This is a genomic window from Variovorax paradoxus (genome assembly GCF_030811855.1).
GTDB lineage: Bacteria > Pseudomonadota > Gammaproteobacteria > Burkholderiales > Burkholderiaceae_C > Variovorax > Variovorax paradoxus_L.
Genome location: NZ_JAUSRN010000004.1, coordinates 57,672 through 170,299, shown reverse-complemented (window position 1 = coordinate 170,299; position 112,628 = coordinate 57,672). Strand labels below are relative to the sequence as shown.

The window sequence follows — 112,628 nt, the reverse complement described above, 5'->3', positions numbered from 1 at the left end:
GGGAGTGGGGAGAACAGCTGTTGTGGAGACCGGGGCATCGACCATCCGGCAAGTCTAAAGTTTTCCAGGTTTGGCGCGCCACAGTGCGCGCAGAAGAGGTTTTCACCATGATGAATCGCAGACATTTTTCAGTGGCCGCAGGCGCAGCGACACTGGGTGGCTTCCAGTTGGCCCGGGCGCAGGGCGACACCCCGCTCGTTCTTGGCCAGTCGGCGCCTTTCACCGGGCCGGCCGCGCAGCTCGGCATCCAGTTTCACCAGGGCGCCAAGCTGTTCCTGGATCAGTACAACGCCCAGCCCGGCCGCCGCCAGGTGGTGATCAAGAATCTGGACGACGGCTACGAGCCCGACCGATGCGCCGCCAACACGCAAAAGCTGATCGAAGAGGATGTGTTCGCGCTCTTTGGCTACATCGGCACGCCCACCAGCCTGGCGGCAATGCCGCTCGCGGTGAAGGACAAGGTGCCCTTCATTGCACCGTTCACCGGTGCGATGTCGCTGCGCGAACCCTTTCAGAAGAACGTGTTCCACCTGCGCGCCTCGTACAACGACGAGACCGCGCTCATCGTGAAGCAGCTCACTCACCTGCACCTGAAGAAGATCGCGGTCTTCTATCAGAACGACGCCTACGGCAAGGCCGGGCTCGACGGCGTGACGCTAGCGCTCTCGCAGCAGGACCTGAAGCCGCTGGCGCTGGCCACGGTGGAGCGCAATTCGGTCGATGTAGCGGCGGCGGTGAAAACCATCGTCGCTGCCAAGCCCGACGCAGTTGTCCAAGTGGGAGCGTACAAGGCCTGCGCCGCCTTCATCCGCCAGGCACGCAAGGCGGGCTACGGCGGCACCTTCTTCAACGTGTCTTTCGTGGGCACCCAGGCGCTGGCCGACGAACTCGGCAAGGAGGGTGCGGGCGTCATGGTGACGCAGGTGGTGCCCTCGCCCTACAACCCGGCCAACGCGCTCACGCGCGAGTTCAGCGACGCGGTGAAAAAGGTAGGCGCCAGCGCCAGCGCCAATTTCTCGAGCATGGAAGGCTACCTGGCCGCCAAGGTGCTGACCGAGGGCCTGCGCCGTGCCACGGGCAAAGTCACGCGCGACAGCCTCATCGCGGGCCTCGAAAGCATCGACCGGCAGCAGTTCGGCGGCTTCGAGGTGTCGTTCTCGGCCAAGAACCACGTGGCATCGAAGTTCGTCGAACTGTCGATGATCACGGCGGACGGCCGGGTCAGGACCTAAGCCTTCCGCTGCTCGTCAGCCGCTGAGGCCGTCCACCGCCTGGAACATGGCCTGGCGGGCCTGGCTGACCACCTGGCCGCGCCAGGCATCGGTGTCCGTGTAGAAGGCCTCGCGCATGCGCGCGCGGATGCCGTCGGCCAGGTCGGCCGGCGCCTCTGGATGCTTGTGCAGCCAGTGGTCCGCGCGGAGGGCGTTCAGCACATCCAGCATCGGCAGCGTGCCGTACTCGAGCGCGATGCCGGTGTACTCGGCCGCCGGACACTCCTGGTACACCGCTTCGCACATCAGGCCGCGCAGCGGCGCCGAGGTGGACGAACCGTCGTAGATCGACGTGACCGGCGCCGCGGGCGTGCCCCACCAATCGTTGGCACGGGCACAGGCTGCCTTGTCGTCACGGCCGGCGAAGATGCGCTCCCCGATACCGTTCGGGCCAAGCCCCGTGTGCAGGTCGATCCAGCCCAGCCGGCGGGCACTGCCCGCGTGGCGGCGCAGCACGCTTCGCAGCGCCTTGTTGCTCCAGGTCTCGGCCTTGCCGCCGAAGAACAGCCCGTCGCCGAACTGGTATTGCCCGCCGCTCACCGCCGCCTGAAACGCGGCGGCACCATGCTTGCCGATCCACTTCTCCAGGGCCGCCTGGTTGTCAGGGGTGGGCGGCCAGGTGTCGGGCAAAAGCAGCGGATGCAGCTTGGCGTAGGCATCGTTCGCAGGCAGCGGTTTCGAGAAATCGACGAAATTCCGGTTCAGGTCGACGCCTTCGTGCGTGACGCGCCGCCCGTGCGAAAAGCCGTGCGGATTGAGCGCGTGCACGTACAGCACCGCGACACCCTGCGCCTTGGCCTTCTCGCGCCACTCGGCATCGTGCAGCGCAAACACCTGCACGCCGCTGCCGCAATGGCCTTCGACACCATGGCAGGCGCTGGAGACGATCAGCAGGCGCTTCGCATTGGCGGCTCCGTCGAGCGCCACGTCCATCGAGAGCTCTTCCCCACCCTGCCCCTTGCCGGGATGCGCATGCGGCTCGACCGTGAGGCCGGCGCTCACGCAGGCCTGCAGGAACTTCTGGCGCGCCTGCGCGTAGCGGGGCGAAAACGCCTCGCCGATGCCGATCAAGGCGCGTCTCCCCCTGGCTTAAGGAATTGCTCTGCGAGTTGCACCCAGCAGGTGGCCCCCAGTGGAATCAGCTCGTCGTTGAAGTCGTAGCTCGCGTTGTGCAGCGTGCACGGGCCTTCGCCGTGGTGCACGTCGCGGTGCGAGCCGTCGCCATTGCCGATGAAGGCATAGGCGCCGGGCTTGGCCTGCAGCATGAAGGCGAAGTCTTCCGAGGTCATGGCGGCTTCCTGCCGCAGCACGTTCTCCGGCCCGACGATGCCGCCCATCACGCGGCGTGCAAAGTTGGCCTCGGCCTCGGTGTTGATGGTGGGCGGGTAGTAGCGCTCGAAGCGGAAGTCGCAGGTCGCGTCGTGCGCGGCGCAAATGTGCTCGGCAATCTTCCGCATGCGCGATTCGATGAGGTCGAGCACTTCAATGGAGAAGGTGCGCACCGTGCCCGTCAACTCGCAGTTGTCGGGAATCACGTTGTTGGCTTCGCCCGCATGGATGGTCGTGACCGAGATCACGGCCGAGTCGGTCGGCTTCATCTTGCGCGTGACGATGGTCTGGAACGCCTGCACGATCTCGCAGGCGATGGGCACCGGATCGATGCCGGTCTGCGGCAGCGCGGCATGGCCGCCCTTGCCGATGATGTTGATGTAGAACTTGTTGCCCGAAGCCATCACCGGACCCGGGCTCACCGCGAACTGGCCAGCCTTCATGCCGGGCCAGTTGTGCATGCCGAACACGGCGTCCATGGGGAACTGCTCGAAGAGCCCTTCCTTGATCATCTCGCGCGCGCCGCCGCCGCCCTCTTCGGCCGGCTGGAAGATCAGGTAGACCGTGCCGTCGAAATTGCGGTGCTTCGCCAGGTGTTGCGCCGCGGCCAGCAGCATGGCGGTGTGGCCGTCGTGCCCGCAGGCGTGCATCTTGCCGTGGTGCTTGCTGGCGTGGGCGAAGGTGTTGAGTTCGGTGACGGGCAGCGCGTCCATGTCGGCGCGCAGGCCGACGGCGCGGCTGCTGGTGCCGTTCTTGACGATGCCGACCACGCCGGTGGTGCCCAGGCCGCGGTGAATGGGAATGCCCCACTCGGTGAGCTTGCCTGCCACCACGTCGGCGGTACGGACTTCTTGGAAGCAAAGTTCGGGATGGGCGTGAAGGTCACGTCGGACGGCGGCGATGCCGGCCGCCTGCGTGACGAGCGAATCGATGAGTTTCATGGGGCACAGTCTAGGCTTTGCGGAAACCTCCGCAAAGACTGTGCCGGGCAAACCCTCAGGCTGTGTTCAAGAAAACCCGATCAGCGGCCGATGCTCTTCAGGTAGTCTGCGCGCGCGGCCAGCGCCGTGTCGGTGAAGTCGGTGAACACGCCGTCCACGCCCAGCTTGTAATACACCGCGTACTCGTTCTTGCCGGCGTTGCCGTAATCGGCCGCGAGCCGGCGCGACTCGTTGCGGAAGGTAAACGGGTGCACGAAGAGCCCCGCCTTGTGCGCATCGGCAACAAGGGTGGTGGGCGCGATGGAGGTGGCGTCGGCGTCGTTGATCTTGCCGTCCTTGTTGACGTCCAACGGCTTGCCGTCGGCGCCGATGGTCCCCTTGACGCTCACGATGTAGCGCTTCCACGGGCCAATGCCGTCGGCATAGGTCTTGATCTCGGCCAGGCCCGCGGGCGTGACCATGGCGTCGAAGTTGCGCTTGTCGCCGGCCTTGGTCCAGTCATAGGGGCGGTCGCTCGGCACTGCAAAGGTCACGGCGCCGGTCTTCAGGTCGACGCTGTCGCCATCGATCAGCTGGATCAGCCGGGTATTGAGGCCCTTGCTCTTCATGTACTTGAGGCTGCCCGGCTCGAAGGACTGCACGTAGATGGGCGCGGTCTTGCTGTTCCAGCCGGCGGCGTTGATGGCCGCGATGACCTTGTCTTCCATCGGCAGCCCGAGTTCGCGGAAGTAGGTCGGGTTCTTGGTCTCGGGATAGATCGCGATGGTGCGGCCGGTTTCCTTCGACTTGGCCTTGGCGAAGTCGATGATCTCCTGGAAGGTCACGACCTTGAACTTGCCGTTGAATTCCTGCGGCCGCTCGGCGTCGGTGGAAATGCCACCCAGCGTCTTGATCTCGGCCAGCGTGAAGTCGTTGCTGAACCAGCCGGTCTGGGTTTCGCCGTCGACCTTGATGGTCTTCTTGCGCGAGGCGAAGCGGGGGTGCTTGGCCACGTCGGTGCTGATGGCCAGGTTGGGGTCGTGGCGGGCGATGAGCACGCCGTCCTTGGTGGAGACCAGGTCCATCTCGATCACGTCGGCGCCGAGCTCGATAGCGCGCGCATAGGCTTCGAGCGTCTGCTCCGGCAAGTAGCCCGAAGCGCCGCGGTGCGCGATGACCAGCGGCGACTGGCCATCGAGCGTCAGCAGCTTCTGGGACGAACCGGGACCGGTGCTGCCGCAGGCCGCAAGGCAGAGGGCGGCCGTTGCGGCAAGGGCGTAGTGTTGGGTGCGCATCGTCTTTTTCTCCATCCAAAAGAGGCGCAGGGTACCCGCTCCGCATGACGGCAAGGGCGCTCATCGGCGCGGCGCGCCGACTTCTTGGACAATCTGTTGCATGCTCCACACGCTTTCCCCTCAAAGCCTCGCACTCGCCCAGGCGCTGGTGCGCATGAACACCGTCAGTGCCAACAGCAACCTGCAGCTGATCGACCTCGCGCAAAGCCACTTGGCCGCCCTGGGCGTGAAGAGCCGCATCACCTACAACGCCGAACGCACCAAGGCCAACCTGTTTGCCACGCTCGGCGAGGGCAAGCCGGCCGGCGTCATCATTTCGGGTCACACCGACACCGTGCCCTGGGACGGGCAGGAATGGAGCGTCGATCCGCTCTCCGCCACGGTGAAGGACGAGCGCCTTTATGGCCGCGGCTCGGCCGACATGAAGAGCTTCATCGCGATCGCGCTGTCCAATGCCGGGCGCTTCCTGGAAAGCGATTCGCCCTTCGCGGTGCACTTCGCCTTCAGCTATGAAGAAGAGATCGGCTGCTTCGGCGTGAAGGAGCTCATCGCCGACATGCGCGACGCCGGCATCAAGCCCGTTGCCTGCATCGTGGGCGAGCCCACCAGCATGGTGCCGGCCATCGCGCACAAGGGCGTGTACCGCTACCGCTGCTGCGTGCGCGGCAAGGAGGCGCATTCGTCGCTCACGCCGCACTCGGTCAATGCCATCGAGATGGCGGCGCGCGTGGTCGGCAAGGTGCGGGACATGGCCGAAGGCTTCGAGCGCAGCGAGCCGCGCTACGAGGGCTTCGACGTGCCCTTCAGCACCGCGAGCGTGGGCCAGTTCCACGGCGGCATTGCCGACAACGTGGTGCCGCGCGATGCCGAGTTCCGTTATGAATTCCGCGACCTCCCGACCGCCGACGCCAAGAAGATGCAGGACGAAGTCGTCTCTTATGCCGCCAGCCTCGAAGCGTCGATGAAGAAGGTGGCGCCCGACGCGGGCTTCCGCTTCGAGACCATCTGCGAGATTCCGAGCTTCCTCGGCGCGGCGGGCGATCCGGTCACGCAGCTCGCTCAGCGCCTCTCGGGCGAAGAGCGCACCACGCTGGTGGCTTTCGGCACCGAGGCGGGCCTGTTCAAGAACGCCGGCATCCCCACCGTGGTGTGCGGCCCGGGCAGCATCAACCAGGCGCACCAGCCCGACGAGTTCGTGAGCCTCGAGCAATTGGGGCGCTGCGAGCTGTTCATGGAGCGCCTCGCATCGACCCCCAAGATCGGCTGATGGCGGCGCCGAAGGGCTCGCGTTGGACCGCATGAAGCGCGTCGCGCTCGGCCTGCTGTGCGCCGCCGCGCTGCTCTATGCGCTGGCCAGCGCGCTGCAGGGTCAGCATCCGGCCTGGGGCTACGTGGCCGCCTTTGCCGAAGCCGCGATGGTCGGCGCCATTGCCGACTGGTTCGCGGTGGTGGCGCTGTTCCGGCATCCGCTCGGCCTGCCGATTCCGCACACCGCGATCATCCCGAGCAACAAGGACCGCATCGGCGCCAAGCTGGCCGGCTTCATCTGCAACAACTTCCTGAGCACGGAACAGGTGCTTGCCAAGCTGCGGCAGTTCGATGCGGCCGGACGGCTGGCCGACTGGCTCGCGCGCCCGGCCAGCGGTGAAAAGCTCGGCGAGTGGGGCGTTGCGGCCGCGCGCTATGGCCTCTCGGCATTCGACGACGAGCGTGTGCGCGCCTTCATGGGACGCACGGCCGCCGCGGGGCTCGAGAAGATCGATCTTTCGCGCCTGATGGGCCAGGCGCTGGACGCACTCACGGCCGGCGGGCGCCACCAGGCGCTGCTCGACGACGTGCTGCAGCAGTTGGCCGGCCTGCTCGATGGGGAAGAGGTTCAGTCGCACATCACGGAGGCCATTGCGCGCGAGATCAAGACGCTGCGCTACGTGGGCCTGGACCAGGTGGCGGCCAAGCTCGCGACACGCAAGATCGTGGCGGCCGTGGCCCGCACCATCGCCGAACTGGCGGCCGAGCCCGACCACCCCATGCGCAAGCGCTTCGATCACTTCGTTGACGACTTCGTGGTGCGGCTCAAGCTCGACCCCGAGTTCCAGCAGCGCGGCGAGCAGATCCGAGCCGAGCTGATGGCGCATCCTGCCCTCGGCGACTACCTGCACAGCATCTGGGGCGAGCTTTTGGCCTGGCTGCATGACGATCTCGGTCGGAGCGATTCGACGATCGGCCGGCGCATCGCATCGATGGCCGGCGCGCTGGGCCAGCGGCTGCAGGCCGACGAGGCGATCCGCCACTGGATCAACGAGCAGATCGAAGCGGCCGCGCCGCTGGCCATCGAGCGCTACCGCGAGGACATCCGCCGCTACATCGAGGAGCGCGTCGGCGAATGGAATGCGAGCGAGATGACCGACGAGCTGGAGCGCCACATCGGGCGCGACCTGCAGTTCATCCGGATCAACGGCACGCTGGTGGGTGGACTGGTGGGGCTCACCATTCACACGGTGACGCAGCTGTTGCGCGGGTGAACGGCGCGCAACCGCGGGTAATCCGCAGCGGACGAAAGTGCACATGTCGCGGTGGCGATTGCGCCACTGCCCCTTCCTCCTTCTAGACTGCGCGCGCACTCACCAGAAGGAGAAGACATGCCCCGTCGCCCGTTTTGCGCCGCCGCGCTGATTGCCATGTTCGCGCTGCTGGGCGCCTGCGGAAGCCTTGCACCGAAACCACCGCCCACCCGGCCCGCGTCATGGTCCGAGCCCGAAGCGCTGGTGCCGCCATCCTCGTTTGCCGGGGTCCACGGGCTGGCCATCGACAAGAAGGGCCGCCTGCTTGCGGGCTCGGTGCTGGGCAATACGCTGTGGGAAGTCGACCGCACCAACGGCGCGGCCAAGGTCTTGATCGACGCGCCCGAAGGCCAGGCCGACGACATCGCCGTGGGGCCCAATGGCGAGCTGGCGTGGACCAACTACCTCATGGGCATGCTCCGCTACCGCGAAAGCGACGGTGCGCCGATGCGCGTGCTCGCCAAGGATCTGCCCGGCCTCAACTCGCTAGACTTCGATCGCCGCAACCACAAGCTTTACGCCTCGCAGGTGTTTTTGGGCGATGCGCTGTGGGAGATCGACCGCGCGGGCCAAAAGCCGCCGCGGCTTATCAAGAAGGACATGGGCGGTTTCAACGGCTTCGAGGTCGGCCCGGACGGCATGCTCTACGGGCCGCTGTGGTTCAAGGGCCAAGTGGTGAAGATCGACCCGGCCAACGGCAACATGACCGTGATTGCCGACGGATTCAAGATTCCCGCGGCCGCCAACCTGGACGGCAAGGGCAATCTCTGGGTGGTCGATGCGCGCAGCGGGGAGTTGGTCAAGGTGGACCTCGCCACCGGCCGCAAGACCGTCGCCAAGCAGCTGCGCCCCTCGCTCGACAACCTCGCCATTGCGCCCGACGGCACGATCTACGTGTCGAACATGGCCAACAACGAAATCCAGGCCTTCGACCCCGCAACCGGCGCGCTGCGCATGCTCACCAGCGGCAAGCTTGCGGCGCCGGCCGGACTCAAGATCGACGGCAACACGCTCTGGGTGGCGGACGTTTTCGGCTTCCGCCAGGTGAATGTGCGCACTGGCGAAGTGCGCGACGTGTTCCGCATGCAGCGCGACCCCGATCTCGACTATCCGTTTGCGGTCGGCGTCTCGGGCACGCTCTTCGCGCTGACCTCATGGTTCACGGGCACGGTGCAGCTGGTCGACCGGCAGACGCTCAGGACCGTCGAAACCATCCATGGACTGAAGGCGCCGTTCGACGCCATTCCCATGCCGGACGGCAGCGTGATCTATGCGGAGATTGCCACCGGCACCATCACCCGCGCGCGGGGCCTTCATTTTGCGGAGAAGCAAGTGCTCGCCAGTGGACTGGGCGGCCCGGTGCAGATGATCGTGGGACAGGACGGCGCGCTGTACGTCACCGAGGCCGCTGGCAAGCTGACGCGCATTCCGCTGGATGCGAGCGCCCCGCTGCGCGCCATCGCAGAAGGTCTTGCACTGCCGGAAGGCGTGGCCCAGACGCCGTGGGGCAGCTTCATCGTGGCCGAAAGCGCCGCGCGCCGGCTGGTGGAGATAAACCCCGCCGACGGCTCGCGCCGCACTGTGGCGGAAAACCTGCCGATCGGATTGGCCGCCGGCCCCGGGTTGCCTCCGCCTTATGTGGTGACGGGGGTCGCGGTGGGGAGCGACGGAACCATCTACATGTCGGCGGACCGCAACAACGCGATCTATCGGATTCGCCCGAAATACTGAGGCGGGAAGACTCGTGGTCGAGCGTCCCGTGACTCTTGTGGGCCGCACCAGCCAATTGGCGCAAGCCGGGCGCGCATCGGCGCCCTAGAGTCGGTGCAGAGCGAAAGCGTTCTGCACTGACTCTTCCATGCCCGCCATCGAATCCCGGCTGCACACGGCCAGCGAATCCTTTCAGGCCCACCGCGCCGGTATGTTGGCGCTGCTCGGACAGGTGCGGTCGCACGAGGCTCGTGCTGCGGCAGCCTCGAATGCGTCGGCCGAGCGATTTGCCAAGCGTGGCCAGTTGCTGCCGCGCGAGCGACTCGCACTGCTGCTCGACACCGGCGCACCCTTTCTGCCGCTGGCCTCGCTCGCGGGGCTGGGCCACGACAACGAAGACCTTGGCAAGAGCGTGCCGGGCGGCGGCGTGATCGCAGGCATCGGCCGGGTCTCGGGCGTGCGCTGCATGGTCAGCGCGTCCGACTCGGGCATCGATGCCGGCGCACTGCAGCCCATGGGCCTGGACAAGCAACTGCGCGTGCAGGAGATCGCGCTCGAAAACAAGCTCCCGTATGTCCAGCTGGTGGAAAGCGCGGGCGCCAATCTCATGCAATACCGCGTGCAGGATTTCGTGCGCGGCGGCGGCATCTTCCGCAACCTGGCGCGGCTCTCGGCCGCGGGGCTGCCGGTTGTGACGGTGACGCACGGCTCGTCGACCGCGGGCGGCGCTTACCAGACCGGGCTTTCCGACTATATCGTGATGGTGCGCGACCGCACCCGCGCCTTCCTGGCCGGACCACCGTTGCTGAAGGCTGCCACCGGAGAGATCGCCACGGAAGAAGAGCTGGGCGGCGCCGTGATGCATACCCACGTCTCCGGCCTTGGCGACTACCTGGCCGAGGACGACCGAGACGCGATCCGCATCGCGCGCTCGATTCTCGGCGGCATCGATTGGGCCCGCGACGAAGCGCCGCGCCGGTTTGCACCACCGCTGTACGAGGCCGAAGAACTGCTTGGCATCATGCCGGGCGATGGCCGGCGGCCGGTGGACATGCGCGAGGTCATCGCGCGCATTGCCGATGGTTCCGAGTTCCTCGAATTCACCGAGCACTACGGCAGCGCCACGGTGTGCGGGCACCTGCGTCTCGAAGGCCACGCCGTGGGCATCGTCACCAACAACGGGCCCATCGACTCCGATGGCGCCACCAAGGCCACGCACTTCATCCAGGCCTGCTGCCAATCGCGCACGCCCATCGTCTACCTGCAGAACATCACGGGCTACATGGTGGGCCGCGCGCACGAGGAGGCCGGCATCATCAAGCACGGCGCCAAGATGATCCAGGCCGTGACCAGTGCCACCGTGCCGCAGATCACGCTGCACTGCGGCGCCTCATACGGCGCAGGCAACTACGGCATGTGCGGCCGAGGCTTTGCCCCGCGCTTCTGCTTCTCGTGGCCCAACGCGCGCACAGCGGTGATGGGCGGCGAGCAGGCGGCGCAGACCATGGCCATCGTGATGGAAGCCGGGATGTCTCGCAAGGGAACGGTCGACCGCGCGAAGATCGACGCCATGCAGCGGCAGATCGTCGAGCGCTTCGAGCGGCAGACCAGCGTGTTCACCACCAGCGCGCTGCTGCTCGACGACGGCGTGATCGACCCGCGCGACACGCGCGCGGTGCTGGCCGAAGTGCTCTCGGTCTGCCGCGACGCCGACGCGCGCTTGCCGCAGGCGATGCAGTTTTCGGTGGCGCGGCCATGAGTGCTTTCCACAAGGTCCTGATCGCCAACCGCGGCGAAATCGCCGTGCGCGTGATGCGCACCGCGCGCGCCATGGGCTATCGCACGGTGGCCGTGTATTCGAGCGCCGACGCTGATGCGGAGCATGTGCGGCAAGCCGATCAGGCCGTGTGCATCGGCGAGCCGCTGCCGGCGCAAAGCTACCTGAACATCGCCGCCATCATCGAGGCCGCGCATGCCAGCGGCGCGGAGGCGGTGCACCCGGGATACGGGTTCCTGGCCGAGAACGCGGACTTCGCGCAAGCGTGCCTCGATGCGGGCCTCGTCTTCATCGGCCCCTCGCCAGCGGCCATTCGGGCCATGGGCGACAAGGCCGGTGCCAAGCGCCTGATGCAGGCGGCCGGCGTGCCCTGCATTCCGGGCTATCAAGGCGAAGACCAGCGCGCGACCACGCTCACGGCGGAGGCGGAACGCATCGGCTGGCCCGTGATGATCAAGGCGACGGCCGGCGGCGGCGGGCGGGGCATGCGGCTCGCGCCTTCGGGCGCGGTGTTTGCCGAGCTGCTGCAAAGCGCCCAGTCCGAGGCTCTCCATGCCTTCGGTGACGCGACCGTGATTCTGGAGCGCGCGATCGTTGCGCCTCGGCACATCGAGATCCAGGTGTTTGCCGACCGGCACGGGAACGCCATCCACCTCGGCGAACGCGATTGCTCGGTGCAGCGCCGGCACCAGAAGGTGATCGAGGAATCGCCTTCGCCGGCGGTGTCACCAGCCTTGCGCGAACGCATGGGCGCGACGGCCGTGGCGGCCGCAAAGGCCATTGGCTATGAAGGCGCGGGCACGCTCGAGTTCCTGCTCGACGCCGAAGGCCAGTACTGGTTCATGGAAATGAACACCCGGCTGCAGGTGGAGCATCCGGTGACAGAGGCCGTGACCGGGCTCGACCTGGTCGAGCTGCAGTTGCGCATTGCGGCCGGCGAGCCGCTGCCTCTTGAACAGAATGATGTGCGCATGAGCGGCCACGCAATGGAAGTGCGGCTCTGCGCCGAAGACCCGCAACAGGGTTTCATGCCGCAAAGCGGCACGCTCGCCGCATGGCGGCCTTCGCCGAGCTTGCGCACCGAGCACGCGCTGCGCGATGGCGCCGCCGTGCCGCCCTTCTACGACTCGATGATCGCCAAGCTCGTGGCGCACGGCCGCACGCGCGACGAAGCGAGGCAGCGGCTGATCGCAGGGCTGCGGGACACGGTCGCATTGGGCGTTGCGACCAACCAGCAGCTTTTGCAGCGGGCCCTTTCGCATCCCGTGTTTGCCGATGGCAATGCAACGACGGCCTTCCTTGCCGAGCACGCCGATGCATTACTTGCGCCCGATGTCACCATGGAAGAGCGCGCCGTATGGCTGGCCGCGCTGCTGCTTCAAACGGGCGAACGCGGATGGCCCTCGCCGCTTGCGCACACGCTGCCGAATGCCTTGCGTTTTGCACTCGACAGCAAGGTGCACGCGGTGCGGGTGACCCCGCAGGGCTCGGGTCGTTTCGACGTCGCCGTCGACGCATCGCCGCCCACCGCCGTCGAGTTGCTCTCGCTGTCCGGCGACGGCCACATGCGCTTCTTGTGCGGCGGCGTCTCGGAGCATGCTTTGGCAGTGCGCACGTCCGCCGATCGATCGTGGTTCCATTTTCGCGGCCAGGCCTTCGAACTGCGGGACCTCACACATGTCGCCGTGCCCCGCGCCGAAGCCGCAGGCGGCGACGGCCTGCTTCGCGCCTCGATGAACGGACGCGTCATCGCGCTGCTGGTGGCCGAGGGCGATGCCGTCGCCGCCGGCCAGCCGCTCGTGACGCTCGAAGCCATGAAAATGGAACATGTGCATTGCGCGCCGCGCGCCGGCCGCGTTGCCGCATTGCACGTGGCAGTCGGCACGCAGGTGGCCGCGCGCCATGTGGTGGCGGAGATTGCCGACGCATGACGGCGCACACTGCACCTTGCCAGTTCTTCCGAAGGCCTTTCGAATGAACACCTCTTCCCGCTACCGTTCCGTGTTCGCGCCCGGCCTGTTCGCCGGGCAGGTGATCGTCGTCACCGGCGGCGGCTCGGGCATCGGCCGCTGCACGGCGCACGAACTCGCATCGCTCGGCGCACAGGTGGTGCTGGTCGGCCGCAATGCGGAAAAACTGCGGCAGGTGCAGGCCGAGATCGTCGACGGGGGTGGAAAGGCGAGCATCCAGGCCTTCGACATCCGGCAGGAAGAGGCGGTGCGCGCGGCGGTGGCCGACATCATTGCAACGCATGGCCGCATCGACGGCCTCGTCAACAACGCGGGAGGCCAGTACATCACGCCACTCGCGGCCATTTCGGCCAAGGGCTGGGAGGCGGTGATCCACACCAACCTCACGGGCGGCTTTCTCGTCGCGCGCGAATGCTTCCTGCAAAGCATGCAGGCGCACGGCGGCGCCATCGTGAACATCGTGGCCGACATGTGGGGCTCCATGCCCAACATGGGTCACAGCGGCGCCGCGCGCGCGGGCATGGTGAGCTTCACCGAAACGGCAGCGCTCGAATGGGCCGCGAGCGGCGTGCGCGTCAATGCCGTGGCCCCAGGCTACATCGCATCGAGCGGCATGGACCATTACCCGCCCGAGGCCGGCGACATGCTGCGCGCGATGCGCAACACCGTGCCCGCAGGGCGCTTCGGCAACGAGGCCGAGACCTCGGCCGCCATCGCATTCCTGCTGAGCCCGGCCTCCAGCTTCATCAGCGGCAGCGTGCTGCGCGTGGACGGCGCGCGGCCTCAGGTGCGCATGGGCTGGCCGATGGCGCTGCCCGATGCGAAGGTGCGGCAGCGCGCGGCGGTGCGGCCTTTCGAAGGCTTTCATCTGGCCGAGACGCCGCGCGTGTTCAAGGACGGCGGCGAATCGCCGAACGACTGATTGGAGACAACCGCATGCAGTACACCCACGAACATCTCGAGATCCAGAAGACGCTGCGACGCTTCATCGACGACGAAATCAATCCGCATGTCGAGGAATGGGAAGAGGCCGAGATCTTTCCCGCGCACGAGGTCTTCAAGAAGCTCGGCAACCTGGGCATGCTGGGGCTCAACAAGCCCGAGGCCTTCGGCGGCGCCGGGCTCGACTATTCGTATGCGATGGCGATGGCCGAGGCGCTCGGCCACGTGAGCTGCGGCGGCGTGCCGATGGCCATCGGGGTGCAGACCGACATGTGCACGCCCGCGCTCGCGCGCTTCGGCAGCGACGAACTGCGCCGCGAGTTCCTGGCACCGGCCATCGCGGGCGACACGGTCGGCTGCATCGGCGTGAGCGAGCCCGGCGCCGGCAGCGACGTGGCGGGCCTCAAGAGCCATGCGCGCAAGGATGGCGGCGACTACCTCATCAGCGGCCAGAAGATGTGGATCACCAACAGCCTGCAGGCCGACTGGATGTGCATGCTGGTCAACACCGGCGACGGCCCGGTTCACCGCAACAAGTCGCTCGTGATGGTGCCGATGGACAGCCCCGGCATCGAGAAGGCGAAGAAGATCCGCAAGATCGGCATGCATTCCAGCGACACGGGGCTCATCTTCTTCAACGACGTTCGCGTGCCGCAGCGCTACCGCATCGGCGAAGAGGGCCAGGGCTTCGTCTACCAGATGCAGCAGTTCCAGGAAGAGCGCCTGTGGGCCGCCGCGAGCTCGCTCGAACCCATGGAAGACTGCATCGCGCAGACCATCGAGTGGGCACAGCAGCGCCACATGTTCGGCGCCACGCTGGCCGACCAGCAGTGGGTGCAGTTCAAGCTGGCCGAACTCAAGACCGAGGTGGAAGCGCTGCGCGCCCTCACCTACCGCGCCTGCGACCTGCATGTGCAAGGCGAAGACGTGCTCGAGCTGGCGTCGATGGCCAAGCTCAAGACCGGCCGGCTCACGCGCCAGGTGGCCGACACCTGCCTGCAGTTCTGGGGCGGCATGGGCTTCACGCTCGAGAACCGCGTCTCGCGCCTGTACCGCGACGGCCGGCTGGGCTCCATCGGCGGCGGTGCGGACGAAGTGATGCTCGGCATCCTTGCGAAGACCATGGGCATCGCCAAGCGGCCGCCGCGCGGCTGAACGCGATGGACGCCGAACTGCAAGCCGACCGCGCGGCGCTCGCCGACACGGTGCGGCGCTTTGCCGAGAACGAGATCGCGCCGCATGTGCAGGCCTGGGACGACGCGGGCGAGTTCCCCCGCGCACTCTATGCGCGCGCCGCGGAGTTGGGCCTGCTCGGCCTCGGCTACCCCGAGGCGTTGGGCGGCACGCCGGCCTCGTATGCGCTCAAGCTGCCGGCGTGGATCGCGCTGGCGCGGCATGGCAAGAGCGGCGGCGTGCTCGCCAGCCTGTTCTCTCACAACATCGGGCTGCCTCCGGTGGTGCTGCATGCCAGCGACGCGGTGCGCGCCGAGGTTGTCCCCGCCGTGCTGCGCGGCGAGAAGATTTCGGCGCTTGCCATCACCGAGCCTGGTGGCGGCTCCGACGTGGCGGCACTGCGCACCACGGCAAGGCGCGACGGAGAACACTATGTGGTGAACGGAGAGAAGACCTTCATCACCTCGGGCATGCGCGCCGACTGGATCACGGTGGCGGTGCGCACCGGCGAGGAGCGCGGTGCCGGCGGCATCTCGATGCTGCTGGTGCCCGGCGATGCGCCCGGCCTCACGCGCACGCGCCTCGCGAAGATGGGCTGGTGGTGCTCCGACACCGCGCAGCTGCACTTCGACAACGTGCGCGTGCCCGCGCGCTACCTGCTCGGCAACGAGGGCGCGGGCTTCCGCATGGTCATGGGCAACTTCAACGGCGAGCGCATCGGCCTCGCAGCCGGCGCGCTCGGCTTTGCAGAGGCCTGCCTCGACGAGGCGCTGGCCTGGTCGCAGGGGCGCAAGACATTCGGCGCCGCGCTCATCGAGCATCAGGTGGTCCGCCACAAGCTGGTCGACATGAAGATGCGCATTGCCTCCGCCGAGGCATGGCTGGAGGCGGTGTCGGCGCAAGGCGATGCGCACGAGGCGGCGGGCCGCTTCAACGCGCCTGAATGGGTAGCGCAGGTCTGCATGCTCAAGAACCACGCCACGCAGACCATGCAGTTCTGCGCCGACCAGGCGGTGCAGATACTCGGCGGGATGGGCTTCATGCGCGGCGCGGTGAGCGAGCGCATCTACCGCGAAGTGAAGGTGATGATGATCGGCGGTGGCGCCGAGGAGATCATGAAGGAACTGGCGGCGCGGCAGCTGGGTTGGTAACCCGGGGCGACGACATTCAGGAACGCCCGGGCGCGCCGGAGGTCCAACGATCCAGCACTGTCGCTGGGTCGCAGGAGACCACCATGTTCACATACGGCTTTGGCACCTTCTTGCTTGTCTTGCTGGTGGTGCTGCTTGTTTCTGCCATCTGGATTTTTCGCGAATACGAACGCGGCGTCGTGTTCACCTTGGGACGGTTCACCAGGGTCGCGGGGCCCGGGCTGGTGATCGTGGTTCCCCTCATCCAGCAGGTGGTGAGGGTCGATCTGCGCACCGTGGTGCTGGAGGTGCCGACCCAGGACGTGATCTCGCGCGACAACGTGTCGGTGAAGGTCAGCGCGGTCGTCTACTTCCGCATCGTCGATGCCGAAAAGGCCATCATCGAGGTCAAGGACTTCTTCAACGCGACCAGCCAGCTGGCGCAGACCACGCTGCGCTCGGTGCTGGGCAAGCACCAATTGGACGACATGCTGGCCGAGCGGGAAAAGCTCAACCTGGATGTGCGCGAGTCGCTCGACGTGCAGACGGCTTCGTGGGGCATCAAGGTCTCCAACGTCGAGATCAAGCAGATCGACCTCACCGAATCGATGATCCGTGCCATCGCGCGGCAGGCCGAAGCGGAACGCGAGCGGCGCGCCAAGGTGATCCACGCCGAAGGCGAATTGCAAGCTTCAGAGAAGCTGTTCCAGGCCGCGCGCGTGCTGGCACAGGAGCCGCAGGCGATCCAGCTGCGCTACCTGGAAACACTGACGGTGATCGGCGCCGACAAGAACACCACCATCGTGTTCCCGCTGCCGGTCGACTTGTTGTCGACTTTCCTGTCGAAGCCCGCGTAGCGTGCCCGTCAGTCGCTTTTTTCGGGTCCGCCCTGTGGTGCGGCGGCAAGCGCCGCCGCTGCGCGCAGCTTGTCCTTCTTGCTCGGCCGCTTGCCCTTGATGCCGCCGGTGCCCGAGGCGTCGACCATCGGCACGGCGGCTTCGGTCGGCTCGAAGCCTTCGATGCGCTCGCGCGGAAGGCTCAGGCCCTGTCGCTTCTCGATCAACCGAAAGTGCGCCTCGGTGGCCGCGCTCACGAAGCTGATGGCCAGGCCGCTCTCGCCGGCACGGCCGGTGCGGCCGATGCGGTGGATGTAGTCGGTGGGCGAGCGCGGCAGGTCGTAGTTGATCACCACCGGCAGCTGCGCAATGTCGATGCCGCGCGCGGCCAGGTCGGTGGCAATCACCACGTCCCACCGGCTCTCCTTGAACTGCGCAAGGATGCCGGTGCGCGTGCCCTGCGCAATGTCGCCGTGGAAGGGCACCGCGTACACGCCGTTCTTGTAGAGCTTCTCGGCCACGGTCTGGGCCGCATGCTGCGTGGCGACGAAGACCAGCACGCGGTCCCACTCGTTTTCTTTCAGCAGGTGGCGCAGCAGCTGCGTGCGGCGGTTCGCATCGACCTCGATCACGCGCTGCACGATGGCGGGCTCGGTGCCGGGCTCGCCCTGCACGTCGATCACCGCAGGGTCTTGCAGCGTACCGTCGGCCAGCGCCTGGATGGCGGGCGGGAAGGTGGCCGAGAACAACAGGTTCTGGCGCTTCGCCGGCAGCAGCGAGAGGATGCGGCCAAGCTCCTCGGCAAAGCCGAGGTCGAACAGGCGGTCGGCCTCGTCGAGCACGAGCATTGAAACCGCGTTGAGCTTCAGCGCGTTGTGGTCCACCAGGTCGAGCAGCCGCCCCGGCGTGGCCACCACGATGTCGGCGCCGCCGCGCAGGCTCATCATCTGCGGGTTGATCGACACGCCACCGAAGGCAATGGCGATCTTGAGCCGCTCGGGCAGGTGTTGCGCCAGGCTGCGCATCGTCTCGCCGACCTGGGCTGCGAGTTCGCGCGTGGGCACGAGCACCAGCGCGCGCACGCGGCGGGGCGCCTGGGCGGGTTCGGCGGCCAGGCGCTGCAGCAGCGGAAGGGAAAATGCGGCGGTCTTGCCGGAACCGGTCTGCGCCGAGCCCCGCACGTCGCGGCCTTGCAGAATGGCGGGAATGGCCGCAGCCTGGATGGCGGTCGGCGCGGCATAGCCGCTTTCGGCGGCAGCCTGCACGAGCGCGGGGGCCAGGCCCAGTGAGTCGAATGGCATGTGGAGAGACAGTGAGATGAAACCGGAAGCAGTGAAGACGAACTGAAGAAGAGATCGACCGAATGGCAACGATGAAAAGCAATCAGGCCAGCGCCCTGGTGTACTCCACCGAGGCAGGCGGCCGCATGTGCCCCGAATGCCGCGCGCCGATGGCGCAGTGCCGCTGCAAGGAGAACAAGGCGCGCATTCCGGCCACCGACGGCATTGTGCGTGTATCGCACGAGACCAAGGGCCGCAAGGGCAAGGGCGTGACCGTGGTCAAGGGCCTCGCGCTCGATGCGGCCGCGCTGGCGGCCGTGGGCAAACAGCTCAAGACAGCCTGCGGCTCGGGCGGCACGGTGAAGGACGGCACCATCGAGATTCAGGGCGATCGCCGCGAACTGGTGATCGCCGCCCTCGTGAAGCAGGGCCAAACGGTCAAGCGCGCGGGAGGCTGAAGCCTATGAAACCCGAAGACCTGCAGCGCCTCGTCACGCTCCAAATGCCTTTTGGCAAACACAAGGGCACGCTGATTGCCGATTTGCCCGGAAATTATCTGAATTGGTTCGCACGCGAGGGTTTTCCCTCGGGCGAGATCGGCCGGCTGCTCCATTTGATGCATGAAATAGACCACAACGGGCTTTCCGGGCTGCTCCAACCGTTGCGAAACCGCCCTTCAGGACGTGATGTTTCGTAATAACAGCGAATTTCGCCACGCTTTTCCCGGTTCGGATTGATAATCCGGCCTACGTGTCTGTGAGCATGCTCCCGTGCACGTAATTCGGTGATCGGTCAGTTTCGCGCCACAGCGCATTTGTTTGTTGTGATTCTGGGACTCCATCGCTTTGTATTGTTGGTTTGAATTAGGAGTCCCTCAATGGGCAAGAAACTCTACGTAGGCAACCTCGCCTACTCCGTGCGTGATAACGACCTGGAACAGGCTTTCGGCGAGTTCGGCTCGATCGTCAGCGCCAAGGTCATGATGGAACGCGACACCGGCCGCTCCAAGGGCTTCGGTTTCGTGGAAATGGGCACCGACGCAGAAGCGCTGGCTGCCGTTGAAGCCATGAACGGCCATTCGCTCCAGGGCCGCGCCCTGACCGTGAACGAAGCACGTCCGATGGAAGCTCGTCCCCCCCGTACCGGTGGTGGCGGCGGCTACGGCGGCGGCGGCGGTGGTGGTGGTTACGGCGGTGGTGGTGGCGGCGGCGGCTACGGTGGTGGCGGCGGTGGCCGCAGCGGTGGTGGCGGCGGCTACGGCGGCGGCGGCGGTGGCCGCGGCGGCTACTAAGCCCTCACGCGCTTACCCGCACTCATCAAGAGAGCTCCGGCTCTCTGAATGAATAAAAGCTCCTTCGGGAGCTTTTTTCGTTTCTGCGCGCGTCCTTTCATGCGGCGGAGGGAGAACCCTTGTACGCATTTGTCCTTACCGTGCCGGTCAGCCAGCGGTCAGCCGCGCCCGACGACCCTCACCGGTCCAATCAAGAGGGTCGAGACAAATGCGGATCAAGAGTCAGGCTGACTTCTTTTCAGGAGTCATGTTCACAGCCGTGGGCGGTGCTTTCGCCATTGGCGCCACCACCTACACCATCGGAGACGGTGCCCGCATGGGGCCGGGTTACTTCCCACTCATGCTGGGCATTCTGCTGGCCATCCTGGGAGCATTCATCATGTTCCAGGCGATGGTGGTCGAAACCGCGGGAGGCGACCCGATCGGCAAATGGGCCTGGCGGCCACTCGCCTTCGTGCTCGGCGCCAACCTGGCATTCGGCATTCTGCTCGGCGGCCTGCCGAGCATCGGCTTGCCCGCCATGGGCATGATCGTCGCGATCTACGCGCTCACCATCATCTCGAGCCTGGCCGGCCAGCAATTCAAGCTGCGCGACGTGCTGGTGCTGTCCACCATCCTGGCGGCCGGCAGCTATGTGGCCTTCATCTGGGCGCTCAAGCTCCAGATCCAGGTCTGGCCTACATTCATTTCGGGTTGAGGAGCACACCGCCATGGAACTGTTCCACAACCTCGCGACCGGCTTCGGCGTCGCCTTCACCTTCACCAACCTGCTGTACTGCCTGGTCGGCTGTATTTTGGGCACGCTGATCGGCGTGTTGCCGGGCATTGGCCCGGTCGCGACCATCGCAATGCTGCTGCCCGCCACGTACGCGCTGCCGCCCGTGTCGGCGCTGATCATGCTGGCCGGCATCTACTACGGCGCGCAGTACGGCGGCTCCACCACCGCGATCCTGGTGAACCTGCCCGGGGAGTCATCCTCGGTGGTCACCTGCATCGACGGCTACCAGATGGCAAGGCAGGGCCGCGCAGGCCCTGCACTGGCCGCTGCGGGCCTGGGTTCGTTCTTCGCGGGCTGCGTGGGTACGTTGATCCTGGCCGCCTTTGCGCCGCCGCTGACCGAGCTGGCCTTCAAGTTCGGGCCGGCTGAGTACTTCTCGCTGATGGTGCTGGGCCTGATCGGCGCCGTGGTGCTTGCTTCGGGCTCGCTCCTCAAGGCGGTGGCGATGATCGTGCTGGGCCTGTTGCTCGGCATCGTGGGCACCGACGTGAACTCGGGCGTAGCGCGATTCAGCTTCGACATTCCTGAACTCACCGACGGCATCGGCTTCGTGGTGATTGCCATGGGCGTGTTCGGCTACGGCGAAATCATCGGCAATCTCTCGCAGCCTGACGACGAGCGTGAGGTGTTCACGCACAAGGTCAAGGGCCTGTGGCCCACCAAGGAAGACTTCAAGCGCATGACGCCGGCCGTGCTGCGCGGCACGGCGCTGGGCTCTGCCCTGGGCATCCTGCCCGGTGGCGGTGCGCTGCTGGCAGCTTTTGCGGCTTACGCGCTCGAGAAGAAGATCAAAATGCGCCCGGGCGAAGTCGCCTTCGGCAAGGGCAACATCCGCGGCGTGGCATCGCCCGAGTCCGCCAACAACGCCGGCGCGCAGACCTCCTTCATTCCGCTGCTGACCCTGGGCATTCCGCCCAACGCCGTGATGGCGCTGATGGTGGGTGCAATGACCATCCACAACATCCAGCCGGGCCCGCAGGTGATGACCAGCAACCCCGAGCTGTTCTGGGGTCTGATCGCCTCGATGTGGATCGGCAATGCGATGCTGATCATCCTGAACCTGCCGCTCATCGGCATGTGGATCAAGCTCTTGACGGTGCCCTACAAGTTCCTGTTTCCGGCGATCGTGCTGTTCTGCGCCATTGGCGTGTACTCGACCAACAACAACACCTTCGACGTGTGGATGGTCGCAATCTTCGGCTTCATCGGCTATTTGTTCCTGAAGCTCAAGACCGAGCCCGCGCCGCTGCTGCTGGGCTTCATCCTCGGGCCGATGATGGAAGAGAACCTGCGGCGCGCGCTGCTGCTGTCGCGCGGCGCATGGAGCGTGTTCGTCACGCGGCCGCTGTCGGCCGGCCTGCTGGTGGCCGCGGCGCTGCTGCTCGGCATCGTGCTGCTGCCGTCCATCAAGGCGAAGCGCGAAGAAGCCTTCGTCGAGGAATAGACGCAGCTAGTGCAATAACAATTGCCAAGCCATGCCGGCCAGCGCGGAGCTGAGCACCACTGGAATCACGCCGGCCTTGAAGCGAAACAGTGCGATGGCCGCGACAACGCCGATGACGGCGGAGGCGGTCTCGAAGGGGCCTGACAAGCCCGTGGGCCAGAGCACGTGGTAGGCGAAGAAGACCGCCAGGTTGACGATCACACCGACCACGGCCGCTGTGATGGCGGTCAGCGGGGCGGTGAACTTCAGGTTGCCGTGGGTCGACTCGATGAAAGGTCCGCCCAGCAAAATGAACAGGAACGACGGCAGGAAGGTGAAGAAGGTCACCACCGCCGCCGCCGCGGCGCCGGCCGAGAACAGCGCGTGCGGGCCGAACAGCGCCTGCCCCCAGCCGCCGACGAAACCCACGAACGACACCACCATGATCAGTGGGCCGGGCGTGGTTTCTCCGAGCGCCAGCCCGTCGATCATCTGCGCGGCGCTGAGCCATTGATAGTGGTCGACCGCGCCCTGAAAGACATAAGGCAGCACCGCATAGGCGCCGCCGAAGGTCAGCAGTGCCGCTTTGGTGAAGAACCAGGCCATCTGCGTGAGTGCGCCATGCCATCCGTACAGCGCTGTGAGAGCGGCGAGGGCACCGAGCCAGAGCAAGAGGAACACCGCCAGCACGCGCACGAAGCGGCCCCAGCCGAAGAGGGCGTGCTGCGGCGTCGGCGTGTCGTCGTCGATCAGCGCCGGGCCGGCCGATGCCGCGGCCGCGCCGTGCGCTCCGCCGGCTGCAAAGGAAGCCGGCGCGAATCGGTTGCCCAGATAACCGATGGCTCCCGCGCCCAGCACGATCAGCGGAAACGGCAGCCGCAGCGCAAAGATCGCCACGAACGCGGCGACCGCAATCGCCCAAAGCCACGCGTTCTTGAGCACCCGGGAGCCGATGCGCCAGGCAGCGAACAGCACGATGGCCGTGACCGCGGGCTTCACGCCGTAGAGCAGGCCCGCCACGGCCGGCACGTGGCCGTAGGCCATGTAGGCCCATGACAGCGCAATCAGGATGAAGAGCGACGGCAGCACAAAGAGCACGCCCGCCGCAATACCGCCCCAGGTGCGGTGCATGAGCCAGCCGATGTAGGTGGCCAGCTGCTGCGCCTCCGGGCCTGGCAGCAGCATGCAGTAATTGAGCGCGTGGAGAAAGCGCTTTTCCGATATCCAGCGCCGCCGCTCGACCAGTTCCTGGTGCATGAGCGCGATCTGGCCGGCCGGGCCGCCGAAGCTGATGAAGCCGAGCTTGAACCAATACACGAAGGCCTGCCAGAAGCTGACGGGTGCGGGGCGTTCAACAGGCTCTGGCAGTGCCATGAAATCGGACTTTCTCGATTTGCTATTTCAGGAACGCGTCATAGGCGGTCTTCAGGATCAGCGCGCTCACGACGACGATGAACACCACCCGCACGAAGCCGGCCCCGTGCTTCAATGCAACACGCGTACCCAGCAGGCTGCCGGCCACGTTGGCCACCGCCATCACCAGCCCATAGTGCCACCAGACATGGCCCTTGAGCGCGAGCAGCAGCAGGGCCGCGGCGTTGGTGAGTGTGTTGATGACTTTGGCTGACGCGGATGCGTTGAGAAAGTCGTAGCCCATCCAGCGCACGAACAGGAAGACGAGGAAACTGCCGGCGCCGGGGCCGAAGAACCCGTCGTAGAAGCCGATGGCAAGCCCGATGGCGCAAGCCGCGAGCGTTTCCGCGCGGCCGCTGAAGCGCGGCACATGGTGGCGCCCCAGGTCCTTGCGCGCCACCGTGTAGATCAGCACGCCCACCAGCACGACCGGCAGCGCACGGCGCAGGAAATCGCCCGGGAACAGTGTCACCCCCCACGCGCCCAGCATCGAACCTGCGAAACCGACAACTGCGGCAGGCCATAGGGCGCCCCAGCGCATCTGCACCCGCTGGCTGAATTGGGCCGCCGCAGCCGCCGTGCCCCAAATCGAAGCACTTTTGTTGGTGCCCAGCAACGTGGCTGGCGGTGCCCCCGGAAATACGGCGAACAGCGCCGGTACGAGGATCAATCCGCCACCGCCCACGATCGAGTCGACAAAGCCCGCGAGCAGCGAAGCACCCGTTACCACCAGCATTTCCATGGCGAGATTGTCGCACCCGGGTCGCTATCGAAAAGGGAGCTTCATATGAAGGCGGGGCGTGCATGAAAGCCCTCTTCGGCCAGTGCGAAGACGCGCGCCAGACGACCAATAAAAAAGGCGCCGACCAGCGGCGCCTTTCAAGTTCAAACACGGCTTCTCGAACGGAAGCCTTGAAGAATTTTTGTTGTAGACCGAATTTGTCTCCTCGGACCCTCGGCAGCACGAGCTTGGCCCGTTCGCGAGTGGGCAGACTTTAGGGGGTGCACCGGCCCAGTGCATTGGGAATTACCCGCTTTGCAGTCCCTCCAAAGGCCTCTTCGCCTACAAAAGTGTTTCGGCTCGTTAATGAACGTGGTCCCACAATGTGGCACGACTTGTGCACGCAAACGGATGAGCCATTCCTGGAGGACCGCCCCATGTCCATGTCCGAAAGCGATCGCATTGCCCTCGCAGCGCGCCTTCACGTCGCGCTGCGGCGAAAGCATGGGCGCGTGACCGACACCGAATGGATGGCCACCAACGCCGAGTACGCCACGGAAATCATCCGCATGACGCGCGAACATGCCGCGGAAACCAAGGACGAGGACCTTTACCTGCTCGCCACCCGACTCGAGCAAGCCATGGAGCCGCTGGCCCGCGCCGCACGGCTCGCGGCGCGAGCGCCCGACGGCATCCCGCCAATACCGCTGCCGCGCTTTGCGGGCGGGCTGGGCTGATCCCCTTCTTCTTTCAGCCGCCAGCGAGCGCGGCCTTGCGGATCGACTGCAGCGTGCTTCCCGGCGTGATGGCTTCAGGATCGAGCAGGCAGTGCAGGATCGCGGGCTTGCCGCTTGCGCGCGCACGCGCCAGGGCCGGGCCAAATTCCTCGGTGCTGACCACGCGCTCGCCATGTCCGCCGAATACCTCGGCATAGCCGCGGAAATCGGGGTTCTTGAGCTGCGTGGCGCTGATGCGGCCGGGATAGTGCTTTTCCTGGTGCATGCGGATGGTGCCGTACATGGCGTTGTCGAGCAGCACCACGATGATCGGAAGCCCGTACTGCACCGCAGTGGCGAACTCCTGGCCATGCATCATGAAGTCGCCGTCGCCTGCGAACACCACCACCTCGCGCTGCGGCCACAGCCGCTTGGCGCCCACGCCCGCCGGCAGGCCATAGCCCATCGATCCGCTGGTGGGCGCCAGCTGGCTCGCAAACGCGCGGAACGGCCAGAAGCGGTGCACCCAGGTCGCGAAGTTGCCCGCGCCGTTGCAAAAGATGGTGTCGGCCGGCAGCACCTCGCGCAGGTGCTGCATCACTTCGCCCATCTGCAAGGGGCCCGGAATGCGGATCGGTGCCGGATCGCTCCAGCGCAGGAAGTCTTCGCGTGCGGCCTGGGTCTCGGCCTGCCACAAGGGCGCTGAAGCCGGTCGCAGCGCGGCCACGGCTTCGGCAAACGCCTGCGGCGTGGCATGGATGCCCAGCGCCGGGCGGTAGAGCTTGCCGAGCTCGTCGGCATCGGCATGCACATGCACCAGCGCCTGCCTAGGCTGCGGAATTGCGAGCAGCTCATAGCCCTGCGACGGCACCTCGGACAGTCGCCCGCCCACCAGCAGCACCAGATCGGCATTGCGAATGCGCTCGAGCATGCGCGGATTCGCGCCCAGGCCCAGGTCGCCCGCATAGCAAGGATGCTCGGCCGACAACAGCATCTGGCGGCGGAACGAGCAGTACACCGGCAGCGAGAAAGCCTCGGCGAACCCCGCGAACTGCCGGGCCGAGGCCTCGGACCAGCGGCTGCCGCCCAGGATGACGACGGGCCGCTGCGCCCGCGACAGGCGCTGCTGCAGCTCGGCGATCTGCGCCGCGCCAGGATGGGTTTCGACCACCGCGTAAGGCTGCGCATCGACCACCGTGGCGGCTTCGGTCAGCATGTCTTCCGGCAGCGCGATCACCACCGGGCCGGGCCGGCCCGAGGTGGCGACATGGAAGGCGCGCGAGACCAGCTCAGGCACCCGAGCGGAATCGTCGATCTGCACCACCCACTTGGCCATGGTGCCGAAGACCGCGCCATAGTCCAGCTCCTGGAAGGCTTCGCGGCCCAGTGCCTCGCGCGCCACCTGCCCCACGAAGAGCAGCAGCGGCGTCGAATCCTGGTGCGCGATGTGCACGCCGGCCGCCGCGTTGGTGGCGCCCGGCCCGCGCGTGACGAAGCACACGCCCGGCTTGCCGGTGAGCTTGCCCTGCGCCTCGGCCATCATCGTGGCGCCGCCTTCTTGGCGGCACACCGTCACTTCGATGGACGCGTCGTGCAGCGCGTCGAGCACGGCCAGGAAGCTTTCACCGGGCACGCAGAAGAGCTGCTCGACGCCGTGGGTGATGAGCTGGTCGACCAGGATCTGGCCGCCGGTGCGGGAAGAAGTCATGCTGTGTCCAATGCAATGAAGGTCTTTGTATTCGCTCCTTCCCCCTCTGGGGGAAGGCTGGGATGGGGGCAGACGGCATCACCCACGCCGACGGTGACAGACACGCCGCTTGCCCCCACCCCTGCCCTCCCCCGGAAGGGGAGGGAGAAATTCATATGAGAGCTTCGCATGCCGCGGCAATGCGTGCACACGCCTCTTCGAGCTGCGCCATCGACGTGGCGTACGAAATGCGGAAATACGGTGCCAGCCCGAACACGCTGCCCGGCACCACCGCCACTTCGAAATCCTGCAGTAGGTAGTTGCAGAAATCGCTGTCCGTCCGCAGCAGCACGCCGGCCTGGGTGCGCCGGCCGAGAACGCCGCCGCAGCTCGCAAAGGTATAGAACGCGCCTTCGGGCACGCGGCAATGCAGCCCCGGCGCGCGGTTCAATGCGGCCACCACGAAATCGCGCCGCGCCTGGAAATCAGCGCACCGCTCGGCCACGATGTCTTGCGGCCCGGTCAATGCCTCGATGGCTGCAGCCTGGCTCACCGACGACGGGCACGAGGTCGACTGGCTTTGCACCACCGCCATGGCCGCGATCAGCGCGCGCGGCCCCGCTCCGTAGCCCACGCGCCAGCCGGTCATCGCATAGGCTTTCGACACACCGTTGACGGTGAGCGTGCGGCCCTGCAGCCGCGGCTCCACGGCCACCGGCGTGGCGAAGGCCAGGCCGTCGTAGAGGATGTGTTCGTAGATGTCGTCGGCCAGCACCCACAGCTTAGGATGCCGCAGCAGCACCTCGCACAGCGGCGCGAGCTGCGCCGCGCTGTAGGCTGCGCCGCTCGGGTTCGACGGCGAATTCAGAAAGAGCCAGCGGGTGCGCGGCGTGATGGCCGCCTCGAGTTGCGCGGCCTCCAACCGAAAGCCATTGGCCTCGCTGCAAGGCACGCTCACCGGCACGCCCCCGCAGATCTGCACGATGTCGGCGTAAGAGGTCCAGTACGGCGCGGGCAGGATCACCTCGTCGCCCGGATTCAGGCTGGCCATCAGCGCGTTGAAGATCACCTGCTTGGCGCCCGCACCCACGCTGATTTCATTCAACGCAAAGTCCAGCGCGTTGTCGCGCTTGAACTTGAGCTGCACCGCGGCCTTCATGGCCGGGCTGCCGTCGAGCACCGTGTAGCGCGTGTCGCCGCGCTCCATCGCGCGGGCCGCGGCGGCGCGAATGTGCTCGGGCGTGTCGAAGTCCGGCTCGCCCGCGCCCAGCACGATCACCGACCGGCCGGCGCGCTTGAGTGCGTTGGCATGGTCGGTGATGCGCAGGATTTCCGACACGCCGATGGCGCGCACGCGCTCTGCGGGCTCGAACGCGGAGGACGAAGAAAGCGCGGAATCGAGAACGGCGGATGTCACTTCGCGTAGGCCTCCAGCGGCTTGTCGTTGGGTTCGGCAATGAGCTGCTTCAAGGCCGCGCTCATCGGCAGGTTGAGGCTGGTGTTCTTCGGCGGAATGGGCGCGACGAACCACTTGGTGTAGATCTTCTCGAGCTCGCCGCTCTTCATGAGGCGGCGCAGCGCGTCGTCCACCGCGGTCTTGAAGGCCGGGTCGTCCTTGCGGAACAGCAGCGCGATCGGCTCGGAGCCCAGCGCATCGCCGACGATGCGGTAGGCCGCCGGGTTCTTCGCGTTGGCGATGATGCCGGCGAGCAGGTTGTCGTCGAGCACGAAGGCATCGGCGCGGCCCGACTCCATCAGCAGGAAGCTCTCGAGGTGGTCCTTGCCGAGCATCGTGGTGATGGTGGTGTTCTGCGCGCGCTCGCGCTTGCGCAGCAGCTGCACGGCCGTGGTGCCGGTGGAGGCCGACACGGTGCGGCCCGCCAGCTGGTCGAGCGAGCTGATGCCCGAATCGACGCGGGTGGCCATGCGCACCTCGCTCACGTACGTGGTGAGCGCAAACGCAACCTGCTGCTGGCGCGCGGTGTTGTTGGTGGTGGGGCCGCAGCCGATGTCGAGCGTGCCGTTCTGCACCAGTGGGATGGTGTTCTGCGCGGTCACGGCCATGTATTCGAGCCGGGCAGAGGGTGCGATGTCCTTCAGCACGCGCTCGCACAGCTCGACGTGGTAGCCCACGTATTTGTCGTTCGCACCCAGCATGTAGGCCATGGGCGGCGAAGCCTCGCGCACGCCGAGCACGGCCTTGCCGCTGCTCTTGATCTTGTCGAGCGTGCCGCCGGCCGGGGCCTGCTGCGCGGCGGCGCCGAATGCGAGCGCGATCAGCGCCGCGGCGGCGAGGGTCTTCAATTGCATCTTCATGTTCTCTGTCTCCTGGTTGTTTTTCTGGGGTACGCACGGCCGCCGACCTGCCGCTGCGGAGAAACGCCGCGCGGCAAGACAGAAGGCCGGAGTCGATCAGTCGTTGATCTCGAAGGTCACGCCTTGCGCGAGCGGCAACGCGGTCGAGTAGTTGATGGTGTTGGTGGCGCGGCGCATGTACGCCTTCCAGCTGTCGGAGCCCGCTTCGCGGCCGCCGCCTGTTTCCTTCTCGCCGCCGAAGGCACCGCCGATCTCGGCGCCGCTCGGGCCGATGTTGACGTTGGCAATGCCGCAGTCCGAACCGGCGCTCGACAGGAAGCGCTCGGCCTCGCGCACGTTGAGCGTGAAGATCGACGAAGACAGGCCCGCACCCACCGCGTTGTGCCATTCGATGGCGTCGTCGAGCGTGTTGTAGCGCACCACGTAGAGGATGGGCGCGAAGGTCTCGCGCAGCACCGGGCCTTCGTGCGACTTCAGCTCGACCAGCGCCGGACGCACGTAGAAGGCGTCTTTCGTGCCGATGCCGTCGACGCGCTGGCCGCCATGCACCGTGGCACCGATCTCGCGGCATTCGCCCAGGGCCTTCTGCATGCCGTCGAACGCGGCGCGGTCGATCAGCGGACCGACCAGCGTGCCGGCCTCGCGCGGGTCGCCCACCTGCACGTTGCCGTAGACCTTCGCAAGCTTGGGCACGAGCGCGTCGTACACGCTGTCGTGCACGAAAAGCCGGCGCAATGTGGTGCAGCGCTGGCCGGCCGTGCCCATGGCCGAGAACGCGATGGCGCGCAGCGTGAGGTCGAGGTCGGCCGACGGCGTGACGATGGCCGCGTTGTTGCCGCCGAGCTCGAGAATCGCACGGGCAAAGCGCGCCGCCAGCTTCGGTCCCACCTGCCGGCCCATCGCGGTGGAGCCGGTGGCCGAGAGAATCGGCACGCGGTGGTCGTCGACCAACACTTCGCCGATGTCGCGCAGGCCCAGCAAGAGCCCGAGCAGGCCTTCGGGCGCATCGCCGAAACGAGCGAGGGCGCGCTGCGCAATGGCGTGCGTGGCCAGCGCGGTGAGCGGGGTTTTTTCAGACGGCTTCCACACGACCGAATCGCCGCACACCAGTGCCAGTGCCGCGTTCCACGACCACACGGCCACCGGAAAGTTGAAGGCCGAGATCACGCCGCACACGCCCAGCGGATGCCAGGTTTCCATCATGCGGTGCTCGGCGCGCTCGGTCGCCAGCGTCAGGCCGTAGAGCTGGCGCGAGAGGCCGACCGCGAAGTCGCAGATGTCGATCATTTCCTGCACCTCGCCCGCGCCCTCGGACGGGATCTTGCCGGCCTCGAGCGTGACGAGGCGGCCGAGGTCGCCCTTGGCGGCGCGCAGTTCTTCGCCGAGCAGGCGTACCAGCTCGCCGCGGCGCGGGGCGGGCACATTGCGCCACGCCTTGAAGGCCTCGTTCGCATGGCCGATGGCTTCGGTTGCTTGGGCGGCAGTGGTTTGCCGCACCTGTGCAACCACCTCGCCGGTGACCGGCGACCGCACCGTCAGTTCGCCGCCTGTGTAGGCGGACTTCGGAACGCCGAGGCGCTGCAGCAACTGCTCGATTTCGGCGGCAACGGAAAGGGAGGATTTGGCTTCTGGCATGGACGCTCCGGCGTGGAGAAAAGAGAGAACAGAACGAAGGGAAACGGGACGCGGCAACGGTCAATATCTGCGAATCCCGCGCGCTTGCATAGCGAAAAAACGGAAGGACTTGGTGCGTTTCAGGAAGGAACCTAGCCACCTTTCATGCTCAGGCCGCACAAATACAGATTCAGGTCGACGGCCCTGGCGCTTCGGGCAGGCTGATGCGCTGCCCCGCCGGCGAACCCGCGAGGCTTTGCGCCGGCCGCCGCAAGGTCGCGTCGAAGGGATTGATCTTCGGCCCGATGGCCGCCGCCTCGCGCTTGAGCAGCTCCACCACCGTGGGCATGCGGTCGGCATTGAGCCGGTCAGCGATGGTGCCCACGCTGAGAGCGGCCACGGCGCGCCCCTCGCGGTCGAGAATCGGCACCGCCACGCCGGCCATGCCTTCGAGCAGGCCCGTGTTGCGTCCCGCATAGCCGGCCTGGCGCACGCGCTCGATCTCGGTGCGCAGATAGACCTCGTCGTACACGCCGTACTCCCGCACACGCGAGAGGTTGAAGCGGATCACTTCCTCGCGCTCGGCCTCGGGCAGAAAGGCCAGGATCGCGAGCGCGCCCTGCCCCACTCCCAGCGCAATGCGCCCGCCGATGTCGCCCGTGAACGAGCGGATCGGAAACGGCCCTTCGCTTCGGTCGAGGCAGATCGCGTCGAAGCCGCTGCGCGCCAAGAGAAAGATGCTGTCGCCCAGGCTCGCGCACAGGCGCAGCAGCACAGGGCGGCAGATGGAGCGCAGATCGCCTGGGTTGCCGGCGCTGGCCGCGAGTGCGAAGAAATCGATGCTCAGCCGATAGAGCTTGCTGCGCTCGTCCTGTTCGACCATGCCCTCGGCCATGAGCGACTGCAGCAAGCGGTGCGTGGTGGCCTGCGTGAGGCCCACGGACCGTGCGATCTGGGTCACGCGGCCGCCCTCGGCCTGCACCGCACCGAGCGCGCGGATCACCGAAAAGACACGCGGCACGCCGCCGCTGGCCGCCGAGGGGGTTTCCATACCTTGCTCCTGTGGAATTCTTGAGATCTATTCCTTTCATCATATTCCATTGAACGGAATAAATATGAAAAAGATTCTGATTAATGGAATACCCGAGGCGAACTGGCGTGATCGTTGCAATAGAGTGAATTGAAAGTTCTCTCTTGTCCATGGCGTGCACCAAGGTGCTGCACGCCATTCACGACCGCGCAGAAAGGCCCTTCCATGTCATTCCTACGGCTCACCGACGTGACCAAGTTCTACGGCGCCACGCGCGCCGTGTCGGCCATGAACCTCACGGTGGAGAAGGGCGAGTTCGTCTCGCTGCTCGGCCCTTCGGGCTGCGGCAAGACCACGACGCTGCAGATGATTGCGGGCTTCGAGGCGGTCTCCAGCGGGCGCATCGAGCTGGCGGGCAAGGACATCACGCATGCCAAGGCCAACACGCGCGGCCTGGGCATCGTGTTCCAGACCTACGCCCTCTTTCCGCACATGACGGTGGCCGACAACGTGAGCTTCGGCCTGGAGATGCGCAAGATGCCGAAGTCCGAACGCACCGAGCGCGTGAAGCAGGCGCTGGCGCTGGTTCACCTCGAAGCGCACGCCACGCGCTACCCGCGCGAACTCTCGGGCGGGCAGCGCCAGCGCGTGGCGCTGGCCCGCGCGCTGGTGATCGAGCCGCCGGTGCTGCTGCTGGACGAGCCGCTGTCCAACCTCGACGCCAAGCTGCGCGAAGAGATGCAGTTCGAGTTGCGCCAGATTCAGCGCAAGGTCGGCACCACCACCGTGATGGTCACGCACGACCAGAGCGAGGCCATGTCCATCAGCGACCGCGTGGTGGTAATGGAAGGCGGCTGCGCCACGCAGATCGACCATCCGCATCGCGTTTACGAGCATCCGAGCACGCGCTTCATCTCCACCTTCGTGGGCAAGGCCAATTTGCTCGACGCGCGCGTCTCGGCTTGCGGTGCGCGCAGCTGCCATGTCGAGATCGGTTCGCTGACGGTGGAGGTCGACGACACCGGCTATGCCTCGGGCGCTGCGGTGCTGATGAGCGTGCGGCCCGAAAAGCTGCAGCTGGTGGAGGCCGGTCGCGGCCGCCTCGACGGCACGGTGCAGGAACGCTTCTTCCTCGGCAGCCAGTGGCTCTACCGGCTGAGCACGCACGCCGGCGACCTGACCGTGCTGAGCCCCAACGACGGCCGCGACGCGCTCGACGAAGGCTGCGACGCTGGCATCGACTGGCCCGCGCACTGCACGCGCCTGCTGCCGGCCGACAAGGCGGTGGCGGCATGAGTGGTTCGACCAAGGCGGCCACGCCGTGGTGGTTGTCGGGCCCCGCGCTGCTGCTGTTCGCGGCCCTGCTGCTCGTGCCGCTCGCGCTCACCGCGGTGCTGTCGTTCAACGTCTACGACCCGGCCACCGGACCCAAGGCCGGCGAGTTCACGCTCGAGCACTACGCGCACGTGTTCACCGACTCGTACTACCACGGCATCTTCTGGCGCACCTTCTGGATCTCGGGCCTCGTCACCCTGATCTGCGTGCTGATCGGCGCGCCGGAGGCCTATGTGCTGAGCCGCATGCGCAACCCGTGGCGCTCGGTGCTGCTCTTGGTGGTGCTGGCGCCGCTGCTCGTTTCGGTGGTGGTGCGCGCCTTCGGCTGGAGCATGCTGCTCGGGCCCGAAGGCGCGGTGAACGGCCTGCTGCGGCTGGTGGGCATCGGGCCGGTGAAGATGCTCTACACCGAGATTGCCGTGATCGTGGCGCTGGTGCACGTGATGCTGCCCTTCATGGTGATCCCGGTCTGGACCTCGCTGCAGAAGCTCGATGCGGGCGTGGAGAACGCGGCGCTGTCGCTCAGGGCCTCGCCCTTCACCACGCTCAGGCGCATCGTGCTGCCGCAGGTGATGCCGGGCATTCTGTCGGGCAGCCTGATCGTGTTCGGACTGGCTGCGAGTTCTTTCGCGATCCCGGGGTTGCTCGGTGGGCGCCGGTTGAAGATGGTTGCCACCGTCGTCTACGACGAATACCTGCACGAACTCAACTGGCCCCTCGGCGCAGCCGTTGCGCTGGTTCTGCTGGCAGCCAACCTCGTCGTGATGCTGAGCTACAACCGCCTCGTCGAAGGCCGCTACAAAAAGGCATTGGGGTGATCCGATGACCAAGAACGGCCCCCTCGCCCTCGCGTTCAACGCGCTCGTCATCACCTTCATGCTGGCGCCGCTCGTGGTGGTGTGCATCGTCGCGTTCACGCCCGAGAACACATTGACCATTCCGACCACGCACTTCTCGCTGCGCTGGTTCGAAGCGGCGTTCGCGCATCCGGACTTCATGCAGTCGTTCTGGAACAGCCTGTGGCTTGCGCTGGCCTCGGCCACCATCGCCACGCTGATCGCGGTGCCGGCCGGCATGGCGATCACGCGCTATGCGTTTCCGGGGCGCGATTTTCTCAACGGCCTGTTTCTCTCGCCGCTGATCATTCCGCACCTGGTGCTGGGCGTGGCCTTGCTGCGCCTGTTCGCGCTGGTGGGCGGCACGGGCAGCTTCGGCTGGCTGGTGATGGCGCACGCACTGATCGTCACGCCCTACACGCTGCGCCTGGTGGTTGCCGCGCTCGTGGGCTTCGACCGCAGCGCCGAGCAGGCCGCGCTCTCGCTGGGCGCGAGCCAGGCCACGATGTTCCGGCGCATCACGCTGCCGATGATCCTGCCGGGCGTCACGGGCGGCTGGCTGCTGGCTTTCATCAACAGCTTCGACGAAGTGACGATGTCGATCTTCGTCACCTCGCCCAGCACGGTGACGCTGCCGGTGCGTATGTACATGTATGCCACCGAGTCGATCGATCCGCTGATGGCGGCGGTGTCGGCGCTGATGGTGGCGGTGACCGCCATCGCCATGGTGGTGCTCGACCGCGTCTACGGGCTGGACCGCGTGCTGGTGGGGCGCCGATAGATGAGCCTGCCACCCCTTCATCAACCGCTGCTGCACCGCGTGGCCGAGACCGGCCGCGCCGCGGTGCCCTTCACGCTCGACGGTGAACCCGCCTCCGCGCTCGCGGGCGACACGGTGCTCACCGCCGTGCTCACGCAAGCCGCCCAGTTGCGCCGCAATGAATTCAGCGGCGCGCCGCGCGCGGGCTTCTGCATGATGGGTGCCTGCCAGGATTGCTGGATCGCCACCGAGCAAGGCGAACGCCTGCGCGCCTGCTCCACTTTCATCGCGCCGGGCATGGCGCTGGTCACGGGAAGGAGCGGCGCATGACGACCTCCTCTCCCGCATTGCAGCCGGTGATCGTCGGCGCCGGCCCGGCTGGCGTGCGAGCCGCCGAGGCGCTGGTGGCGCACGGCCTCCGGCCAGTGGTGATCGACGAAGCGTCGCGCGCCGGCGGCCAGATCTACAGGCGGCCGCCCGCGAGCATGGCCGAGCGCAGCGCGCAGGCGCTCTACGGCTTCGAAGCCCGCCGTGCCAATGCGGTGCATGCCGCCTTCGACTCAATGCAGGGCCGCATCGACTACCGCCCAAACAGCCTGGTGTGGAACGCGCAAGGCGGCCGGCTCGACGTGCTGCACGGTCCGACGCGCAGCACGGCCAGCGTGCCCTACAGCCAGCTGGTCGTCGCCACCGGCGCCACCGACCGCGTGCTGCCGGTGCCCGGCTGGACATTGCCCGGCGTCTACACGCTGGGCGGCGCGCAAGTGGCACTCAAGTTCCAGGGCTGCGCCATCGGCGAGCGTGTGGTGCTCATGGGCACCGGCCCCCTGCTCTACCTGGTGGCCTATCAGTACGCAAAGGCCGGTGCGAAGGTGGCCGCGGTGCTCGACACGGCGCGGCTCGCGGACCAGCTGGCCGCCACACCCGCGATGCTGCGGCAACCCGCGGTGTTCGCGAAAGGCGTTTATTACGTCGGCTGGCTGCGTGCACACGGCGTGGCGCTGCACAGCGGCGTGCGGCCGCTGCGCGTGCTCGGCGACGACCAAGAGAGCCGCGTGACCGGTGTGGCGTGGCACGACGGCCGCGAAGAGCGCACGCTGGCCTGCGATGCCGTCGGTTTCGGCTATGCGCTGCGCTCCGAAACCCAGCTAGCCGATCTGCTCGGCTGCCGCTTCGACTTCGCGCCGCTGCACCGCGCCCACCTGCCGGTGCGCGATGCGGCCGGCCGCTCCAGCGTACAGGGCGTGTACCTCGCGGGCGATGGCGCCGGCATCATGGGCGCCGATGCGGCCGAATGGGCCGGCGAACGCGCCGCGCTTGCGCTGCTGGCCGACCGTGGCGTGGCCGTCGACGCATCGCGCGCCGCAGCGCTCGAACGCAAGCTCCACAAGCTTTCAGCTTTTCGCCACGGCCTGGAACGCGCCTTCCCGGTGCCGAACGACTGGGCCGCGCATGCGCCCGACGAACTCGTGGTCTGCCGCTGCGAGAACATCACCGCAGGCACGCTGCGACAGAGCGTTGGCGAGAACGGCGCCGACGAAATGAACCGCCTGAAAGCGCTGTCGCGCGTGGGCATGGGCCGCTGCCAGGGTCGCATGTGCGGTGTGGCCGCGGCCGAGATCCTGGCGCACGCCACCGGGCTGCCGCTGCAGCAGGTGGGCCGGCTGCGCGGGCAGGCGCCGATCAAGCCAATTCCGATCCAGCTTGCCGTGCGCGAGCCCGCTGAAGGCGTCGGCGCATGAGTTCGATCAAGACATTGCACACCGATGTCGCCATCATCGGCGGCGGCATCGTCGGCGCATCGGCCGCGCTGGCCTTGCGGCAGATGGGCATCGGCGTCGTGCTGCTGGAGCGCGACCTGTGCGGCTCGCGTTCGAGCGGCGTGAACTACGGCGGCGTGCGGCGCCAGGGCCGGCCGGTCAGCCAGCTGCCGCTGGCGCAGCGCGCGCATGGCATCTGGGGCCGCCTGCGCGAAACGATCGGCACCGACGGCGAGTACCTGCGCTCAGGCCATTTCAAGATCGCGCGCAGCGAAGCCGATATGGCCTCGCTGGAACGCTACCGCGCACAAAGCCGCGACTTCGATCTCGGGCTCGAACTGATCTCGGATGCACGCCTGCGTGAGCGCTGCCCCTGGCTCGGTGCGCGCGCCGTCGGCGGCTCGCTGTGCGCGGAAGACGGCCAGGCCAATCCGCGGCTGGTGTCGCCGGCCTTCGCGCTCGCGGCAGAGCGCGCGGGCGCGCAGATCTTCGAGCGTCACCCGGTCGACGAACTGGCGCACGACGGCAATAGATTCATGCTGCGCTCGGGCAACGCACTCGAAGTGCATGCGACGGCGCTGCTCAACTGCGCGGGCGCATGGTCCGGGCCGATCGCCGCGCAGTTCGGCGAGGCGGTGCCGCTGCAATCGGGCCATCCCGCGATGGCCGTGACGGAGCCACTGCCCTTCTTCATGAACTGGAGCCTGGGCGTGGAAGGCGGCGGCATCTACTGCCGCCAGGTGGAGCGCGGCAACCTCGTGCTGGGCGGCGGCGGCGCGGGCGTGGCGCTCGACGCCGACCGCGCACGCTCCGACCGCGATGCGATCGCCTCGCTCTCCGCACAGGCCATCGAACTGCTGCCCGCGCTGCGCCATGCGCACTTCATCCGCACGTGGAGCGGCACCGAGGGCTACCTGCCCGACCGCCAGCCGGTGCTTGGGCCCAGCCGCACCACGCCCGGGCTGTTCCACGGATTCGGCTTCTCGGGCGCCGGCTTCCAGATCGGCCCCGCGGCCGGCGAAGTACTGGCCGAACTCGTGCGCGACGGCCGCAGCAGCACGCCAATCGAGGCCTTCTCGATCGAACGCTTCTTCGCAGAAGAACCAACCACCCCCACCCCACCCTGAAAGGAAAACACCATGTCCCGTTTCCAGAAGACTTCTTTCTTCTCTCTTCGCCGGACCGTGCTCGGTGCGGCGGCGGTGGCCGCGCTCGCGGCCGGCGGCGCCGCCAGCGCTCAAACCAAGACGCTCTACATCGGCATGAACGGCGGCACCATGGAGAAGGCGTACACGCAGTACGTGTTCCCAGCCTTCGAGAAGCTGTACGGCGCCAAGGTGGTGGTGGTGCCGGGCACCTCGTCCGACATCCTCGCCAAGGCCCAGGCCAACAAGGACCGGCCGCAGATGCACGTGATGTTCCTGGATGACGGCATCATGGTGCGCGCTATCGGCATGGGCCTGTGCCAGAAGCAGCGGCCCAATCCGTCGCTCGCAGAAATCTACCCGGCCGCGCGCTTCAAGGACGACATGGCCAGTGGCGTGAGCCTGGGTATGACGGGCCTGGCCTACAACGCCAAGATGTTCAAGGAAAAGGGCTGGGCGCCGCCTACCTCGTGGATGGACCTGGCCGATCCCAAGTACAAGGGCAAGGTGGTGTTCCAGTCGATGTCGTCATCGTCCTTCGGGCTGCACGGCTTCCTGATGTTCAACCGCATCCAGGGCGGCAACGACAAGAACGTGGAGCCGGGCTTCAAGGCCTGGCCCACCACCGTCGGCCCGAACGTGCTCGAGTACATCCCGAGCTCGGCCAAGCTGTCGGAAATGGTGCAGACCGGCGAGGCCGCGATCTTCCCGCTCACGCCCACCGCCGTGGCCGCGCTGAAGACCAAGGGCATCCCGGTGGAATACGCGCCGCCCAAGGAAGGCGCGGTGGTTCTGATGGTGGGCCAGTGCGTGATTGCAAACAACAGCGAGCCCGAGCTGTCGCAAAAACTCGCCGAGTTCCTGCTGAGCCCGCTGGCTCAGGCCAACGTGCTGCAGTACGGCGCGCAGATCCCCACCAACCCCAAGGCCCCGGCTGTGGGTGACGGGGTGCAGCAGGTGGCCGACATCAACAAGTGGATGAAGACCGCGGTCACCATCGACTGGGACAGCATCAATGCGAACCGTCCTGCGTGGAATGCGCGGTGGAACAAGACGATCGAGAAGTGATACGCCGACGTTCGGGGCGCGATCCCGCCGACGGGGCACCTTTCTCCGCGAATGTCCCCCGGCCTGCGGCCTCCTCCTTTATTTCGCTGCGCAAGGCACCCCGCCGGCGGGATCGTTGTTCAGAGCGGTGGTTGATCGAGCGAAAAAACCGCAGCGCCCAGTGGGCGCAGGGCGCCGGGTGCTCCCCGCAGCGAAATAAAGGAGGAGCCGAAGGCGGGGGACATTCGCGGAGGGGAGTACCCGGTGGCCTGTGCACGCGCCCTGAACAACAGCGCCTCGAACACACAGCTCCTACAAACAAGCGCCTCAGCGGTTCTCTTCCAAAATCCACCCCGCAGCCTTCTCGGCCATCATCAACGTCGGGCTGTTCGTGTTGCCGCTCGTGATCGTAGGCATCGCACCCGCGTCGACCACACGCAGGCCCTGCACCCCGCGCACACGCAGCTTCGAATCGAGCACCGCCATCGGGTCGCCGTCGGCCCCCATCCGGGTGGTGCCGACTGGATGGAAGATGGTGGTCGCGATGTCGCCGGCCAGGCGCGCCAGGTCTTCGTCGCTCTGGTACTGCACGCCGGGCTTCCATTCTTCCGGCTTGTATTTCGCAAGCGCGGGCTGAGAGGCGATGCGGCGCGTCACGCGCAGCGAATCGGCCGCGACCTTGCGGTCTTCGTCGGTGCTCAGGTAGTTGGGCGCAATGGCGGGCGCATCCTGGAAGCGGGGGCTCTTGATGCGCACGGTGCCGCGGCTCGTGGGGTTGAGGTTGCACACGCTCGCGGTAAAGGCCGGAAAGCTGTGCAGCGGCTCGCCGAATGCGTCGAGCGACAGCGGCTGCACGTGGTATTCGAGGTTGGGCCACTCGTGATCGGGTGAGCTGCGCGTGAAGGCGCCGAGCTGCGAGGGTGCCATGCTCATCGGCCCGCTGCGCTTCATCAGGTATTCGAGCCCGATCTTCGCCTTGCCGTACATCGACGAAGCCAGCACGTTGAGCGTGGGCGCGCCGTTGATCTTGTAGACCGCGCGAATCTGCAGGTGGTCCTGCAGGTTGGCGCCGACGCCGGGCGCGTCGAGCACCACCTCGATGCCGTGCTGGCGCAGCAGCTCGGCCGGGCCGATGCCTGAGAGCTGAAGGATCTGCGGCGAGCCGATGCTGCCGGCGCAAAGCACCACCTCGCGCGTGGCATGCGCGGTCACCATCTCGTGGCCGTCCCACACCTGCACGCCGGTGCAACGCTGGCTGCCGTCGGGCTGGGTCTCGATGATCAGCTTGGTGACTTGCGCATTGACCCACATCTCGAAGTTGGGCCGGCCGTAGCAGACTGGCCGCAAGAAGGCCTTGGCCGTGTTCCAGCGCCAGCCGTTCTTCTGGTTGACCTGGAAGTAGCCGACGCCTTCGTTGCTGCCGCGGTTGAAGTCGGTGCTGTGCGGCACGCCGGCCTCCACGGCTGCTTCAGCAAAGGCGTCGAGGATGTCCCAGCGCAGCCGCTGCTTCTCGACCCGCCATTCGCCGCCGGCACCGTGCATCTCGTCAGCGCCGAGGTAGTAGTCCTCGTGCTTCTTGAAATCGGGCAGCACGTTTTCCCAGCGCCAAGCGTCGTCGCCCGTGAGCTTCGCCCACTGGTCGTAGTCGCGCGACTGGCCGCGCATGTAGATCATGCCGTTGATGCTGGAGCAGCCGCCGAGGGTCTTGCCGCGCGGATAGCGCAGGGTGCGGCCGTTGAGCCCCGCATCGGGCTCGGTGCTGTAGAGCCAGTCGGTGCGCGGGTTGCCGATGCAGTAGAGGTAGCCCACCGGAATGTGGATCCAGTGGTAGTCGTCCTTGCGGCCGGCCTCGATCAGCAGCGTGCGCTGTTGCGATTTGCGGGTCAGCCGGTTGCACATCAGCGCGCCGGCCGTGCCGCCGCCAATGACGATGTAGTCGAATGTGTTGTCGTCGCTCATGGCGGCTGCTTGTCTCCGAGGACCGATATTTTTGATGCTCATGGCGTTATGAGGCGCCCCTGGCCGAAGTTTCACCCAAGCCACTGCTAAAAAGCCAATGATTTCGGCGCAACTGGCTTATAAATTGGTCTTATATGACTGCCGCCGCCTTGGACCTCCAGATCTTGCGCGCCTTCGTGCACGCGGCGCGCGAGGGCAGCGTGTCGCGCGCGGCCGAGCGGCTGCACCTCACGCAGCCGGCGGTGAGCCTGCAGCTCAAGCGGCTGGCAGAAGAAACCGGGCTCCAGCTCTTCACGCGCACGCCGCACGGCCTTGCGCTCACCGCCGACGGCGCGGCGTTGCTGCCACAGGCCGAGCGCGTGCTCGCGGCCGTGGGCGACCTGCAGCAGGCCGCGCGCAACCTGCAGGGCACGGTGCGCGGGGCGCTGCGCATCGGCACCATCCTCGACCCGGAGTTCACCCGGCTCGGCGTGTTCCTGCGCGAGCTCGTGGAGTCGGCCCCGCAGATCGAAACCGAGCTGCGCCACGGCATGAGCGGCACGGTGCTGGCGCAGGTGCTGCGCGGCGAGCTCGACGTGGGCTTTCACCTCGACACGGACAACACGAATGACGGGGACGCCGCCGCGTCGGCTCCTTTCGCGGCGCGCACGCTCACGCGCTTCACCTACCGCGTGGTCGCGCCCGCGGGCTGGGGCCCGCAGGTGCTGGGACGCGACTGGAAAGCGCTGGCCGCGCTGCCCTGGCTCGCCACACCGCCGGAGTCCGCGCATCACCGGCTGCTGAACAGGGTATTCGGCCCGCTCGGGCTCTCGCCGCGCCGGGCAGCGCTGGTCGACCAGGAAGCCTCCATGCTCGACCTGCTGAAGTCGGGCGTGGGCCTGAGCCTCCTGCGCGACTCGATCGCCATCCGAGAAAGCCAGTCGCACGGCCTCGTGATGGCCGACCGCGTGCAGCTCGACTGCGCGCTGCGTTTCGTCTCGCTGGCGGCGCGGCGCAACGAGCCTGTGATCGCCAGCGCATGGAACGCGCTGGCGCGCGCCTGGCACTGACCTTCGAACGGCCGCAAATGTGCCGCCGAACGGCGTTCCGCCCTACGCAAACCGAAGCCGCAACGTAAGAAGGACGCCGACTCATCCGGTTACGATGCGGCCATCGAGACCGCCTCTTTTTTCTTACTTCGCCCTGCACCGCCGCATCATGTCCCCAGCAACTTCGACTGCCGACGCACCCGCCGCCGGCAGCGCGTTGCCGCGTGTCGAAGAACGCGAGCAGGACGGCCGCCGCTGGACCGTGGCCAGCGGCCGCTGGACCACGCTGGCCATGTCGTCGCGCCCTTCGTGGCAGGCGGTTTCCAAGGACCTGGCCGGCGCTCCGCCGTCCGACGATCGCGCCTGGGATCTGCGCCCCATCGAGCAGCTCGACCACGTCGGCGCGCAGCTGCTGTGGGAGCACTGGCGCCACGCCTGGCCGGCCACGCTCGAGATGTCGCCGCAGCACAAGGCGGTGCTCGACCAGGTGGCCCTGTACACCGTCGGAACGCCCGAGGAGCCGCCGCCCACGCTCGCCGACCGCCTGAAGCATTTCTCGCACACCGGTCCGCGCGCGCTGGAAATGATGCGCGATTTCGTCGGGCTGATCGGCCAACTCGCGCTCGATGCCTTCACGCTCGTGCGCGCGCCGCACCGCGCGCCATGGCGGGATTTTTCGGGGCATCTCTATCAGTTCGGCGCGACGGCGCTGCACATCACGGCACTGGTCGGCCTGTTGATCGGCGTGGTACTGGCCTACCTCATTTCGCAACAGCTGCGCCAGTACGGCGCCGAGGCCTTCGTGGTCAACATCCTCGGGCTGTCGCTGATCCGCGAACTCGGGCCGGTGCTTGCCGCGGTGCTGATCGCGGGGCGCTCGGGCTCGGCCATCACGGCGCAGATCGGCGTGATGCGCGTGACCGAAGAGCTCGACGCCATGCGAGTGATGGGCATTCCGCACGGCTACAGGCTGGTGATGCCGCGTGTGATGGCGCTGGCCATCGCAATGCCGCTGATCAGCCTCTGGACATCGATGGCGGCGCTCGTGGGCGGCATGTTCGCCGCCGACGCAGCGCTCGACATTTCGCCTTCGTACTTCCTGTCGGCGCTGCCGCGCGCGGTGCCGATTGCCAACCTCTGGCTCGCGCTCGCGAAGTCGGCAGTGTTTGGCATTTTGATTGCGCTGATCGGCTGCTATTTCGGCATGAAGGTGAAGCCCAACACCGAAAGCCTGGGGCGCGGCACCACCTCGTCGGTGGTGACCTCGATCACCGCGGTGATCCTGGTCGACGCGCTGTTCGCGGTGCTGTTCAAGGGCGTGGGGTTCCGGGCATGAGCCGCCGCCCGGCCGCTCCGAAGGAGGCTCGCACCGCAGTGCGAAGCGCGGAGGTATTCGAATGACCGAATCCTCAACCACTGTCGTCGACATCCGCAAGCTCTGGACGGTGTTCAAGAACGCCGACGGCGAGAACATCGTTCACCGCGACCTCGACCTGCACATCGAGCGCGGAGAAGTGCTCTCGCTGGTCGGCGGATCGGGCACCGGCAAGACGGTGCTGCTGCGCCAGATCCTCGGGCTCGAAAAGCCCTCCAAAGGCGTCGTCGAGGTGCTGGGCCGTGCGCCCGGCGAGCTCAGCGCCAAGGGTGCGGCCAACGTGGGCATGCTGTTCCAGCACGGCGCGCTGTTCTCCGCCTTCAGCGTGCTCGAGAACATTGCGTTTCCGCTGCGAGAGCTCAAGCTCTTGCCCGACGAGCTGATCCGCAACGCGGCACTGGTCAAGCTGCAGATGGTCGGCCTGGAGCCCCGGCATGCCAACATGAGCCCAGCAGATTTGTCGGGCGGCATGATCAAGCGCGTGGCGCTTGCGCGTGCGCTCATCATGGACCCGCCGCTGCTGCTGCTGGACGAGCCCACGGCCGGGCTCGACCCCGAGGCTTCCGACAGTTTCTGCGACCTGCTGCGCGGCCTGCACCGCGAACTGGGGTTGACGGTGGTCATGGTCACGCACGACCTGGACACGCTGTTCGACCTGAGCACCCGCATCGCAGTGCTGGCCGACCACAAGGTGATCACCAGCGGCTCTGCGCGCGAGGTCATCACGTATCCGCATCCATTCATCCACGAATATTTTCTGGGAGGGCGCGGCCAGCGTGCCCTGGAGGCCCTGCATGACAAACCCGCCAAAGCCCCGCCGCCACCTGTCGGCGCGGGCCACTGAAAGGTAGCCACACCATGGAAAACAAAGCCCATGCCATCGCAGCCGGTGCCTTCGTGCTCGGCCTCATCGCCGTGCTCGTGGGGCTGGTGGTCTGGTTCACGCGCGACAACACCGTGCGCAACATCTACGAACTCTCCACCCGCGACGCCGTCAGCGGCCTGCAGCCGCAGGCCATGGTGCGCTACCGCGGCATCGCGGTGGGCAAGGTGACGTCGATCGACTTCGACCCCAAGGTGAAGGGCAACGTGCGCGTGCGCATCACCGTCGACGAGCGCGTGCCGCTCACCACCTCGAGCTTTGCCACGCTGAGTTACCAGGGCGTGACCGGCCTCGCCTTCATCGCGCTGGACGACAAGGGCGAATCGAACGTCGTGCTCAAGCCCAACAACGACGATCCACCACGCATTCCGCTCAAGCCCTCGATGCTGGCGCAGCTGCAGGACCGCGGCGAGTCCATCATCAATCAGGTCGAGGAAGTGACCAAGCGCGCCAACACGCTGCTGGGCGACGACAACCAGAAGCGGGCGGCCGATGCGCTCGAAAACATCGCGGCGGCCTCGGCCAGCGCCAACACGCTCATCAAGCAGCTCGACAACACGGTGAAGACCGGCTTGAACCCCGCGCTGGCCGCACTGCCCGACACGATGACCACGGTGAAGAAGGCAGCGGGCGACGTCTCGCGCGTGGCCAACAACTTCAACACCACGGTGGGCCGGCTGAACGCGCCGGACGGCCCGGTCGAGCGGCTGAGCGACGGCACCAAGGCGCTGGCGCAGGCGGTCGATTCCTTCAATGCCGCCACGTTGCCGCGCGTGAACCGCGTGGCCGACGACACCTCCCGCGCAGTGCGCCGGCTCGGCCGCGCGGCCGACGGCATCAACGACAACCCGCAATCGCTGCTGTTCGGCTCCGGCGGCACCGCCGCGGGCCCCGGCGAGCCCGGCTTCTCGGCGCCGCCGGCAACCAATTCCCTGGCAAGGTGATGACGACCATGAAGAACAATGCCACTCGCACCCCGGCGCTGGCCGCCGCCGGCCTGGCGCTGCTGATTATTGCCGGCTGCGGCGCGCTGCCGGACAAGCCGGTGCGCGCCACGCTGTACGACTTCGGGCCCGGCGCTGCCACAGAGGCCAGTGCCGCCCAGCCACCCGCGGCCGCATTGCCCACGCTTGCACTCGCCGAGATCGAGAGCAACACCCGGCTCGACGGCACGCAGATCCTTTACCGCCTTGGCTATGCCGATGCCAACGAGCTGCGTCCCTACGGCCAGTCGCGCTGGAGCCTGCCGCCGGCGCAGCTTCTGCGCCAGCGGCTGCGCGATGCGCTCGCCGAGCGTCGCACCGTGCTCGGCCCGGACGAAAGCGCGACCCTCGCGCGCGCCCAGGGCAAGGTGCCCGACACGCTGCGGATCTCGCTCGACGAGTTCAGCCACTACTTCGAATCGGCCGGCAGCAGCGTCGGCCTGGTCCGCCTGCGCGCGACGCTGATCCGCGGCGGCAGCGGCGGCGACCGCGTGGTGGGCCAGCGGACCTTCACCGTGCGGCGTCCCGCGCCGAGCGCCAACGCGCCTGGCGGCGTCAAGGCCCTGGCCGCGGCCACCGACGCGGTGGTGGCCGAGGTCGTGCAATGGGTGGACCAGCAGCCGCGGCCGTAGGCTCGGTTCACAGGCAAGGCGAATTTTCATCACCGGAGGAGACCCACCATGAACGCAACTCGCATCATCGGCATCCTGCTCGTCGTCGCAGGCATCGCGGGGCTCGGGCTCGGCGGCTTCAGCTTCACGAAGGAAACGCACCAGGCCAAGCTGGGTCCGCTGGAGTTCTCGGTGAAGGAAAAGCAGCAGGTCAACTTCCCGGCCTGGGCGAGCGTGGCCGCCATCGTGGTGGGCGGCGCGCTGGTGCTGCTGGGCGGCAAGAAAGGCTGAGCGCGCTCTATCCGTCAGGGAAGCCGGCGCCCAGCGTCACGAATCCGATCTTGCGGAAGCGTTTTTTCCCGCCGACGTTGCACCCAGCCGCCCCGAGACTGCGACCGCGCAGGCCTTGAGCGCGCGTGCAATTTCGCCGTCCCAGGCGGTGTCGAAAATCGCGGCCGGGCCGATGGCCGTGACCGACAGCACGATCGCACCGGTGTGGTCGAACACCGGCGCAGCCATGGCGCTCACGCCTTCGATCACCTCCCCTTCGGAACGGCTGATGCCGTGCAGCCGCACTTCCTGCAGCTGGCGCTCGAAGTCGCTCCACGATGGCAGTGGCGGCTGGGGCGGCATGCCGGCCTCCATCGGCTGCTCGCCGGAATTGCGCTGCTTCTCGCGCTGGCGCTCGGCGTCTAGCAACTGCCTGACCGTGTCGGCGCCGAGGTAGGCGGCAAAAATTCGGCCCGAGGCCGTGTTGGTGAGCGAAAACACCGTGCCGTGCCGCATGTTCACGTGCACGGGCGAAGGAGATTCGGCTGTTCGCACGATAGTGGCGCCGCGCGCGCCCCAGACCGCGAGCGCCACCGTGTGGCCGAGGCGCTGGGCCACCTCGGCGATGAGCGGCGTCGCAATGTGCACCGGGTCGGCCTGCTGCAGGCTGATGAGCCCCAGTTGCAAGGCCAGCGGGCCGAGCAGATAGTGGCCGCTGGCGCGGTCCTGCTCGATCAGGCCGAGCCGCCCGAAGCTCACCATGTAGGGGTGGGCCTTGGCGGCCGTCATGTCGGCTTCCCGCGCCAGGTCTTTCAGCGCCATCGGCCGGCCGTGGTGCACCAGCGCGCGCAGCAGCTGGCCACCCACCTCGATGCTCTGGATGCCGCGCTGGGCGGCGCGGTCGGTTTCACTGGCTGTCATGGCCCGCCTTGGCGTCTGATTGTTCGTTCATGAAGAAGGGATTAGACATTAACCGATCTGGGGCTTACACTTCGAAAATTCGTTAACCGTGAATTCATTCGCTTTAGACGAATTAAAATTCACTCACCATTCGACGGAGACAGACCAATGAGCCAAGCCAAGAAGTTCGCCAGCCAGGCCGACATGGAAGAAAAGAAGATCACCTTCAGCCAGATCTCGGAGCACGCCTGGGCCTATACCGCCGAGGGTGACCCCAACACCGGCATCGTGATCGGTGACGATTGCGTGCTGGTGGCCGACACCCAGGCCACGCCGGCCATGGCGGCCGACGTGGTGCGCCGCATCCGCGAGGTGACCGACAAGCCCATCAAGTACGTGGTGCTCACGCACTATCACGCGGTGCGCGTGCTGGGCGCGGCCGGCTACGGGGCCGAGCACATCCTGGCCAGCCAGGACACGCGCGACCTGATCGTGGAGCGCGGCGAGCAGGACAAGGCCAGCGAGATCGGCCGCTTCCCACGCCTGTTCCAGAACGTGGAGACCGTGCCGCCGGGCCTGACCTGGCCCACCATGACTTTCACCGGCAAGATGACGCTGTGGCTGGGCAAGCTCGAGGTGCAGTTGATTCAGCTGGGCCGCGGCCACACCAAGGGCGACACCGTCGTGTGGCTGCCAGAGGAGCGCACGCTGCTCTCGGGCGACCTGGTCGAGTTTGGCGCCACGCCGTACGCGGGCGATGCCTACTTCCAGGACTGGCCGCAGACGCTGGACAACATCGCCGCGCTCAAGCCCGCCGCGCTGGTGCCCGGCCGCGGCGCTGCGCTCACCACGCCCGCCGAAGTAGCCGAGGGTCTGACGGGCACGCGCAACTTCATCTCCGACGTGTATGCCAGCGTGCAAGAGGGCGTGAAGGCCGGCCGCGACCTGAACACGGTCTACAAGGACACCTACGCGAAGCTCAAGCCCAAGTACAGCCAGTGGGTGATCTTCGACCACTGCATGCCGTTCGACGTGAGCCGCGCATATGACGAAGCGTCGGGTCACGCCGACCCGCGCGTGTGGACGGCGGAGCGGGACATCGAGATGTGGAAGGCATTGGAAGGCTGAGGTATTGCTCCCTCCCCCTCTGGGGGAGGGCTGGGGTGGGGGCAGGCAGAGCGCCAACTTCGAGCGCCGCCGAGCCCCCATCCCAGCCTTCCCCCAAAGGGGGAAGGGCAAGACAAAGACACGGAGACAACACGTGATCGACTATCAAAGCCTGCGCTTCGACTACAAGCGCCACGCAGACCAGGACGCGGCCGCGCCCGCCCGTCACCCTGTGGTGATCGTCGGCGCCGGTCCGGTCGGCCTCGCGCTGGCCATCGATCTTGCGCTGCGCGGCATTCGCGTGGTGCTGCTCGACAACGACAACACCCTCTCCAGCGGCTCGCGCGCGATCTGCTTTGCCAAGCGCACGCTCGAGGTGTTCGACCGCCTCGGCTGCGGCGACCGCATGGTCGACAAGGGCGTGTCATGGCACGTCGGCAAGGTGTTCTTCCACAACGAGCAGGTCTATCGCTTCGACCTGCTGCCCGAGCCCGGTCACGAGCGCCCCGCGTTCATCAACCTGCAGCAGTATTACGTCGAGGGCTATCTCGTCGAGCGCGCGGCCGCACTGCCGCTGATCGACCTGCGCTGGAACAACAAGGTCACCGGCATCGCGCAAACCGAAGACGCCGCGATGCTCACGGTCGAGACGCCCGAGGGCAGCTACCAGCTAGCGGCCGATTACGTTGGCGCCTGCGACGGCTCGCGCTCCAACATGCGGCAACTCATGGGCCTCGAAGCCAAGGGCCGCGTGTTCCGCGACCGCTTCCTCATCGCGGACATCACGATGGACGCTCAGCTTCCGACAGAGCGCCGCTTCTGGTTCGATCCCCCGTTCCACCCCGGCCAGAGCGTGCTGCTGCACAAGCAGGCCGACGGCATGTGGCGCGTCGACTTCCAGCTCGGCTGGGACGCCGATCCGGTGGAAGAACGCAAGCCCGAGAACATCACGCCGCGTGTGCGCGCGTTGCTCGACAGCATCGGCTTCGAGGGCGTGCAGTTCCAGATCGGCTGGGCCAGCGTGTACACCTTTGCGTGCCAGCGCATGGAGCACTTCCGCCATGGCCGCGTGCTGTTCGCGGGCGACTCGGCGCACGGGGTGTCGCCCTTCGGCGCGCGCGGTGCCAACTCGGGCGTGCAGGACGCCGACAACCTCGCGTGGAAACTTGCCGCGGTGCTCGAGGGCGACGCGCCCGATGCGCTGCTCGACAGCTATGCGAGCGAGCGCGAATACGCGGCCGACGAGAACATCCGCAACTCCACGCGCGCCACCGACTTCATCACGCCCAAGAGCGAAGTGAGCCGCCTGTTCCGCGACGCAGTGCTGGAGCTCACCAAGCGCCATGCCTTCGCACGCACGCTGGTCAACAGCGGGCGGCTTTCGGTGCCCGCGGTGCTGCGCGACTCTCCGCTCAACACGCCCGACTGCGATGCGTTCGCAGGTGCGATGGTGCCTGGCGCCGCGGCGGCCGATGCGCCGCTCATGCGCGCCGACGGCAGCGCCGGCTGGCTGCTGCGCGAATGCCACGCGGTGCGATTCACCGCGCTGCTGTTCGGCACCGGCGAGGCGGCCGAGCGCAGCCTGCAGGCGCTGAAGGCCTGCGACTTTCCGCTGCACGTCGTGCACGTGCAAGGCGCATCGCCCGAAGGCGAACTGGCCACGCGGCGCTACGACGCGCAGCCCGGCACCGTCTACCTGCTGCGGCCCGACCAGCATGTGTGCGCGCGCTGGCGGCATCCCACGGCAGAGAACATCCGCGCCGCCATCGACCACGCATTGGCAAAGACTTGAGCACCACCATGCAACAGCAACAACACCTGAACACGGCGCCGAACCTCGAAGCGCCGGATGATTTCTACGAGGCGCTGATCGAGGCGCATCAGGGTCTTTCCACCGAAGAGAGCAATGCCTACAACGCGCGCCTCGTGCTGGTGCTGGCCAACCACATCGGCTCGCTCGCCGTGCTGCGCGAAGCACTCGACGCGGCGAAGTAACCCGTCCAAACAGCCATCTCATGAGGACACCATGACCACCGCAACTCCCGCCACCGAACGGCTCTATCAAAGCGGCTTCGGCAACGAGTACGCCAGCGAGGCCGTCGCGGGCGCCCTGCCGCAGGGCCGCAACAACCCGCAGCGCGCGCCCTTCGACCTGTACACCGAATTGCTTTCGGGTACTGCCTTTACCGCGCCGCGCCGCGAGAACCGCCGCACCTGGCTCTACCGGCGTCAGCCCTCGGTGGTGTCGGGCCGCTACCAGCCGTACGCGCAGGCGCACTGGACCACCGGCGCCGACCGCGAGATCGCGCTGCCGCCCGAGCCGCTGCGCTGGCATCCGCTGCCGCTGGACGGCGCGGCCGAGGCCGACTTCATCGACGGCATGCACACGATCGCGGCCAACGGCGACGCCGAAGCGCAGGTGGGCATCGGCTCGCTCATGTACCTGGCGGGCCGCTCGATGGAGCGCCGCGCTTTTGTCAACGCCGACGGCGAGATGCTCGTCGTGCCGCAGCAGGGCCGCCTCGTGATCACGACCGAGCTCGGCGTGCTCGACGTGAAGCCCGGCGAAATTGCGCTGCTGCCGCGCGGCATGGTGTTCAAGGTGGCGCTGCCGGATTCGGACGCTGGCGCGGGGCCCTCCCGCGGCTATGTCTGCGAGAACTACGGCGCGCATTTCCGCCTGCCCGAGCTCGGGCCCATCGGCTCCAACGGCCTGGCCAACGCGCGCGACTTCCAGGCGCCCGTGGCGGCTTTCGAGGAAGACGGCGGCGCCTATGAACTCGTCAAGAAGTTCGGCGGCCGCTTCTGGAAGGCGCCGACGAAGCAGTCGCCCTTCAACGTGGTCGCATGGCACGGCAACCTGGCGCCGGTGAAGTACGACACGGCCAATTTCATGGTCATCGGCTCGATCAGCTTCGACCATCCCGATCCGTCGATCTTCACCGTGCTGACCTCGCCCACCGACACGCCCGGCACCGCGAACTGCGACTTCGTGATCTTCCCGCCGCGCTGGATGGTGATGGAGAACACCTTCCGTCCGCCATGGTTCCACCGCAACCTGATGAGCGAATTCATGGGTCTGGTGCTGGGCGAGTACGACGCCAAGCCAGGCGGCTTCAAGCCCGGCGGCGCGAGCCTGCACAACTGCATGGTGCCGCACGGGCCCGACGAGGAAGCCTTCGACAAGGCCGCGCACTCCGACCTGAAGCCGCACAAGCTGGACAACACGCTGGCCTTCATGTTCGAGAGCCGCTTCCGCTTCATTCCGACGAACTTTGCGCTCCAGAGCCCGGCGCTCGATACCGACTATGCGGACTGCTGGGCTGGCCTCCAGGACCAGTTCAAGCCGTGATCTCGTTGGACACTCACAGAAAGACATTCATGACCACCGCATTGAACGCCACCCATGACCCCAAGCTGCGCAGCTGGGTTGCTTCGGCCAACGAGCCCGGCTGCGACTTTCCGATCCAGAACCTGCCCTTTGGCCGCTTCCGCGCGGCGGGCACCGAGGAAGGCTATCGCATCGGGGTTGCCATCGGCGACCAGGTGTTCGACCTGCGTGCCGCTGGCCTGGTCGACACCGACGACATGAACGCGCTGATGAGCGCGAGCGCGAAAGACCGCCAGGCCCTGCGCGCCGCGCTCTCCGCCGGCCTTGCCGAAGGCAGCGGCAAAGAGGCCGCATGGTCGAAGGCGCTGCTGCCGCAGGTCAAGGCCGAGATGACCGTGCCTTGCCGCATCGGCGACTACACCGACTTCTACACCGGTATCCATCACGCGACCACCATCGGCAAGCTGTTCCGACCCGACCAGCCGCTGATGCCCAACTACAAGTGGGTGCCCATCGGCTATCACGGCCGCGCATCGTCCATTTGCGTGAGCGGGCAGGTGTTCAAGCGTCCGCAGGGGCAGACCAAGGCGCCGGATGCGGCCGAGCCCAGCTTCGGCCCGTCGAAGCGGCTCGACTACGAACTGGAGCTTGGCTTCTTTGTCGGACGCGGCAACGCGCTCGGCGAGCCGATTGCGATCGGCGAGGCCGAAGACCATCTGTTCGGCGTGACCCTGCTTAACGACTGGTCGGCGCGTGACCTGCAAGCCTGGGAATACCAGCCGCTCGGGCCGTTTCTCTCGAAGAACTTCGCGAGCACGCTCTCGCCGTGGATCGTGACCATGGAAGCGCTGGCACCGTTCCGCGCCAAGTTCGAGCGCCCGGCGGGAGACCCGCAGCCGCTGCCGTACCTCGATGCGCCCTCCAATCGCGAAAGCGGCGCGCTCGACATCACGCTCGAGGTGTTGCTGCAGACCGCAAAGATGCGCGCCGCCGGTGAAGCGCCCGCACGGCTCACGCGCGGCAACACTACCGAGGCCGCCTACTGGACCGCCGCGCAGCTCGTCACGCACCACACCGTGAACGGCTGCAACCTGCAGCCCGGCGACATGCTGGGCTCGGGCACGCTCTCGGGCTCCAAGCCCGACGAGGCGGGTTCGCTGATCGAGCTCACATTGGGCGGCAAGCAGGCGATCACCTTGCCCAACGGCGAGAAGCGCACCTTTCTCGAAGATGGCGACACGCTGGTCATGCGCGGTTATTGCGAGCGCGCGGGGGCGGTGCGGATCGGGTTGGGTGAAGTCAGCGGCACGGTGGTGGCCTGAGGTTCACCCCCTCCCCGCGTTGTTCCCTCTCCCTCCGGGAGAGGGCTAGGGTGAGGGTAGCGGCCGTCGTATGAGCGCCGCACTTTATCGGCGGCACAGTGCCCTCACCCCCACCCTCTCCCAGAGGAGAGGGAGCAAGCATTCAGGGTGCGGTTGCAGCAGTAGCCGCCGCAGGCCACGCCACTTCGCTGGCTACGCGCGGCTTGCCCATGGGGGCGGCTGCCTTGCCGACCTTGATGGCGGCCATGTCGGCCTCGCTCGGGTACTGGTCCAGCAGCCAGTAGTCGAAAACGCGGCGCGCAATAGGTGCCGCGGCGCCGGCGCCCCAGCCGGCGTTCTCGACGATCACGGCCAGCGCGATCTTCGGATCGTTGACCGGCGCGAAGGCCATGAACAACGCGTGGTCGCGTTGGTGCTCTTCGAGCGCGCGCGCGTTGTACTTTGTGTTCTGTGCCTGCGTCACGGCCTGCGCGGTGCCGGTCTTGCCGGCCGCCTGGTAACTGGCACCGGCGAACACGCTGCGCGCGGTACCACTCGTGACCACGCTGGTGAGGCCTTCCCGAATCACCGCAACGTTGGCTGCGGTGTAGCCGAGGTTCTCGGCCGGAGGCTGGGGCACCTGCGCCACCTGCCCGCTCACTGTGTTGCGCGTGGCCAGCACCAGATGCGGCTTGTGCTTCATGCCGCCGTCGGCCACGATGGCCGTCGCCTGCGCCAGCTGCAGCATGGTGAAGGCGTTGTAGCCCTGGCCGATGCCCAGCGAAATGGTTTCACCCGCATACCACTTCTTCTGCTCGGGCCGCTTGTAGGCGTTGCGCTTCCACTCGGTGCTCGGCAGCACGCCGCGCACCTCGCCGCCCAGGTCGATGCCGGTGATCTGGCCGAAGCCCATCGGCTTCATGAAGTCGTGGATCAGGTCCACGCCCATCTCGTTGGCCAGCGAGTAGTAGTAGATGTTGCTCGACAGCTGGATCGAGCGGCGCATGTCGACACCACCGATGTTGCCTTCGGGGCTGCCGAAGCGGTGGCCGCCGAAGTTGAAGTACCCGGGGTCGTTCACCACCACGTTCGGGCCGCGCTTGCCGGTCTGCAGCGCGGCCAGCGCCATGAAGGGCTTGTAGGTCGAGCCGGGCGGGTAGGTGCCGCGAAGGGCGCGGTTGAGCAGCGGCTTGTCGAGTGATTCGCTGAGCTCCTTCCAGCTTTCGGTGTCGATGCCTTCGACGAACAGGTTGGGGTCGAAAGTCGGCTTGCTCACGAAGGCCAGCACCTCGCCGGTCTTGGGATCGATGGCCACCAGCGCGCCGCGCCGGTCGCCGAACATGTCTTCCACCAGCTTCTGCAGCTTGATGTCGAGCGACAGCATCACCGTGTTGCCGGGCGTGGCCGGATGGCTTGCGAGCCGTCGCACCGCGCGGCCGCCGGCCGAGGTTTCCATCTGCTCCACGCCGGTCTGGCCGTGCAGCGTCTTCTCGTAGCTTTGCTCGATGCCCAGCTTGCCGATGTAGTCGGTGCCCTTGTAGTTGGCCTGATCTTCCTCGGCCCAGTCTTCCATCGCGGTCTTCTCGCGCTGGTTGATGCGGCCGATGTAGCCGAGCACGTGCGAGGCGATCTCAGCATGCGGGTAGTTGCGGAACAGCCGCGCCTTGATCTCCACGCCCGGGAAGCGGTAGCGCTGCGCCGCGAAGCGCGCCACTTCCTCGTCGCTCAGGCGGGTGCGGATCGGAATGGAGTCGAAACTGCGCGAGTCTTCCCGCAGGCGCTTGAAGCGGCGGCGGTCGCGCGGCGAAACCTCGAGCACCTGCGTCAGGCTTTCGATGGTCTCGTCGACGTCGCCTACCTTGGAGGGCGTGATCTCCAGCGTGTAGGCCGAATAGTTCGAGGCCAGCACGATGCCGTTGCGGTCGAGGATGAGGCCGCGGTTGGGCACCACCGGCACGATGGCCGTGCGGTTGCTCTCGGCCTGCTCGGCGAGGTCTTCATGCCGCACCACCTGCAGGTACACCAGCCGCGCGCCCAGCAAGCTGAACGCGAAAAGCACCACCATGCCGATCACGATCACGCGGCGCTTGAAGCGCGCGAGGTCGGCGGCGACGTTGCGGATCTCGGTCATGGCGGCGTGAGCTTAGGCGCGTGCAAGTGCGGTGGCAAATGCAATCGCAAATGTGGACTTTGGCTTAGAGAGGACGGTTCTCGTCGGGTTCCGGCGTGCGGCGCTGCGGCGCGAGCAGCAGAGCTGTCGCCAAGGGCCACAACGCGGCCTCGATGGCCGGCGAGATGAGCACCGTCCAACCCGGAAACACGCCGCCGCCGACCAGCCGCGTGACCACTTCGACCAGCTGCGACACCGCAAAGAGCGGCAGCACCTGCAGCGCCTGCGACAACACCGGATACCAGAGCAGGCGCCGATGGATGGTGATCGCGAAGAACCCCAGCGTGGTGTAGGACAGCGCATGCTGGCCCAGCATGGACGACTGGTGCACGTCCATACACAGGCCGAAGACGAAGGCGACGCCAATGCCCACGCGCGCCGGCTGGTGCACGCCCCAGAACACGATGGCCAGCGCCAGCATGTCGGGCATCCACGCGGCGCGGCCGATCGGGATCATGTTGATGAGCAGCGCCACCACCAGGCTCGACCACATGAAGAGCGGGCTCACTGGCAGCAGGAGCTGCTGTTGTCCGGGACGCTTGATCATCGGGCGCGCTCCGCGGCTTTCTTGTCGGTCTTGTCGGTCTTGTCGGTCTTGTCGCCCTTGTCCGCCTTGGCGGGTTTGGCCTCCGACTTCTTGCGCACCGCGGCGGCGGGCGCGGCGGGCGGCGGTGCGGAGGGTGTGCCCGTGGGCGCCAGCACCAGCACGTAGCGCGCGGCCGTCACGCGGGCCAGCGGCACGCAGTAGATGCGCGCAAAGGCGGAGTCGGCACGCCGTTCGATGCGCTCGATCTTCGCCACCGGCAGGCCCGGCGGATAGACGCCGTCGACACCGCTGGTGGAAAGCAGGTCACCCTCCTGCAGGTCGGCATTGGCGGCCATGAAGCGCAGCTCGAGCCCGCCGCCGTGCGCCGACGCGTCGCCGAAGGCCACACTGCGCACACCGGTGCGGGTGTTCTGCACCGGAATGGAAAGATCGCGGTCGATGACCAGCGTGACTTCGCTCGTGAAAGGCAGCACCTGCGTCACTTGGCCGAGCACGCCGTGCGCGTCGATCACGGGCGAGCCGGGCGCCACGCCTTGCGTGAGCCCCTGGTCAATGACGATCTTGCGCGTGTACGGGTCGGCCGCGTCATAGAGCACCTCGGCCGCGCGGCCGGGCGCCTGTGTGGTCTGGCGCAGTTCGAGCAGCGCGCGCAGCCGCGCGTTGTCCTGCGCCAGCGTGTCGGCCTGGCTCGCGCGTTCGGCCTGCTGCATGAGCGCCTTGCGGGCCTCGTCCTCATTGCGCTGCGCCGTCTGGAGGTCTTCGAGATAGCGGCCTCCGCCGAGCACCAGCTGCACCGGCTTCATCGCCACCCATTGCACCGGATAGAGCACTGCACCCACGGCCGCGCGAATGGGCTGCACCAGATGGAAGCGCGCATCGGCCACCATCAGGAACAGCGCCAGCGCGCCGAAGAAGATCAGCTTGCTCAGCGCCGACTGCCCCTGGTTGAACAGGGGCGGGGCTGTGCGATCGAGCGTGCCCAAGGGCATGGTTCAGGCCTGGCGGTGCAACGTCAGATGGCAAAAAGGCCGGCCTGCGCAAGCAGAGCCGGCCGATGATGGCGGTGGCGCATTCACTCGCTCGTGAAGATGCTTCCCAAGCGGTCCATGCGCTCGAGGGCAATGCCGCAACCGCGCACCACGCAGGTCAGCGGATCTTCGGCCACAAGCACCGGCAGGCCGGTTTCCTCGGCCAGCAGGCGGTCCAGGTCACGCAGCAGTGCGCCGCCGCCGGTCAGCATCATGCCGCGCTCCGCGATGTCGGCGCCGAGTTCGGGCGGGGTCTGTTCCAGCGCGTTCTTCACGGCCGAGACGATGTTGTTGAGCGGATCGGTCAGGGCTTCCAGCACTTCGTTGCTGCTGATGGTGAAGCTGCGCGGCACGCCTTCGGACAGGTTGCGGCCCTTGACTTCCATCTCCTTGACCTCGGAGCCCGGGAAGGCCGAGCCGATGTTCTTCTTGATGACCTCGGCCGTCGGCTCGCCGATCAGCATGCCGTAGTTGCGGCGGATGTAGTTGATGATGGCTTCGTCGAAGCGGTCGCCGCCCACGCGCACGGAGCCCTTGTAGACCATGCCGCCCAGGCTGATGACGCCCACCTCGGTGGTGCCGCCGCCGATGTCGACCACCATCGAACCCGAGGCTTCGCTCACGGGCAGGCCCGCGCCGATGGCCGCGGCCATGGGTTCCTCGATGAGGTAGACGGAAGTGGCACCGGCCGCTTCGGCCGCGTCCTTGATGGCACGGCGCTCGACCTGGGTGGAACCGCAGGGCACGCAGATGATGATTCGCGGGCTCGGCGTGAGCAGCGTGCGCGGGTGCACCATTTTGATGAACTGCTTGATCATCTGCTCGGTGATCACGAAGTCGGCAATCACGCCGTCCTTCATCGGGCGGATGGCCTCAATGTTGCCGGGCACCTTGCCCAGCATGGCCTTGGCTTCGCGGCCGACAGCCTGGATCACCTTTTTGCCGTGGGGACCGCCTTCGTGGCGAATGGCGACCACCGAGGGCTCGTCCAGCACGATGCCCTTATTGCGGGCGAATATCAGTGTGTTGGCGGTGCCGAGGTCGATCGCAAGGTCGGTCGAAAAATACCGACGGAAAGCTCCAAACATGTGCGGAATCCTCTGGAGCACGGCCTGCGCGTCGGCAGATCGTCGCTCTGTTTTTGGTCGTGTGACGGGGTGAATTGATTGTTTTTGGCGCAAAAGCCGGCGCGTTCGCGGGGGTTGCGGCAAAGGCGGGATAATACCCGAATCCCCTCTGGAATCCCGTGTCGGCACCCCTTCCGGCGTGCATTACCTCCGGTTTTTTTGGCCGGTTTCACCCATGTCCCTTTCCGCTTCAGATATTGCACGCATTGCCTCGCTGGCACGGCTGCAGCTTGCCCCCGATGAAAGCGAGCGCATGCTCAGCCAGATCAACGGCTTCTTTGACCTGGTCGAGCGCATGCGTTCGGTCGACACCACTGGCGTCGAGCCGCTGGCCCACCCGGTGGCCGCCGTCGAGAACGTCACGCTGCGCCTTCGCGACGACGTGGTGAGCGAGCCCGACAACCGTGAAGCCAACCAGAAGAGCGCGCCGGCCGTCGAAGCCGGCCTGTTCCTCGTGCCGAAGGTGATCGAATGAGCGCCGCCCGACCGCTCCAAGGCGCGAAGGCCCCCTCGGGGGGCAGCGCAGCACACAACGTGGCAAGCGTGGGGGCACCGCAATGAGCGGCGAACTTCATCAGATGGGCGTGGTCGCCCTCGCCAAGGCATTGGCCGAGCGCAAGGTTTCCGCCGTCGAAACCGCGCAGATTTTCCTTCGCCGCATGAAGGCGCACGAAGCACTGGGTACTTTTGTAGACGTCAACGAGGAAGTCACGCTGGCCCAGGCCCGCGCGGCCGACGCCCTCCTCGCCGCCGGCAATGCCCCGGCGCTGGCCGGCGTGCCAATCGCGCACAAGGACATCTTCGTCACCACCGATTTCGCCACCACCGCCGGCTCGAAGATGCTCGCGGGCTACCGCTCGCCCTTCGACGCGACCGTGGTGCGCCGGCTGGCCGAAGCCGGCGCGGTCACGCTCGGCAAGCTGAGCTGCGACGAATTCGCGATGGGCTCGGCCAACGAGAACGTCGCCGTGCCCGCCGTGGGCCACGACAAGGCCATGCCAGTGCAGAACCCCTGGAACCGCGAACGCATTCCGGGCGGCTCCTCCGGCGCCAGCGCGGCCGCCGTCGCCGCACGCCTGGCCCCCGCGGCCACCGGCACCGACACCGGCGGCTCGATTCGCCAGCCGGCTTCGTTCTGCGGCGTCACGGGCATCAAGCCGACCTACGGACGCGCCTCACGCTACGGCATGGTGGCTTTCGCATCGAGCCTCGACCAAGCCGGCCCGATGGCCCGCTCGGCCGAAGACTGCGCGCTTCTGCTGTCGGCCTTCTGCGGCCCCGACCTAGACCGCGACTCGACCTCGCTCGACAAGCCCGCCGAGAACTTCGGCCGCTCGCTCGGCGACTCGCTCGAGGGCCTGCGCATCGGCGTGCCGAAAGAATTCTTCGGCGAAGGCGTGGCGCCCGGCGTGCGCGCTGCCATCGATGCGGCGCTCGCGCAATACGAGAAGCTCGGCGCAAAGCGCGTCGAAGTGACTCTGCCGCTCACCGAACTGTCGATTCCGGTGTACTACATCCTGGCCGCGGCCGAAGCCTCGAGCAACCTGAGCCGCTTCGACGGCGTCAAGTTCGGCCACCGCGCGAAGCAGTACAAGGACCTGGCCGACATGTACGAGCGCACTCGCGCCGAAGGCTTCGGCGACGAGGTGAAGCGCCGCATCATGATCGGCACTTACGTGCTGTCGCACGGCTACTACGACGCGTACTACCTGCAGGCGCAGAAGGTCCGCCGCATGATCGCGGACGACTTCCAGCAGGCCTTCAAGCAGTGCGACCTGATCGCCGGCCCCGCCGCGCCGACCACCGCATGGAAGATTGGCGAACACGGCGGCGACCCGGTGGCCGACTACCTTGCGGACATCTTCACGCTGCCCGCCTCGCTGGCCGGCCTGCCCGGCATGAGCGTGCCCGCGGGCTTCGATGACAGCGGCATGCAAGGCTCGAAGCAGGGCATCGGCAAGCCGATGCCCGTCGGCCTGCAGCTGATCGGCAACTACTTCGGCGAAGCGAAGCTGCTGAACGCGGCCCACCGCTTCCAGCAGGCCACCGACTGGCACACGCGCACGCCGGAGGGATTCTGAGATGAGCGAACCCGTGAACACTTTCGAAGCACAACAACAAGGCCGCCCGACCGGCCCGCTGGTGCGCGGCTATGAAGTCATCATCGGCTTCGAGACGCACGCGCAGCTGTCGACCGCGAGCAAGATCTTCAGCCGCGCCTCCACCGCCTTTGGCGCAGAGCCCAACACCCAAGCCAGCGCGGTGGACCTCGCGCTGCCCGGTACCTTGCCGGTGATGAACAAGGGCGCGGTCGAGCGCGCCATCAAGCTGGGCCTGGCGCTCGGCTCGCACATTGCGCCGCGCAGCGTGTTCGCGCGCAAGAACTATTTCTACCCCGATCTGCCCAAGGGTTACCAGATCAGCCAGTACGAGATCCCGGTCGTGCAGGGCGGCTCTGTCTCGTTCTTCCTGGGTGAAGAAAAGAAGACCGTGCGCCTGGTGCGCGCCCACCTCGAGGAAGACGCGGGCAAGTCGCTGCACGAAGATTTCGTCGGTCAGAGCGGCATCGACCTGAACCGCGCCGGCACGCCGCTCCTGGAAATCGTGACCGAGCCCGACATGCGCTCCACCGCCGAGGCCGTGGCCTATGCACGCGAGCTGCACAAGATCGTCACCTGGATCGGCATCTGCGACGGCAACATGCAGGAAGGCAGTTTCCGCTGCGACGCCAACGTGTCGGTGCGCAGGCCCGGCGAAAAGCTCGGCACGCGGCGCGAGATCAAGAACCTGAACAGCTTCAAGTTCATGCAGCAGGCGATCGACTACGAGATCAACTCGCAGATCAACGAGCTGGAAGACGGCCGCAAGATCGAGCAGGCCACCGTGCTGTTCGACCCCGATACCGGCGAGACGCGCACCATGCGCACCAAGGAAGACGCGGCCGACTACCGCTACTTTCCCGACCCGGACCTACCGCCGCTCGCCATCGAGCCCGAATGGATCGAGCGCGTGCGCGCCACCATGCCCGAGCTGCCGCGCGCCATGGCCGAGCGCTATGTTCGCGACCACGGTATGTCGGAATACGACGCGGCACAGCTCACCCAAGGCCCGGCGCTCGCGCGCTACTTCGACGATGCGGTGAAAGCCGGCGCCACGCCCAAGCTGGCCAGCAACTGGATCACCGGCGAGATGGCGCGCCGCCTGAACGCACAAGAAATCGGCATCGAGGCCGCACCGGTCGCGGCGCAGCAGCTGGCCCAACTGGTGAAGCGCATTGCCGACGGCACCCTGCCCAACAACGCCGCGCGCCAGGTGTTCGACGCTCTCTGGACCGGCGAAGGCAGCGACGTCGACGCCATCATCGAAGCCAAGGACCTCAAACCCATGAGCGACACCGGCGCGCTCGACAAGATCCTGGACGAGGTCATTGCCAAGAACCAGAAGAATGTCGACGAGTACCGCGCCGGCAAGGAAAAGGCCCTCAACGGCCTTGTGGGCCAGGTCATGAAGGCCAGCGGCGGCAAGGCGAACCCCGCGCAAGTCACAGAACTGCTCAAGGCCAAGCTGGCCTGATCGGCCGCCCCTCCGGCCGCGAGCTACTTGCCGCCGTTCTGGGGCGACCAGATCTGCTTGAGGCGCGTGCGCTCCTCGTCGAAGCGCGCGTTCACGCGCTTCTTCTCGTCTTCCTGCTCGCCGATGAAGCGGTTCTGCACCGCCACGCTCTGCATGTTGTCATCGAGCTTGCGGCGCACCGCGCCCGGTGCCTTGCTGACGTCATGCTTGTAAAACTCGAGTTCCTCGTCGATCCGCTTGCGGTCTTCGCCGAGCTCTTCGAGGCGCTTCCTGGCCGCCTGGATCACCGCATCGATCTGCACCAACGCCTCGCCGCGCTCGCGGTCGTGCACGGTGATGTTGGGATAGCGCACCAGCAATGCGCGCTCGCGCCGGCGCTCGTCGAGCAGCCGCGCGGCCTGCAGCGACGCCTCGCGGGCGCGGTCTTCGCGCTCGGCCAATTCGCGGGCCGTATACGTCGGCTCGATGCGGCGACGCGTGGTGCCGCTCGGACTCAGTTCGCGCTGCTCGCGGTCGGTGCATTCGGCAATCGGGCGGTCGGCCGTCAGCGTGCGGCCGCGCGCGTCGGTGCAGGTGTAGATGCTGGCGGGTGCTTGTACGGCGGGCTGCGCCGGCACTTCGGCGGGCAGCAGCAGCATCACCAACATCGTCATCGGCAGCAGCGCTGCTGCTGCGAATGGCCGTACCGTCTGGTTCTCGAGCTTGTGAACAGGCATCGACTTACCTCAGCGGGCGCCGTAGCGCGCGCGGTAGGCCAGCACGCGCTCGCGGTGCGCGCCCAGATCAGCGGCGGCATGGCTGCCTGACAGGTAGTTCAAGAGGTCGTCGAGCGTCGCAATGGGCACCACCGCCAGGCCCAGCTGATTGCGCACGTACTGCACCGCGCTGTGGTCCACGTCGACACCGTTCTCGGTGGCTTTCTCCTGCCGGTCGAGCGCAATGGCCACCGCATGCGGCGTGGCGCCCGCGGCCTCGATGGCGGCGATCGATTCGCGCACCGCGGTGCCCGCCGACATCACGTCGTCGACGATCAGCACCCGGCCCTTGAGCGGCGCGCCCACCAGGTTGCCGCCCTCACCGTGCGCCTTGGCTTCCTTGCGGTTGTAGGCAAAGGGGTAGTTGCGGCCGCGCCGGGCCAGTTCGGCGGCCACCGTGGCGCCCAGTGGAATGCCCTTGTAGGCGGGGCCGAAGATCATGTCGAACTCGACGCCGCTCTCGATCAGCCGGTCTGCATAGAATTCGGCGAGCCGCGCGATCTTGGCGCCGTCGTCGAAAAGGCCCGAATTGAAGAAATAGGGGCTCAACCGGCCGGCCTTGGTCTTGAACTCGCCAAAGCGCAGCACGCCCGCGTCGAGCGCGAACTGGACGAAGTCCTGCGCCACCGCACTGCTTTCCACACCATCTACAGCCATCGGAATTTCCTTGTGTTCAAACTGACCAGCCTCAATCTCAATGGCCTGCGTTCGGCCGCCACGAAAGGGGTGGCGGACTGGGTGGCCGAACTTGCGCCGGATTGTATTTGCATGCAGGAAATCCGGGTCCAGGCGAGCGACATCGAGGGCCGATTCGAAGAAATGGCAGGCCTCAAGGGCCACTTTCATTTCGCCGAGAAAAAAGGCTACGCCGGCACCGCGATCTACACGAAACACGCACCCAGCGACGTCGTCGTGGGCTGGGGCGACGCCGAATTCGACGCTGAAGGCCGGTATCTCGAGCTGCGCTTCGACACGCCGGAACGCAAGCTGTCGATCATCAGCTGCTATTTTCCGAGCGGCAGTTCGGGCGAGGAGCGGCAGGAGGCCAAGTTCAGGTTCCTCAAAGGCTTCTTTCCGCACCTTATCGCACTCAAGAAAGAGCGCGAATTCATCCTGTGCGGCGACATCAACATCGCGCACAAGGAGATCGACCTCAAGAACTGGCGCGGCAACCAGAAGAACAGCGGCTTCCTGCCCGAAGAGCGCGCCTGGATGACCCGGCTGCTCGACGCCGGCACCGATGGTGCGGGCCTGGTGGACGTCTACCGCATGCTCAAGCCCGACACCACGGGCGAGGCCTACACGTGGTGGAGCAACCGCGGCCAAGCCTATGCCAACAACGTGGGATGGCGGCTCGACTACCACCTGGCCACGCCCACCACGGGCGCGCTGGCGCGCACCGAGCAGATCTACAAGACCATCAAGTTCAGCGATCACGCGCCGATCACGGTCGAGTACGACTTCACGCTCTGACCGGTCAGCGCGGCGCGGCCGTCTTGCCGGCATGCCGCGCCAGGTGCACCTGGTGCAGCGTGATCTTGCGCACCTCGGCCTGGCTGGTCTCGATGTGCGCGCGCAGCAGCATCGCGGCCTGGTCCCCGCGGTTGGCGCGAATGGCCTTGAGGATCTTCGCGTGCTCGTCGTAGGTGGCGTCGATGCGCGGCTGCTGGGTGAAGTCGAGCCGACGGATGATGCGGATGCGGTCGGTCACGTCGCTGTGGACGCGCGCCATCTCGGCGTTGCCCGCGGCAGCCACCAGCGCGCAATGAAAAGCTTCGTCCCATTGCGCCACCTGCGCGGTGTCGCTGCTGCGCTGGGCCACCGGCACCAGCCAGATGTCGGCCAGCGCGTCGAGCAGGCTGCGGTCGACGCGGCGGTCAGCTTCGCACAAGCGGTGCACAGCGGTGGTCTCCAGAACCATGCGCAGGTCGTAGAGCTGCTCGAACTGATCGAAGTCGAACGGCAGCACGCGCCAGCCGCTGCGAAACAGCACCTCGACGAAACCTTCCTGCTGGAGGCGGAACAGCGCCTGCCGCACGGGCGTGCGCGAGACGCCGAGCCGCTCGCTGATCTCGTTCTCGGTGAAGCGGTCGCCGGGTACGAGGATGAAATCGGCCACGTCGCGCTTGAGTTGCGCGTAGACCTCGTCGGCGCGTGTACGAAAAACGGTTATCGCGCCGGCGGCGGGAACGGCAGAAGCGGGTGAAGCGGAGCGGGAACGAACGGTAGGCACGTATGGAATGGTAGTCGCTGTCATTGCCCGCCGCGAAGCGCCGCCAAGAGCGCGGCGCTCGGCGCGGTCCAGCCGACGATTCCGCCCTGGGCACGCACCATGTCGAGCGTGGCGGCCTTGAAGGCCGGAAAGTAGCTCTCGGTGCAGTCTTCCAGCAGCAGGCAGTCGTAGCCGCGGTCGTTGGCTTCGCGCATCGAGGTCTGCACGCAGACTTCGGTGGTGACGCCACCAAACAGCAGGTGCGTAATGCCGCGCTGCTGCAGCAGTTCATGCAAGCCGGTGGCATAGAACGCGCCCTTGCCGGGTTTGTCGATGACGAGCTCATTGCCGATGGGCGCGAGCGCCTCGATGATCTGGTTGCCCGGTTCGCCGGCCACGAGGATGCGGCCCATCGGGCCTTCGTCGCCGATGCGCAAGGCGGGGTTGCCGCGATTGCGTTTGGCGGGCGGGCAGTCGGAGAGATCGGGCTTGTGCGCTTCCCGGGTGTGCACCACGAGGCCGCCGGCTTCCCGCCATGCTTGCAGCGCCGTCTTTGTCGCCGGAACGATCGCTTCGAGCAAGGACACGTCGTTGCCCAAGGTTTCGCCAAAGCCGCCGGGTTCGATGAAGTCGCGCTGCATGTCGATGAGGACCAGCGCGGTGTTCTTGATCTCGAACTCGTAGGGGAAAGGATTGGCCTCTTCTATGCGCATGGTGTTGCTCTTTGATTCAAAGGGCCGCTCATGCCGCAGCCTTCAGTGGCTCGTGGTGCCCACCGCCCATGTGCGCCCCGATCACATGCCTTTCGGCGCCTGCAGCCGAAGTCTCGAACACGATGCGTCCCTCGCTCATCACGACAATGCGGTCGGCCAGCTCCAGCAGTTCGTCGAGGTCTTCGCTGATGAGCAGCACCGCCCCGCCCTTCTCACGCACCTGCACGATGCGCTCGTGGATCTCGGCCACGGCGGCGAAGTCGAGGCCGAACACGGGGTTGGCGGCGATCAGCACGTTGATGTCGCCGGCGAGCTCGCGCGCCAGCACCGCGCGCTGCACGTTGCCGCCGGAGAGGCTGCGAATCGCGGCGCCCTCGCCCTGCGTCTTGACGCCGTATTCGGCAATCCACTCGCGCGCTCGGTTGCGCCAGAACGGAAAATTCAGCACGCCGCCACGCGACAACGGAGGCCTGTCGAAATCGCGCAGCGCCATGTTCTCCGCCACGCTGAGGTCGCCCACGCAGGCGTTGCGCAGCGGCTCCTCGGGCAGGCTGCGCACCTTGAGACGTCGGTTTTCTGCGCGCCGTGCGCTGTAGGGCTGGCCCATGACGCTCACCTTGCCGGCGAGCCGTGGGCGCTGCCCGACCAGCGCCTCGACCAGCTCGCGCTGGCCGTTGCCCGAGACGCCCGCTACGCCGAGGATTTCGCCAGCGCGCACGGAAAGTGCCAGGTCGTGCAGTGCCAAGGTGCCCCGGTCGCCTTGCGCCTTGAGTCCTTCGACCTTCAGTGCAATGGGCGCCGCAGCGGGCACGGGCTTTCTTGCGACGGGTGATGCAGCCGGTGCGGAAACCGCAGCGTCCTCGCCGCCCATCATGGCCCCAGCCAACCGCGCCGGGCTCGTGTCCGCCACGCGGCAATGGTGCACCGCCTTGCCGCGGCGCAGCACCGTCACGCTGTCGGCATAGGCCATCACTTCGCGGAACTTGTGCGTGATGATGAGCACGGTGCACAGGCCGCTCTTCGCGAATTCGCGCACGTGACCCAGCACTTCGTCGGCCTCCTGCGGCGTGAGTACCGAGGTCGGTTCGTCGAGGATCAGGAGGCGCGGCTTCAGGTAGAGCTGCTTCAGCAGTTCGAGCTTCTGCTTTTCGCCCGCGGCGAGCTCCGATGGCCGCACGTCGAGGTCGAGGCTGAAGGGCGTGGTGGCGAGAAATTCCTTCAGTTCGGCGCGCTTGGTTTTCCAGTCGATCAGCGCCGGTGTCTTGCCGCCCGCCAGCAGCAGGTTCTCGGCCACCGTCATGCCCGGCGCGAGCGTGAAGTGCTGGTACACCATGCCGATGCCGAGCGCGCGCGCCACGATGGGGTTGGAAATGTCCTGCTCGCGGCCGTCGATCAGGATGCTGCCCTCTTCCGCGCGCTGGAAGCCCGCCACGCATTTCACCAGCGTGCTCTTGCCGGCCCCGTTCTCACCAAGCAGCGCATGCACAGTGCCGGGCTCGACTCGCATCGTCACGCGGTCCATCGCCGTGAAGGCGCCGAAGCGCTTGGTCAGCTCGTAGGTGTCGAGCGCGAGCGCGCCGTTGCCCGCAGGCAGTGCACCGATGGCATGGGGCGTGTTGCTCATGCCCCGCTCAGTCCAGCGCAGCCAGCAGCTGCTGCGAGGTGGCATGCGCGCCGAACACGCCGCCCTGCATCGTGATCATCTTCAGCGCCGCCAGGTGGTTGCCGTGGTCGGTGGCGGCGGTGCAATCGGACAGCAGCAGGCATTCGAAGCCGCGGTCGTTGGCGTCGCGCATGGTGGTGTGCACGCAGACGTCGGTGGTGATGCCCGCAAGAATCAGGTTTTCGATGCCGCGCGTGCGCAGGATCAGCTCCAGGTCCGTCGCGTAGAACGAGCCCTTGCCGGGCTTGTCGATCACCACCTCGCCAGGCAGCGGCGCCAGTTCGGGAATGATCTCCCAGCCCGGCTCGCCGCGCACCAGGATGCGCCCGCACGGCCCGTCGTCGCCAATGCCCACGCCGCCGGCGCCAATCTGCCGCGAACGCCAGCGCTTGTTGGCCGGCAGGTCGGCCAGGTCAGGCCGGTGGCCTTCGCGCGTGTGGATGACGTGATAGCCCAGTGGCCGCAGCGCCGCCAGCGTGCGCGCGATGGGCTGGATCGGCGCCTGCACCAGCGACAGGTCGTAGCCCATCACGTCGACGTATCCGCCCTTGCCGCAGAAGTCGGTCTGCATGTCGACGACGATGAGCGCGGTGTTGTCGGGACGCAGCGCGCCGTTGTAGGGCCAGGCATAGGGCTCGGCGGCGATGTGGCGAGTGGGTGCGGTGTTCATTGCGTGCTTCCTTCGTAGGTACGCTCGGGCGGCGCGAAGCCGCAGCTGCTGCCGTCGGTCACCTTCACGTCGGCGCTCCATGGCAGCTTGTAGGTTCCGGCGGCCATATCGTGCATGTAGGTGTAGGGGCAGTCCTGCGCGCCGCCCTTCACCGCCACGTAGCCGCGGTGGTAGAGCTGGTAGATGTTGTTCTCCACGCCCCAGCCGGTGCGTGCCTCGCGCACAAGGTCGGGCCGCAGCTCGGCGGTGATGATCTCGTCGACGCGGCTGCCGCCTTCGACCAGCACCGTGCCGTCGAAGTTGCAGAACATGCCCTCGCCCATCGAGTCGAAGCTGCCGTCGCTGCCGCACAGGCACACGCTCGCGGTGTAGGCCAGGTTGCAGAAGGCGTTGGCCTGGTTGGTGATCTTCCACGCATGCCGCACCGGTGCGGTGTAGCCGGCCGTGCGCAGGATGATGTCGGCACCGTTGTATGCGGCCTCGCGCGCCATCTCGGGAAACATGCCGTCGTGGCAGATGATGAGTGACAGCTTGCTGCCATTGGGTCCGTCGCATACCGGCACGCCCAAGTTGCCGGGCTCCCATGGTTCCACCGGCACCCACGGATGCAGCTTGCGGTAATAGAGCCTGATCTCGCCCTCGGCGTCGATGATGAGCCCGCTGTTGTACGGGTTGCCGCCCGGGTTGGCTTCCATGATCGAGAAGCAGCCCCAGATGCGGTGCTCGATGCAGGCGGCCTTGAACGCGGCCACCTCGGGCCCGTCGAGCGTGCACATGATCTCGGGGTTCATGTCCATCGAGAGGCCGTGCAACGCGTATTCGGGAAACACCACCAGGTCCATCGTCGACTGGTTGCGGCGCGCCTTGGCCACCATGCCGCAGATGCGCTGCGTCTGCGCAGCCAGGTCTGCCGGCGTCTTCACGCTCGGCAGCTGCAGCTGCACCAGGCCGACGACAACGCCGTGCGCCGATTTGTTGAGGCCTCCGAGACCGCTCATGGCGTTCAACTCCTTGTCGATGAAAGTTCGCCGGGGCTTCCGGCGGCTGCCGTGCCCGGCTTGCAGGTGAACACCAGGATCACCAGCGTGAGCACGTAGGGCACGGTGTTGAACAGGTGATAGCCCCAGCCGACGCCGATGGACTGCAGCGCGGGTCCGATGGCGCCCGCGCCGCCGAAGAGCAGCGCCGCGCCCACGCAACGCAGCGGGCTCCAGCGCGCGAAGATCACCAGCGCCACCGCGATCAGGCCCTGTCCGCTCGAGATGCCTTCGTTCCAGCTGCCCGGATAGAACAGCGTGAGCGATGCGCCGCCCAGCCCCGCGATGAAACCGCCCGCCGTGGTTGCCGCAATGCGCAGGCCCGAAACCGAATAGCCGAGCGCGCGCGTGGCCTGCGCCGAATCGCCGGCCATGCGTACCAGCAGGCCGGCGCGGGTACGCGCAAAGCCCCACCACAGCAGTACGGCCAGCACCACGCCCAAGGGCACCAGCGCATTGAGCTGCAAGGCGGAGCGCACCACCGGGTTGTCGCTCCAGAAGCCGAGCGGTATAGCGGGAATCTGCGGCGCCTGCGGCTGGATGAGCGGCTTGCCCAGGTAGAACGCCAGGCCGGTGCCGAGCAGCATCAGTGCGATGCCGGTGGCCACGTCGTTCACGCGATCGAGCGAGCACAAAAGGCCGTGCAGCAGCGCGAGCAGCGCGCCCGCCACCGCGCCGATCAGCACGCCGAGCCACGCCGAATCGGTGAGATACGCGCCGCCGAAAGCCGCCATGGCCGAGAGCACCAACACGCCTTCGAGCCCGAGGTTGATGCGGCCCGATTTTTCAGTGAGGCATTCGCCCAGGCTCACGAACAGGAATGGCGCGCCGACGCGCAACGCACCGCCGACGATGCCGGCCACGAGGGCGATCCACTGGTCCGCGGTCATTGGACGGCCTCCGCGGCTGGTGCCGCAGCAGCTGCTGCATTCGCCTTGGGAATGGCCTTGCGGCCCAGCGCCTTCCAATCGACCATGCGCAAACCCTCGCTCGCAAGGATCAGCACGAAGGCGATGCCTTGCAGCACCAGCACCGAGGCATCGGGCAGCCCGAGGCGGCGCTGTAGCAAACTGCCGGCCGCACCGAAGCCGCCAAAGAGAATGGCGACCGGCACGATGGCCACCGGGTTGTGCCGCGCGATGAAGGACACGAGGATGCCCGCATAGCCGTAGCCCGCGATCAGCGACGCATTCGCGTTGGTGTGCACCGCCGCCACCTCGACCGCGCCCGCGAGCCCCGCGCAAGCGCCGCCGAGTCCGCAGGCGCCGAGGATGAGCCGCGTGGCCGGCAGGCCGACGAGCTGCGCCGTGCGTGGATTGCCGCCGACCACGCGCACTGAAAAGCCCGAGGCCGTGGCGCGCAGCCACCATCCGAGCCCCAGGCAAGCCACCACACCGATGACGAATCCCCAGTGCACGTCGGAGCCACCGATGCCGCCGATCAGCAAGCCGGCGTCGAGCGCATAGGTCGAGGGTTTGTTGAGGCTCGCCGGGTCGCGCAGCGGCCCTTCGACCAGGTGCTTGAAGATTCCGATCGCGATGTAAGCCAAGAGAAGGCTGCTGATGGTTTCGTTGATGCCGCGGTACTGGCGCAGCCAGCCCGCAAGCACGATCCACAAAGCGCCGGCCAACGCACCGGCAAGGCAGACCATCGCCGTCCCCGTCATGTTGCCGGGCAGCGGGATCGCATGCGCGAGCGCGGCCGCTGCCAGGCCACCCAACACCAGCGCGCCTTCGCCGCCAATGACGATGAGACCTGCGCGCGCCGGCAGCGCCACGCACAGGGCCGTGAGCATCAGCGGCGCGGCGCGCTGCAGGGTGTTCTGCCATGAGAACCAGTCGCCGAACGCGCCCTTGAAGAGCGTCGCCCAGACCTCCACCGGATCGACCCCGGCAAAGGCGACCAGCACGCCGAACAACAGCAGCGCCGCCGCAATGGCGAACACCGGCAGGGCGAATTCCTTGAGCGCGTGGCGCATGGCGTCGATGCGGCGCGTGTCAGGCCGAACCGATGACGCCTTCGACCAGGTAGTTCATCTTTTCCAGCTCGAGGTCGGTCTGCTTCAGCACCTTGCCGGCCGGCACCACGACGGCGCCCTTGTTGTCCTTGATGCCGTCCTTGAAGATGTCGAAGGTGCCCGCGATCATCTTGGCCTTGATCTCGTCGGCCTGCTTCTTCGCGGCGTCCGGCACCATGGGGCCGTAGGCGGACATCTTCACGTAGCCTTCCTTCAGGCCGCCGCGCAGGAAGTTGGGGTGCGGCTTGCCGCTTTGCGCGGCTTCGATGGCGGTCTTGTAGGCGGTGAGCCAGTTCCACTCGGCACCCGTGAGGTAGGCGTTGGGCGCCAGCTTGGCCTGGCTCGCGTGGTAGCCGCAGACCATCTTGCCGCGCTTGGCTGCTGTCTCGACCACCACCTTGGGACCATCGACGTGCATGGTGAACACGTCGCAGCCCTGGTCGGCCAGGCTGTTGGTGGCTTCGGCTTCCTTCACGGCCATCGACCAGTCACCCGTGAAGATCACGCTGCAGGTGATGTTCGGCTTGACCGAGCGCGCGCCGAGCGTGAAGGCGTTGATGTTGCGCAGCACCTGCGGAATGGGCTTGGCGGCGACGAAGGCGATCTTGTTGCTCTTGGTCATGTGGGCCGCGATCACGCCGTTCAGGAACTGGCATTCGTCGATGTAGCCGAAGAAACTGCCGGCGTTCTTGGGGTGCTTGCCTTCGGTCCAGAGGCCGCCGCAATGCGAAAAGCGCACGTCGGGGTTCTTGGGCGCCACCGCGAGGATGTGCGGATCGAAATAGCCGAACGACGTGGGGAACAGCAGCTTGGCACCATCCTGCGAGATCATGCCGGCCATGGTCTTCTGCACGGCGGCGGTCTCGGGCACGTTCTCTTCTTCCACCACCTTGACGCCCGGCAGCTTCTTGACCTCGGCCGCGGCCATGGCGTGCGCCTGGTTGTAGCCGTAGTCGTCGCGTGCACCGACGTAGATCACGCCGACGGTCAGCGGCTTGGCTTGTGCACCGGCAAGGGCGCTCCAGCCCCCCAGGGTGCCGGCGGCGCCGAGCGCAGCCAGGGATTTGAGGGAATCGCGGCGATTGATGGGGCTGGTCATGACGTTCTCCGATCTTGGATACAAGGTGGGGTGCAAAAAATGTGCCTGCGTGTTCAGTCCATCAGGCTCACGTGCGCGGCGACCACGCGCCAGCCTTCGGCGGTGCGCAGCCAGGTCTGGCTCTGGCGGCCGATCTGGCGGCTGCCTTCGCGGCGGAACTCGACGTTGGCCGTCGCAAAGTCGCGGCCGTAGGTGGTGATGACGGTGCGCAGCAGCTCGCGCGGCGGGCTCTGCACCGGCAGCGAGGCGCGGAAGGCGCAGATGTCGGCGTGGCCGTAGTGGTTCTCCGAGAAGCCGTAGCGCAACGTGTGCGGGCTGTTCCAGAACAATTCGTCGAGCACCGCGCGCTGATTGGCGACGAGCGCTTCTTCGTAGCGCGCGAACACGGCCCTCACTTCGGCGAGCACTTCGGGAATGTTGATTTCCGGGGTCATCGGCGGACCTCTCGCTGAAAGATGTCGAGGCTGAGCTTCTTCATTGCGACGAAGCTGTCGCTGCTCAGTGTCTCGATGGTGCGCGGGCGTGCATCACCGTAGCGCAGGATCTCGGCCACCTTGGTCGGCCGCTTGGTCAGGAGCAGCACCTCGTCAGCCAGGTACACGGCCTCTTCGAGATCGTGCGACACCAGAAGCATGGTGGTGCCGGTCTGCATGAACACTTCCTGCAGCTTCTCGCGGATGAAGAGCGTCATCTCGAAATCGAGCGCAGAAAAAGGCTCGTCGAGAAACAGCACCTCGGGGTTGGGCGCGAGCGCCCGCATGATCGATGCGGTCTGCTGCTGGCCCCCAGAGAGTTCGTAGGGAAAGCGCTTGAGGTCGAACTTGACGTCGAACGACGCCACCAGCTCTTCCATACGCCGATCGACCTCGGCCTTGCTGCGCCCTTCGAGCTTCAGCGGATAGGCGATGTTGTCGATGGTGCGCATCCACGGGAACATCGCCTCGCGGTAGTTCTGGAACACGTAGCCGATCTTGGTGTCCTTGCGCTCTTTGCCGTCGAACAGGATCTCGCCCGAGTCGATGGGAACGAGCCCCGCGATCATGTTGATGAGCGTGGACTTGCCGCAGCCGTTGGGCCCGAACACCGAGACGATCCGGTGCTTGGGAATGTCGAGGTCGAAGTTCTCGTACAGCGGCCAGCCCGCGAAGTACTTGGTGAGCCCGCGAATGGTGATGTGCGTGCCGGCCGGGCCGGGCTTGAAGACGGGCTTGGGCACGTCGGCATACACCGGGCCGTTGACGACGATGTCGGGCGTCACTTTCATCGTCCGCTCCAATGCACGATGCGGCGCTCGGCAAGCAGGAAAAGGATGTTGAGCGCATAGCCCAGCGCACCCGCCGCGAGGATGGCCGCGTACATGCTCTTCACGTTGAGCACCTGCTGCGCATCGATGATTCGGTGGCCAAGGCCGGTGTCGGAGCCGATGAACATCTCGGCCACGATGACGATCACCAGTGCCATCGACACCGCCGAGCGCAGTCCCACGAAGCTGGGCTGAAGGCTTTCCCACACCAGCACGTCCTTGAAGATCTGCCAGCGCGAGGCGCCCATGACGCGCGCGGCCATCACGCGCTGCTTGCGCGCATTGATCACGCCGTAGGCACTGTTGAACACCACGATCAGCAAAGCACCGAAAGCCGCGATCGCCACCTTGTTGACGTCCGACACGCCGAAGATCAAGAGGAACAGTGGGATCAGCGCGGACGAAGGCGTGGAGCGGAAGAAGTCGATCAGGAACTCGACGCTGCGGTAGGCCTTCTCGTTGCTGCCGAGCAGCACGCCCAGCGGCACGCCAACCACCGCCGCAATGGCAAAGGCCTGCAGCGTGCGCCACACGGTCATCGCGAAGTCGGTGAGCAGCGGCCCGCCCGCAAGCCCCGTGATGAGCGCCGCAACGGTGTCGGCGGGCGTGGGCAGCAGGATCGGCTTGATGAAGCCGAGCCGCACCGCCAGGTCCCAGACAATGAATAGCACCACGGGTCCGATGAAAGGCAGCAGCCGATCGCGCAGCGGCGGCTTGGGTACTGCCGCCGTGGTGGCGCCAGCGGCCGGCGGTGTCCACGGCGTGGCCGTGGTCGTGCTTGCGTCGGCCATGGTCAGGCCTTGTAGAGCAGGCCGTCCACCAGGACCTTCTTCTCGAAGATGCCCTTTTCGGTGAACAGGTCGTAGAACTTCTGAAAGTACGCCACGTCGCTCGGCTTGAACTCGTTGTAGAGCATGTAAGAGGCGAGCGGCACTTCGGCCGTGAGACTGCCTTCGATGGCGGTGTAGCCCTTCATGTGCTGGCGCGCGTCGTCGGGCTTGGTGCGCACCAGTTCCACGCCGCGCGCATAGGCGGCGATGTATTTCTTTGCCACTTCGGGGTTCTTCTTGATGAACTCGCTGGTGAGGCTGGCCGCACCGCCGTGCCAGGGCGCCATAGGGTCGCCGAGAATGTACTTGGCCACCACGCCAGCCTCGATGACGCGCGTGGTGCCGTTCATGCGGCCGACGGTGCCGGTGGGTTCGAGCGTGTAGCAAGCGTCGACCTGCCCTGCGACGAGCGCGGCCACGTGCTGGCCGATGGGCAGCTCGCTCACGGTGGCGCCCTTGGCGCCCGCGCGCTCGAGCATGGTCTTGCACAGGGTCACGTTCTGGATGCCGGGGCCGGACGCGATCTTCCTGCCGGCCAACTCGGCCATGGTCTTGACCGGGCTGTCCTTGGCGACGATGAATTCGTCGAGCACGAACTTGGCGTTGCTCGGGTTGGTGCAGAAGATCTTGAAGAGTCCCGGCTGCGCGATCTCGCCGATGGCGAGGTTGGCCGAACCCGTGCCGTTGGAGCTGCCGTCGCAGCGGCCCGCCAGCATGCCCTCCATCACCTGCTGCGCACCCGCGAACTTGAGCGGCTCCACGTCCAGACCCGCTTCCTTGAAATAGCCGCGATCGACCGCGGCAAAGAAGGGCAGCCCCGCGGCCACGGGCCAGAAGCCGATGCGGATCTTCGGTGCGGCTTGCGCGCGCACGATGGCGGGCGCGGCCAGCACGGCCAGCCCCGCGGCGCCGGCCTGCAGCAACTGGCGGCGCGACGCGGCGGCGGGCAATTTCTCAGGGATGCGCATGAAGACTCCTCGATCGTTCAGGTTGGAATGGCTTTGAAAGAAGCGCTGGCAGCGGCAGGGGTGCGGCTCGCGATGTAGGCGCGCCAGCCGCCGTGGCGGCTCACGTCTTCCGCATTGGCCAGTGCGTGGCCCTCGCAGATGAAGCCGTGCACCCAGCTGCCGTCGGCCAGCTCGACGCTGCCCAGGCCCAGCGGGGGCGGAATCAGCGCCAGGAAGCTGCCGACCTGCGCGAGCGGAACGGACCACACTTCGAGCGCGATGGCCGTTCCGCCGCTGGGGCAGCGCTGCAGTCCCGGCTTGGGCGGCACCGTGCCGGGCAAGGCATGCAGGCTGTAGCGGGGCGAAGTGGTGGTGGCGCACAGCAGCGTGGCGCCACGCTCGGTGAGCTGGCCGTTGAGCGGCATGCCCGAAAGGTGCGCGCCGACGACCGCGATCGGCATGGCCTGCACCACTGGCGCGCCTAGGCCCGGCACGGGCTTCGGTTCGGGCAGCGGTAACCCCGTGGCGCCCTGCGGCAGGCCGGTGGCGTGGTGGTAGCGCTGGCCCAGATCGGCCAGGGCGAGATCGCTGCCGCAGGGGCCGATCAGGGTGATGCCGAAGGGCAGGCCGTCGGCGCGGATCGCGCTGGGCACCGAGATGGCGGCGTAGTCGAGCAGGTTGACGAAGTTGGTGTACGCACCCAGGTTGCGATTGAGCACGACCGGGTCGGCGCGCATCTGTTCGCGCGTGTAGTGCGTGGGCGCGGTCGGCACCAGCAGCACGTCGATGCCGCGCCACATCGGCTCGGCCTGCTGTGCGAATGCGCGCAGCCGGGACTGCGCCTGGAACACGTCGGCGGCGCTGTAGCCGCGGCCACTCTCGAGGATGCCGCGCACCGGCTCGATCACCTGCGAGCCGTGCGCATCGAAGAACTCGCGCACCGCGGCATAGCGCTCGGCTACCAGCGCGCTTTCATAGAGCAGCGCGGCGGCTTCGGCCAACGGCGCGTAGGGAATGATCACTGCCGTGCCGCCGAGCGCGACAAGCCGCGCCTGCGCATCGCGGAAGGCTTCTTCGGCCACGCTGTCGCCGAAGAAGCTCAGCGTGTCGGGGACGCCGAAGCAGAAGGCCGAGGGAAATGGGTCGGTGCGCAGCGCGAGTTCACGCGAATAGGGGTCGCGCGCGTCCGGACCCGCAGCCGCAAGAAGCACGTCTACAGCCAGGCCTACCGTGCGCGCGAAGATCGACACGCAGTCCGCACTCTGGGCCGCGGGCACCACGCCGAAGGCGCTCAGCAGGCCGCGTGAGGGCTTGATGCCGACGATGTTGTTGAGCCCGGCCGGAACGCGTCCGGAGCCGGCGGTGTCGGTACCGAGGGCGAAATCGACCTCGCCGGTGGCCACCACGTAGGCCGAGCCCGAGCTGGAGCCGCCGGAGACATAGCGCGGATCGAAGGCATTGGGCACTTCGCCATATGGAGAGCGGGTGCCGTTCAGGCCGCAGGCGAACTGGTCGAGGTTGGTCTTGCCGAGCAGCGATGCACCGGCATCGAGCAGTTTCTGCACCACCGCCGCATGCACCAAGGGCCGCCGGTCGAAGGTCGGACAGGCGGCCGTGGTGGGCACGCCGGCCACATCGATGTTGTCCTTGACGGCAAAGCGCAGGCCGGCGAGCGGGCGGCTTCCGGTGTCTGCGCCGGGCATGGGCTCTTCGAAGCATGCGATCCACGCCGCGGCAGCCGATCCGTTTTTTTCATGCACCATCATCAGGCATCCAAACTTGTGTACAAGTCGAGATGCAAGCAATGTGCCAGGCGGATCAGCCTCTTTCAATGTCGTGGCGGACTTACTCCCTCACCCTCTGGGAGAGGGTTGGGGTGGGGGCTCCGTGCCGCCGATAAAGCGCGGCTCAGATGTGAAGGCCGCTGCCCTCACCCCCGCCCTCTCCCAGAGGGAGAGGGAGTCAGACATCAGCCCCGCCTTCTTTCAGAAAAGGTGAAAGCTCACACGTCAGCCCCGCTTGGCTTCCCTGTAAAGCTTCTCCACCTTCGGCAGATTCGCTTCGAGTTGCTGAATACGATCCGGTCCGCTCGGGTGCGTGGAAAGAAAACTCAGCCCGCCCTGGTTTTTAGACGCCGCGGCCATCTTCTTCCAGAGCGACACCGAGGCCTGGGGGTCGTAGCCGGCGCGAGCCGCGAGCTCCAGGCCGACGAGATCGGCCTCGGTCTCGTCGCTGCGGCTGAATTTCAGCGTGAGCAGCTGCGTGCCGGCACGGGCCGCCAGGTCACCCATCTGGCCGAGGCCCAGCAGCTGCGCACCGATGGAGAGCGCGGCGCCGGTGCCGGCGCTCTTGGCCAGGCGGGCACGCGCATGCTCGCGCAGCGCGTGCGCCATTTCATGCCCCATCACCATCGCGACCTCGTCGTCGCTGAGCTTGAGCTGATCGAGGATGCCGGTGAAGAAGGCGATCTTGCCGCCGGGCATGCAGAAGGCGTTGATCTGCTTGCTGCCGATGAGGTTGACCTCCCATTTCCACTGCTGCGCCCGGGTGTTCCATGGCGTGGCGAAGGGAATCAGGCGGTTTGCGATGGTGCGCAGCCGCTGCAGCTGCGCATTGCCGTCGCCGGCAAGCGCCCCCTTGGCGCGCGCCTTTTCGAGCAGCTGGCCGTATTGCTGCACGCCGGCAGCCTCGATGCGATCGGCCGGCACGAGGTTGCGCGCCATCGATGCATTGCCCACGTTCACCTGCGCCAGCGCCGGGCCCGTGAGCACCGCGCCGGCCGCCGCAAGCAAAAAAGCCCGCCGCGGCTGCCAGGCCGAGGAGCGGGAAGCCAAAGCCGCGGAAGAAACGAAGGACTCGCATCGTGTGCACATGCGCGGATCATAGGAACAATTGCCGACAAAAAGACCGCTCGGCGCGCGGCGCGCCCTCATGGACAATCCGAGGCTCATGTCTGCCCAGCCCGCCGAAACTTCCACCGCCCCCTCCCTGCCCTGGCGCGACGCGCTGAAGGTCTATCTCGAGCCCGCCACCCTGCGCATGCTGGCACTCGGCTTTTCCGCCGGGCTGCCGCTGCTGCTGGTGCTGGGCACGCTGAGCTTTCGGCTGCGCGAGGCGGGCATCGACCGCACCACCATCGGCTACCTGAGCTGGGTCGGGCTGGCCTACGGCTTCAAGTGGGTCTGGGCGCCGCTGGTCGACCGGCTGCCGCTGCCGCCGCTCACCACGCTGCTGGGACGCCGGCGCGGCTGGCTGCTGCTGGCGCAGGGGCTGGTGATCGTGGGACTGGTCGGCATGGCACTCAACGACCCCCGCAACGGCCTCACCCCGCTGATCTGGTGCGCACTGCTGGTGGCCTTCGGTTCGGCCACGCAGGACATCGCGCTCGACGCCTTCCGCATCGAGTCGGCCGAAACGCGCAAGCAAGCCGCGCTCGCCGCCGCCTACCAAACCGGCTACCGGCTGGCGATGATCTGGGCCGGCGCCGGCGTGCTGTGGGTCGCGGCCTGGGCCGAGGTGGCTCCGGCCACGGGTGCCGCGGCCTACCAGAACGGCGCCTGGAAAACGGCCTACCTGGTGATGGCGGCGTCGATGGCGGTCGGCGTGCTCACGGTGCTGCTCTCGCCCGAGCCGGTGCGGCGCGTGCTGCCCAAGGCGAAGAACGCCGCCGAATGGCTGCAAAGCGTTCTGATCGAGCCCTTTGCCGATTTCATCCGCCGCTATAAGTGGCAGGCCGCGCTGATCCTCTCGCTGATTGCGATCTACCGCATCAGCGACGTGGTGATGGGCATCATGGCCAACCCGTTCTACGTCGACATGGGCTTCACCAAGGACGAGGTGGCCACGGTAAGCAAGATCTACGGCGTGGTCATGACGCTGGCGGGCGCCTTCGTGGGCGGCGTGCTGTCGATGCGCCTGGGCGTGATGCGGGTGCTGATGTTGGGTGCGGTGCTCAGCGCCGCAAGCAACCTGCTCTTTGCCTGGCTGGCCTCGCGCGGGCACGACCTGACCGCGCTGATCGCGGTGGTGTCGGCCGACAACCTGGCGGGCGGCATCGCCTCGGCGGCCTTCATCGCCTACCTGTCGAGCCTCACGAACATCAGCTACTCGGCCACGCAGTACGCCCTGTTCAGCTCGCTGATGCTGCTGCTGCCCAAGTTCATTGCCGGCTACTCGGGCGTGTTCGTCGATGCCTACGGCTATGCCCAGTTCTTTACCGCTACCGCCCTTTTGGGCGTGCCGGTGCTGCTGCTGGTGGGCCTGGCCGCCCGCATCACCACGACCACAGGCCCGGCCGAGCGTCAATAGAGCACGGGCCTTATAGGAAAACAGCTGACGCAGCGCGGCCCGCTCAACTGGTAGGCTTTGACAATTAGGTTACCTTTCAAGTTACTTTCGCCTCGCTTTGGAAAAAAGCGTTTCCCTCTCACTCCGCCCCCGCCAACCCCCACAAGCAACGTGCCGCCCCGCATTTCTCCTCTTCAGATCAGCGCCTTCACGGCCACATCGGCCGTCGGCGTCGGCAAGGAGCCGCTCGCCGAGGCACTCGCTCACTCGCGCAGCGGCCTGCGCGCCAACGATTTCGGCGACGCGCCTCTGCCCACGTGGATAGGCCGGGTCGACGGGCTCGAAGACATTCGCCTGCCCGAAGCACTGGCCTCCTGGGACTGCCGCAACAACCGCCTGGCCTGGCTGGGCCTGCATGCGGACGGATTCCTCGAAGCCGTGACCGCCGCGCGAGCCAAGTACGGCGCCTCGCGCATCGCACTGATCCTGGGCACCTCGACGTCCAGCATCGGCGAAACCGAGCTCGCCTACACGCAGCTCGATGCCGACGGGCTGTTTCCAGAAAACCAGCGCCGCGCGGCGGTGCACACCCCGCATTCGCTGGCCATGTTCGTGCAGCAGGTGCTCGGGCTCACCGGGCCCAGCGAAACGATCTCCACCGCCTGCTCGTCGAGCGCCAAGGTGTTTGCCTCGGCCGAACGGCTGATTCGCCTCGGCCTGGCCGACGCTGCGGTGGTGGGCGGGGTCGACACGCTGTGCGGCAGCGTGCTGTTCGGCTTCAACTCGCTCGAACTGGTGTCGAACGAACCGTGCCGGCCCTTCGACGCCGGCCGCAAGGGCATCAGCCTCGGCGAGGCGGCCGGCTTTGCGCTGGTGGAGCGGGTGCAGGACGAGGGCGGCGCGCCGCTGCGGCTGCTCGGCTACGGCGAAGCCAGCGATGCGCACCATATGTCGACTCCGCACCCCGAAGGCCTGGGCGCCGAACGCGCGCTCGACGAGGCGCTGGCGCGCGCGGGCCTGGCGCCCGACGCGATCGACTACATCAACATGCACGGCACCGCGAGCCAAAAGAACGACGAGGTTGAAGGCGCGCTGGTGGCGCGGCGCTTTCCGGCGAGCACCCATGCCAGTTCGACCAAGGGCTTCATGGGCCACACGCTGGGCGCGGCGGGCATCGTCGAATCGGTGATCAGCCTGCTCGCGATCGAGCGCGGGCTGATGCCGGGCACGGTGAACACGAATGAACTCGACACAGGCTTCGGCCCGCAGATCAGGCTGCAGCCCGCGCACGGCGAGGTTCGCTACGCGCTGACCAACTCCTTTGGCTTCGGCGGCAACAACTGCTCGCTGGTGTTCGGCAAGGCTGCGGCATGACCGTCACCCACCAGGCTCCGAAGCCCCCGACTCTCTACATCGAAGGCCCCGCCTTCTGGACGCCCACCCTGCCCGGCTGGGACGCCGCCCGCGCCGCCTTCCGCGGCGAAGGCGCGCTGGCCGACCCGCCCGCCAAGCGCCCGTCGCCGCAGGTGCTGGCACCGGCGGAGCGCCGCCGCGCACCTGACACCGTGGCGCTGGCGCTCGAGGTGGCGGCCGCATCGATGGCCGGCTCGGGCCGTAACGCGGCCGACGTGCCCTGCGTGTTCGTCTCGGCACACGGCGACCTTTCGATCAACGACTACATGTGCAGCACGCTGGCCACCGATCCTACGGTGCTGTCGCCCACGCGCTTTCACAACTCGGTGCACAACGCGGCCGTGGGCTACTGGACCATCGGCACCGGTTGCATGGCGGCCAGCAACTCGGTCTCGGCCTACGAAAACAGCTTTGCCGCCGGACTGCTCGAAGCGGCGGTGCAGTGCGCCGCCGACCAGTCGCCGGTGCTGCTGGTGGGCTACGACACGCCCACCGTGGGTGCACTGACCTCCGTGACCGACAGCCAAGGCCTCCTGGCCGTGGCGCTGGTGATCGCACCCGAGCGCACGGCGCGCACCGTGGCCTCGCTCGAGTGGTCGCTGCAGGAAAACGGCGGCGGCACGTTGCCGGCACCGCCTGCTTCCGATGCCGCCAAGACGCTGGCGCACATCAACCCGATGGCCCACGCCCTCGGCCTGTTCGAATCGCTGGCGCGCGTCGAAGACGACCCGCCGCCGCTCGAGCTGCCGCTGTCTTCGGCCCTTTCGCTGCGGCTTCAACTGCAGCGCGTCCAGGACTGAAGCTCCATGACCGGCACTGCGCAAAGGTATGACGCAGTGATCATGGGCGGCGGGCTCGCGGGGCTCACCCTGGCGCTGCAGCTGAAGCAGCGCTTCGAGGATATTGACGTGCTGGTGCTGGAGCGGCGCAGCCATCCGGTGCCGCACGCGGCCCATAAAGTGGGCGAGTCGTCGGTGGAGATCGGTGCGCACTATTTCGACACGGTGCTCGGCCTCAAGCCCCACATGGACAGCGCGCAGCTGCGCAAGTTCGGCTTCCGCTTCTTCTTCAGCGAGGGCCGGCGCGACATCGACCAGGTGACCGAGATCGGCGCCAGCCGCTACCTGTCGGTGCCGAGCTACCAGATCGATCGCGGCATCTTCGAGAACTACCTGGCCGAGGAAGCGGTGCGCCGCGGCGTGCGCTTCGACGATGCCGCACTGGTGCGCCGCGTCGACCTGGCCCAGGACGCCGACGCGCCGCACCGCCTGGAGTGGTCGCGCGGCGACGAAACCCACAGCGCCGAGGCGCGCTGGCTCGTCGATGCCTGCGGGCGCGCCAGCCTGCTCAAGCGCAAGCTCGGGCTCGCCGAGGCCAACGCGCATGACGTGAACGCCGTGTGGTTTCGCATCGGCGAGCGCATTTCCCTCGACGAATGGAGCGACGACACGGCCTGGCGCGGGCGCTGCGACCCTCAGGCGCGCTGGCTCTCGACCAATCACCTGGTGGGCGCCGGCTACTGGGCCTGGCTGATCCCGCTGGCTTCGGGCTCGCACTCGGTGGGCATCGTGGCCGACCCGAAGCTGCATCCGCTCGACACCATCGACACCTTCGACAAAGCCATGGAGTGGTTCGCCACCTACCAGCCGCGGCTTTTCGACGCGCTCGACGGAAAGCGGCACCTCTTGCAGGACTTTGCCTTCCTCAAGCACTTTTCGCACGGCTGCAAGCAGGTGTTCTCGGGCCAGCGCTGGGCTTTGACGGGGGAGGCGGGGTTGTTTCTCGACCCCTTCTATTCGCCCGGCAGCGACTTCATCGCGATCAGCAACACCTACATCACCGACCTGGTGGCGCACGACCGCGCGGGCCGCTCGGTCGAAGCGCGCGCACAGCTCTACGACCAGATCTACCACTCGTTCTATGAAAGCACGCTGGCGCTCTACCAGGACCAGTACCCGCTGTTCGGCGACCCCGAGGTTCTGCCGGTGAAGGTGATCTGGGACTACGCCTACTACTGGGGCGTGCTCTCGCAGATCTTTTTCCAGCAGCGGCTCACCGACCTGATGCTGCTGGGCAGCCTGAAGGAAGAGCTGCAGCACTGCCAGCGCATGAACCTGGCGGTGCAGGAGCTGCTGCGCGCCTGGTCTGCTGCCAGCCCGCGGCGCAACATCCCGGTCATGCTCGACCAGGCGGCCATGCCTTGGTTCGCCGAACTCAATCGCAGCCTCAAAGACCCACGGCTCGATGGTGACGCGTTCAAGGCGCGCATCCGAGCCTCGACATTCCAGCTGCGCCAGCTGGCGGGCGAAATCCTCGGGCGGGCGCGGGCGGACAATGCGGCGCTGGCGGACAGCACCTTGCCCGCTATCCTCGAGGAAAACATGGCCACGCCGCCGGCCGATGCGCCGGCAGGCCCCTTGCTTTTTGCGGCACCGGGTTGACATCCGGACGCCGGGTTTACCCAACTTTACGGAGCGTTCAAGCCCCGTTGCCCCCCGTGGAGGACCATGAAGCGCATGAGCACCCCCCAACTCCTGATGATCGAAGACGACGCCCGCCTGGCACAGATGGTGGGCGAATACCTGACGCAGTCGGGATTCCTCTTCTCGCATGCCGGCGACGGCGCCAGTGGCCTCGAGCTGCTGCAGCAGCACGTGCCGGACCTGGTGATCCTGGACCTGATGCTGCCCGACACCGACGGCCTCGAGATCTGCCGCCGCATCCGGTCGCTGCCCGCGCCCGCCTCCAAGGTGTCGGTGCTGATGCTCACCGCCAAGGGCGACCCGATGGACCGCATCATCGGCCTGGAGATCGGCGCCGACGACTACCTGCCCAAGCCTTTCGAGCCGCGCGAGCTGCTCGCACGCATCCGCGCGGTGCTGCGCCGGCGCAGCGAGAACAGCGCCGACACAGAAGCCAGCACGGTGATGCGCTTCGGCACGCTCGAGATCGACCGCAACGCGCGCACCGTGTCGGTGGGCGGCGCGCTGGCCGACCTCACCTCCTACCAATTCGATCTTTTGGTGGCCATGGCCGAGCGCGCCGGCCGCGTGCTCACTCGCGACCAGATCATGGAAGCGGTGCGTGGCCGCGAGCTCGAAGCTTTCGACCGTTCGATCGACGTGCACATGGGCCGCATCCGCGCCGCAATCGAAGTCGACGCCAAGAACCCGAAGCGCATCCTTACCGTGCGGGGCGTGGGCTACGTCTTCGCCAAGCAGCAAGACTGACACCGATTGATGCTGCGCAACCTCTATTCCCGCCACCTGTACGTCCGCATCTGGCTCGCGGTGGTGGGCGGCGTCGTCATCCTCACGTTGATGGCCAACTGGATCGTGCGCGAGGCGGCGGAGGCCGAGCGCGAGCGCTTGGCGCCGGTGCCGCGCAACGTGGTGGTACTCGACGCGCAAGACCGGCCCATCGGCAGCGGCAAGGCGCTGCGCGTGCCGGGCCAGGGCCTGGAGTTCGACGTGACGCTGAGTGACGGCAAGGCCATCACGCTGCGCGTGGCGCCGCGCGACCGCCCGCCCGGCGGCGGCTTCGCACCCTGGCGCACGCCTTTCGGGCTCGGCTGGATGATCGCCCTCGTGGGCATTGCAGTGGCTCTGGGCGTGTACCCCATCGTGCGGAGGCTCACCCAGCGGCTGGAAACATTGCAACGCGGCGTGCAACGCTGGGGCGAAGGCGATCTCTCGGTGCGCGTGACCGAAGAAGGGCAGGACGAAGTGGCTGATCTCTCCAAACGTTTCAACGCATCGGCCGAACGCATCGAAAAACTGGTGCGCTCCCACAAATCGCTGCTGGCCAATGCGTCGCACGAGCTGCGTTCGCCGCTCACCCGCATCCGCATGGGTTTGGAGCTGATGGGCGAACGCCCGAGCCCCGCCGCGCGCGACGAGATCTCGCGCAACATCGGCGAGCTCGACCAGCTTATCGACGAAATCCTGCTGGCCAGCCGGCTCGACGCGAGCGAGGCCGACGTGGGCACCATCGAGGCGGTCGATCTCACCGGGCTCGCGGCCGAGGAGTGCTCGCAGGTGAATGCCGAGCTCGACCTGGTGGAAGGCACCGACAACGCCAAGCTCACGGTGCCGGGCGTTTCGCGCCTGCTGCGCCGCGCGATCCGCAACTTGCTGGAGAACGCCCGCCGCTATGGCGCGGGCGAAATCTCGGTCGAGCTCGGCAGCGCCAACGGCTTTGCGACTGTGCGCGTGAACGACCGGGGCCCGGGCGTGCCGGCGGCCCTGCGCGAGCGCATCTTCGAGCCCTTCTACCGGCTGCCTGGCGCCAGCGAGCGCAATGGCGGCGTCGGCCTGGGGTTGGCGCTGGTGAAGTCGATCGCCGAGCGGCATGGCGGCAGCGTGCGCTGCGAGGAGCGCCCGGGCGGCGGCGCGAGCTTCGTCATCCGGTTGCCGGCGGCAAGCGGCGCCACCTAACCGGGCGCCGCGCGCGCAGTCAGGTTGGGCCAGCGGGCCCCACCTAAAATCCCGCCCCTATGCAGAGATCGCACATCGTCAGGCCCGCGGCCATGTTCTGGGGGCTGGTGGTGTTCATGCCCGTCGGCGTCACTTACCTTTCGGCCCTGCTGCTGCTCGCCACCATGGGCCTGGCCGGCGGCTACCGCGAACGCTATGCGCGGCTGCGTGCCAACCCGCTGTGGTGGCCGATGGTGGCGTACCTGGCCTGGACCTTCATCGTGCTGGCCATCGGGCCGCACTACCCCGAGACCGGCTCGAACCTGTTCCACGGGCTGCGCATCGGCCTCACCATCTTGATGGCGATGGCGCTCACGCGCGAGGAAGCGATATGGGCGCTGCGCGGCTTCCTGCTGATCGCGGCGCTGAACGTCTTGCTGATCGTGGCCTATTACGCCTTCGGCTTTCCAATCTGGTCGCCGCTGCGCGCGGTGGTCATGGAAGTGGGCAACAAGTCGATCAGCAACGCGCTGCTTTTCAGCGTGGTGGCGTCCACGGCTGCCGTGTGGGGCATTGCGCAGATCGCCGCGCACAGGCCGCTGCGCGCCGTCCCCGCCTTTGTGCTGGTGCTCGGGCTGGGCCTGGTGGTGGCGCTGCCGCTGACCTCGCGCACGTCGGTGCTCGCGCTGATGCTGGTGATTCCCGTGGTGTGCATCCACCAATGGCGCAGCCACCTGAAGATGCTGGTGAGCGCGCTGGTGCTGGGTGCCGTGGTGCTGGCGGCGGCGCTGTATCAGCTGCCGCAGCTGCAGCACAAGGTCGAGACCGGCGTGGAGGAAATCGAGAAGGCGCAGGCCGGCGAGATCTTCAAGGGCAGCTGGGTTATCCGCTACTACATGTACCGCGACACAGGCCTCATGATTGCTGACCGGCCGCTCACCGGCTGGGGCATTGGCGGCTGGACCGACCAGTGGCACAAGCGCGGACCGGTGCTCTTCGCCGATTCGAACATGCCGCACAACGACTTTTTGTGGGTGGGCGCGCAGGGCGGCCTGCCGGCCTTGCTGAGCCTCTTGGTCATCATGGCCGGCGCCGTCTGGCAGGCGTGGAAAAGACCCGACATCGCGGGCCGCTACGCGCTCGCCGCCACGCTGATCGCGCTGATCGCGTCGAGTGTGAACTCGGCAATGCGCGACGCGCAGATCGGCCTGGCGCTGCTGTGGATCGCGATGGTCTACCTGCGGCTCGCACAGGAACCGCGGGATACGCTGCCCTGGCGCGGCCTGTGGCCGACGCGCCGCATCGCAGCGGTGCTCGATGAAGCCGTGCCGCAGTCTAGCTAGCTAGCGACGGCTGCTGCGCCTGGCTTCGGCCGCCGCGAATTGCCGCCCGGCCATTCCGACGAAAAAGTAGATTACCCCGGCGTGCAGCAGGCCGACGAAAAGCAGCACCAGCAGCATCGGCCCCAGTTGCAAGAGCGCGGCACCAGCGGCCAGGGCCGCCGACACCGAAACCGCCGCCTGAATGGCCAGGTCGATGGCGATCATCCCGAGCACGGCGCGGGTTTTCTCGTTGCGCGCCAGGTAGCGGCCGTTCTTCTTGCCGAAGGCCATGCACACCCACATCACGGCGCCCAGGAGTGCGGCCGTGTTGACGCCCGCATTGGCCTTGACGCCAAACAGGTTCAGCGCCAGCCCAAGGATGACCAAGAGGAGCAGGTAGGCGGCGCCGAAGCGGCCCAACAGACCGCGAACGGTCAATGCCGGGACGACACCGTCTCGCCCGCCTTCAGGCGGTAGAGCGTGCCGCAGTACGGGCACTTGGCTTCGCCGGTGCGCGCCACGTCCAGATAGACCTTGGGATGGGTGTCCCAGAGCTTCATGTCTGCCTTGGGGCTGGGGCAGAACACGCCGCCTTGATGGTTCAGATCCTTGGCCAGGAGTTCGACGACTGCGTTGGTAGGCATGGGTTTTCTCAGACTTTCGTGAGCCAATGGGCGTACTTTGGATTCTTGCCGTTCACGATGTCGAAGAAGGCCGCCTGGATCTTCTCGGTGATCGGGCCGCGCGAGCCGCCGTCGCCGCGGTTGCCGATTTCGACACGGTCGAGTTCGCGGATGGGCGTCACTTCGGCGGCGGTGCCGGTGAAGAAGGCTTCGTCGGAGATGTAGACCTCGTCGCGCGTGATGCGCTTTTGCACGAGTTCGATGCCGAGGTCCTTGCACACGTGCAGGATGGTGTTGCGCGTGATGCCGTTGAGCGCGCCGGCCGACAGGTCGGGCGTGTAGACCACGCCGCCCTTGACCACGAAGATGTTCTCGCCCGCGCCTTCGGAGACAAAGCCGCTCGCATCGAGCAGCAGCGCCTCGTCGTAGCCGTCATCCAGCGCTTCCATGTTGGCGAGGATCGAGTTGGTGTAGTTGCTCACCGACTTGGCCTGCGTCATCGTGATGTTGACGTGGTGGCGGGTGTAGCTGGAGGTCTTCACGCGGATGCCGCGCCGCATGCCCTCTTCGCCCAGGTAGGCGCCCCAGGACCAGGCCGCGACCATGGCGTGGATCCGGTTGCCCTTGGGGCTCACGCCCAGCTTTTCGGAGCCGATCCAGATCAGCGGACGCAGGTAGCAGCTTTCGAGCTTGTTCTCGCGCACGACCTGCTTCTGGGCTTCGTTCAGCTGTTCTGGCGTGAACGGGATCTTCATGCGCAGGATCTTGGCGCTGTTGAACAGGCGCTCGGTGTGCTCGGCCAGGCGAAAGATGGACGTGCCGCCATCGGCCGTCTTGTAGGCGCGCACGCCCTCGAAGGCGCCGCAGCCGTAGTGCAGCGTGTGGCTCAGCACGTGGATCTTGGCGTCGCGCCAGTCCACGAGTTCGCCGTCCATCCAGATCTTGCCGTCACGGTCGTCCAGCGAGGGGGGGATCGAGCTCATTTCCTGATTCCTTTGTTTGGGAAGCGGTGTGGGGGTGCGACGGAGAGGAAGTCGCAAAAGCTTGCGATTTTACGGCCGGCCCCGGAACGGGGTGCCCGACAATGGCCGGTTGTCCAAACCAGTGGAAAAAGGGTTTCCGTGTCCGTATTCAAGAACGTCATCGTCTATCGCATCGAACCTGCCTGGTCCCAAACATTGACCGAGGTGGAAGAAGGTCTCGGCAAGCAGCGCTTCGAGCCCTGCGGCCCCTCGCAGGAAAAGTCCGCCGGCTGGGTGGAGCCCCGCGGCGAGGCCAATGGCCCGCTGGCCGAATCCATCGGCGGCCAGTGGCTGGTCGAATACATGATCGAGAGCAAGGCCGTCCCCGGTTCCGTGGTGCGCCGCAAGCTCGACGAGCGCTGCGCGCAGATCGAGGCCACCACCGGCCGCAAGCCCGGCAAGAAGGAAAAGAAGGAGCTCAAGGAAGACATCACGCTCGAGCTGCTGCCAATGGCCTTCACGCGCAGCGCCCGCGTGGCCGTGTGGATCGACCAGGCCGAGCGTCGCCTGGTGATCAACAGCGCCAATGCCGCACGGGCCGACGAGGTGGTGACCAGCCTGGTGAAGTCGCTCGACGGCTTTGCCGTGGCCCTCATCAACACGCAGATCGAGCCGGCCGCCGCCATGGCCAACTGGCTGCTCACGCAGGAGCCGCCGGCCGGCTTCACCATCGACCGCGAGTGCGAGCTCAAGGCCTCGGACGATTCGAAAGCCGTGGTGCGCTATGCCAAGCATCCGCTCGACATCGAGGAAGTGCAAAAGCACATCACCGACGGCAAGCGCCCGACGCGCCTGGCGCTCACCTGGGACGACCGCGTGTCCTTCGAGCTGACGCATGGCATGCTGATCCGCAAGATCGTGTTCCTCGAGGGCACGGGCGACGGTGCCTCGGGCGGCAAGAAGGAAGACAACTTCGATGCCGACGTGGCCATTGCCACGGGCGAACTCGGCCAGCTGGTGCCGGCGCTGCTCGACGCGCTGGGCGGTGAAGCGGCATTCTCGGGCGCCCCGAAGGACGAGAGCGCGAAACCGGAGGCAGTGCCTGCTGCGGCGCCCACCACCTCGACACCGGCCGACGCCGTCGAGGAAGAAGAAGACGCGCCGTTCTGAAGACGGCGCCCCGCCCGGCTTGCCTGATCAGCTCGCCGGCGTTTCTTCTTCGGGCGGCGCCTCGGGCCGCGTCAGCGTCCAGCTCTGCAGCTTGCCGCCGTTGAACACGGCGTCGACATACGAGCCGCCCGTGTCGGTCCAGCGATAGAGCTCGGGCTGCTCGTCCTTGGGTGAATGCAGCTCGCCAAGTGCGCGCGTCATCGCGATGACGTGCATCAGCGTCGCGCCCTTCTTGAGCTTGGCGTTCAGCATCACCGCGCTCGCGACGTAGCCCACGGGCCGATCGGCCGCCCGCTTGAGCACCTGCATCGCGCGGTTGAAGTGCAACAGCAAAAACATCACGATCGCGCCGCCGGTCAGCGCCACGCCGGCCCAACCGTAGCTGCGCCATGCAAGCCCGAGAAGGATGATGCCGCCCACGGGCACCAGCAATTTCTGAAAATTCATGGGGCGCATTGTCGCCGCCCGGCGATCCTCGCCTTCCTGGCGTCATTCAAAAGTTCGCATGTGGATCGGCGGCGCTTTTCTTGCCGCACTGGCAAGACGGGCGGCAGTAGCGGCCATGGCTACTGCCGGGCGCGCGCGGCGGTACTCATCGCTAAAAGCAAGTAGCGCGGTCGCGCAAGCCGGCACATTTCACCGCACGGGCATCTGCCCGGGCCACTGAAAAGCGTATGAATCGTCCGCGTCCTGTCAGCTTCATTCGTCTCACCCTCGCCGCCGCGCTCACGGCCACCGTCCTCAGCGGTTGCTACGTGGTGCCACTCGGACAACCCGCACCCGCGGCGCCGCCCTCGCAGGCTTATGCCGTTGCACCGGGTCCGTTGGCGCAGAGCTTCAGTGCGCGGCTGTATCCGTCGAACGCCGAAGCGGCGCGCTACGGAACCGTCGCAGGCACGGTGACCAACGACATGAACGGCCGCGGCCATTTCAATGCGCAGATCGGTGGGGAGCAGTTCCAGGGAGAGGCGACCCGGGTTGCCGGCTCGCGAGGTGCCGGCCTGGCGAACGCCAGCGGCAATCGCGGCGGCAACCTGAGTTGCCAGTACACGATGAACTCGGCCACGTTGGGCAGCGGCCAATGCGTGCTCAACGGCGGACCGGCGTTCACGATGCACATCGGGGGGTAGGGAGGGTGGCCCGGCGCGTCACTGGCGCGCCGGGCATTTTTTTCCTCGAGTGAATTCAATCGAGGCGGCGGACCACGTCCATCGCCTCTTCGATGCGGTCGACGGCGTGAATCGTCAGGCCCTCGATCTCTTTCGATCCCTTGCGCGGCGCATTGGCCTTGGGCACCACGGCCACGCTGAAGCCCAGCTTGGCGGCTTCGCGCAGGCGCTCCTGGCCGCGCGGCGCGGGACGCACTTCACCCGCCAGGCCCACTTCGCCGAACGCGATGAAGCCCTTGGGCAGCGGCTTGCCGCGCAGGCTCGAAGTGATGGCGAGCATCACGGCCAAATCGGCCGCCGGTTCGCTGATGCGCACGCCGCCCACCGCGTTGACGAACACGTCCTGATCCATGCAGGCCACACCCGCATGGCGATGCAGCACGGCCAGCAGCATTGCGAGGCGGTCGCGGTCCAGGCCCACCGAAAGGCGGCGCGGGCTTGGGCCGCCGTTGTCGACCAGCGCCTGGATTTCCACCAGCATCGGCCGCGTGCCCTCGAGCGTGACCAGCACCACGCTGCCGGGCACCGGCTCGGCATGCTGGCTCAGGAAGATCGCGCTCGGGTTGGCCACGCCCTTCAGGCCGCGCTCGGTCATGGCGAACACGCCGATCTCGTTCACGGCGCCGAAGCGGTTCTTGATGGCGCGCACGAGGCGAAAGCTCGAATGCGTGTCGCCCTCGAAGTACAGCACCGTGTCGACCATGTGCTCGAGCACGCGCGGACCCGCGAGCGCGCCCTCTTTGGTGACATGGCCCACCAGCACCACGGCCGTGCCGCTGGTCTTGGCAAAGCGCGTGAGGTGCGCAGCGCATTCGCGCACCTGCGCTACCGAACCGGGTGCGGAGGTGAGCTGGTCGGAGTACACCGTCTGGATCGAATCGATCACCGCGATGGCCGGCCGCGTGGCGTCGAGCGTGGCGATGATCTTCTCGAGCTGGATCTCGGCCAGCACCTGCACCTGCGAATGGTCGAGGCCGAGCCGGCGCGATCGCAGCGCCACCTGCGCGCCGCTTTCCTCGCCGGTGACGTAGAGCGCGTTCTGCCCCGCGCGCTGCAGCGCATCGACCGCCTGCAGCAGCAAGGTCGACTTGCCGATGCCTGGATCGCCACCGATGAGCGTGACGCCGCCCGACACGATGCCGCCGCCCAGCACGCGGTCGAGTTCTTCGAGGCCGGTGGGCGTGCGCTCGATGTCGGTTGCTTCTATTTCCGACAGCGTGGCGAGTTCGGACGCTCCCGCGAGCGAGGCGTACTGCGTGCCGAAGCGGTTGTTGGCCGGGCCGCTGCCGTTGCCCGCGACCTGCTCGATGAGTGTGTTCCAGGCGCCGCAGCTCGGGCATTTGCCGAGCCACTTGGGGCTGGTGCCGCCGCATTCGCTGCAGACAAATAGTGTTTTTTCCTTGGCCATGCAGGGAGTTTAGGTGTCCGCACAAACCCTGATGGAAAACGGCTAGGAAAGAAATTCCAAATCATTTAACATGTTAACTAATTCAACGAGGTACAGCTTTTGAGCACCACCTTCACGCACCGCAATTTGCCGCGCCTGCTGCTGCAGGCCCGCGAAGCCGTGATGGCCCACACGCGGCCCAGCTTGCGCGAGCACGCGCTGTCCGACCAGCAATGGCGCGTGCTGCGCGTGCTCGGCGAGCACGGCGCCGTCGAAACCGGCCACGTGGCACGCGAGGCGTTCATCCTCGGCCCCAGCCTCACCGGCGTGCTCGCGCGCATGGAGCGCGACAAGCTCATCACGCGCAGCCGCGATCCCGAAGACCAGCGACGTACGGTGGTCGAGGCCACGCCACACGGCATGAAGCTGGTAAAGCGCTTGTCGACCAGCATCGAGGCGCACTACGACTGGATGGAAAAGTCACTCGGCAAGACCAAGCTCACCCAGCTCTACGGGCTGCTCGACGAACTCATTGCACTGGAGCAGCCCTCATGAGCAGCAGCGCCCCGCACTACCTTCCGACAGGCACCGTGTACGGCACGCTGCTGAACTTCCGCGCCGAGTTCGACGCGCTCGCGCCGCAGATGGTGCAACCGCCCTACAAGGCGCCGCCGAAAGCACCGGTGCTCTATGTGAAGACCGCCAACACCTGGAGCCCGCACGGCAGCGCCATTGCGGTGCCTTCATCCGTGCCTGAAGTGGAGATCGGCGCCAGCATCGGCATGGTGATCGGCGCCGAGGGCGACGTGGAAGGCTTCGTGCTAATGAACGATCTCTCGATTCCGCATGCGAGCTTCTTCCGCCCTCCGGTGAAGTTCAAATGCGTGGACGGGTTCCTCGGCATTGGTCCGGTCCTGCGCGACGCGCAGGAGGTGGCCGACCCCGCGGGCTTTCGCGTCGAGGTGCGCATCAATGGCACGCTCAAGCAGTCGATCGATTTTTCGCAGCTCGTACGTCCGGCGCAGCAGCTGCTGGCCGACGTCGGCGACTTCATGACGCTCGCGCACGGCGACGTGCTGATGCTGGGCTGCGACGCCGGCCGACCGCTGGCCCGCGCGGGCGATCGCATCGAGATTTCCGCGCCGGGGTTCGAGACCCTGGCCAACGCGCTGGTGCAGGAGGTGGCCGCATGAAGCACGCACGCGTCATATTCGAAGGCCGCGAACACACCGGCACCGCGCACGAATTCAATGGCGAGCAAGATGCCGCCGTGCGCCTGGAAGACGGCCGCGTGGTGCCGCAGGATCAGCTCACCTGGCTGCCGCCGCTTGCGCCTACGGCGCGGCCCCGCACCATCCTTGCGCTCGGCCTCAACTACGCCGACCACGCCAAGGAACTGGAGTTCAAGGCGCCCGAGGAACCGCTGGTGTTCGTCAAGGGCCAGAGCACGCTGACCGGCCACCGCCAGCGCACGCACCGCCCGGCCGGCGTGCAGTTCATGCACTACGAATGCGAGCTCGCCATCGTCATCGGCAAGACGGCGCGCCACGTGAAGCGGGACGACGCGTACGACTTCATCGGCGGCTACACCGTGGCCAACGACTACGCCATTCGCGACTACCTGGAGAACTGGTATCGCCCCAATCTGCGCGTGAAGAACCGCGACACCTGCACGCCGCTCGGACCGTGGTTCGTCGACGCGGCCGATGTGCCCGACCCAATGGCGCTTGCGCTCAAGACCACGGTGAACGGCACCGTCACGCAGCAGGGAAGCACGCGCGACATGATCTTCGACGCGCCCTTTCTCATCGAATATTTCAGTCGCTTCATGACGCTGTCGCCCGGCGATCTGATTCTTACGGGCACGCCCGACGGCGTGGTCGATTGCCGGCCCGGCGACGTGGTGGTGACCGAGATCGAGCGCATCGGCGCGCTGGTCAACACCATCGAAGGCAGCTAGCGCCGCGCTGCTTCCCCATACCAACGACAAAAGAGACAAACCCCATGACGACCAGGAACAAGCTAGCGCTCGCGGCGGCCCTGGTGGCCTTCGCCACCGCCACCTTCGCACCCCATGCACAGGCGCAGGCCTTCCCCGCCAAGCCCGTGCGCTGGGTGGTCGGTTATCCCGCGGGCGGCGGCACCGACTTTCTCGCGCGCACCGCGGGCGCGCAACTCTCGCAGCAGCTGGGCCAGCCGGTGCTGGTGGACAACCGCCCCGGCGCGGGCGCCATCATCGCGTCGGAGAACGTGGCGCGCTCGCCCGGCGACGGGTACACGGTGTTCTCGGCCGACAACGGCGTGTTGGTGTACAACCCCGCGCTCTACAAGAAACTGCCCTACGACGCGGAGAAAGACTTCGCAACCGTGGGCATGATGGGCCGCTCGACGCTCGTCATCACGGCCGCTCCCAACGCTGGCCTGGCCGACGCCAAGGCACTGATCGCCGCGCTGAAGGCATCGCCGGGCAAGTACAGCATCGCCACGCCGGGCACTGGCAGCCCGCATCACCTGGCGCTCGAATTGTTCCAGCGCGAAGCCGGTGTTTCGATGCTGCACGTGCCCTACAAGGGTGGCGCGCCCGCGCTGCAAGACCTGATGGGCGGACAGGTGCCGCTGATGATGCTCGACCTGCCCAGCGGCGTGAGCGCAGTGAAGGCCGGCAAGGTGGTGCCGCTCATGACCATGGGCGCCGAACGCATTCCGCAGCTTCCCAACGTGCCGACCGCCAAGGAGCTGGGCTACGCGGGCGTCGAGGCCTACACCTGGCAAGGCCTCGTGGTGCCGGCCGCCACGCCGAAGGATGTGCAGGCCCGGCTCGGCGCCGACTTGCAGAAGACCATGGCCGATGCCGGCGTGCGGCAGAAGCTCTACGACGCGGGCTGGGAGGCACGCCCCGCCGACGGCGCCGAAATGGCGCGCTTCGTCGATGCGGAGCGCAAGAAGTGGCATGCCTTGATCAAGGCGCGCGACATCAAACTCGACTGACCCTTACAGGGACCCCATGCAACAGATTCATCACCTCATCGGCGGCAAGAGCGTTGCCGGCACCGACTACTTCGAGACCGTCAACCCCGCTACGCAGGAGGTGCTGGCCGAAGTGGCCTCGGGCGGCGAAGCCGAAGTGAACGCGGCCGTGGCCGCCGCCAAGGAGGCGTTTCCGAAGTGGGCCGGCCTGCCCGCGACCGAACGCGCCAAGCTGGTCCGCAAGCTCGGCGACCTGATCGCCAAGCACGTGCCCGAGATCGCGCAGACCGAGACAAACGACTGCGGCCAGGTGATCGCGCAGACCGGCAAGCAGCTGATTCCGCGCGCGGCCGACAACTTCTATTACTTCGCCGAGATGTGCACGCGGGTGGACGGCCACACCTACCCCACGCCCACGCACCTGAACTACACGCTGTTCCATCCGGTAGGCGTGTGCGCGCTCATCAGCCCGTGGAACGTGCCCTTCATGACGGCCACCTGGAAGGTCGCGCCGTGCCTCGCCTTCGGCAACACCGCGGTGCTGAAGATGAGCGAACTCTCGCCACTTACGGCGGCGCGCCTGGGCGAGCTGGCGCTCGAAGCGGGCATTCCGCCCGGTGTGCTGAACCTGGTGCACGGCTACGGCAAGGAGGCCGGCGAGCCGCTGGTAGCCCACCCCGACGTGCGCGCGATCTCTTTCACCGGCTCCACCGCCACGGGCAACCGCATCGTGAAGAGCGCGGGCCTGAAAAAGTTCAGCATGGAACTGGGCGGCAAGAGCCCGTTCGTGATCTTCGACGACGCCGACCTGGACCGCGCGCTCGATGCAGCGGTATTCATGATCTTCAGCAACAACGGCGAGCGCTGCACGGCCGGCTCGCGCATCCTGGTGCAACAGTCGATCTATGCCGACTTTGCCGCGAAGTTCGCCGAGCGCGCCAAGCGCATCGTGGTGGGCGACCCGCTCGACGAGAAGACCATCGTCGGGCCGATGATTTCGCAGGGGCACCTGGCCAAGGTGCGCAGCTATATCGAGCTCGGTCCGAAGGAAGGCGCGACGCTGCTGTGCGGCGGGCTCGGCACGGCCGAACTGCCTGACCGCGTGAAGCGCGGCAACTACGTGCTGCCGACCGTATTCGCCGATGTCGACAACCGCATGCGGATTGCGCAAGAAGAAATCTTCGGTCCAGTCGCCTGCCTGATTCCGTTCAAGGACGAGGCAGATGCGATCCGCCTTGCCAACGACATCGAGTACGGTCTCTCGAGCTATGTGTGGACCGAGAACATCGGCCGTGCCCACCGCGTGGCGGCTGCGGTGGAGGCCGGCATGTGCTTCGTCAACAGCCAGAACGTGCGAGACCTGCGCCAGCCCTTCGGCGGCACCAAGGCCTCGGGGACGGGGCGCGAGGGCGGCACCTGGAGCTACGAAGTGTTTTGTGAACCAAAGAACGTTGCGGTTTCAATGGGTTCGCACCATATTCCGCATTGGGGCCTGTGAGATGTATAGCCTTGGGTGCGATCTCGCCGACGGGGTACCTTGCTCCGCGAATGTCCTCCGGCCTGCGGCCTCCCCCTTTATTTCGCTGCGCAAGGCACCCCATCGACGGGAGCGTTGTTCAGAGCGGTGGTTGATCGAGCGGAACAACCGCAGCGTCCAGTGTGCACAGGGCGCCGGGTGCTCCCCGCAGCGAAATAAAGGAGGAGGCCGCAGGCCGGGGGACATTCGCGGAGGGGAGTACCCGGTGGCCTGTGCACGCGCCCCGAAAGAAGATACAAGGCACCAGCAATGAGCCTGTACGCCATGCAGAAATTTCTGTTCGCGCTCAACCGCGATACCGACGTGCAACGCCGCTATGCGGAAGGCGGCGACACACGTGTCGAGTTGCTGGCTACCTATGACCTCAACGACGAAGAGCGCGAAGCCATCGACCAGGGCGACATCGGCAAGCTCTACGTACTGGGCTGCAACGGACAACTGCTCATGCACTTCGCACCACTGCTCGGCATTGCATGGGCCGACTACCTCGAAGCGATGCGCGAAGGCGTGCGCAAATACGGTCCGGTGCGTGCAGGAATTTATGCCATGACAACGGGCACAGACGAAAAGGTGGCAGGCGTATGAGCTTGGTTTTTGCAGGCGTGTGCAGCCACGCCCCCGGCATCACCGGACGCGCCCACCTGGCCGACCCGGCGGTGAAGGACGAATTTCACGCGCAGTTCCATCGCTTCGGCGAAGCGATGCGCGCGACGAAGCCCGATGCGGTGATCGTGGTCGCGGCCGAACACTTCGCGAACTTCTTCATGAACAACATGCCGGCGTATGCAATGGGCATGGCCGACAGCTACGAGGGCCCGATCGAGGACCCGAAGTGGCTGGGCATCGAGAAGACGAAGGTGCCCGGCGACGCCGCGCTTTCGCAGCGCCTCATCCGCGAGGTGATGCAGACCGTGGACGTGGCCTACGCGGAAGAATGGAAATTCGACCACGGCATCATGGTGCCACTCCACTTCCTGACGCCGAACTTCGACACCAAAGTCATCCCCGTGAACATCAACTGCCAGGGTCCGCCGCTCACGCCGCTGCATCGCGCCTGGGCCTTTGGCGAGGCATTGCGCCGCGCCTGCGACAAGGCGCCCGAGCGCATTGCGCTGGTGGGTACCGGCGGCATCTCGCATTGGCCGGCCACGCCCGATTCGGGCAAGGTCAATGCCGAGTGGGACGCCGAGTTCATGCGCCGCTGGTGCGCCAACGACCGCGAAGCGCTGCTCTCGCAGGACGACTACAACGACGAAGCCACCTACCGCGAAGCCGGCCAGGGCGGCTTCGAGATCCGCACCTTCCTGAGCGTGGCCGCGGCCGCGCGCGGCAAGGGCGAGATCCTGCACATGAAGGCCATCCCGATCTTCGCGGTGACATGCACTGCCGCGACGATGTCGATCGAATGAACGGAACACCCACATGCCGCACCTCGTGATCCTCTACACGCCCAACATCGAAGCCGAGACCGACATGACGGCGCTTTGCCACACGTTGGCCGACACCATGCTGAGGCAGCGCGACGAAGCCGGGCAGCCGGTGTTTCCCGTCGGCGGCACACGCGTGCTGGCTTACCCGGCTGCGCACTATGCGGTGGCCGACGGCAAAGCCGACTACGCCTTCGTGTACCTCAACATCCGCATGGCCGCGGGGCGCTCCGAAGCCGTGAAGAAGAATGCCGGCGACGAACTGCTGGCGGATGTGCGCGCACATTTCGAGCCCATCTTCAGCAAGCGCCACATCGGCATCACTCTGCAGATCGACGAAAGCCCCGGCCAGGTGTACGACGGCAAGCACAGCAACCTGCACCCCCTCTTCAACAAGCAGCAGTAAAGAAACCATGCTCACCGCCGAAACCATTGCCAGGCTCGCGGCCGAGCTGCACGAAAGCGAAAAATCGCGCGTGCAGGTCGAGCACTTTTCCAAGCGCTTTCCCGAGATGACGGTGGAAGACGGCTATGCCATCTCGCGCGAATGGGTCAAGGCCAAGATCGCCGAGGGCCGCACCGTGAAGGGCCACAAGATCGGGCTCACCTCACGGGCCATGCAGTTGTCCAGCCAGATCACCGAGCCCGACTACGGCACCCTGCTCGACGACATGTTCTTCGAGCAAGGCAGCGACATTCCGTTCAAGCGCTTCATCGCGCCGCGCATCGAGGTGGAGCTGGCCTTCATCCTCGGCAAGAAGCTGCAGGGCCCGAACGTCACGATCTTCGACGTGTTGGCAGCCACCGACTACGTGGTTCCCGCCATCGAGATCATCGATGCACGCATCGAACAGTTCGACCGCCACACCAAGGCGCCGCGCAAGGTGTTCGACACCATCGCCGACAACGCGGCCAACGCCGGCATCGTGATGGGTGGCCGTCCGGTGAAGCCCGACGCGGTCGACCTGCGCTGGGTGAGCGCGCTGCTCTACAAGAACGGCGTGATCGAGGAGTCGGGCGTGGCCGCGGCCGTGCTCAACCACCCCGCCACCGGCGTGGCCTGGCTCGCGAACAAGCTCGCGCCGTGGGACGAACACCTCGAAGCCGGCGAGGTGGTGCTCGGCGGGTCGTTCACCCGGCCCACCACCGCCGTGCCCGGCGACACCTTCCACGCCGACTACGGTCCCCTAGGCAGCATCGCCTTCCGCTTTGTCTGAAAGACGCTCCATGCACACACCTCTCAACACCTTCAAGCAGGCCATGCGGGCCGGCGAGCAGAAGATCGGCCTCTGGGTCGGACTGGCCGACGGCTATGTGGCCGAGATTCTTGCGGGCACTGGCTACGACTGGCTGCTGCTCGACGGCGAGCACGCGCCCAACGACGTGCGCTCGGTGCTCGCGCAGTTGCAGGGCATCTCGAGCGCGTGGTCGGCACAGCCCGAATCGGAGCGCTCGCACCCCGTGGTGCGGGTTCCGGTGGGCGACACCACGCTGCTCAAGCAGTACCTGGACATCGGTGCGCAGACCATCCTGGTGCCGATGGTCGATACCGCCGAACAGGCGGCGCGCATGGTCCAGGGCATGCGCTATCCGCCCGAAGGCATCCGCGGCATGGGCAGCGCCCTCGCGCGCGCCTCGCGCTGGCAGGCCTATCCCGGCTACCTGCACGAAGCCAACGCCCAGACCTGCCTGCTGGTGCAGGCCGAGACCGTCGAAGCGATGAAGAACCTCGACGCCATCGCGGCCACGCCGGGTGTGGACGGCGTGTTCATCGGTCCGGCCGACCTGTCGGCGTCGATGGGCTTCGTGGGCCAGCCGAACCACCCCGAGGTGCAGGCGGTGATCGCCGACGCCATTGCGCGCATCCGCAAGGCCGGCAAGGCGCCGGGCATTCTCTCGACCACCGAGGAGCAGGCGCGCAAGTGGCTCGCCGCGGGCGCGCAGTTCGTGGCGGTGGGCGTCGACACCACCCTGCTCACGGCGGCGGCGAAGCAGCTGGCGTCCAAATACAAGACCGCCGCAAGCGCAGTGACGCCCAACGGCTATTGAAAACAGTTCGTTTGCCTGCGCCATGACTTCTCCGACCGAACCCAAGCGCTTTCGCTCCGCCACCATCCGCGAAGGCACGATCCGCGCGACCACGCGCAGCTTTCTGCACGCGCTGGGCCAGGACGACGAGGACATCGAGCGGCCGCACATTGGCGTGTTCCACACGGGCGGCGAGATGAGCCCCTGCAACCTCAACCTGCGCGAGCAGGCGCAGCACGCCAAGACCGGCATCTATGCGGGCGGCGGCACGCCGCACGAATGCCCGGTGGTGTCGGTGAGCGACGGGCTCACCATGGCGCATTCGGGCATGCGCTTCTCGCTGATCTCGCGCGAGCTGATTGCCGACAGCGTCGAGGCCTCGACGCGCGGCCATCAGTGGGACGGTATCTTTGCCATCGGCGCCTGCGACAAGAACCTGCCGGGTTTGATGATGGGCATGGTGCGATGCAATGTGCCGAGCGTGTTCGTCCATGGCGGCTCGGCACTGCCCGGGCAGATGCCTGGCCCCGATGGCCGTGACCTCAACGTGGTCGACACCTACGAGACCATCGGCAAGGTGCTGGCCGGCACCGCCACGCACGGTGAACTCGACGCGATGAGTCGTGCCTGCTTGCCCACTGCCGGCGCCTGCGCAGGCCAGTTCACGGCCAACACCATGGGCATGTTGTCCGAGGCGCTGGGCCTCGCGCCCATCGGCTCGAGCATGGTGCCGGCGGTGTTCAGTGAGCGAGCGCCGCTGATGCGCCGCGCCGCGAAGAACCTGATGAAGGCGGTGATGGGCGACAGTCCGTTGCCGCGCGACATCGTCACGCGCAAGGCGCTCGAAAACGCCTGCGCCGTGGTGTCGGCCACGGGCGGCTCCACCAATGCGGCGCTGCACCTGCCGGCCATCGCGCACGAGGCGGGCATCAAGTTCCACCTCGATGACGTGGCCGAGATCTTCGCGCGGACGCCGCTCATCGCCGACTTGCGGCCGGGCGGGCAGTACCTGGCGCGCGACGTGTTTTACATCGGCGGCGCGGGCGTCATTCTTCGCACGCTGATGGATCAGGGCTTCCTGCACGGCGACGCACTCACCTTCACCGGCCGCACCATGGCCGAAGAGCTGGCCGATGCCGCCGCGCCCGATGGGCGCGTGGTGCGCGCTGCCGGCAACCCGATCACGCGCGACGGCGGCCTCGCGGTGCTCAAGGGCAACCTCTGCCCCGACGGCGCGCTGCTCAAGACCGCGGGCCTCCAGACGCTGATGCACCGCGGCCCGGCGCGCGTCTTCGAGTCCGAGGAAGAAGCCCAGGCCGCCGTGCAGAACCGCCGCTACGAAGCAGGCGACGTCATCGTGATCCGCAACGAAGGCCCGAGAGGAAGCCCCGGCATGCGCGAGATGCTGGGCATCACTGCCCTGCTCTACGGCCAAGGCATGGGCGACAAGGTGGCGCTCCTGACCGACGGGCGTTTTTCTGGCGCCACACGTGGCCTGTGCATCGGCTATGCGGGGCCCGAAGCAGCCGACGGCGGACCGATCGCGGCACTGCGCGATGGCGACATCGTGGCCATCGACGCGCGGGCCGAGGCGCGCAGCATTTCGGTGGAACTGGCGGCGGAAGACATCGCGCGCCGGCTGTCCGAACGTCAGGTAAACGCGGGGGCCCCGCACCGCGGCTTGCTGGAAAAATATGCCCTCACCGTGCGCCCGGCCCACCAGGGCGCCGTGACCCATTCGGGCGCAGTCACCTGGCTGCGCGACGAGTCGTAGCCGCTGAAATCACTATCACACCCGGAGACAAACCATGACCTTCACCCGCCGCCACATGCTGCAGACAACCGGCGCCTCGGCGCTGCTCGCGAGCCTGGGCCAGCACGCCTTCGCGCAAGCCTCGATCGAAACAGCCACCATCGTCACCGGCTTTGCAGCCGGCGGCACCTCGGACACCACCTGCCGCCGCATTGCGCAAAAACTCAGTCCCGAGTACGCCAAGGCCGCCGTCGTGGAAAACCGCACCGGCGCGGGCGGGCAGATTGCCGTGAGCTACGTGAAGGGTCGGCCGGCCGACGGCACCACCATCCTGCAGACGCCGACCTCGATCCTCACGATCTACCCGCACATCTACAAGAAGCTGCCGTACGACCCGATGGTCGACCTCACGCCGGTCAGCATCGCGTGCATCTTCGACTTCGGCTTTGCGGTCGGGCCCGCGGTGCCGGCCAGCGTGAAGACGGTGCCTGAGTTCCTGGCCTGGGCCAAGGCCAATCCGGCCGGCGCCAACTTCGGTTCGCCCGCCGCGGGTTCCACGCCGCACTTCATCGGCGCGCTGCTGGGCAAGAAGGGCGGCGCAGAGCTCAAGCACGCGGCCTACCGCGGCACGCAGCCGGCCATGCTCGACCTCCTGGGCGGCAACATCTCGGCCGTGTCGGGACCCATCGGCGACATCACGCAGCACCTGGCCTCGGGCAAGGTGCGCATCCTGGGCGTCTCCGGCGCCAAGCGCAGCCGCTTCGCACCCGACGTGCCGACCTTCGGCGAGCAAGGCATCCACGACATGGCGCACAGCGAATGGTTCGCGTTCTTCCTGCCCGCCAAGGCATCTCCGGAACTGGTCGCGCGGCTGAACACCGCCATGAAGAACGCACTCGCGCAGAAGGACGTGATCGACGGGCTCGGCACCTTCGGGCTGGAAGCCATGTCCTCCACGCCGGGCGAATTGACCGATCTGCTCAAGAAAGACACCGCCAAGTGGGCGCCGATCGTGAAAGAGGTCGGCTTCACAGCGGAGGGATGACCCACCCCCGTACCTCGCTCACTTCGTGTAGCTCGACTCCCCCCTCAAGGGGGCAACACCAGCGGCCCGGCAAAGCCGGTTCCGCGGTGTTTCCCGCAGGAAGACGTGGAGCAAACCATCTGAAAGGAACTGCAATGAACGCACCCGTCACCATCGCGCCATCGGCGCTGGTCCATCCCTCGATCCATCCGGACGAGCGCGCCGCGCGCGAACAGCTTGCGGCCTGCTATCGCGTCTTCGCGATGCTGGGCTGGACCGAGATGATCTACAACCACATCACGCTGCGGCTGCCCGACAGCGTGACGGGTGGAGAGAAGCAGTTCCTCATCAACCCCTTCGGGCTGCACTACAGCGAGGTCACGGCCAGCAACCTGGTGAAGATCGACCTGCAGGGCAAGGTGCTCGACGGTTCGAGCCATCCGGTGAACCCGGCCGGCTTCACGGTCCACGCCGCCATTCATGACGGCCTGCCGGGCGCCCACTGCGTGATGCACACGCACACCACGGCCGGCGTGGCCGTGGCCTGCCTGCAGGGCGGCCTGCAGCAGACCAATTTTTATACCGCGCAGCTGCACGGCATGGTGGCGTACCACGACTTTGAGGGCATCACCATCCATGCCGACGAAGGCCCGCGCCTGCTCAGGAGCATCGGGAACCGCAACGCGGTGATCCTGCGCAACCATGGCCTGCTGGCCTGGGGGCAAACGTTGCCGCAGACCTTCGCGATTCTGTGGACGCTGCAACGCGCCTGCGAGATCCAGATGGCGACCTTCTCGATGGGCGCGGCCATTCCGGTGAGCGAGGACATCGCGCAGCGCTGCACGCGCGACGCGCTGCAGTTCAGCCCCGAGCATGGCGCGGGGCAGGATGTGTTCGATGCCCTGGTGCGCCAGGTGGACCGTATCGATCCGAGCTACAGAAACTAAGGCGGCCTCCTTCATGAAGATTTGCATCTACGGCGCCGGCGCCATCGGCGGATGGATCGGCGCCGGCCTTGCGCAAGCCGGCGAGCGCCTCAACGTGGTGGCGCGCGGCGCCACGCTCGACGCGCTGCAGCGCGATGGCCTTTCATTGATGCGCGGCGACGTGCGCATGCGCGTGCCCGTCAACGCAGTGGCCGAGCCCGAATCGCTGGGCGTGCAAGACCTCGTGGTCATCGCCGTGAAGGCGCCTGCGCTGGCCGGGGTGGCCGAGCGCATCGGGCCGCTGATCGGACCCGACACGATTGTGCTGGTAGCAATGAACGGTGTGCCGTGGTGGTTTCTGGAAGGCGGCTTCGGCGGGGCCATCACCGGCCACCGTTTGGCAGCCGTCGACCCCGACGGCGCGATCGCCAGGGCCATTCCCACGCGCAACGTGATCGGCTGCGTGGTGCATGCGAGCTGCTCGCTCGACGGCCCCGGCGTAGTGCGGCATCACTTCGGCAACGGGCTGATCGTGGGCGAGCCCTCGGGCGAAGCCACGCTGCGCGTGCAGAAGCTCGTCGCGCTGCTCAAGAGCGCCGGCTTCGACACCACGCTGTCGCCGCAGATCCAGAAGGACGTGTGGTTCAAGCTCTGGGGGAACATGACGGTCAACCCGATCAGCGCGATGACCGGCGTCACCACAGACCTGATCATGGGCGACGACTACGTGCGCGGCTTCATCTCGGCCGTGATGCTCGAGGCGAAGGAGATCGGACGGCGCATCGGCATCGAGATCACGCAGAGCCCGGAAGACCGGCATGCGGTGACGATGAAGCTCGGCGCGTTCAAGACCTCGATGCTGCAGGACGTGGAAGCCGGCCGGTCGGTGGAGCTCGATGCGCTGGTCACCGTGGTGCGCGAGCTGGGCGAGCTGACCGGAGTGGCCACGCCGTTCACCGATGCGCTGCTAGGCCTCGCGCGCTTGAAGCTGCGGCAGCTTGGCCTGTATTGATTGGGCGCTCCACGTCCACCTTCAACCCGTCACAGGTTTTCGCGGCATCGTCACCCACCAGGCCGCCACCACGATCAGCAATCCGCCGGCCCAGCCCCAGGCCCCGACCGTCTCCCCGAACCCATACACCGCGATCAACGCCCCGAACACCGGCTCGCTCCCCATCAGCAGCGACACCCGGCTCGGGCTCGAACGCGAGGCCGCATGGTTCTGCGCGAAGAACGCGAAAACCGTGCACAGCAGCACGAGGTAAGTCATGCCCCACCAGAAGGAGGCCGTGGTGGGCGGCATGTGCCACGCGCCCTTCGACGCGGCGAGCGACAGCACCGCCGCGCCGAGCGCCATCACGCCCGACTGCACCGCCGTCAGCGTCAGTGCCGGCATCGAATGACGGCCGGCGAGCCGCCGCGTCATGCAGACCATCACGGCACGCAGGAAAGCGGCGATCACCATCAGGCCGTCGCCCCACCCCACCGAGATGTCCGTGGGCGAGGTGGCCGACAGCATGGCAGCGCCCGCCGCCGACAGGCCCGCTGCCCAGAACACGCGCTGTTCCGGCCGCTGCCCGAGCAGCCACCATTCGACCAAAGGAGTGAGCGCCACGCACAGGCTGATCAGGAACGCGGCATTGCTCGCCGTGGTGAGCGACACGCCGAAGGTCTCGCAGACGAAGATCGCCAGCAGGTTGGCGCCGAGCAGGCCGCCCACCGCAACGCCTTGCCGCCATTGCGCGTTGAAGAGCGGCTTGAGCGCCGGCAGCAGCACGACGAAGGTCAGCCCGAAGCGCAGCGCGATGAACTCCAGCACGGGCAACTGCTGCGTGGCCTGCTTGGCCACCGCATAGCTGCCGCCCCACACGGCCGCCACGAGCAGCAGCATGATCTCGGCGGCGCCGATGCCGGCCCACCTTCTCTCGCCCCATGCGGCCGGGGCGATGCCGCGCACCTGCTTTGAATCCATACTGTCGGCCCATCGTCCTGAACAATGAAGGAAAGAATTGTTCCGGGCATCACACGGGCCGAACAGCCTTCGGCCGGAACAGGACCTTTGCGCCGTGGGAACGAATTCATTTCTCAAAGTGCTGCCGGAGATGGTGACCTTCCTGCGGGTCGCCGAGCTGGGCAGCTTCTCCGCGGCCGCCGATCTGCTGGGCATGACGCCGTCGGCCACGAGCCGGCAGGTGAAGCGGCTGGAAAAGGAAATCGGCGTGCAGCTGATCCAGCGCACCACGCGCCAGCTGCGTCTGACCGAGCCCGGCGTCGAGGCCTTCGCACACTGCCGCGAACTGGTGCTTGCGGCGCAAGGCACGATGGACATCGCTCAGCAGTTCTCGAAGAAGCCGAGCGGGCTGGTGCGCATCAGCGCGCCGAAGGCCTTTGCGCGGCGCGTGCTGCATCCGCACATCCTCGACTTCCTGCAGCGCCATCCCGAGGTCGACGTGCAGCTCATCGTGGACGACCGCGACATCGATCCGATCCGCGAAGGCGTGGACCTGGTGGTGCGGCTGACGACGAAGCCGCCCGAAGGGCTGGTGGCGCGGCAGCTGATGTCGGTCGCGCACATCCTGTGCGCCTCGCCGCGCTACCTGGCAGAGGGCGACACCATCGAACACCCGCGCGACCTGCTCGCGCACAGCTGCCTCTCGCTCGGCGAGCACGAGCGGGACAACCATTGGCGCTTCAAAAAGGGCGATGAAGACGAAGCCGAGGTGGTGGTGCGGGGCCGCTATGTCTCCAACCACAGCGAGATGCGGCTCGAAGCCGCGCTCGCGGGCCTGGGCGTGGCCTGCGTGCCGGCCTTCATGGCGCAGGAGGCCTTGGAGGACGGCCGCGTTGTGCGGGTGCTGGCCGACTGGGAGTTCCAGGGCAGCTACCGCGGGCACGCCTACATCCTCTATCCGCCCAGCCGCTTCACCGTGCCCAAGTGCCGGGTGCTGATCGACCACCTGCTGGACGCGCTGGCCGCCCAGGGCGACGGCCGGAAGAAGCTCAATGCTTTTTCAGCAGGACCCGCACGGCCTCGGGCAAGGAGTTGACCTGGGGCATGAAGTGGTCGAGTACGGCGCCCAGAGCCACGGCACAGATCACTGCGCCGAGCAGCGGCTTCCAGGTCAAGCGCACGGCCGCCATCAGCCAGCCCTCGCGCGCCACGCGCACCGCGGCGCGCGCCGACACGTATGAGAACGCCACCTCGACGGCCACGGCCAGCAGCGCGTCCCAGCTGAAGTAAAGCAGCACCAGCGAGCCGGCGCCGAGCACGATGGCGGTGCAGATCAGGAAGATGGCGACCACCGGCACCACCACAATGGCGCCTTCGTCGGCGGCGCCCGCCACGTCGAGCGCACCGCTGGCTGCGTCGGACAGTACGCTGCCTTCGGCGCTGCTTGCCGGGCTGCTGCCGCCCGCATCGAGCGCGAAGTCAGCCGCATCGGCGATGTCGCCCCCGTCGACGTTGAAGTCGGCCCGGTTCTCGACCAGCCGCCTGGCCCACCAGCGCAGCACCAGCAAATGGCCAAGGTAGCCGACGCCCAGCGTGAGGAAATAGCGCACCGCCAGCGACTGCACGTCGAGCACGTGCATCTGCAGCGCCGACACGCCCCACATCAAGAGCAGCGTGAAGCTGCCGATCAGGATGCCGTGCGTGCGCAGGCTGTAGTTGCGGTGCAGGTCGCGCTCGAGCTGTGTCTCCCACAGGCGCACCGAGCGCCAGTTGGAGAGCACCTTCATTCGGCTTCGGCCGGAGCGAAGGGCACGCGTGGCGCCACGCCGCACATGAGTTCGTAGCCGACGGTGCCGGCCGCCTGCGCGACCTCGTCGATGGGCAGTACCGCCCCGGTCACGGCCGAGCGGCCCCACAGCGTGACCTCGGTGCCGAACTTCGCGTCGGGCACCGGCGTGAGGTCGACGGTGATCATGTCCATGCTCACGCGGCCCACCATGCGGGTGCGCACGCCGTTCACCAGCACCGGCGTGCCGGTGTTGCAATGGCGCGGATACCCGTCGGCATAGCCGACCGCCGCTACGCCGATGGTGAGTGGCCCCTCGGCCGTGAAGTTGGAGCCGTAGCCAATGGTGTCGCCGGCCTGGAGCGTCTGCACCCCGATCAATTTTGTCGAGAGCGTCATGGTGGGCTGCAGCTGCCAATGCGCAGCGTCGTGCTGCGGGAAGTCGGGCGCGCTGCCGTACAGCAGGATGCCGGGGCGCACCCAGTCGCCGCGGGTCTTTTCGGCATGGCGCAGGGTGGCTGCGCTGTTGGCCACGGAGCGCTCGCCCGGCAGGTCGTGCGTGACGCGCTCGAACACCGCCATCTGGTGCGCGATGCCGCGCGCGCCGTCGGCGTCGCTGAAATGCGTCATCAGAGAAATCTCGTCGACCTGCGGCAGCGCGTTCAGGCGCGTCCAGGCGGAGCCGAAGCGCTCGGGCGCAAAGCCCAGGCGGTTCATGCCGGAGTTCATCTTGAGGAACACGCGCTGCGGCTTGAGCGTCTTGTGGGCCGCGAGCATGTCGATCTGCTCGTCGCAATGCACCGTGTGCCACAGGTCCAGGCGCGAGCACAGCTCCAGGTCGCGCGCGTCGAACACGCCTTCGAGCAGCAGCACCGGGCCGCGCCAGCCGAGGGCGCGCACGCGTTCGGCTTCGGCCAGGTCGAGGAGGGCAAAGCCGTCGGCGCCGCGCAGGCCCTCGTAGACGCGCTCGATGCCGTGGCCATAGGCATTGGCCTTGACCACGGCCCAGACGCGGGCATCGACCGCGGCGCGCCGGGCCCGATCGAGGTTGTGACGGAGCGCGGCGGTGTGGACAGTGGCGAGAATGGGACGCGGCATGGCAAATGTCGGATGGTGAAGACGGGGTTTTAGCACCTTCGGAAGCAGGGCCGTCCAGGGTGGCAACGCTGATTTATCCGTCGTACCCCCATGCTATAACCGCCCATTCGCCAAAAGTCGCGACACTTTCTCACTACTGCCAGCAATCTTCCTGGCCAGCCAGCCCATCGATGAAGCGCGGTTTCTACACGATCATGTCGGCCCAGTTCTTTTCGTCGCTGGCCGACAACGCGATCTTCGTCGTGGCTGTCGAGCTCATGCGAAGCACGGGATCGGCCGAATGGCAGCGCGCTGCCCTGGTGCCGATCTTCGCGGTCTTCTACGTGGTGCTGGCGCCGCTGGTGGGCGCCTTCGCCGACGCCTTGCCGAAGGGGCGGGTGATGTTCATCAGCAATGCCATCAAGGTGATCGGCTGCCTGATGATGCTGTTCGGCTCGCATCCGCTGTTGTCTTACTCGATCGTGGGACTTGGCGCCGCGGCCTATTCCCCGGCCAAGTACGGCATCCTGACCGAGCTGCTGCCGGCGTCGCAGCTGGTCAAGGCCAACGGCTGGATCGAAGGCCTGACGATCGCTTCGATTCTCCTGGGCATCGTGCTCGGCGGTTCGCTGGTGGGCCATGCGGTTTCGAGCCAGCTCCTTGCCATCGACTTGCCAATGATCAATACCGGCATCGATTCGCCGGCCGAGGCGGCCATCTCGGTTCTGATCTTCGTCTATGCGCTGGCGGCCTGGTTCAACACGCGCATCCCGCACACCGGCGTCGAGATGCGGCCGCTGCGCACCAACCCCTCGCACGGCCTGGCGCGCAACATGGTCTCGCTGCTGCCCGATTTCTGGCACTGCAACTCACGCCTGTGGCGCGACAAGCTCGGCCAGATCTCGCTTTCCACCACCACGCTTTTCTGGGGAGCGGGCGCCAACCTCAAGTACATCGTGCTGGCCTGGGCCGCGCTCGCCCTCAACTACAACACGACGCAGGCCACGGCGCTCACCGGCGTGGTCACCATCGGCATGGCGGTGGGAGCCATCGTCGCGTCGATGCGCATGCGCCTGGACATGGCCACGCGCGTGATTCCCATGGGCATCGGCATGGGCCTGCTGGTCATCAGCATGAACCTGATCAGCAACGTCTGGATCGCCGTTCCTTTCCTCATCCTGCTGGGCGGATTGGGCGGCTTCCTGGTGGTGCCGATGAACGCACTGCTGCAGCACCGCGGCCACAACCTGATGGGCGCGGGCCGCTCCATCGCCGTGCAAAACTTCAACGAGCAGGCTTGCATCCTGCTGCTCGGCGGCTTCTACAGCGCTTGCACCGGCCTCGGCCTCTCGGCCTTCGCGGCCATCGGCGCCTTCGGCGGCGTGGTGGCCGGCTGCATGTGGCTCATCCAGCGCTGGCACCATCACAACCTGCGCAAGTACCCCGAAGAAGTCCAGCACCTGCTCGCCATCGCGCGCAGCGACAAGCACCATTGACCTCCCCCAGGCTGCGCGCACTTCGTGTCGCTTCGCCCACCTCCTCACCGGGGGCAACACCGGTGGCCCGGCAAAACCGGTTCCACGGTGTTCCACGAAAATCCCCGCCTTCATGCCAGCACTTGCACTGATTTTTAATGCCTTCGTCTGGGGCGTTTCGTGGTTCCCGTTCCGGCACATCGAAAGCCACGGACTGCATCCGGTGTGGACCACGTGTCTGATCTACGTGGCGATCTCGCTAGCCATGGGCTTCTTTCGCCGGCAAGCCTGGCGCGGCTTCACGGCGTTCCCGATGCTGGTGGCGCTGGGCCTGGCGGCGGGTTTCACCAACCTTGGTTTCAACTGGGCCGTGACGCAGGGCGACGTGGTGCGCGTGGTGCTGCTTTTCTATCTGATGCCGCTGTGGAGCGTGCTGCTGGGCTGGGCGGTGCTGGGCGAGCGGCCGACGGCGGGCGCGCTCGCGCGGGTGACGCTGGCGCTCACCGGCGTGGTGGTGGTGCTCAAGGCGCCAGGTGTCGACTGGCCCGTGCCTTCGAGCCTGCCGGACTGGCTGGGCGTGGCGGCCGGGTTCAGCTTTGCGGTTACCAACATTCTGCTGCGCCACCTGCATGGCGCACCCGGCGAATCGCGCGCCCTGGCGATGTTCGGCGGTTGCGCGCTGGTGGCGGGCATCGCCGCGGCGAGCGGCACTTTGCTGGGTGCCTTCAACTCGCCCCTCGCGGCCACGCCGGGCTGGATCGGATGGGCCGCCTTGCTGGGCACGGGCTTCGTGGTGGCCAACGTCTGCCTGCAGTACGGTGCGGCCCGCTTGGCGGCCAGCGCCACCGCAGTCATCATGCTCTCGGAGGTGTTGTTCGCCAGCGTTTCGTCGGTGGCGCTGGGCGCGGCGCAGATGGATCCGCGCATCCTGGCCGGCGGCGCACTGATCGTTCTGGCGGCCGTGTGGTCGGCGTTTGCGCGAACCCCCGCAGAGGGCGATGATCGCCTTTCGTCTCCCACCTGAGGTACTTTCATGGCCAGCATCTACGACTTCGAAGCCAACCGGATCGACGGCAAGAACGTGAAGCTTTCCGCCTTCAAGGGCAAGGTGCTGCTGATCGTCAACACGGCCAGCCAATGCGGCTTCACGCCGCAGTTTGCCGGGCTCGAGGAACTGCACGAAAAGTACGCCGACAAGGGGCTGGTGGTGCTGGGTTTTCCGTCGAACCAGTTCGGCTCGCAAGACCCGGGCACCAACGAGGAAATCGGCGCGTTCTGCACCACCAACTACGGCGTGAGCTTTCCGATGATGGAAAAGATCGACGTCAACGGCAGCAACGCGACGCCGCTCTATCAGTGGCTCACCAAGGAGAAACCGGGCCTCCTGGGCAGCACGGCCATCAAGTGGAACTTCACCAAGTTCCTGGTGGGGCGCGACGGGCAAGTGCGAAAGCGCTATGCGCCGCTGGACACGCCCGCCTCTCTCACGCGCGACATCGAGGCCGCGCTGGCGGCGGGCTGAGGCGCTCGCTCAGAAGCGGAAGCTGGCGGTCTTAGAGCCGCCGCCCACCGTCACCGATTGGCTCTTGGCATCGCCGCCGGTCGTGGTGGCATCGATGGTGTAGCGGCCAGCCGGAATGTCGACCAGGCAGACCGGTCCGCTGGCGCGCAAGGCCAGCGATGGTGCGCCGTCGGCACCCTTGATGTCGACCTGCACGTCCGCCAGGTAAGCGCCATCGGCGCGCGCAAAAAGCAGCGCGAGCGGATGATCCTTCATGGCGGCGCGCATGGCGTTCGATTCGTCCGAACCGATGCCGCCGCAGACATAACGCACCGCGCCCTCGCCCTTCCACTGCGGCATGGCCGACTGTGCGTGGGCTGCCCCGAAGGCGCCGGCCGCGCAGGCCGCGCAGGCGCAGGCCAGCAAGGCACGCCGCAACTTCTTCGAAACGATGAAAGCTTGAATGGAAGACATGAGGCAGGCTCCTGGGAAAAACGGTGCGGCCATGATGCCCCGCGAACGGCCCCCGCGCGAGTCGGACCAGGGCGCTCTTCGGTGTGCGATCAGGCCGCCGCCAGGGCCGCGTCCAGTAGCTCGACCCAGTGGCGCACCGGCGTTTCCGGGCTGCCGCTTTGCAGATGCGTGATGCAGCCGATGTTGGCCGAGGCGATGACGCTCGGCTGCAGCTGCCGCAGGTGGCCGAGCTTGCGGTCGCGCAGCGGGTAGGCCAGTTCGGGCTGCAGCACCGAGTAGGTGCCGGCCGAACCGCAGCACAGGTGCGACTCGTTCATGGCCACGCGCACGTCGAAGCCGAGCGCGCGCAGATGCGTCTCGACCCCGCCTCGCAGCTTCTGGCCGTGCTGCAGCGTGCAGGGCGGATGGTAGGCCACCACGCCGTCCGGCGGCCGCACGCGCGACTTGAGCGCGGGCACGAGATAGGGCAGCAGTTCGCTCAAATCGCGCGTCATGTCGCTGATGCGCGCCGCCTTGGCGGCATAGGCCGGATCGCTGCGGAGGATGTGCCCATACTCGCGCACGGTCACGCCGCAGCCCGAGGCGTTCATCACGATGGCTTCGACGCCGCCGGCCTCCGGGCCCCGTTCGACCTGCGGCCACCAAGCGTCGATGTTGGCGCGCATCTGCGCCTTGCCGCCTTCCTGGTCGTTGAGGTGGAACTTGACGGCGCCGCAGCAGCCCGCCTCCTTCGCGATCACTGTCTGGATGCCCGCGGCATCGAGCACGCGCGCCGTCGCACTGTTGATGTTGGGCATCATCGATGGCTGAACGCAGCCCGCGAGCATCAGCATCTTGCGCGCATGCGTAGCGGTAGGCCAGGCGCCGGCCTCCTGCTTCGGGGGCACCTTGGCCTTGAGCGCCTCGGGCAACAGGCCTCGCACCGATTGGCCAAGTGCCATCGCTGGGCCGAAGAGCGGCGACGGCAGCCCTTCCTTCAGCAGCCAGCGCGTGGCCGATTCCATGGCGGGGCGCGGCACTTTCTCGTCGACGATCTTGCGGCCGATGTCGACCAGGTGACCGTACTGCACGCCGCTCGGGCAGGTGGTTTCGCAGTTGCGGCAGGTCAGGCACCGGTCCAGGTGCAGCTGGGTGCTGCGCGTCGGCGCCTTGCCTTCGAGCACCTGCTTGATCAGGTAGATGCGGCCGCGCGGCCCATCGAGCTCGTCGCCGAGCAGCTGGTACGTGGGACAGGTGGCGGTGCAGAAGCCGCAGTGCACGCACTTGCGCAGGATGGCTTCGGCCTCGCGGCCATCGTCGGTGTCGCGGAATTCGGGAGCGAGCTCGGTTTGCATGGAGAGAAATGAGGTGTCGAATCGCAGGAGCTCAGGCGTCCGCGAGAAGCCGGGCGCGGTCGAAGAGGCCGTGGGGATCGAACTCGCGCATCAGGGCATGGTGGATGCGCGCAACGGGAGCGCTCAACGCGTCGAAGCGCGGGGCGCCTGCACTTGCTGCTGCGGCAGAAGCAGGAAGCATCCTGAACAGCGTGGCATGCCCACCTGCTGCATGCGCCGCTTCGCGGATGAGCGACGCCTGCTCGGGCGGGGCCTTGTACCAGCGCTGTCCGCCGTGCCATTCGATCAGCGGCGCGCCGACGTTGCCCAGGGCGAGCACTGGCGCCGTCTGCGGCACCGCCAGACGCCAAAGCGCGGCGCCTGCAGCGTCATCGGCAGTGAACCAGGCATGCTGCTGATCGCGCAGCGCTTGCCATCCGGCAGCGGCGGCGGCGTTGTCCACGCGCTCGCCGCCCAGATGCGCGCAGGCGGCTTCGACCGCGGCCACCGCGCCGCGCAAGCGCAGCCGCAGCCTGCCGATGCCTGCATCCTCCGACCAGCAGCTCGCATTCAACGGCAACGGCCGCCCGCCCCACTCGTTGAGCAGGCGCAGGGCGTCGATCTGGCTGCCCTCAAAGGCCAGCGTGGCCTCGGCGGGCGCGACGGGGAGCACCTTGAGGCTCACTTCGGCAATCACGCCCAGCGTGCCGAGCGAACCCGCGAGCACGCGCGATACGTCGTAGCCTGCCACGTTCTTCATCACCTGGCCGCCGAAGCCCAGCACGTCGCCGCGGCCGTTGACGAGCGTGGCGCCCAGCACGTAGTCGCGGACCGCCCCCACGCTGGCGCGCGCGGGTCCGCTGAGCCCCGCGGCCACCATGCCACCCACGGTGCCCGCGCCCGCCGCGCCGAAATGCGGCGGCTCGAAAGGCAGGCACTGCCCGTTCTCGGCCAGCGCGGCCTCGAGTTCGGCGAGCGGCGTGCCGGCACGCGCGGTGACGACCAGTTCGCTCGGTTCGTAGCTCGTGATGCCGGCGAGCCCGGCGGTGCTCAAGGTCTCGCCGCGCGGCGGCTCGCCGTAGAAATCCTTGGTGCCGCCGCCGCAGATGCGAAGCGGCACGGCATTGGCGGCCGCA

110 protein-coding genes (2 of these 110 cut by a window edge) are annotated in these 112,628 nt (G+C 67.0%); 65 read left to right on the top strand and 45 right to left on the bottom strand.

The features are described from left to right. Positions 1–45 carry the 5' end (the start) of a molybdopterin-containing oxidoreductase family protein gene (locus J2X92_RS10605; RefSeq protein ID WP_307575531.1) on the bottom strand. It extends 2,043 nt beyond the left edge of the window, so 45 of the gene's 2,088 nt are visible here — the first part of the coding sequence; it begins with the start codon at positions 43–45; its stop codon lies off the left edge, out of view. Positions 46–107: 62 nt separating this feature from the next. Here J2X92_RS10605 and J2X92_RS10600 point away from each other — a divergent pair, with 62 nt between their 5' ends. Beyond that, positions 108–1,232, top strand: a complete 1,125-nt coding sequence (locus J2X92_RS10600) for an ABC transporter substrate-binding protein (RefSeq protein ID WP_307575529.1) — start codon at positions 108–110, stop codon at positions 1,230–1,232. A gap of 15 nt (positions 1,233–1,247) precedes the next feature. Here the strand turns inward: J2X92_RS10600 and J2X92_RS10595 are convergent, their stop codons facing one another. The 3 genes from J2X92_RS10595 to J2X92_RS10585 all read right to left on the bottom strand — a co-directional run bounded on the left by J2X92_RS10595 (position 1,248) and on the right by J2X92_RS10585 (position 4,815). Continuing rightward, on the bottom strand, positions 1,248–2,342 hold the full coding sequence (locus J2X92_RS10595; protein ID WP_307575528.1) for a M14 family metallopeptidase: 1,095 nt from the start codon (positions 2,340–2,342) through the stop codon (positions 1,248–1,250). Further along, complete coding sequence (locus J2X92_RS10590; protein WP_307575527.1) at positions 2,339–3,541, bottom strand: M20 aminoacylase family protein; 1,203 nt, start codon at positions 3,539–3,541, stop codon at positions 2,339–2,341. Before J2X92_RS10590 ends, J2X92_RS10595 begins: the two co-directional genes overlap by 4 nt. Positions 3,542–3,621: 80 nt before the next feature. Beyond that, positions 3,622–4,815, bottom strand: coding sequence for a glycerophosphodiester phosphodiesterase (locus J2X92_RS10585; protein WP_307575526.1), 1,194 nt, complete (start codon positions 4,813–4,815; stop codon positions 3,622–3,624). A gap of 100 nt (positions 4,816–4,915) precedes the next feature. Between J2X92_RS10585 and argE the strand changes: the two genes are divergently transcribed. The 9 genes from argE (at position 4,916) to J2X92_RS10540 (ending at position 16,935) form a co-directional block, all read left to right on the top strand. Beyond that, positions 4,916–6,082: an acetylornithine deacetylase gene (argE, locus tag J2X92_RS10580; protein WP_307575525.1), complete on the top strand. Its 1,167-nt coding sequence runs from the start codon at positions 4,916–4,918 to the stop codon at positions 6,080–6,082. A 31-nt stretch (positions 6,083–6,113) separates the two neighbouring features. Then, positions 6,114–7,337, top strand: coding sequence for a DUF445 domain-containing protein (locus tag J2X92_RS10575; protein WP_307575523.1), 1,224 nt, complete (start codon positions 6,114–6,116; stop codon positions 7,335–7,337). A 117-nt stretch (positions 7,338–7,454) separates the two neighbouring features. Continuing rightward, a complete protein-coding gene (locus tag J2X92_RS10570) occupies positions 7,455–9,107 on the top strand; it encodes a PQQ-binding-like beta-propeller repeat protein (protein WP_307575522.1) in 1,653 nt (550 codons plus the stop codon). Between the two features lie 127 nt (positions 9,108–9,234). After that, positions 9,235–10,845 carry an acyl-CoA carboxylase subunit beta gene (locus tag J2X92_RS10565; protein ID WP_307575520.1) on the top strand — a complete coding sequence of 537 codons (1,611 nt, stop codon included), beginning with the start codon at positions 9,235–9,237 and terminating at the stop codon, positions 10,843–10,845. Further along, the gene (locus tag J2X92_RS10560) at positions 10,842–12,794 is read left to right on the top strand and encodes an acetyl/propionyl/methylcrotonyl-CoA carboxylase subunit alpha (RefSeq protein ID WP_307575519.1); all 1,953 of its coding nucleotides are present in this window, start codon (positions 10,842–10,844) and stop codon (positions 12,792–12,794) included. Before J2X92_RS10565 ends, J2X92_RS10560 begins: the two co-directional genes overlap by 4 nt. 43 nt (positions 12,795–12,837) lie before the next feature. Beyond that, complete coding sequence (locus J2X92_RS10555) at positions 12,838–13,755, top strand: SDR family oxidoreductase (protein WP_307575517.1); 918 nt, start codon at positions 12,838–12,840, stop codon at positions 13,753–13,755. Positions 13,756–13,769: 14 nt separating this feature from the next. Further along, complete coding sequence (locus J2X92_RS10550; RefSeq protein ID WP_307575515.1) at positions 13,770–14,930, top strand: acyl-CoA dehydrogenase family protein; 1,161 nt, start codon at positions 13,770–13,772, stop codon at positions 14,928–14,930. A gap of 5 nt (positions 14,931–14,935) precedes the next feature. Then, the gene (locus J2X92_RS10545; protein WP_307575514.1) at positions 14,936–16,099 is read left to right on the top strand and encodes an acyl-CoA dehydrogenase family protein; all 1,164 of its coding nucleotides are present in this window, start codon (positions 14,936–14,938) and stop codon (positions 16,097–16,099) included. An 83-nt stretch (positions 16,100–16,182) separates the two neighbouring features. Beyond that, positions 16,183–16,935, top strand: a complete 753-nt coding sequence (locus J2X92_RS10540; RefSeq protein ID WP_307575512.1) for a slipin family protein — start codon at positions 16,183–16,185, stop codon at positions 16,933–16,935. Positions 16,936–16,943: 8 nt separating this feature from the next. On the opposite strand, the gene J2X92_RS10535 is transcribed toward J2X92_RS10540, so the two are convergent. Further along, positions 16,944–18,215, bottom strand: a complete 1,272-nt coding sequence (locus J2X92_RS10535; protein ID WP_307575510.1) for a DEAD/DEAH box helicase — start codon at positions 18,213–18,215, stop codon at positions 16,944–16,946. Between the two features lie 62 nt (positions 18,216–18,277). On the opposite strand from J2X92_RS10535, the gene J2X92_RS10530 reads away from it, so the two are divergent. From J2X92_RS10530 to J2X92_RS10510, 5 genes are all read left to right on the top strand, one after another. Continuing rightward, the gene (locus tag J2X92_RS10530; protein ID WP_307575509.1) at positions 18,278–18,652 is read left to right on the top strand and encodes a translation initiation factor Sui1; all 375 of its coding nucleotides are present in this window, start codon (positions 18,278–18,280) and stop codon (positions 18,650–18,652) included. Positions 18,653–18,657: 5 nt separating this feature from the next. Continuing rightward, complete coding sequence (locus J2X92_RS10525) at positions 18,658–18,891, top strand: DUF3820 family protein (RefSeq protein WP_082517498.1); 234 nt, start codon at positions 18,658–18,660, stop codon at positions 18,889–18,891. A 180-nt stretch (positions 18,892–19,071) separates the two neighbouring features. Further along, positions 19,072–19,485 carry an RNA recognition motif domain-containing protein gene (locus J2X92_RS10520; RefSeq protein ID WP_055800576.1) on the top strand — a complete coding sequence of 138 codons (414 nt, stop codon included), beginning with the start codon at positions 19,072–19,074 and terminating at the stop codon, positions 19,483–19,485. Positions 19,486–19,693: 208 nt separating this feature from the next. Further along, positions 19,694–20,182 (top strand): tripartite tricarboxylate transporter TctB family protein, encoded by a 489-nt coding sequence (locus tag J2X92_RS10515; RefSeq protein WP_093021365.1) that lies wholly within the window; start codon positions 19,694–19,696, stop codon positions 20,180–20,182. 13 nt (positions 20,183–20,195) lie between these two features. After that, the gene (locus J2X92_RS10510; protein ID WP_307575506.1) at positions 20,196–21,707 is read left to right on the top strand and encodes a tripartite tricarboxylate transporter permease; all 1,512 of its coding nucleotides are present in this window, start codon (positions 20,196–20,198) and stop codon (positions 21,705–21,707) included. Between the two features lie 6 nt (positions 21,708–21,713). Here J2X92_RS10510 and chrA read toward each other — a convergent pair whose 3' ends face one another. After that, entirely contained in the window at positions 21,714–23,060 is a 1,347-nt protein-coding gene (chrA, locus tag J2X92_RS10505) for a chromate efflux transporter (RefSeq protein ID WP_307575505.1), read from the bottom strand. A gap of 22 nt (positions 23,061–23,082) precedes the next feature. Further along, a complete protein-coding gene (locus tag J2X92_RS10500; RefSeq protein ID WP_307575504.1) occupies positions 23,083–23,841 on the bottom strand; it encodes a TSUP family transporter in 759 nt (252 codons plus the stop codon). Positions 23,842–24,257: 416 nt separating this feature from the next. Between J2X92_RS10500 and J2X92_RS10495 the strand changes: the two genes are divergently transcribed. Next, entirely contained in the window at positions 24,258–24,557 is a 300-nt protein-coding gene (locus tag J2X92_RS10495) for a hypothetical protein (RefSeq protein WP_307575502.1), read from the top strand. A gap of 13 nt (positions 24,558–24,570) precedes the next feature. On the opposite strand, the gene J2X92_RS10490 is transcribed toward J2X92_RS10495, so the two are convergent. From J2X92_RS10490 to J2X92_RS10470, 5 genes are all read right to left on the bottom strand, one after another. Beyond that, positions 24,571–26,244, bottom strand: coding sequence for a thiamine pyrophosphate-binding protein (locus J2X92_RS10490; RefSeq protein ID WP_307575500.1), 1,674 nt, complete (start codon positions 26,242–26,244; stop codon positions 24,571–24,573). A 151-nt stretch (positions 26,245–26,395) separates the two neighbouring features. Further along, positions 26,396–27,640 (bottom strand): pyridoxal phosphate-dependent aminotransferase, encoded by a 1,245-nt coding sequence (locus J2X92_RS10485; RefSeq protein WP_307575498.1) that lies wholly within the window; start codon positions 27,638–27,640, stop codon positions 26,396–26,398. Then, positions 27,637–28,539 (bottom strand): amino acid ABC transporter substrate-binding protein, encoded by a 903-nt coding sequence (locus tag J2X92_RS10480; RefSeq protein WP_307575497.1) that lies wholly within the window; start codon positions 28,537–28,539, stop codon positions 27,637–27,639. The genes J2X92_RS10485 and J2X92_RS10480 overlap by 4 nt, the downstream gene beginning before the upstream one ends. 96 nt (positions 28,540–28,635) lie before the next feature. Then, positions 28,636–30,174, bottom strand: a complete 1,539-nt coding sequence (gene amaB, locus J2X92_RS10475) for an L-piperidine-6-carboxylate dehydrogenase (protein WP_307575495.1) — start codon at positions 30,172–30,174, stop codon at positions 28,636–28,638. A gap of 169 nt (positions 30,175–30,343) precedes the next feature. Further along, positions 30,344–31,204 (bottom strand): IclR family transcriptional regulator, encoded by an 861-nt coding sequence (locus tag J2X92_RS10470; RefSeq protein WP_093021342.1) that lies wholly within the window; start codon positions 31,202–31,204, stop codon positions 30,344–30,346. Positions 31,205–31,408: 204 nt separating this feature from the next. On the opposite strand from J2X92_RS10470, the gene J2X92_RS10465 reads away from it, so the two are divergent. From J2X92_RS10465 to J2X92_RS10435, 7 genes are read left to right on the top strand one after another with little or no spacing between them, the layout of a single operon-like run. Continuing rightward, positions 31,409–32,479: an ABC transporter ATP-binding protein gene (locus tag J2X92_RS10465; protein WP_307575493.1), complete on the top strand. Its 1,071-nt coding sequence runs from the start codon at positions 31,409–31,411 to the stop codon at positions 32,477–32,479. Then, a complete protein-coding gene (locus tag J2X92_RS10460; protein WP_093021337.1) occupies positions 32,476–33,336 on the top strand; it encodes an ABC transporter permease in 861 nt (286 codons plus the stop codon). The genes J2X92_RS10465 and J2X92_RS10460 overlap by 4 nt, the downstream gene beginning before the upstream one ends. A gap of 4 nt (positions 33,337–33,340) precedes the next feature. Next, positions 33,341–34,135, top strand: a complete 795-nt coding sequence (locus J2X92_RS10455) for an ABC transporter permease (RefSeq protein ID WP_307575491.1) — start codon at positions 33,341–33,343, stop codon at positions 34,133–34,135. Then, a complete protein-coding gene (locus J2X92_RS10450) occupies positions 34,136–34,444 on the top strand; it encodes a (2Fe-2S)-binding protein (protein WP_307575490.1) in 309 nt (102 codons plus the stop codon). Beyond that, on the top strand, positions 34,441–35,856 hold the full coding sequence (locus tag J2X92_RS10445) for an FAD-dependent oxidoreductase (protein WP_307575489.1): 1,416 nt from the start codon (positions 34,441–34,443) through the stop codon (positions 35,854–35,856). The genes J2X92_RS10450 and J2X92_RS10445 overlap by 4 nt, the downstream gene beginning before the upstream one ends. Then, positions 35,853–37,001, top strand: a complete 1,149-nt coding sequence (locus J2X92_RS10440) for an NAD(P)/FAD-dependent oxidoreductase (RefSeq protein WP_307575488.1) — start codon at positions 35,853–35,855, stop codon at positions 36,999–37,001. The genes J2X92_RS10445 and J2X92_RS10440 overlap by 4 nt, the downstream gene beginning before the upstream one ends. Before the next feature lie 12 nt (positions 37,002–37,013). After that, a complete protein-coding gene (locus tag J2X92_RS10435) occupies positions 37,014–38,087 on the top strand; it encodes an ABC transporter substrate-binding protein (RefSeq protein WP_307575486.1) in 1,074 nt (357 codons plus the stop codon). A gap of 306 nt (positions 38,088–38,393) precedes the next feature. Here J2X92_RS10435 and J2X92_RS10430 read toward each other — a convergent pair whose 3' ends face one another. After that, a complete protein-coding gene (locus J2X92_RS10430; RefSeq protein WP_307575484.1) occupies positions 38,394–40,025 on the bottom strand; it encodes a GMC family oxidoreductase in 1,632 nt (543 codons plus the stop codon). A 134-nt stretch (positions 40,026–40,159) separates the two neighbouring features. On the opposite strand from J2X92_RS10430, the gene J2X92_RS10425 reads away from it, so the two are divergent. From J2X92_RS10425 to J2X92_RS10400, 6 genes are all read left to right on the top strand, one after another. Next, a complete protein-coding gene (locus J2X92_RS10425; protein WP_307575483.1) occupies positions 40,160–41,074 on the top strand; it encodes a LysR family transcriptional regulator in 915 nt (304 codons plus the stop codon). A 148-nt stretch (positions 41,075–41,222) separates the two neighbouring features. Continuing rightward, complete coding sequence (locus tag J2X92_RS10420; protein ID WP_307575482.1) at positions 41,223–42,389, top strand: MlaE family ABC transporter permease; 1,167 nt, start codon at positions 41,223–41,225, stop codon at positions 42,387–42,389. A gap of 61 nt (positions 42,390–42,450) precedes the next feature. After that, positions 42,451–43,272: an ABC transporter ATP-binding protein gene (locus tag J2X92_RS10415; RefSeq protein WP_307575481.1), complete on the top strand. Its 822-nt coding sequence runs from the start codon at positions 42,451–42,453 to the stop codon at positions 43,270–43,272. 14 nt (positions 43,273–43,286) lie between these two features. Next, on the top strand, positions 43,287–44,255 hold the full coding sequence (locus J2X92_RS10410; RefSeq protein WP_307575479.1) for an MlaD family protein: 969 nt from the start codon (positions 43,287–43,289) through the stop codon (positions 44,253–44,255). A gap of 8 nt (positions 44,256–44,263) precedes the next feature. Then, positions 44,264–44,926 (top strand): ABC-type transport auxiliary lipoprotein family protein, encoded by a 663-nt coding sequence (locus tag J2X92_RS10405; RefSeq protein WP_307575477.1) that lies wholly within the window; start codon positions 44,264–44,266, stop codon positions 44,924–44,926. 48 nt (positions 44,927–44,974) lie between these two features. Beyond that, positions 44,975–45,196, top strand: coding sequence for a hypothetical protein (locus J2X92_RS10400; protein WP_021005054.1), 222 nt, complete (start codon positions 44,975–44,977; stop codon positions 45,194–45,196). A 36-nt stretch (positions 45,197–45,232) separates the two neighbouring features. Here the strand turns inward: J2X92_RS10400 and J2X92_RS10395 are convergent, their stop codons facing one another. After that, the gene (locus tag J2X92_RS10395; protein ID WP_307575474.1) at positions 45,233–46,096 is read right to left on the bottom strand and encodes an IclR family transcriptional regulator; all 864 of its coding nucleotides are present in this window, start codon (positions 46,094–46,096) and stop codon (positions 45,233–45,235) included. A 147-nt stretch (positions 46,097–46,243) separates the two neighbouring features. Between J2X92_RS10395 and J2X92_RS10390 the strand changes: the two genes are divergently transcribed. The 5 genes from J2X92_RS10390 (at position 46,244) to fahA (ending at position 51,835) form a co-directional block, all read left to right on the top strand. After that, positions 46,244–47,203 carry an MBL fold metallo-hydrolase gene (locus J2X92_RS10390; protein WP_307575472.1) on the top strand — a complete coding sequence of 320 codons (960 nt, stop codon included), beginning with the start codon at positions 46,244–46,246 and terminating at the stop codon, positions 47,201–47,203. Between the two features lie 133 nt (positions 47,204–47,336). Further along, positions 47,337–48,974, top strand: a complete 1,638-nt coding sequence (locus J2X92_RS10385; RefSeq protein ID WP_307575471.1) for an FAD-dependent oxidoreductase — start codon at positions 47,337–47,339, stop codon at positions 48,972–48,974. Between the two features lie 8 nt (positions 48,975–48,982). Then, complete coding sequence (locus J2X92_RS10380; protein WP_307575470.1) at positions 48,983–49,177, top strand: DUF2783 domain-containing protein; 195 nt, start codon at positions 48,983–48,985, stop codon at positions 49,175–49,177. 31 nt (positions 49,178–49,208) lie between these two features. Then, positions 49,209–50,534, top strand: coding sequence for a homogentisate 1,2-dioxygenase (gene hmgA / locus J2X92_RS10375; RefSeq protein ID WP_307575468.1), 1,326 nt, complete (start codon positions 49,209–49,211; stop codon positions 50,532–50,534). 29 nt (positions 50,535–50,563) lie between these two features. Then, the gene (gene fahA / locus J2X92_RS10370; protein ID WP_307575467.1) at positions 50,564–51,835 is read left to right on the top strand and encodes a fumarylacetoacetase; all 1,272 of its coding nucleotides are present in this window, start codon (positions 50,564–50,566) and stop codon (positions 51,833–51,835) included. A gap of 142 nt (positions 51,836–51,977) precedes the next feature. Here fahA and mrdA read toward each other — a convergent pair whose 3' ends face one another. The 4 genes from mrdA to J2X92_RS10350 form a co-directional block, all read right to left on the bottom strand. Continuing rightward, the gene (mrdA, locus tag J2X92_RS10365) at positions 51,978–53,945 is read right to left on the bottom strand and encodes a penicillin-binding protein 2 (RefSeq protein ID WP_307575466.1); all 1,968 of its coding nucleotides are present in this window, start codon (positions 53,943–53,945) and stop codon (positions 51,978–51,980) included. Positions 53,946–54,009: 64 nt separating this feature from the next. Next, positions 54,010–54,531, bottom strand: a complete 522-nt coding sequence (mreD, locus tag J2X92_RS10360; RefSeq protein ID WP_307575464.1) for a rod shape-determining protein MreD — start codon at positions 54,529–54,531, stop codon at positions 54,010–54,012. Further along, positions 54,528–55,520, bottom strand: coding sequence for a rod shape-determining protein MreC (gene mreC, locus J2X92_RS10355; RefSeq protein ID WP_307575462.1), 993 nt, complete (start codon positions 55,518–55,520; stop codon positions 54,528–54,530). The genes mreD and mreC overlap by 4 nt, the downstream gene beginning before the upstream one ends. A gap of 83 nt (positions 55,521–55,603) precedes the next feature. Beyond that, a complete protein-coding gene (locus J2X92_RS10350) occupies positions 55,604–56,647 on the bottom strand; it encodes a rod shape-determining protein (RefSeq protein ID WP_007833435.1) in 1,044 nt (347 codons plus the stop codon). Positions 56,648–56,861: 214 nt separating this feature from the next. On the opposite strand from J2X92_RS10350, the gene gatC reads away from it, so the two are divergent. The 3 genes from gatC (at position 56,862) to gatB (ending at position 60,259) form a co-directional block, all read left to right on the top strand. Next, on the top strand, positions 56,862–57,161 hold the full coding sequence (gene gatC, locus J2X92_RS10345) for an Asp-tRNA(Asn)/Glu-tRNA(Gln) amidotransferase subunit GatC (protein WP_307575456.1): 300 nt from the start codon (positions 56,862–56,864) through the stop codon (positions 57,159–57,161). A gap of 82 nt (positions 57,162–57,243) precedes the next feature. Continuing rightward, the gene (gene gatA, locus J2X92_RS10340) at positions 57,244–58,767 is read left to right on the top strand and encodes an Asp-tRNA(Asn)/Glu-tRNA(Gln) amidotransferase subunit GatA (protein ID WP_307575454.1); all 1,524 of its coding nucleotides are present in this window, start codon (positions 57,244–57,246) and stop codon (positions 58,765–58,767) included. A gap of 1 nt (position 58,768) precedes the next feature. Beyond that, complete coding sequence (gene gatB, locus J2X92_RS10335; protein ID WP_307575452.1) at positions 58,769–60,259, top strand: Asp-tRNA(Asn)/Glu-tRNA(Gln) amidotransferase subunit GatB; 1,491 nt, start codon at positions 58,769–58,771, stop codon at positions 60,257–60,259. A gap of 23 nt (positions 60,260–60,282) precedes the next feature. Here the strand turns inward: gatB and J2X92_RS10330 are convergent, their stop codons facing one another. Beyond that, a complete protein-coding gene (locus J2X92_RS10330; RefSeq protein WP_307575451.1) occupies positions 60,283–60,975 on the bottom strand; it encodes a DUF4124 domain-containing protein in 693 nt (230 codons plus the stop codon). A gap of 9 nt (positions 60,976–60,984) precedes the next feature. Next, positions 60,985–61,671, bottom strand: a complete 687-nt coding sequence (gene pyrE / locus J2X92_RS10325) for an orotate phosphoribosyltransferase (RefSeq protein WP_307575449.1) — start codon at positions 61,669–61,671, stop codon at positions 60,985–60,987. Positions 61,672–61,683: 12 nt separating this feature from the next. On the opposite strand from pyrE, the gene J2X92_RS10320 reads away from it, so the two are divergent. Beyond that, positions 61,684–62,487 (top strand): exodeoxyribonuclease III, encoded by an 804-nt coding sequence (locus tag J2X92_RS10320; protein WP_307575447.1) that lies wholly within the window; start codon positions 61,684–61,686, stop codon positions 62,485–62,487. 4 nt (positions 62,488–62,491) lie between these two features. On the opposite strand, the gene J2X92_RS10315 is transcribed toward J2X92_RS10320, so the two are convergent. From J2X92_RS10315 to J2X92_RS10250, 14 genes are all read right to left on the bottom strand, one after another. After that, positions 62,492–63,271, bottom strand: a complete 780-nt coding sequence (locus J2X92_RS10315; protein ID WP_307575445.1) for a GntR family transcriptional regulator — start codon at positions 63,269–63,271, stop codon at positions 62,492–62,494. Further along, on the bottom strand, positions 63,268–63,939 hold the full coding sequence (locus J2X92_RS10310) for a cysteine hydrolase family protein (RefSeq protein ID WP_307575444.1): 672 nt from the start codon (positions 63,937–63,939) through the stop codon (positions 63,268–63,270). Before J2X92_RS10310 ends, J2X92_RS10315 begins: the two co-directional genes overlap by 4 nt. A gap of 28 nt (positions 63,940–63,967) precedes the next feature. Beyond that, on the bottom strand, positions 63,968–65,563 hold the full coding sequence (locus tag J2X92_RS10305) for an ABC transporter ATP-binding protein (RefSeq protein ID WP_307575442.1): 1,596 nt from the start codon (positions 65,561–65,563) through the stop codon (positions 63,968–63,970). A gap of 7 nt (positions 65,564–65,570) precedes the next feature. Then, positions 65,571–66,272: a biuret amidohydrolase gene (gene biuH / locus J2X92_RS10300; RefSeq protein ID WP_307575440.1), complete on the bottom strand. Its 702-nt coding sequence runs from the start codon at positions 66,270–66,272 to the stop codon at positions 65,571–65,573. Continuing rightward, the gene (locus tag J2X92_RS10295; RefSeq protein WP_307575438.1) at positions 66,269–67,270 is read right to left on the bottom strand and encodes a formamidase; all 1,002 of its coding nucleotides are present in this window, start codon (positions 67,268–67,270) and stop codon (positions 66,269–66,271) included. Before J2X92_RS10295 ends, biuH begins: the two co-directional genes overlap by 4 nt. Positions 67,271–67,275: 5 nt before the next feature. Then, a complete protein-coding gene (locus tag J2X92_RS10290; RefSeq protein ID WP_307575436.1) occupies positions 67,276–68,199 on the bottom strand; it encodes an ABC transporter permease in 924 nt (307 codons plus the stop codon). Continuing rightward, a complete protein-coding gene (locus J2X92_RS10285) occupies positions 68,196–69,287 on the bottom strand; it encodes an ABC transporter permease (RefSeq protein ID WP_307575435.1) in 1,092 nt (363 codons plus the stop codon). The genes J2X92_RS10290 and J2X92_RS10285 overlap by 4 nt, the downstream gene beginning before the upstream one ends. A gap of 19 nt (positions 69,288–69,306) precedes the next feature. After that, on the bottom strand, positions 69,307–70,425 hold the full coding sequence (locus J2X92_RS10280; RefSeq protein WP_055800464.1) for a BMP family ABC transporter substrate-binding protein: 1,119 nt from the start codon (positions 70,423–70,425) through the stop codon (positions 69,307–69,309). 53 nt (positions 70,426–70,478) lie between these two features. Further along, positions 70,479–70,859: an oxalurate catabolism protein HpxZ gene (hpxZ, locus tag J2X92_RS10275; protein WP_307575433.1), complete on the bottom strand. Its 381-nt coding sequence runs from the start codon at positions 70,857–70,859 to the stop codon at positions 70,479–70,481. After that, positions 70,856–71,689: an ABC transporter ATP-binding protein gene (locus J2X92_RS10270; protein WP_307575431.1), complete on the bottom strand. Its 834-nt coding sequence runs from the start codon at positions 71,687–71,689 to the stop codon at positions 70,856–70,858. Before J2X92_RS10270 ends, hpxZ begins: the two co-directional genes overlap by 4 nt. Next, positions 71,686–72,519, bottom strand: a complete 834-nt coding sequence (locus tag J2X92_RS10265) for an ABC transporter permease (RefSeq protein ID WP_307575429.1) — start codon at positions 72,517–72,519, stop codon at positions 71,686–71,688. The genes J2X92_RS10270 and J2X92_RS10265 overlap by 4 nt, the downstream gene beginning before the upstream one ends. A 2-nt stretch (positions 72,520–72,521) precedes the next feature. Further along, a complete protein-coding gene (locus J2X92_RS10260) occupies positions 72,522–73,526 on the bottom strand; it encodes an ABC transporter substrate-binding protein (protein WP_307575427.1) in 1,005 nt (334 codons plus the stop codon). Between the two features lie 17 nt (positions 73,527–73,543). Then, entirely contained in the window at positions 73,544–75,271 is a 1,728-nt protein-coding gene (atzF, locus tag J2X92_RS10255) for an allophanate hydrolase (protein WP_307575425.1), read from the bottom strand. Positions 75,272–75,514: 243 nt separating this feature from the next. Beyond that, complete coding sequence (locus tag J2X92_RS10250; RefSeq protein ID WP_307575423.1) at positions 75,515–76,378, bottom strand: M48 family metallopeptidase; 864 nt, start codon at positions 76,376–76,378, stop codon at positions 75,515–75,517. 76 nt (positions 76,379–76,454) lie between these two features. Between J2X92_RS10250 and J2X92_RS10245 the strand changes: the two genes are divergently transcribed. The 7 genes from J2X92_RS10245 (at position 76,455) to J2X92_RS10215 (ending at position 84,963) form a co-directional block, all read left to right on the top strand. Further along, the gene (locus J2X92_RS10245) at positions 76,455–77,813 is read left to right on the top strand and encodes an AmpG family muropeptide MFS transporter (protein WP_307575421.1); all 1,359 of its coding nucleotides are present in this window, start codon (positions 76,455–76,457) and stop codon (positions 77,811–77,813) included. Positions 77,814–77,963: 150 nt separating this feature from the next. After that, a complete protein-coding gene (locus J2X92_RS10240; RefSeq protein ID WP_307575419.1) occupies positions 77,964–79,166 on the top strand; it encodes a beta-ketoacyl-[acyl-carrier-protein] synthase family protein in 1,203 nt (400 codons plus the stop codon). Then, entirely contained in the window at positions 79,163–80,005 is an 843-nt protein-coding gene (locus tag J2X92_RS10235) for a beta-ketoacyl synthase chain length factor (RefSeq protein WP_307575417.1), read from the top strand. Before J2X92_RS10240 ends, J2X92_RS10235 begins: the two co-directional genes overlap by 4 nt. Positions 80,006–80,011: 6 nt before the next feature. Further along, entirely contained in the window at positions 80,012–81,646 is a 1,635-nt protein-coding gene (locus tag J2X92_RS10230; RefSeq protein ID WP_307575415.1) for an NAD(P)/FAD-dependent oxidoreductase, read from the top strand. Between the two features lie 66 nt (positions 81,647–81,712). Further along, the gene (locus J2X92_RS10225; protein WP_307575413.1) at positions 81,713–82,435 is read left to right on the top strand and encodes a response regulator; all 723 of its coding nucleotides are present in this window, start codon (positions 81,713–81,715) and stop codon (positions 82,433–82,435) included. Positions 82,436–82,444: 9 nt separating this feature from the next. Then, complete coding sequence (locus tag J2X92_RS10220; RefSeq protein ID WP_307575412.1) at positions 82,445–83,641, top strand: ATP-binding protein; 1,197 nt, start codon at positions 82,445–82,447, stop codon at positions 83,639–83,641. 59 nt (positions 83,642–83,700) lie between these two features. After that, positions 83,701–84,963 carry an O-antigen ligase family protein gene (locus J2X92_RS10215; protein ID WP_307575411.1) on the top strand — a complete coding sequence of 421 codons (1,263 nt, stop codon included), beginning with the start codon at positions 83,701–83,703 and terminating at the stop codon, positions 84,961–84,963. Here J2X92_RS10215 and J2X92_RS10210 read toward each other — a convergent pair whose 3' ends face one another. The 3 genes from J2X92_RS10210 to J2X92_RS10200 are packed head-to-tail and all read right to left on the bottom strand — an operon-like array spanning position 84,964 to position 86,548. Continuing rightward, positions 84,964–85,380 carry an ABZJ_00895 family protein gene (locus J2X92_RS10210; RefSeq protein WP_307575410.1) on the bottom strand — a complete coding sequence of 139 codons (417 nt, stop codon included), beginning with the start codon at positions 85,378–85,380 and terminating at the stop codon, positions 84,964–84,966. Next, a complete protein-coding gene (locus J2X92_RS10205; RefSeq protein ID WP_307575409.1) occupies positions 85,377–85,586 on the bottom strand; it encodes a zinc-finger domain-containing protein in 210 nt (69 codons plus the stop codon). Before J2X92_RS10205 ends, J2X92_RS10210 begins: the two co-directional genes overlap by 4 nt. Positions 85,587–85,594: 8 nt before the next feature. Then, complete coding sequence (locus J2X92_RS10200) at positions 85,595–86,548, bottom strand: branched-chain amino acid transaminase (RefSeq protein ID WP_307575407.1); 954 nt, start codon at positions 86,546–86,548, stop codon at positions 85,595–85,597. A gap of 138 nt (positions 86,549–86,686) precedes the next feature. Between J2X92_RS10200 and J2X92_RS10195 the strand changes: the two genes are divergently transcribed. Continuing rightward, complete coding sequence (locus J2X92_RS10195) at positions 86,687–87,697, top strand: recombination-associated protein RdgC (RefSeq protein ID WP_055800426.1); 1,011 nt, start codon at positions 86,687–86,689, stop codon at positions 87,695–87,697. Positions 87,698–87,724: 27 nt separating this feature from the next. Here J2X92_RS10195 and J2X92_RS10190 read toward each other — a convergent pair whose 3' ends face one another. Beyond that, a complete protein-coding gene (locus J2X92_RS10190; RefSeq protein WP_307575405.1) occupies positions 87,725–88,153 on the bottom strand; it encodes a glycerate kinase in 429 nt (142 codons plus the stop codon). Between the two features lie 218 nt (positions 88,154–88,371). On the opposite strand from J2X92_RS10190, the gene J2X92_RS10185 reads away from it, so the two are divergent. Continuing rightward, a complete protein-coding gene (locus J2X92_RS10185; protein WP_307575404.1) occupies positions 88,372–88,827 on the top strand; it encodes a hypothetical protein in 456 nt (151 codons plus the stop codon). A gap of 55 nt (positions 88,828–88,882) precedes the next feature. On the opposite strand, the gene radA is transcribed toward J2X92_RS10185, so the two are convergent. Beyond that, entirely contained in the window at positions 88,883–90,274 is a 1,392-nt protein-coding gene (radA, locus tag J2X92_RS10180) for a DNA repair protein RadA (RefSeq protein WP_093021195.1), read from the bottom strand. A 99-nt stretch (positions 90,275–90,373) separates the two neighbouring features. Here radA and hpaR point away from each other — a divergent pair, with 99 nt between their 5' ends. The 14 genes from hpaR (at position 90,374) to J2X92_RS10110 (ending at position 102,927) form a co-directional block, all read left to right on the top strand. Beyond that, entirely contained in the window at positions 90,374–90,808 is a 435-nt protein-coding gene (gene hpaR, locus J2X92_RS10175) for a homoprotocatechuate degradation operon regulator HpaR (protein ID WP_055800415.1), read from the top strand. Continuing rightward, positions 90,805–91,446 (top strand): fumarylacetoacetate hydrolase family protein, encoded by a 642-nt coding sequence (locus tag J2X92_RS10170; protein WP_307575401.1) that lies wholly within the window; start codon positions 90,805–90,807, stop codon positions 91,444–91,446. The genes hpaR and J2X92_RS10170 overlap by 4 nt, the downstream gene beginning before the upstream one ends. After that, the gene (locus tag J2X92_RS10165) at positions 91,443–92,213 is read left to right on the top strand and encodes a fumarylacetoacetate hydrolase family protein (RefSeq protein WP_307575399.1); all 771 of its coding nucleotides are present in this window, start codon (positions 91,443–91,445) and stop codon (positions 92,211–92,213) included. Before J2X92_RS10170 ends, J2X92_RS10165 begins: the two co-directional genes overlap by 4 nt. Positions 92,214–92,257: 44 nt before the next feature. Beyond that, a complete protein-coding gene (locus J2X92_RS10160) occupies positions 92,258–93,241 on the top strand; it encodes a Bug family tripartite tricarboxylate transporter substrate binding protein (RefSeq protein ID WP_307575397.1) in 984 nt (327 codons plus the stop codon). Positions 93,242–93,257: 16 nt separating this feature from the next. Continuing rightward, a complete protein-coding gene (hpaE, locus tag J2X92_RS10155; RefSeq protein WP_307575395.1) occupies positions 93,258–94,718 on the top strand; it encodes a 5-carboxymethyl-2-hydroxymuconate semialdehyde dehydrogenase in 1,461 nt (486 codons plus the stop codon). Positions 94,719–95,006: 288 nt separating this feature from the next. Beyond that, positions 95,007–95,342 (top strand): aromatic ring-opening dioxygenase subunit LigA, encoded by a 336-nt coding sequence (locus J2X92_RS10150; RefSeq protein WP_307575393.1) that lies wholly within the window; start codon positions 95,007–95,009, stop codon positions 95,340–95,342. After that, entirely contained in the window at positions 95,339–96,166 is an 828-nt protein-coding gene (locus tag J2X92_RS10145) for an extradiol ring-cleavage dioxygenase (RefSeq protein WP_307575391.1), read from the top strand. Before J2X92_RS10150 ends, J2X92_RS10145 begins: the two co-directional genes overlap by 4 nt. Positions 96,167–96,179: 13 nt before the next feature. Beyond that, positions 96,180–96,590, top strand: a complete 411-nt coding sequence (locus tag J2X92_RS10140) for a 5-carboxymethyl-2-hydroxymuconate Delta-isomerase (protein ID WP_307575389.1) — start codon at positions 96,180–96,182, stop codon at positions 96,588–96,590. 7 nt (positions 96,591–96,597) lie between these two features. Beyond that, positions 96,598–97,401: a 2-oxo-hept-4-ene-1,7-dioate hydratase gene (hpaH, locus tag J2X92_RS10135; protein ID WP_307575388.1), complete on the top strand. Its 804-nt coding sequence runs from the start codon at positions 96,598–96,600 to the stop codon at positions 97,399–97,401. Between the two features lie 10 nt (positions 97,402–97,411). After that, entirely contained in the window at positions 97,412–98,233 is an 822-nt protein-coding gene (hpaI, locus tag J2X92_RS10130; RefSeq protein ID WP_307575387.1) for a 4-hydroxy-2-oxoheptanedioate aldolase, read from the top strand. Between the two features lie 22 nt (positions 98,234–98,255). Beyond that, positions 98,256–99,986 (top strand): dihydroxy-acid dehydratase, encoded by a 1,731-nt coding sequence (gene ilvD, locus J2X92_RS10125; RefSeq protein WP_307575386.1) that lies wholly within the window; start codon positions 98,256–98,258, stop codon positions 99,984–99,986. A 34-nt stretch (positions 99,987–100,020) separates the two neighbouring features. Beyond that, on the top strand, positions 100,021–101,010 hold the full coding sequence (locus J2X92_RS10120) for a Bug family tripartite tricarboxylate transporter substrate binding protein (protein ID WP_307575384.1): 990 nt from the start codon (positions 100,021–100,023) through the stop codon (positions 101,008–101,010). Between the two features lie 134 nt (positions 101,011–101,144). Then, a complete protein-coding gene (locus tag J2X92_RS10115) occupies positions 101,145–101,936 on the top strand; it encodes a class II aldolase/adducin family protein (RefSeq protein WP_307575382.1) in 792 nt (263 codons plus the stop codon). A 13-nt stretch (positions 101,937–101,949) separates the two neighbouring features. Next, positions 101,950–102,927 carry a 2-dehydropantoate 2-reductase gene (locus J2X92_RS10110; RefSeq protein ID WP_307575381.1) on the top strand — a complete coding sequence of 326 codons (978 nt, stop codon included), beginning with the start codon at positions 101,950–101,952 and terminating at the stop codon, positions 102,925–102,927. Positions 102,928–102,948: 21 nt separating this feature from the next. Here J2X92_RS10110 and J2X92_RS10105 read toward each other — a convergent pair whose 3' ends face one another. Further along, positions 102,949–103,887, bottom strand: a complete 939-nt coding sequence (locus J2X92_RS10105; RefSeq protein WP_307575379.1) for a DMT family transporter — start codon at positions 103,885–103,887, stop codon at positions 102,949–102,951. A 94-nt stretch (positions 103,888–103,981) separates the two neighbouring features. Between J2X92_RS10105 and J2X92_RS10100 the strand changes: the two genes are divergently transcribed. Next, positions 103,982–104,962: a LysR family transcriptional regulator gene (locus J2X92_RS10100; RefSeq protein ID WP_307575377.1), complete on the top strand. Its 981-nt coding sequence runs from the start codon at positions 103,982–103,984 to the stop codon at positions 104,960–104,962. Here the strand turns inward: J2X92_RS10100 and J2X92_RS10095 are convergent. Then, positions 104,916–105,653, bottom strand: a complete 738-nt coding sequence (locus tag J2X92_RS10095) for a hypothetical protein (RefSeq protein ID WP_307575376.1) — start codon at positions 105,651–105,653, stop codon at positions 104,916–104,918. The genes J2X92_RS10100 and J2X92_RS10095 overlap by 47 nt on opposite strands. Then, positions 105,650–106,750: an alanine racemase gene (gene alr, locus J2X92_RS10090; RefSeq protein WP_307575375.1), complete on the bottom strand. Its 1,101-nt coding sequence runs from the start codon at positions 106,748–106,750 to the stop codon at positions 105,650–105,652. Before alr ends, J2X92_RS10095 begins: the two co-directional genes overlap by 4 nt. Positions 106,751–106,920: 170 nt before the next feature. Here alr and lplT point away from each other — a divergent pair, with 170 nt between their 5' ends. From lplT to J2X92_RS10075, 3 genes are all read left to right on the top strand, one after another. Next, on the top strand, positions 106,921–108,225 hold the full coding sequence (gene lplT, locus J2X92_RS10085; RefSeq protein WP_307575374.1) for a lysophospholipid transporter LplT: 1,305 nt from the start codon (positions 106,921–106,923) through the stop codon (positions 108,223–108,225). A 112-nt stretch (positions 108,226–108,337) separates the two neighbouring features. Next, positions 108,338–109,228, top strand: coding sequence for a DMT family transporter (locus tag J2X92_RS10080; protein WP_307575373.1), 891 nt, complete (start codon positions 108,338–108,340; stop codon positions 109,226–109,228). Positions 109,229–109,237: 9 nt separating this feature from the next. Beyond that, positions 109,238–109,726 carry a glutathione peroxidase gene (locus J2X92_RS10075; protein WP_055800360.1) on the top strand — a complete coding sequence of 163 codons (489 nt, stop codon included), beginning with the start codon at positions 109,238–109,240 and terminating at the stop codon, positions 109,724–109,726. Positions 109,727–109,735: 9 nt separating this feature from the next. Here the strand turns inward: J2X92_RS10075 and J2X92_RS10070 are convergent, their stop codons facing one another. From J2X92_RS10070 to glcE, 3 genes are all read right to left on the bottom strand, one after another. Then, positions 109,736–110,179 carry a carboxypeptidase regulatory-like domain-containing protein gene (locus J2X92_RS10070; protein WP_307575370.1) on the bottom strand — a complete coding sequence of 148 codons (444 nt, stop codon included), beginning with the start codon at positions 110,177–110,179 and terminating at the stop codon, positions 109,736–109,738. An 89-nt stretch (positions 110,180–110,268) separates the two neighbouring features. After that, positions 110,269–111,513 (bottom strand): glycolate oxidase subunit GlcF, encoded by a 1,245-nt coding sequence (gene glcF / locus J2X92_RS10065; protein WP_307575368.1) that lies wholly within the window; start codon positions 111,511–111,513, stop codon positions 110,269–110,271. A 31-nt stretch (positions 111,514–111,544) separates the two neighbouring features. After that, a protein-coding gene (gene glcE / locus J2X92_RS10060) for a glycolate oxidase subunit GlcE (RefSeq protein ID WP_307575367.1) crosses the window boundary here: on the bottom strand, positions 111,545–112,628 show its 3' portion. The gene runs 41 nt beyond the window's last position; 1,084 of the gene's 1,125 nt are visible here — the last part of the coding sequence; its start codon lies off the right edge, out of view — the gene reads right to left on this strand; the stop codon is at positions 111,545–111,547.

Coding starts and splice junctions, on each gene's coding strand:
- J2X92_RS10600 (WP_307575529.1), top strand. CDS start 108: ATGATGAATCGCAGACATTTTTCAGTGGCCGCAGGCGCAGCGACACTG.
- J2X92_RS10590 (WP_307575527.1), bottom strand. CDS start 3,541: ATGAAACTCATCGATTCGCTCGTCACGCAGGCGGCCGGCATCGCCGCC.
- J2X92_RS10585 (WP_307575526.1), bottom strand. CDS start 4,815: ATGCGCACCCAACACTACGCCCTTGCCGCAACGGCCGCCCTCTGCCTT.
- argE (WP_307575525.1), top strand. CDS start 4,916: ATGCTCCACACGCTTTCCCCTCAAAGCCTCGCACTCGCCCAGGCGCTG.
- J2X92_RS10575 (WP_307575523.1), top strand. CDS start 6,114: ATGAAGCGCGTCGCGCTCGGCCTGCTGTGCGCCGCCGCGCTGCTCTAT.
- J2X92_RS10570 (WP_307575522.1), top strand. CDS start 7,455: ATGCCCCGTCGCCCGTTTTGCGCCGCCGCGCTGATTGCCATGTTCGCG.
- J2X92_RS10565 (WP_307575520.1), top strand. CDS start 9,235: ATGCCCGCCATCGAATCCCGGCTGCACACGGCCAGCGAATCCTTTCAG.
- J2X92_RS10560 (WP_307575519.1), top strand. CDS start 10,842: ATGAGTGCTTTCCACAAGGTCCTGATCGCCAACCGCGGCGAAATCGCC.
- J2X92_RS10555 (WP_307575517.1), top strand. CDS start 12,838: ATGAACACCTCTTCCCGCTACCGTTCCGTGTTCGCGCCCGGCCTGTTC.
- J2X92_RS10550 (WP_307575515.1), top strand. CDS start 13,770: ATGCAGTACACCCACGAACATCTCGAGATCCAGAAGACGCTGCGACGC.
- J2X92_RS10545 (WP_307575514.1), top strand. CDS start 14,936: ATGGACGCCGAACTGCAAGCCGACCGCGCGGCGCTCGCCGACACGGTG.
- J2X92_RS10540 (WP_307575512.1), top strand. CDS start 16,183: ATGTTCACATACGGCTTTGGCACCTTCTTGCTTGTCTTGCTGGTGGTG.
- J2X92_RS10535 (WP_307575510.1), bottom strand. CDS start 18,215: ATGCCATTCGACTCACTGGGCCTGGCCCCCGCGCTCGTGCAGGCTGCC.
- J2X92_RS10530 (WP_307575509.1), top strand. CDS start 18,278: ATGGCAACGATGAAAAGCAATCAGGCCAGCGCCCTGGTGTACTCCACC.
- J2X92_RS10525 (WP_082517498.1), top strand. CDS start 18,658: ATGAAACCCGAAGACCTGCAGCGCCTCGTCACGCTCCAAATGCCTTTT.
- J2X92_RS10520 (WP_055800576.1), top strand. CDS start 19,072: ATGGGCAAGAAACTCTACGTAGGCAACCTCGCCTACTCCGTGCGTGAT.
- J2X92_RS10515 (WP_093021365.1), top strand. CDS start 19,694: ATGCGGATCAAGAGTCAGGCTGACTTCTTTTCAGGAGTCATGTTCACA.
- J2X92_RS10510 (WP_307575506.1), top strand. CDS start 20,196: ATGGAACTGTTCCACAACCTCGCGACCGGCTTCGGCGTCGCCTTCACC.
- chrA (WP_307575505.1), bottom strand. CDS start 23,060: ATGGCACTGCCAGAGCCTGTTGAACGCCCCGCACCCGTCAGCTTCTGG.
- J2X92_RS10500 (WP_307575504.1), bottom strand. CDS start 23,841: ATGGAAATGCTGGTGGTAACGGGTGCTTCGCTGCTCGCGGGCTTTGTC.
- J2X92_RS10495 (WP_307575502.1), top strand. CDS start 24,258: ATGTCCATGTCCGAAAGCGATCGCATTGCCCTCGCAGCGCGCCTTCAC.
- J2X92_RS10490 (WP_307575500.1), bottom strand. CDS start 26,244: ATGACTTCTTCCCGCACCGGCGGCCAGATCCTGGTCGACCAGCTCATC.
- J2X92_RS10480 (WP_307575497.1), bottom strand. CDS start 28,539: ATGAAGATGCAATTGAAGACCCTCGCCGCCGCGGCGCTGATCGCGCTC.
- amaB (WP_307575495.1), bottom strand. CDS start 30,174: ATGCCAGAAGCCAAATCCTCCCTTTCCGTTGCCGCCGAAATCGAGCAG.
- J2X92_RS10470 (WP_093021342.1), bottom strand. CDS start 31,204: ATGGAAACCCCCTCGGCGGCCAGCGGCGGCGTGCCGCGTGTCTTTTCG.
- J2X92_RS10465 (WP_307575493.1), top strand. CDS start 31,409: ATGTCATTCCTACGGCTCACCGACGTGACCAAGTTCTACGGCGCCACG.
- J2X92_RS10460 (WP_093021337.1), top strand. CDS start 32,476: ATGAGTGGTTCGACCAAGGCGGCCACGCCGTGGTGGTTGTCGGGCCCC.
- J2X92_RS10455 (WP_307575491.1), top strand. CDS start 33,341: ATGACCAAGAACGGCCCCCTCGCCCTCGCGTTCAACGCGCTCGTCATC.
- J2X92_RS10450 (WP_307575490.1), top strand. CDS start 34,136: ATGAGCCTGCCACCCCTTCATCAACCGCTGCTGCACCGCGTGGCCGAG.
- J2X92_RS10445 (WP_307575489.1), top strand. CDS start 34,441: ATGACGACCTCCTCTCCCGCATTGCAGCCGGTGATCGTCGGCGCCGGC.
- J2X92_RS10440 (WP_307575488.1), top strand. CDS start 35,853: ATGAGTTCGATCAAGACATTGCACACCGATGTCGCCATCATCGGCGGC.
- J2X92_RS10435 (WP_307575486.1), top strand. CDS start 37,014: ATGTCCCGTTTCCAGAAGACTTCTTTCTTCTCTCTTCGCCGGACCGTG.
- J2X92_RS10430 (WP_307575484.1), bottom strand. CDS start 40,025: ATGAGCGACGACAACACATTCGACTACATCGTCATTGGCGGCGGCACG.
- J2X92_RS10425 (WP_307575483.1), top strand. CDS start 40,160: ATGACTGCCGCCGCCTTGGACCTCCAGATCTTGCGCGCCTTCGTGCAC.
- J2X92_RS10420 (WP_307575482.1), top strand. CDS start 41,223: ATGTCCCCAGCAACTTCGACTGCCGACGCACCCGCCGCCGGCAGCGCG.
- J2X92_RS10415 (WP_307575481.1), top strand. CDS start 42,451: ATGACCGAATCCTCAACCACTGTCGTCGACATCCGCAAGCTCTGGACG.
- J2X92_RS10410 (WP_307575479.1), top strand. CDS start 43,287: ATGGAAAACAAAGCCCATGCCATCGCAGCCGGTGCCTTCGTGCTCGGC.
- J2X92_RS10405 (WP_307575477.1), top strand. CDS start 44,264: ATGAAGAACAATGCCACTCGCACCCCGGCGCTGGCCGCCGCCGGCCTG.
- J2X92_RS10400 (WP_021005054.1), top strand. CDS start 44,975: ATGAACGCAACTCGCATCATCGGCATCCTGCTCGTCGTCGCAGGCATC.
- J2X92_RS10395 (WP_307575474.1), bottom strand. CDS start 46,096: ATGACAGCCAGTGAAACCGACCGCGCCGCCCAGCGCGGCATCCAGAGC.
- J2X92_RS10390 (WP_307575472.1), top strand. CDS start 46,244: ATGAGCCAAGCCAAGAAGTTCGCCAGCCAGGCCGACATGGAAGAAAAG.
- J2X92_RS10380 (WP_307575470.1), top strand. CDS start 48,983: ATGCAACAGCAACAACACCTGAACACGGCGCCGAACCTCGAAGCGCCG.
- hmgA (WP_307575468.1), top strand. CDS start 49,209: ATGACCACCGCAACTCCCGCCACCGAACGGCTCTATCAAAGCGGCTTC.
- fahA (WP_307575467.1), top strand. CDS start 50,564: ATGACCACCGCATTGAACGCCACCCATGACCCCAAGCTGCGCAGCTGG.
- mrdA (WP_307575466.1), bottom strand. CDS start 53,945: ATGACCGAGATCCGCAACGTCGCCGCCGACCTCGCGCGCTTCAAGCGC.
- mreD (WP_307575464.1), bottom strand. CDS start 54,531: ATGATCAAGCGTCCCGGACAACAGCAGCTCCTGCTGCCAGTGAGCCCG.
- mreC (WP_307575462.1), bottom strand. CDS start 55,520: ATGCCCTTGGGCACGCTCGATCGCACAGCCCCGCCCCTGTTCAACCAG.
- J2X92_RS10350 (WP_007833435.1), bottom strand. CDS start 56,647: ATGTTTGGAGCTTTCCGTCGGTATTTTTCGACCGACCTTGCGATCGAC.
- gatC (WP_307575456.1), top strand. CDS start 56,862: ATGTCCCTTTCCGCTTCAGATATTGCACGCATTGCCTCGCTGGCACGG.
- gatA (WP_307575454.1), top strand. CDS start 57,244: ATGAGCGGCGAACTTCATCAGATGGGCGTGGTCGCCCTCGCCAAGGCA.
- gatB (WP_307575452.1), top strand. CDS start 58,769: ATGAGCGAACCCGTGAACACTTTCGAAGCACAACAACAAGGCCGCCCG.
- J2X92_RS10330 (WP_307575451.1), bottom strand. CDS start 60,975: ATGCCTGTTCACAAGCTCGAGAACCAGACGGTACGGCCATTCGCAGCA.
- pyrE (WP_307575449.1), bottom strand. CDS start 61,671: ATGGCTGTAGATGGTGTGGAAAGCAGTGCGGTGGCGCAGGACTTCGTC.
- J2X92_RS10315 (WP_307575445.1), bottom strand. CDS start 63,271: ATGACAGCGACTACCATTCCATACGTGCCTACCGTTCGTTCCCGCTCC.
- J2X92_RS10310 (WP_307575444.1), bottom strand. CDS start 63,939: ATGCGCATAGAAGAGGCCAATCCTTTCCCCTACGAGTTCGAGATCAAG.
- J2X92_RS10305 (WP_307575442.1), bottom strand. CDS start 65,563: ATGAGCAACACGCCCCATGCCATCGGTGCACTGCCTGCGGGCAACGGC.
- biuH (WP_307575440.1), bottom strand. CDS start 66,272: ATGAACACCGCACCCACTCGCCACATCGCCGCCGAGCCCTATGCCTGG.
- J2X92_RS10295 (WP_307575438.1), bottom strand. CDS start 67,270: ATGAGCGGTCTCGGAGGCCTCAACAAATCGGCGCACGGCGTTGTCGTC.
- J2X92_RS10290 (WP_307575436.1), bottom strand. CDS start 68,199: ATGACCGCGGACCAGTGGATCGCCCTCGTGGCCGGCATCGTCGGCGGT.
- J2X92_RS10285 (WP_307575435.1), bottom strand. CDS start 69,287: ATGCGCCACGCGCTCAAGGAATTCGCCCTGCCGGTGTTCGCCATTGCG.
- J2X92_RS10280 (WP_055800464.1), bottom strand. CDS start 70,425: ATGACCAGCCCCATCAATCGCCGCGATTCCCTCAAATCCCTGGCTGCG.
- hpxZ (WP_307575433.1), bottom strand. CDS start 70,859: ATGACCCCGGAAATCAACATTCCCGAAGTGCTCGCCGAAGTGAGGGCC.
- J2X92_RS10270 (WP_307575431.1), bottom strand. CDS start 71,689: ATGAAAGTGACGCCCGACATCGTCGTCAACGGCCCGGTGTATGCCGAC.
- J2X92_RS10265 (WP_307575429.1), bottom strand. CDS start 72,519: ATGGCCGACGCAAGCACGACCACGGCCACGCCGTGGACACCGCCGGCC.
- J2X92_RS10260 (WP_307575427.1), bottom strand. CDS start 73,526: ATGCGCATCCCTGAGAAATTGCCCGCCGCCGCGTCGCGCCGCCAGTTG.
- atzF (WP_307575425.1), bottom strand. CDS start 75,271: ATGATGGTGCATGAAAAAAACGGATCGGCTGCCGCGGCGTGGATCGCA.
- J2X92_RS10250 (WP_307575423.1), bottom strand. CDS start 76,378: ATGTGCACACGATGCGAGTCCTTCGTTTCTTCCGCGGCTTTGGCTTCC.
- J2X92_RS10245 (WP_307575421.1), top strand. CDS start 76,455: ATGTCTGCCCAGCCCGCCGAAACTTCCACCGCCCCCTCCCTGCCCTGG.
- J2X92_RS10235 (WP_307575417.1), top strand. CDS start 79,163: ATGACCGTCACCCACCAGGCTCCGAAGCCCCCGACTCTCTACATCGAA.
- J2X92_RS10230 (WP_307575415.1), top strand. CDS start 80,012: ATGACCGGCACTGCGCAAAGGTATGACGCAGTGATCATGGGCGGCGGG.
- J2X92_RS10225 (WP_307575413.1), top strand. CDS start 81,713: ATGAAGCGCATGAGCACCCCCCAACTCCTGATGATCGAAGACGACGCC.
- J2X92_RS10220 (WP_307575412.1), top strand. CDS start 82,445: ATGCTGCGCAACCTCTATTCCCGCCACCTGTACGTCCGCATCTGGCTC.
- J2X92_RS10215 (WP_307575411.1), top strand. CDS start 83,701: ATGCAGAGATCGCACATCGTCAGGCCCGCGGCCATGTTCTGGGGGCTG.
- J2X92_RS10205 (WP_307575409.1), bottom strand. CDS start 85,586: ATGCCTACCAACGCAGTCGTCGAACTCCTGGCCAAGGATCTGAACCAT.
- J2X92_RS10200 (WP_307575407.1), bottom strand. CDS start 86,548: ATGAGCTCGATCCCCCCCTCGCTGGACGACCGTGACGGCAAGATCTGG.
- J2X92_RS10190 (WP_307575405.1), bottom strand. CDS start 88,153: ATGCGCCCCATGAATTTTCAGAAATTGCTGGTGCCCGTGGGCGGCATC.
- J2X92_RS10185 (WP_307575404.1), top strand. CDS start 88,372: ATGAATCGTCCGCGTCCTGTCAGCTTCATTCGTCTCACCCTCGCCGCC.
- radA (WP_093021195.1), bottom strand. CDS start 90,274: ATGGCCAAGGAAAAAACACTATTTGTCTGCAGCGAATGCGGCGGCACC.
- J2X92_RS10170 (WP_307575401.1), top strand. CDS start 90,805: ATGAGCAGCAGCGCCCCGCACTACCTTCCGACAGGCACCGTGTACGGC.
- J2X92_RS10165 (WP_307575399.1), top strand. CDS start 91,443: ATGAAGCACGCACGCGTCATATTCGAAGGCCGCGAACACACCGGCACC.
- J2X92_RS10160 (WP_307575397.1), top strand. CDS start 92,258: ATGACGACCAGGAACAAGCTAGCGCTCGCGGCGGCCCTGGTGGCCTTC.
- hpaE (WP_307575395.1), top strand. CDS start 93,258: ATGCAACAGATTCATCACCTCATCGGCGGCAAGAGCGTTGCCGGCACC.
- J2X92_RS10150 (WP_307575393.1), top strand. CDS start 95,007: ATGAGCCTGTACGCCATGCAGAAATTTCTGTTCGCGCTCAACCGCGAT.
- J2X92_RS10145 (WP_307575391.1), top strand. CDS start 95,339: ATGAGCTTGGTTTTTGCAGGCGTGTGCAGCCACGCCCCCGGCATCACC.
- J2X92_RS10140 (WP_307575389.1), top strand. CDS start 96,180: ATGCCGCACCTCGTGATCCTCTACACGCCCAACATCGAAGCCGAGACC.
- hpaH (WP_307575388.1), top strand. CDS start 96,598: ATGCTCACCGCCGAAACCATTGCCAGGCTCGCGGCCGAGCTGCACGAA.
- hpaI (WP_307575387.1), top strand. CDS start 97,412: ATGCACACACCTCTCAACACCTTCAAGCAGGCCATGCGGGCCGGCGAG.
- ilvD (WP_307575386.1), top strand. CDS start 98,256: ATGACTTCTCCGACCGAACCCAAGCGCTTTCGCTCCGCCACCATCCGC.
- J2X92_RS10120 (WP_307575384.1), top strand. CDS start 100,021: ATGACCTTCACCCGCCGCCACATGCTGCAGACAACCGGCGCCTCGGCG.
- J2X92_RS10115 (WP_307575382.1), top strand. CDS start 101,145: ATGAACGCACCCGTCACCATCGCGCCATCGGCGCTGGTCCATCCCTCG.
- J2X92_RS10110 (WP_307575381.1), top strand. CDS start 101,950: ATGAAGATTTGCATCTACGGCGCCGGCGCCATCGGCGGATGGATCGGC.
- J2X92_RS10105 (WP_307575379.1), bottom strand. CDS start 103,887: ATGGATTCAAAGCAGGTGCGCGGCATCGCCCCGGCCGCATGGGGCGAG.
- J2X92_RS10095 (WP_307575376.1), bottom strand. CDS start 105,653: ATGAAGGTGCTCTCCAACTGGCGCTCGGTGCGCCTGTGGGAGACACAG.
- alr (WP_307575375.1), bottom strand. CDS start 106,750: ATGCCGCGTCCCATTCTCGCCACTGTCCACACCGCCGCGCTCCGTCAC.
- lplT (WP_307575374.1), top strand. CDS start 106,921: ATGAAGCGCGGTTTCTACACGATCATGTCGGCCCAGTTCTTTTCGTCG.
- J2X92_RS10080 (WP_307575373.1), top strand. CDS start 108,338: ATGCCAGCACTTGCACTGATTTTTAATGCCTTCGTCTGGGGCGTTTCG.
- J2X92_RS10075 (WP_055800360.1), top strand. CDS start 109,238: ATGGCCAGCATCTACGACTTCGAAGCCAACCGGATCGACGGCAAGAAC.
- J2X92_RS10070 (WP_307575370.1), bottom strand. CDS start 110,179: ATGTCTTCCATTCAAGCTTTCATCGTTTCGAAGAAGTTGCGGCGTGCC.
- glcF (WP_307575368.1), bottom strand. CDS start 111,513: ATGCAAACCGAGCTCGCTCCCGAATTCCGCGACACCGACGATGGCCGC.